Raw genomic sequence first — 114,105 nt, 5'->3', positions numbered from 1 at the left:
CGTTGACCGACAGGCAGATGACGTTGCGGAACGGGCCCTCGCCGAAGGACGGGGCGTAGTCCCAGTAGCAGGACTCGGCACCGCGCCGCTTGATCATGCCGCGGACGTGGTGCTCCAGGTCCAGGAGGTTGACGCCCACGTCGGCGAGCCGGCCGACCTCGGTGAGCACCTCGGCAACGAAACGCCCGGTCACGTGCATGCGCTCGATCTCCGCAGGCGCCTTCAGTTCGATCACGGGTACCTCTTGTTCAGGGGACGGTATTGTTTGGACGGTATGATAATACCGACCACCGCGCCCCTCGATCCGGCAGAATCGACGTCATGACCGAGGTCCTCCGCTACACCGCGTTCAGCAGCGACCCCACCGGCGGCAACCCGGCCGGTGTCGTCCTCGACGCGACCGGGCTCACCGACAACGACATGCAGAAGATCGCCGCGGACGTCGGCTACTCGGAGACCGCCTTCGCCATCCCGGACGGCCCCCGCCACTACCGCGTGCGCTACTTCAGCCCGCTGGCCGAGGTCGCCTTCTGCGGGCACGCCACCATCGCCACCGCGGTCGCGCTCGCCGAACGGACCGGCACCGGCGACCTGGCCTTCGACACCCCGGCCGGCCCCATCGCGCTGCGGACCGGCGGCACCACGCGGATCACCGCCGGCTTCACCAGCGTCCCCACCCGCTCCCGGCCCGCCACCGAGGACGAACTGAGCCAGACTCTCGACGCGCTCCGCTGGTCCCGCGACGACCTCGACCCGGCCTGGCCACCGCACGTCGCCTTCGCAGGCAACGACCACCTCGTGCTCGCCGCCGCCACCCGGGACCGCCTGGCCCGCCTCGACTACGACTTCGACCGCCTCGCGGGCGTGATGCGCGAGCACGACTGGACCACCGTGCACCTGTTCCACCCGCAGGACGAGAACACCGTGGACGCCCGCGACCCGTTCCCGGTCGGCGGCGTCGTCGAGGACCCCGCGACGGGCGCGGCGGCCGCGGCCTTCGGCGGCTACCTGAAGGCCCTCGGCAAGGTCACCGAACCCCGGCGCCTCACGATCGTGCAGGGCGAGGACATGGGGCGGCGCAGCGAACTGCTCGTGGACGTCCACCCCGGCGACGAGCGGGTGACGATCACGGGGACCGCCACCCGGCTCTAGGCCGTCAGTGGGCGAAGTGGCGCGTGCCCGTCAGGTACAGCGTCACGCCGGCCTCCTCGGCCGCCGCGATCACCTCGGCGTCCCGCACCGAGCCGCCGGGCTGGACGACGGCCTTCACGCCGGCGTCGATCAGCACCTGCAGCCCGTCCGGGAACGGGAAGAACGCGTCGGACGCGGCCACCGCGCCCTTGACCCGGTCACCGGCGCGCTGCACGGCCAGCCGGGACGAGTCGACGCGGTTGACCTGCCCCATGCCGACGCCGACCGTCGCACCGCCGCTGGCCAGCAGGATCGCGTTTGACTTCACCGCGCGGATCGCCCGCCACGCGAACACCAGGTCCGCGAGCGTGTCGGCGTCGGCGGCCTCGCCGGTGGCGAGCGTCCAGTTCGCCGGTGAGTCGCCGGGCGCGTCGATCCGGTCGACGGTCTGCACGAGCATGCCGCCGGAGATCGGCCGGAACTCGATGGGGTCCGCGTCGGTCAGCGCGGGCAGCTTCAGCAGGCGGACGTTCTTCTTGCGCTTGAGCACGTCCAGCGCCTCGTCCTCGAAGTCCGGCGCGAGCACGACCTCGGTGAACACCTCGGCGATCTGCTCGGCGGCCGCACGAGTGATCGGCCGGTTCGCCGCGATCACGCCGCCGTAGGCCGACACCGGGTCGCACGCGTGGGCCTTGCGGTGCGCCTCGGCGATGTCCAGGCCGACCGCGATGCCGCACGGGTTGGCGTGCTTGATAATCGCGACCGCGGGGCCCTCGAAGTCGTAGGCGGCCCGGCGCGCGGCGTCGGTGTCGACGTAGTTGTTGTAGGACATGGCCTTGCCGTGCAGCTGCTCGGCGTGCGCCAGGCCGCCGCGCCAGTGCCGGTAGACCGCGGCGCGCTGGTGCGGGTTCTCGCCGTAGCGCAGCACTTCGCCGCGCTCCCAGGTGCCGCCGGTGAAGTCGGGGAAGCCGGAGTCGTCGGCCGGGGCGTAGGCGTTGGCGAACCACGACGCGACCGCGATGTCGTAGCTCGCGGTGTGCGCGTACGCCTGGGCCGCCAGGCGCTTGCGGTCGGCCAGCACGAAGCCGCCGGCGCGGACCTGCTCCAGCACCCAGTCGTAGCGGGCCGGGTCGACTACGACGGCCACGTTGTTGTGGTTCTTCGCCGCGGCGCGGACCATCGCCGGACCGCCGATGTCAATGTTCTCCACGCAGTCCTCGGGGCTCGCGCCGGAGGCAACGGTCTCCCGGAACGGGTAGAGGTTGACGACCAGCAGGTCGAACGGCGCGATGTCCAGCTCACGCAGCTGCTCGACGTGCTCGGGCCGGTCGCGGTCGGCCAGCAGGCCGGCGTGCACCCGCGGGTGCAGCGTCTTCACGCGGCCGTCGAACGACTCCGGGAACCCGGTGACCTGCTCGACCGGCGTGACCGGCACCCCGGCGTCGGCCAGCACCTTCGCCGTGCCGCCGGTGGAAACGATCTCCACACCCGCCGCGTGCAGCGCGGTGCCCAGCTCCAGCAGGCCCGTCTTGTCCGAAACGCCGATCAGCGCGCGCTTCACCGGACGCCGGTCTTCCACCGTCACCGCAACCTCACCTTCCGTCCCTCGACCGTGGCACCGGCCCGGCCGAGTCGTTCCACCACGTCCACGAGCAGCCGTCGTTCCACGACCTTGATCCGCTCGTGCAGCCTGTCCTCGTCGTCGTCCGGCTCGACCGCCACCGCCTCCTGGGCGATGATCGGCCCCGTGTCGACCCCGGCGTCCACGAAGTGCACCGTGCAGCCGGTCAGCTTGACGCCCAGCTCCAGCGCGTCGGCCACGGAGTGCATCCCCGGGAACGACGGCAGCAGGGCCGGGTGCGTGTTGATCACGCGGTTCGGGAAGCGCGTGAGGAAGTTCGTCCCCAGGATCTTCAGGAAGCCGGCCGACACGACCAGGTCCGGCTCGTAGGCGGCGACCGCCTCGGTGAGGGCCTTGTCCCAGGCGTCGCGGTCCGGGTGGTCGCTGAGCCGGACGGTGAAGTGCGGCACCCCGGCGCGCTCGGCGCGGGCCAGCGCCTCGACGCCCGTGCGATCCGTGCCGACGGCGACGATCTTCGCCGGGAAGTCGATGCGCTCGGTCGCGTCCAGGAGCGACTGCAGCAGCGTGCCCGATCCGGAGGCGAGCACCACCAGCTTGACCGGGACGGGCAGTTCCAACCGGCTGGAGTTCAACGCCTCTCCTTCGCCCGTGCCAACGTCGCACCGAGTCTATGCTGCGCCGCGAAGCCGCTCCGTCGAGGGCGGCGGGCTAGCTGGGCTCTTCCGGCTTGTCGTCGGCGGGCGGGGGCTCCTCGTCCTCGTCTGGTCCGTCCGCTTGCTCCTCTTCGGTGTCCTCCTCGGCCAGCTCTTCGGGGCCCTCTTCGGCCTCGGCCTCCAGCTCTTCGAGCTCGGCGTCGAGGTTCTCCAATTCGGCCTCGATTTCGGGCTCCACCTCGGGTTCTTCCGGCTCGGGCGCGGGCTTGGGACGCGCGTGCGGGCCGGCGAACCAGGCGATCAGACCACCGGGCACCGCGATCCAACCGAACGCGGCGACGGAGACCAGCCCGACCGGGATGCTCACCGGGTCGAATACCCCGCCGCCGAGCCTGCCGCCGGCGAGAGTGCCGAGCAACACACATCCGAACCCGACGAGCGCGCCTGCGATGCCGACGATCCGCAGCCGGGCGAGCGGGTTCTCGTCGGCGCGGCGCAACGACCAGCCGAGCAGCACGCCGACCCCGGCCGGCAGCAGCATCAGGACCGGCCACCAGGGCGCCGCGTGCTCGGGAACGCCGGCCAGCACCGGCAGGCCGGGCACCGGACCGCCGGTGAACGAGAGCGCGCCTGCCGAGAACGACCCGATCGAGAAGCCGGGACCGGTGACGAAGGCCAGGCCGCCAACGACCGCGTTGGGCAGGTACCCCAGCGACAGCAACAGCATCCCGGCGCCGCTGCCGAACCCCGGCGCGTTCGCCGCGAACAGCTGGCGGATCGTGCCCGAGGCGAGGACCAGCGCAACGGTGTGCACGAGCGCGCCGACCGCGAGCAGCCCGGCCAGGCCCAGCGCGCCGGCACGCAGCCCGCGCAGCGCGAGCGGGTCCAGGTAGTCGCGCACGGCTGCCGCGACACCGGACCGCGACGCCGCTCCGGCCGCGGCGGCGACACCCGCGAGAACCGCGGGCACGGCGAACGCCGACAACGGCTCGACGCGCACCCCGGCGCTGTCGTCGAACAACGCGATCCCCAGCCCGGCGAGCGCGTGCCCGCTGGTCACCGCGGCGATCAATGGCACGGTCGCGCCGGGCTCGGCATGGCCGAGACGCCGCGTCGCGGTCGCCGCCGACCGGGCGACCAGCGCCAGCGCGCCGATAGTCGCCAGCAACGGCAGCACGCCGAGCGGGCGCCCGGCGATCTCCACGGGCACCTGGTAGGCGGCGAGCCAGCCAGGCCCGGCTGCGCGCAGCACACCGCCGATCGCGAACTCCCCCGCCGGGGCCATGGCCGTGACCAACCCGAACAGGGCCGCGACCACGACGTACCCGGCGACGATGGGACCGAGGACCGCCGCGGCGAACACCCTCGCCCGGACGACCGGTGAGCGCTCGCCCCGGTCTCCCGGGTCTGTCACCCCTTGCCCGGATCGACGGTACGAGGTGAGCAGCTGCATGCTTCGCACCCTCGCACCAACACTGCTCCGCCTGAGTGAGCCACGCCGTTCCTCCCTCATGCGGGTTAAGCCACAACGGAGGTGTCACGCGAGAACTGAAAAGCGCCCCTTCCCGTGCTGGGAAGGGGCGCTCCTGCGTGGAAGATCAACCCTGGGGGCTGCCACCGGGCGAGGTGCCGGGGTGCTGCCCCTGCTGGCCCTCGGGCTTGGCCGCCGGGTTGTAGAACTGGCCCTGCTGCGGGGCGTACACCGTGGACTGCTGCTGCGGCGGCGTCACCGGCGGGCCGTACTGGGTGCCCGACGGGCCGCCCTTCTGCTCACCGGGGCCCTGGCCGAACTGGCCCGGCTGACCGTAGGGCTGGCCGTACTGCGGCTGCTGCGGCTGCGGCATCTTCAGGACACCCGCGTCGAACAGCAGCGCCGCGACCGCGACCAGCATCTGCAGGATGCCCAGGATCAGGATCACCGTGTAGATGCCCGGGGTCTCGGCCTGCTCCGGGATGTGCACGACCACCAGGATCGCGGTGAGCGCGCCGAGCACGCTGAACAGCACCGCGAACGGGAGCGTCCGCGGGCCCCTTGGCAGCACCGCCAGGCCGGCCAGCAGGCCGCCCACGAGCAGGAACAGGACCGGCTGGTCGGCGCCCTGCGCCTCCTCGGAGAAGCCGATGAAGTAGTTCACCAGGCCCAGCAGGGCGATGAACAGCGTCAGGATCATGCTCAGGTTCGCCGGCGACAGGCTCGGGCCCTGCTGCGCCGGGGGCTGCTGCTGGGGGAACCCGCCGGTCCCCGGGGGCTGGCCACCGCCGCCCTGCTGCGGGTATCCCGGTCCACCACTGGGGAACGTCATCGCGCTTGCTCTCCTGTCTTCGCCCGAACCGGGGTGCCGATATGTCCGGGAACGATGCAACACGTCCCGGGGTTCCCGGGTCACCCCATCCGGCTATCCGACGTGCCGGGGCGGCAAACGGTTGCGTCGAATTTCGGGGGCCGGGAAGCACGCCGGCCGGGCACCGCGAACGGTGCCCGGCCGGCGTGTGGACCGCTACGTCAGTGCAGGTTCTCGTACAGCTCCCGGGCCAGCGCGGCGGTCTCGGACGGCGTCTTGCCGACCTTCACGCCCGCGGCCTCGAGGGCCTCCTTCTTCGCCTGCGCGGTGCCGGCCGAGCCGGACACGATCGCGCCCGCGTGACCCATCGTCTTGCCCTCGGGGGCGGTGAAGCCCGCGACGTAGCCGACGACCGGCTTGGTCACGTTCTCCTTGATGTAGGCCGCGGCCCGCTCCTCGGCGTCGCCACCGATCTCGCCGATCATGACGATGACCTCGGTCTCCGGGTCGGCCTGGAAGGCCTCCAGAGCATCGATGTGCGTGGTGCCGATGACCGGGTCGCCACCGATGCCGACGGCGGTGGAGAAGCCGATGTCACGCAGCTCATACATCATCTGGTAGGTCAGCGTGCCCGACTTCGACACCAGGCCGATCTTGCCCGGGCCGGTGATGTTGGCCGGGATGATGCCCGCGTTCGACTTGCCCGGCGAGATGACGCCGGGGCAGTTGGGGCCGATGATGCGGGTCTTGTTGCCCTTGGCGACCGCGTGGGCCCAGAAGTAGGCCGAGTCGTGCACCGGGATGCCCTCGGTGATCACCACGGCGAGCGGGATCTCGGCGTCGATGGCCTCGATCACGGCGTCCTTGGCGAACTTCGGCGGCACGAAGATGACCGACACGTCGGCGCCGGTCTCCTTCATGGCCTCCTCGACCGTGCCGAACACGGTGAGGTCCTTGCCCGCGATGGTGACGGTCTGGCCTGCCTTGCGGGCATTCACGCCGCCGACGATGTTCGAGCCGGCCTGCAGCATTTTGGTCGCGTGCTTGGTGCCCTCGGACCCGGTGATGCCCTGAACGATGATCTTGCTGCTGGAATCGAGGAAGATCGACATGTCTCTTACGCTCCTGCCGCGGCCAGCTCGGCAGCCTTGTCCGCTGCGTTGTCCATGGTGTCCACCTGCGTGACCAGCGGGTGGTTGGCCTCGTTGAGGATCCGGCGGCCTTCCTCGACGTTGTTGCCGTCGAGACGGACCACGAGCGGCTTGGTGGCCTCGTCGCCCAGGATCTTGAGGGCCTCGACGATGCCGGTCGCGACCGCGTCGCACGCGGTGATGCCACCGAAGACGTTGACGAACACCGACTTGACGGCCGGGTCGTTCAGGATGACGTCCAGGCCGGCGGCCATGACCTCGGCCGAGGCGCCGCCGCCGATGTCGAGGAAGTTGGCGGGCTTGACGCCGCCGTGCTTCTCGCCGGCGTAGGCGACCACGTCCAGGGTGGACATGACCAGGCCCGCGCCGTTGCCGATGATGCCGACCTCGCCGTCGAGCTTGACGTAGTTGAGGTCCTTCGCCTTGGCCTTGGCCTCCAGCGGGTCCTCGGTCTGCTTGTCGACGAGCTCTTCCTGCTTCGGCTGGCGGAAGGAGGCGTTCTCGTCCAGGGTGACCTTGCCGTCGAGGGCGACGATCTTGTCCTGCGGGTCGCGGACCAGCGGGTTGACCTCGACCAGGGTGGCGTCCTCGGCCACGAAGGTCTCCCACAGCTTGACGACCACGTCGGCCGCCTGGTCGCGGATGGCCTCGGGGAAGTTGCCCTGGGTCAGGATCTCCAGCGCCTTGGCCTTGTCGACACCGGCGATCGCGTCGACCGGCACCTTGGCGAGCGCCTCGGGCCGCTCCACGGCCAGCTGCTCGATCTCCATGCCGCCCTCGGCGGACGCCATGGCCAGGAAGGTGCGGTTGGCGCGGTCCAGCAGGAAGGAGAAGTAGTACTCCTCCGCGATGTCGGACGCCTCGGTCACCAGCACGCGGTGCGTGATGTGGCCCTTGATGTCGAGGCCGAGGATGGCTTCGGCCTTCTCCTTGGCCTCGGCCGGGTCCTTGGCGAGCTTCACGCCACCGGCTTTGCCGCGGCCACCGGTCTTCACCTGGGCCTTGACGACGACCTGTCCACCGATCTTCTCGGCGGCGGCCTGGGCTTCTTCCGGGGTGCTCGCTACGGCGCCGGGCAGTACCGGCACGCCGTGGGCGGCGAAGAGGTCCTTCGCCTGGTATTCGTAGAGGTCCACTACTCCAGTCTCCTGACGACACACACCGCCTGAGTCACCGGTCGTCTCGCGAGGGGCGATCCGCAGGCGGGTGCTTGTTGCAAACCATGCTGCCGGACGCAGACGACCCTAGCGACCTGGGCTTTGGCTCGGGGCGGCGCATCCGGTGAACTCGGTCACCGTATGGATCCAGAGCGTGGTTTCGGGGTGTGAATCGAGCCACGCGCGGCCAGAACGGCGGCGATGACCAGGGCGAGGGAGCAGCCCAGCGCGAGCCACCAGCCCAGCCCGGCGTGCGCGCCGGCGATCTCATCACCCACGAGTGGCAGCTCCGCGGCGCGCAGCCCGGCGACGCAGGCGGCGCCGGCGAGCAGCGCCGCGGCGCGGGCGGGACGGCACCGCGGGGCGAGGACGCACGCGCCGAGCACGGTGAGCAGCGCGACCAGCAGGCCCCACGAGGGGGTGCCGAAGCTCGACCACAGGGCAGGCTCGACGTAGTCCGGGGCGAGGATCGAGGGCGTGCCGAAGGCGCCGATGGCGAGTATCCCCGCGGCGACCAGCGGGGTGAGCAGGTCCGCACCGGGCAGGGCGGGCCCGTCGCCGAACGCGGTGGCCGGGTCGGTGGTCTCGTCCCGTTCGACCATGCCCGCGACGACGGAGCAGCAGGCGGTGATGGCCGACCCGACGATGGCGAGCGCGGTCCAGAGCACGCCGGGTCCCGGGGCGAGGCCGGCGCCCAGTTCGGTGGCCGTGACCGCCATGGTCAGGACGGCGGTGCCGGCGAGCGGGACCGTGACCCAGGCGACCGAGAGGGCGGGCCGGGCGTAGGCGGCGGGGCCCGCGGTGAACATGACGAGGCCGAGCAGGCCGACCAGCAGCCCCGCGACGAGCAGTGCGGAGCGGGAGGGGCTCTGCGGGCCGTTGAGGGTCTCGGTGATGACCACCTGGGGCGTGAGGGCGCCGGCGATGGCCGCCGCGGACGTGAGCACGGCGAGGACGCCGGTGACGATCCGCAGGCGGCGGATGCCGGGCAGGGTGATCTCGCCCGCCTCGTCGTCCTGGGCGGCGTCCGGGGTCGTGGCGGTGGGCAGGAACGCGGCGGCGATCATCCCGGCCGCTCCGGCGAGCACGAGGATCGGCCCCGCCGCGAGGCGAACGCCGGGCAGGCTGAGCCCGGACACGAGGTTCGGCAGCCCGACGACGGCGGCGGTGACGCCGAGGCCGAGCAACCCACCCCGGGCGACGGCCGTGCCCGAGCCGGCGAGCAACACGGTGGCGACGGGCAGCGCGAAGGCGAGCAGCAGACTGCCGGCGAGCACGAGGCCCGGGCTCTCGAACGCGCTGCCCGCGGGCAGGAACGCGTCGGTCGAGGTGAAGGGCGCCATCATGACCCCGACCGCCGCGACGACCGCGGCGAACATCCCGAAGATCAGCCCCCCGCGGCTCACTTCGGCCGCCTCAGGCCAGGCGCCCTCGGAGGCGGGGGGTTGACCGGAGGCGTCAGCGGGGGTGGCGCGGGTGGCGGCTCGGCCAGGGCTGACGCCCGGGGCGCGGCCAGAGTCGGCGGCGGGTGCAGAGACCCTGCCGGAGCCGCCACCGGAGGCAGAGGTCTGGTCGGAGCCGCCAGCGGCAGCAGTCCGATCAGAGCCGTCACCGGAGGCAGAAGCCCGGCCAGAACCGGCGCCAGCGGCAGAAGCCCGATCGGAACCGCCACCGGGGGCCGAGGCCCGGCCGAAGGTGTCGGCGGAGGCAGGTGTCTCGTCAGAGCCGGCGCCGGGGGCAGAAGGCTGGTCGGAGACGTCGGCTGAGGCGGCCGTTCGGCCAGACCCGCTGGCGGAAGCGGCGGCTTCGCCGGCGGTGGTGGGCGGGCCGGCGGCAGAGTCGTCTGTCCCCGCGTCGCCGATGGCGACGGAACATTCGGTTCGCGAAGTGCGCGCCGGGAGGGCGCCGGACTTCCCGTCGGCGTTCCCGGCGCGCTCCTCCGCCTCACCACCGGCGGCCAGGTCATCAGTACCGCCGGCAGGTGCGCCGACAGCATCATCCGCGGCGGTGCCGCTGGGTGGCGCCGCGGCAGCACCGCTGGGTGCGTCACCTCCAGCGGTCCGGGCGCTGCTGGGGGCAGCGTCGGCCGCGCGGTCAGTGCTGGGGCCGCTCGGGGTGGAGCCGCTCGGCGTGGGGTCTCCGGCAGCGCGGGCCGCGGCGGCCTCGGCTGCGGCGGAGGCCCTCGGCGTCCACTGGGTGTCCGCCTTGGGGGCGGCGGCTCGGGTTGCCATCACCCCTGCGGCGATCGCCGCCACGTGGCCTGCCAACAGGAGCCACAGGCCGGGCGCGGTGCCGGGGTCGGCCAGTGAGTGCAGCCGGAACAGCTCCGGGCGCGCCGCCTGGACCGGGTCCGTCAGCAGGATCAGGTCGAGCACCAGCCGCCCGGGGGCGAGCGCCGCCACAGCGGCCAGCACTCCCGCCGCCGTCTGGTGGCGTCCCTTCAGGGCCAGCACCGCGACCACGGCCATCGGCGCGACGGCGAGCACCACCAGCAACGGCACGCTGTGGAAACCCCGCGCCACGCCGTTCACCACGGGCACGGCGGCACCCGCGGCGAGCAGCACGGCCGAGACCACACCCACCACGTAGGCCGCGACTGACGGGGACCGGCCCGCGGCGGCCGTGTCGGGAATGGCGTCGAGCTGCACGGCAGCCGCGCCGCCGGTGCTGTCAGTGTCCATGTGTTCTCACGTCGTCGAGGGTCGGAGGAGCGGTCGGGACGGCCGGCCTCGGCGTCCGAGAGCCGCGGGTGCACCGCAGCCTGTGCCTGACACCGGCGCCCGGCACCACCGCCTCACAGAGGATCGCGGGCCCGCGCGGTCTCGCTACCGACACCGGCGCCGACGCTAGCAAGCCTCCGAGGTTGCCCCCGGAACCCCACGAACTAACAAACCGTGTCGCACGTCACACCAACGGCGGAATATCCCCTCTACCCAGTGTCATCGCTGCTGCTGGACGGCCGACCCGCACCCCACGTTCGGCCCAGACGGCGGCCGGTTCTTGCCGACGACCACATCCCTTCGTTACTGTCCCCCGGTCCCCATCACGGTCAGGTCACGATGTGGGCGACGGGCAATCAACCCCCGAACGGTTGCCCACCGGGATCCCCCGCCCGGCGCCCGCGGTCTGACCCCCCGAGCAACGGAAGGCCCTGACTTGGCTCGATACCGCTCCCCCGGCGGCCAAGCTCCTTCCCCGGAACTCGACGACGACGCTCTGGACGGCGCCGTCGTCCGGGTCCGGGGCGCCCACCGGCTCCCCGCGCCTTCGTCGGCGCTGCGCGGCCGGGTCGTCGTCGCCGCGGTCGCGGCCGGCGCGTTCGCCGCTGCCGCCGCAGGACAGACCCTCCACGCCGTGCAGACCTCCGACGCCGGTGTGACTCCCCTGGCCAACGCCGAGGACGCCAGCGCGTCGTTCGCCGTCGGTGGTGACGCTCCCACCGGCGCTCCCGAGATCCTTCCCGCGGCCAACTTCACGGACGCGTCGGCCGAGGTGCAGCGCCTCACCGACAGCGAGAACGTCACGATGGCCCGCCAGGCCCGGGACGCCGAAGCCGCCCGCGCCGCCGCCGAAGAGGCCGCCCGCCCGAAGACCTGCCTGCCCGCGAAGGGCACGTACACCTCCGGCTTCGGCGCCCGCTGGGGCACCAGCCACTACGGCATCGACATCGCCAACTCGATCGGCACCCCGATCTACGCCGCCTCCGACGGCACCGTGATCGAGGCCGGCCCGGCCAGCGGTTTCGGCCTGTGGGTGAAGATCCAGCTGGACGACGGCACCGTGCAGGTGTATGGCCACATGAACAGCTACTCGGTGCGCGAAGGCCAGAAGGTCAAGTGCGGCCAGAAGATCGCCGAGATCGGCAACCGCGGCCAGAGCACCGGCCCGCACCTGCACTTCGAGGTGTGGCTCAACGGCACCAAGAAGGTCGACCCGCGCACCTGGCTCGCCGCCCGCGGCGTCTACCTCTGACGGCCCCTCCCGGGCTCGCTCACGGGGCGTCCGGCCGCACGAAGTAGGCCACCGCGACCTGCCAGACCCCGCACAGCCGCCGCGAAGTGCGCCGGCACAGCGCGCACCGGCCGTCCGGCCCACCGTGCCGCTCCAGCAGCGCCTGCCAGGCTCCGAGGACGACGAGTGCCTCCGCGGCCGGTAATGCACCGTCGCGAGCCGCACGCGCGACCATGCGCTCGACGCGTTCCAGGACGCCCGCCCGTACGTACGGGAACCACTGCCTGCCCACACCATGACCTCCCGAGGGTTCGAACTTTCGTTCGAGACAGTTGTATCGGAGGGGTCTGACAGTTTTGGCGTGCTCGGGCAGCGGGGATCAACGTTCGCTCGAACGGGTTAATGGGGGTGCTCGCGCCCGGCGCTTGGTGGCGTCAGGCAGGGGCACTGGGGGCCGGCAGCGGTGGCTGCCGGGGACGGCACGCCATTGCGGCGCAGAGGACCCACAGCGCGAATCGCAGGCCGCAGTCGGCGGCATGCAGGGTATAGGCGGGCAACAGCCGTGGCGGCCGGCGAACGGCACACCACCGCGGCGAAGAAGACCCACAGCGTCAACCGCATGCCGCGATTGGCAGCAGGCACGGCACAGGCAGCAACCGGCAGCCGGTGGCTGCCGGGAGCGGCACACCACCGAGGCGAACAGGACCCAGAGCACGAATCGCAGGCGCAGTCGGCCGCAGGCAAGGTGCAGGCAGCCAGTAGCGGTGGCGGCCGGCGAACGGCACACCACCGCGGCGAACAGGACCTACAGCTTCACCATCGGCACGCTGCCGATCAGCATCAGCTTCACCTTGCCCGCACTGCCGAAATCGATCGTCGCCGTGGCGCGGGGGCCCTCGCCGGAGGCTTCGACCACCGTGCCGAGCCCGTACTTGTCGTGGTTGACCCGGTCGCCCACCTCGAGCTTCAGCGCGACCGTGTTCTGCCAGCCCTTGAACGGCGTCGACCGCATGCCGCGGGCCGCGATGCCTGCCTGCGCGGAATCCTCGCCGAAGCGCGAGCGGCGGCCCCAGGTGGTCGCGGCACGCGGGGACCCGAAGGACGACTCGGCGGCGGACGACGGCTCCTCGCGGCGCCAGTCGAGCAGCTCGGACGGCACCTCGTCGAAGAACCGGGACGCCGGGTTCGTCATCGGCTGCCCCCACGCGGACCTGGTGATCGCCCGGCTCAGGTACAACCGCTGCCGCGCCCGCGTGATCGCCACGTACGCCAGCCGCCGCTCCTCCGCCAGCTCGGCGGGCTCGCCCAGCGCACGCAGGTGCGGGAACACCCCGTCCTCCCAGCCGGTGCAGAACACGACCGGGTACTCCAACCCCTTTGCGGTGTGCACGGTCATCAGCGTGACCACGCCGGAGTCCTCTTCCTCGCCGTCCTCGTCCGGCGTCGGCACCGAATCGGCGTCCGCGACGAGCGACACCCGCTCCAGGAACGCCGCCAGCGAGCCCGGCTCGGGCACCCCGTCGTCGTCCTCGGCGAGCGGCGCCATCTCGGCCGCCTGCTCCGTGAACTCGCGGGCGACGGTGATGAGCTCGGTCAGGTTGTCCACGCGCGAGGCGTCCTGCGGGTCGTCGGACTCTTCCAGCTCGGCCCGGTACCCGGTGCGCTCCAGCACCGCTTCGAGCACGTCCGCGACCTCGGCGCCGCTGTCGACCAGCTCGATCAGCCCGTCGAGCAGCTCGACGAACCCGGCGATCGCCTTGGCCGAGCGCGGGTTGAGCAGCGCCACCCGGCCCGCCGCGGCGTCGCGCAGCGCGGCCGCGAAGGAGATCCGCTCGCGCTCGGCGTGCGTGGCCACGCACGCCTCGGCCCGGTCGCCGATGCCCCGCTTGGGCACGTTCAGGATGCGGCGCAGGCTGACCGTGTCCTCCGGGTTGGCCAGCACCCGCAGGTAGGCCAGCGCGTCCCGGACCTCGCGACGCTCGTAGAACCGGACGCCGCCGACCACCCGGTAGGGCAGGCCGAGCCGGATGAATATCTCCTCGAACACCCGGGACTGGTTGTTCGTGCGGTAGAAGACCGCGACGTCGGAGTACTTCGCCTGGCCCTGGTCGACCAGCGCGTCGATCTCGCCAGCGACGAACGCCGCCTCGTCGTGCTCGTTGTCGGCGACGTACACGCCGATCTTCTCGCCGTCACCCGAGTCGGTCCACAACCGCTTGTCCCGGCGGTTGGGGTTCCGCGCGATGACCGCGTTGGCCGCGGACAGGATGGTCTGGGTGGAGCGGTAGTTCTGCTCCAGCAGGATCGTGCGGGCGTCCGGGAAGTCCCGCTCGAACTCCTCGATGTTGCGGATCGTGGCGCCGCGGAAGGCGTAGATCGACTGGTCGGCGTCACCGACCACGCACAGCTCCGCAGGCTCGGCCCCGGACTCGCTCGTCGACGTGCCGACGAGCTCCCGCACCAGCGTGTACTGGGCGTGGTTGGTGTCCTGGTACTCGTCGACCAGCACGTGCCGGAACCGGCGGCGGTAGTGCTCGGCCACGTCCGGGAAGGCCTGGAACAGCTCGACGGTGCGCATGATCAGGTCGTCGAAGTCGAACGCGTTGGCCAGCCGCAGCCGCCGCTGGTACTCGGCGTAGACCTCGGCGACGCGGCGCTCCAGGTCGTTGGACGCCTTCGCCGCGGCGTCCTCCGGGTCGGTCAGCTCGTTCTTGTGATTGGAGATGTGCACGGCCAGCGCGCGGGCCGGGTAGCGCTTGGGGTCGACGTCCAGGTCGCGCGCCACGAGCGTGACCAGCCGCCGCGTGTCGTCGGCGTCGTAGATCGAGAAGTTCGACGACATGTCCAGCGTCTTGGCCTCGCGGCGCAGCAGCCGCACGCACATCGAGTGGAACGTGGAGACCCACATCGCGTTGGCCCGCCTGCCGACGAGGTCGCTGACGCGCTCGCGCATCTCGGCCGCGGCCTTGTTGGTGAACGTGATCGCCATGATCTCGCCGGGGTGCACGCCGCGTTCGGCCAGCAGGTAGGCGATCCGGCGGGTCAGCACCCGGGTCTTGCCCGACCCGGCGCCCGCCACGACCAGCAGGGGCGCGCCCGCGTGCGTGACCGCCTCCCGCTGCGCGGGATTGAGGTCGGCGAGCAGGTCGGCGTGGCGGCCCGGCGCTGGGCGCGCGGGCGGCTCGGCGGGGAGGTCGAACAGGGTGCTCATCGGTTCTCCACGCTACTCGGGGGCACTGACGGTTTACCGCGCCGGACGTACCGCCAGGTGTCGTCGGCGGACGGACGCGCGCCCGCTCGCCGCGGCGGAGGATCGACGGCATGGACGCACCATCGAACCGGATCCGCGCCGGGGACCAGGACCGGGAGCGCGTGGCGACCCGGCTGCAGGAAGCGAGCGGCGAGGGCAGGCTGACCCTAGGCGAAGCCGAAGATCGCCTCGCCGCCGCCTACGCCGCGACCTACGTCGACGAACTGTCCGCGCTCACGCGGGACCTACCGGAACCAACGCCGCCGCGCGCCTCCCGCTTCCCCGCGCCCCTGCGGGTGCACGCTGCGGTGGTGGCCGTGCTGTCCGCGCTGCTCATCGCGCGGTTCGCGGTGTCCGGCGCGGAGTTCTTCTGGCCGGTGTTCCCGTTGTTCTGGCTCGGCGTGAGCCTGGTCGCACACGCGGCCGTCCGCGCACGGGGGCGAGTTGTGCCATACTGATCTCGTGCAGCACCACGCGTACCGATTTTTCTACGGGACCCGGACTCCGGCTCCCGTGATCGCGTAGGTGCCCACACCACACCGTCACCACAAGCCCCGGAGTCCACGGACCCGGGGCTTTCGTCGGCTTCGGGGCCGTGCGGGTCCGGGAACCGACCGGAGGGCCCGATGAACGCACAGACGAACGAGAAAGCCACCCCGCCGGAGACCTCCGGCGAACCCGTCGCCTCGGCCGAGGAGATCGCCGAGCTGCGCAAGGAGATCGACTGGCTCGACTCCGAGATCCTGCGGCTCGTCAAGCGCCGGGTCGAGGTCTCCCAGACGATCGGCGCCGCGCGGATGGCCGCGGGCGGCACGCGGATCGTCTACAACCGCGAGATGGACGTGCTCGCCCGTTACCGCGAACTCGGCCCGGACGGCCGCCAGCTCGCGATGGCGTTGCTGAACCTGGGGCGCGGCCGGCTCGGCCGCTGAAAATCGTCCGATTTTCCGGGACTTCCCGGAGGCCCGGTGGCTCGGCGGACGGGCACACTGGAGACATGATTAACGTCATCGCGGTCATCATCGCGATCGCCAGTGTGCTCGCCTCGCTAGCCCATGTGGGTTACCTGGCGCTGCTGAACAACGCGGCGAACAAGCGGGCCGGCGGCGCGCCGGTCGCGCAGTACGTCCGCAGCCGGTGGGCGCTCGCCGGCGGGACGACCGCCGCGTCGCTCCTCGCGTGGCTGTTCACCTCGGGCAACGCCGGGATGGACATCCTCGCGATCATCGTCGCCGCGGGCAGCGGCGCCGTCGCGACCAAGGCGCTGCAGTCGACCCAGGCGCGCTACCGAAGCGGTGGGTGACGGGAGCGCCGACGCCCCAACAGAGTGAACTTGCGGGATCACGCTTTGACGACCGGCGTGGGCTCTTATTCTTGAGGGCGTGGGATGCCCCAGATTCGGCTCCGCGCGCCCGGCGACAGGCCGTGCGCGTGCAGACGAACGTGCACCCGCACATGCACGCCCTGCTCCATTCGGTCGAACCGGCCTCGTTCCGGCGTCAGATGACGCAGAGGGCGGTGTCCACACGGCATGACACGCGGGGCCGATTTCACGGAAAGCTCTCGTTCCCGGACCGGCCGGCACCGCCGTGGTGCCGGAACCTGGACCCCGGTCGTGCCGGCGCACCGGCCGCCCGCCGCCCGCCGCGCGCCGGAGCCGTACCGGCCGACGCCGGTGAACCCAGTCCGCTCCGAGCCGTTCGACGCCCCAGCCCGCGGCTCGTTGCCGCTGGCCGAACGCATCTCTACCACTGACGTCTTCCCCGCCGCGCACGGCGAGCTGCCCCTGCCTGCGCCGCCTGCCGTGCCCGAGCAGCCGGCGCCGCCTGCCGCGAAGCCGTCGCAGCGGCCCCAGCGGACCAAGGTCAAGCTCACCCCGCCGCGCCGCCGCGAGGCCGAGGACACCGACGTGCGCGTGTACGAGGCCGCTCCGGTGACCGGCCTCGGCTCGTTCGACCTCGGCAACGTGCCCGCGTCGGTCACCCCGCCGCGGAGCTGGCGCAAGGCCGCCTGGTTCGCCACCGCCTCGTCGGGCGGCGTCGTGGTCGCGCTGATGTTCGCCGGCTCTGCCTTCGTCGCGAAACCGGCGCCGGACCAGGCGGGCGGCGCGTGGGTTCCCGGCCTCGGCGGCGGGGTGCCCACCCTCTCCGGCGAGCAGATCGCCCCGCCCAGCTCCGGCGGCGACGAGAGCGACACGTCCAGCACGTCCCGCGACGACATCCCCGACACCGGCGCGACCAGTGTCCGGCCGACCGAGAGCGCGGGCGTGCGCGCACCCTCGGGCTCGACCACGGTCCGCGACACCTCGGCGACCGGCGGCCCGGCGAGCGGCACGACCACCGCGACGCCGACCACCAGCAGCGTCCCGCCCAAGCCGGCGCCCTCCCCCGCACCCTACGAGGCGGACCCGTACCGGTTCACCATGTACGCGGACGAGGATCCGAAGACGCTGGCCAGCAACTCGCAGACCTACCTCGACACTGTCACCGAGAACCCCGAGGCCGCCGCGAGCCTGACCGACGGCGAGCTGAAGCAGGAAGGCCCGCAGGGGCTGGAGCACAAGTACGCCGAGGTGGCGTACTTCCAGGTCAAGCACATCCGCGTGCACCAGTACGACGGCAAGACGGTGTGCACCGTGCAGACGGTCTACAAGGACGGCCGCGAGGTCACCGAAGAGCGCACGCTGGAGTTCTCCGGTGACAAGATCATCAGCGACGGTGCCTGAGCACCGCACTGCGCCAGGTGGGTGACGGTAACTGCCGTTCGTCGTTCCCCGGTGCCCCTCCACCGATCGGGGGTGGCCGGTAACGCGGTACGGGGGTTCGCTGATTAACAGCTAGACAGCCCCGGCCAGTCCCCGAGACGGAAGATCCAGACGACAGGTCCATGAGAGTCGCACACGAACGGCGTCGCGCCACCCGCACGCCGGACGCACTCCGCGTCGAGGAGCTGATCTCCCCCGAGATCCTCGACAACGAGATGGTCGACCGCGAGTACCTCACACAGGTGTTCCGCGAGCCGCGGAAGTACCTGCCGCCGCCCCGTGTCCGCACCAGGACCGAGCCGCAGCGGGAGCCGGAGAGCCGGGGCGCGAAGCTCGCCAAGCTCACCGGGCTCACCATGGCCGGCACGCTGCTCGTGGGCGCGGTCGTGGCGTCGTCGGTGCTCAGCCGCGGCCGGGACCAGTCGGCCGCGCCGGTCAGCCCGGCCCCGCCGCAGATCACCGGGGCGGCCGCGCTCGGCGGGTTCGCCGTCGGCGGCACGCCGGGCGGCAAGCAGGGCAGCAACACCGTCGGTCACGCCCAGGCGACCAGCACCCCGCTCCCGCAGGTGCCGGTGGCCCAGACGCAGCCCGTGGAGACCGGCGTCCCCGAGACGGCCGTGGGCTCCGCGCCCGCGACGACGACCGCCCCCGCGCTGACCGACGCGGACAGGCTGGCGGTGGTCAACGAGTTCTACCGGCGGGTCGACTCCGCGCCGGAGAAGGCGCTGGACCTGCTCAGCCCGGCGCTGGCCGGCGAGGAGGCCGGCGACCTGGTGCGGGCGTGGAGCACCATGCGTCAGGTCGAGGTGGTCGAGGCGCACGTCCAGCCGGATGGGTCCGTGCTCGCCGTGGTGCTCATGCGCCGCGACGACGGCACCCGGCTCCGCGTGACCCAGCAGCTGGGTCTCGACCAGGCCGGACACAGCATTTCGGAAGCGGTCCTGCTGGCCGCGGAGGAGCTGTAGCGGACGCTATACCAGGCGTGGTCGGGCCGCCCCATACAGTGCCGGATGCATGCGCGCAGAGTGAGCACCCTAGCCTTGACTGACGGATCTGGCTCAACCCCCGGCCCACGGGCCGAGCTACGTGCATAGGCTTCCAGGCGTGCGGCACTGTCGCGCCCTGAAACAGCCCCGAAGGAGGTCGCGTGAGCGACGAGGGTCGCCTGGTCGCCGGCCGGTACCGGATCGAGCGGCGAATCGGCACCGGCGCCATGGGTGCGGTGTGGCAGGCGCACGACGACGTACTCGGCCGTTCGGTCGCGATCAAGCAGTTGCTTCTGCAACCAGGGCTGGACCAGCACGAGGCCGAGGACGCCAAGCAGCGCACGATGCGTGAGGGCCGCATCGCCGCCCGGCTGCACCACCCGAACGCGATCTCCGTCTTCGACGTCGTCACCGACGACAACGGCCACCCGTGCCTGGTGATGGAGTACCTGCCGTCCACGAGCCTCGCCGAGCTGCTGCGCGACCGGAAGACGCTCCCGCCGCGCGAGGTCGCGCGCATCGGCGCCCAGATCGCGGCCGCGCTGAAGGAGGCGCACGCGGTCGGGATCGTGCACCGGGACATCAAGCCGGGCAACATCCTGCTCGCCGACAACGGCGTGGTGAAGATCACCGACTTCGGCATCTCGCGGGCCAAGGACGACGTCACGGTCACCAAGACCGGCATGATCGCCGGCACCCCCGCCTACCTGGCGCCGGAGGTGGCGATCGGTGGCGACCCCGGCCCGGAGGCGGACGTCTTCTCGCTGGGCTCGACGCTGTACGCGGCCTGCGAGGGGCAGCCGCCGTTCGGTCTGAGCGAGAACACCCTGAGCCTGCTGCACGCGGTCGCCGCGGGGCAGATCAACCCGCCGCGGCAGTCCGGTCCGCTCGCCAGCGTGCTGGCCGTGCTGCTGCACCCGGAGGTCCAGCACCGCCCGACCGCCGCGGAGGCCGAGGAGCTGCTCGCGGCCGTGGCGCGCGGTGAGACGCCACTGGGCGGGACGGCGGACGAGACGCAGTTCTCGCCGTCCGGCGGGGCGCTCGCCGGTGGCGCGCTCGCGGCCGGGGCCCTGGGCGCGGCGGCCGGCGCCGGCGCCACGCGGGCCTTCCGCGGCGACGAGCTCGGCGCGCACTCCGGCACGCTGGCCGGCGGCGCGAGCGACCAGTTCTACGACGAGTACGACGACTACTCGGACGACCCGCACGCCGCCACCGCCGCGTATCCGACGGACGACTACGACCGCCAGGGCGCGACACGGGCGGTGCCTGCCGGGTACGACGGCTACGACGACGAGCCGCGCGCCGCCGCGGCGGACGACGAGGACGACAAGCCGGGCAGGTGGAAGGTGCCCGCCGCGATCGGCGCGGTCGTGGTGGCCGGTCTCGTGGCGCTCGGCATCTGGCTGTTCACGCCGGCCAACAACAACACCACGAACACCACCGAGACCAGCCCGCCGGTGGTCCCGCCGCCGGTGACCAGCTCGTCGGTGGAAACGACGGAGAGCTCGACGCCGACCGCGACGCGGTCGAGCCAGTCCAACGAGCCGACGAAGTCCTCCCCCTCGCGGCGCAGCTCCACCGAGGAGACTTCGGCGAGCAAACCCAGCTCCAGCAAGAGCCCGACCTCCTCGTCGTCCTCGTCGAGCAGGACCCCCACGAGCACGCCGGAGGAGACCCCGACGTCCGGGGCCAACGGCTGAGTCGACAACCGGAAACGTTCAGGATCGGCCAGTAGGGTGGTGGGTGACTATCCGACAGGCCGGGACGACGAGAGGGTGTTGTGGGTACTGAGGGCGCACTCGTCGGCGGCCGGTACCGGTTGGACCAACCGATCGGTCGTGGCCGCGCCGGAATCGTGTGGCTGGCGTACGACACGCAGCTGAACCGCACGGTGGCGGCCAAGAAGATGCCGGTCGCGCCGGGCCACAGCGAGCAGTCGATCGCCGCCGCGCTGGAAGAGGGCCGCGCCGCGATGCGGATCCAGCACGCCTGCGCGATCGGCGTCTACGACGTGCTTCGCGACGGGCCGGACCCGTGGGTGGTCATGGAGTACGTGCCCTCCCGCAACATGGCGGACTTCCTCACCGAGTACGGGACGCTCACGCCCGACCAGACCGCGTTCCTGGGCATCCAGCTCGCGTCCGCGCTGGCCGCGGCGCACCGGGCCGGTGTGGTGCACCGCGGGCTGGAGCCGGGCAACGTGCTGCTCGCCGACGACGGTGGCGTCAAGATCACCGACATCGGGTTCACCGGCGCCGGCTTCAACCCCGCCTACCGGGCGCCGGAACTCTCGCGGGGCGCGACCGCCGCGCCCGCCACCGACGCGTTCTCGCTCGGCGCCACCCTCTACACCGCTGTCGAAGGCGTGCCGCCCTACGGCGACCACGGCGGCGGCCCGCTGCGGCAGCCGGAGAAGGCAGGCGTGCTCGCGCCCGCGTTGATGAAGCTGCTGCGCGAGGACCCGCTGAGCCGGCCCACGCTCGGCGACAGCATCACGTCGTTCCAGGCGATCACGCAGGGACGGCAGACGGCGTTCATCCCGCCCACCGCGCCCGCGCTGCCGACGGTGCCCGCGTTCCGGCCGCCGTCGCCGCCTCCTCGTCCGCCGAAGCAACCGTTGGTGCGGATCTCGCCGGTCCGGGCGCGGCAGTTGATCCTCGCGACCATGGCTGTGCTGGTTGCGGCTGCTATTGGGATCGGGGTTACGCAGCTTTTGTTCCTTTGAGGTGGCGCTACGCGGGTTTCTACTGCACCGGCTTCGCTTCGCTACGCCCGGATGAAAAGCAGCCCCTTCCGAACCCGATCTTGAATCGTTCGGTTGCCGATTGGGCTGGGGATCGGGTTGCGGGAGGGGGTGGCTCGAGGGGTTGTTGCGTTTCGTTGCCGGGTGGCGGTTCGGTCTTCTATGCGGCGACGTCGGTTTTGATGTCCTTGAGCACCTGCAACAGGTGGCGGACCGCGGGCTGGTCGCGTGAGCGGGTGGCCACGGCGGCGTGGATCGGGCGGATCGGCTCCGGGTTGCGGATCCGGCGGATCACCGCACCGGGCTGGGGCGCGCCCAGGCCCAGCACCGGGACCAGGCTGATGCCGAGACCGGCCGCGACGAAGCCCTGCGCGGTCGCGTAGTCCTCGCACTCCATCACGAAGTTCGGCACGAAACCGGCGGCCCCGCAGGCGGCCATGAGCACGTCCCGGCAGGGGCCGGGCACGCCCTCGTTGCTGATCCACGGCTCGTCGGCCAGGTCGCCCAGGTCCACGACCCGCTTCCGGGCCAGCGGGTGGCTCTTCGGCAGCGCCACGCGGTACGGGTCGTCGAACAGGTGGCACAGCTCGACGCCCGGCTTCGAGTACGAGCCCGAGAAAACCACGATCGCCACGTCGGCGTCACCGTTTTCCACCTGCGGGAGCGCCTCGCCGGGCTCCAGGAGCCGCAGGTCCAGCTGCACGCCGGGGTAGTCGCGCCGGATGGCCGCCACCGCAGGCGGCACCAGCGACGCGCCTGCCGTGGCGAAATAACGGATCGCCAGGCGGCCCGTGCGGCCCGCCTTCAGGTCGGCCAGCTCGGACTCGGCCTTGGACAACTGCGCGAACACGACCTCCGCGTGCTGGGACAACAACGCGCCGGCCGGCGTGGGACGCACCCCGCGGCCGACCCGCTCCAGCAGCGCCGTGCCTGCCTCGCGCTCCAAAGTGGACAACTGCTGGCTGATCGCGGACGGGGTGTAGCCGAGGTTCCGGGCGGCCGCGCTGATCGACCCGCTGGACACCACGGCCCGCAACACCTGCAGCCGGCGGACGTCGAGCATCCCCCGAGAATACAGTTCTGCTAACAGCAGCGTGTAGGGATTTTCGCTTGTCCTTACAGATCACCGGCGCGATCGTGAAGGCCTTGGCCGAAACGAAAACCTTGCTGCGCCTGGCCGCGCTGGCACTCATGTGGGGATCGAGCTTCCTGTGGATCAAGATCGGGCTGCAGGCGTTCACGCCGGTCCAGATCGTGCTCATCCGCACCCTCCTGGGCAGCGCCGTCCTCGTCGGGCTCTGCTACGCCGCCCGTGACCGCCTGCCAGCCGGACGACGGATCTGGAAGCACCTGCTCGTCGCCGCCCTCTTCCACAACGCCTTGCCGTTCCTGCTGTTCACGATCGGCGAGCAAACCGTCAGCTCGGGCGTGACCGGCGTGCTCAACGCGACCACGCCGCTATGGACGCTGCTCATGGCCGTGCTGATGGGTGTCGAACGCCGGCTCGACCCGCCGAAGCTCGTCGGCCTGCTCGCCGGGCTCGCCGGCACCGTGCTGACCTTCGCGGCGTGGCAGGAGTCCGGCCTGCTCAGCTGGGGTGCTCTGGCGTGCGTCGGGGCCGCGGCGAGCTACGGGTTCGTCTTCGTCTACGAGGGCAAACACCTGTCCGGCACCGGCTCGTCGCCGGTCGCGGTGGCCGGGGCGCAGATGGCCACCGCGAGCGGGCTCACGCTGCTCGCACTGCCCGCGGGCGGCACGGCACCGATGCACCTGTCCGCCGGCCCGGTGATCGCCGTGATCATCCTCGGCGTGTTCGCGGATCCTCGCCGGGGTCGCCGTCGTGCTCGCCGGGGTGGCCCTCACGCGCGTGCGCCGCCGGGTCCTGGTTCAGACCAGCCTGCGGTCGGAGGCCCAGCGCGAGAGCTCGTAGCGGTTCGACAGCTGGGTCTTGCGCAGGACGCTCGACACGTGCGTCTCGACCGTCTTCACCGAGATGAACAGCTCCGACGCGATCTCCTTATACGCGTAGCCCCGCGCGAGCAGGCGCAGCACGTCCCGCTCGCGCGGGGTCAGCAGGTCCAGCTCGGGGTCGCTGATCGGGGCCGAACCCGGGCGGTCGGCGAACGCGTCCAGCACGAACCCCGCCAGCCGTGGCGAGAACACCGCATCGCCCTCGGCGACCCGCGCGATGGCCCGCACCAGCTCCTTCGACGAGATCGTCTTGGTGACGTACCCGCGGGCGCCGGCGCGGATGACCGCGATGACGTCCTCGGCCGCATCGGACACCGACAGCGCCAGGAACACGACGTCGGGCAGGTCGGTGCGGGCCCGGCGGAGCACCTCCGCGCCACCGCCGTCCGGCATGTGCACGTCGAGCAGCACGACCTGCGGCTTCGTCCGGGCGATGCCGGCGACCGCCTCGGCGACCGAACCCGCCTCGCCGACCACCCGCACCTCGTTGGTGATCGAGTCCAGTTCGGTGCGCACCCCGGCCCGGAACAGCGCGTGGTCGTCGACCAGGAACACGCTGATCGGGGCCTTCAGCTGCGGTGTCTCGCTCAACGCGTCCCTCCAGAATCGGCCTTCACCGGCATCTCCAGCTGCACTTCCGTCCCGTCTCCCGGCGCCGTGCGCAGCCGTACCGTGCCGCCGTTGCGCTCCATCCTCCCCCGGATCGAGTCCGCGAGGCCATGCCGGTCCTCCGACACGGTCTCCGGGTCGAAGCCCTTGCCCCGGTCGCGTACGAACACGGTGACCGCGGTGGGCTCCACCTCGGCGTAGACGCTCACCTCGTCGACCCCCGCGTGCTTGGCCGCGTTGACCATCGCCTCACGGGCCGCGAGCACCAGCGCGGTGAGCCGGTCGTCCAGCTGCGCCTCCCCCACCACGACCTGCGACACCGAGATCGCGAAGGTGTCCTCCACCTCGCCGCAAGCGTTTGCGATCGCCTGGGAGAAGGCCACCGACCGGTCCTCGCCCTTCTTCTCCGGCGTCCCGTAGCCGGACGGGCCGTAGAGCCAGCCGCGCAGCTCGCGCTCCTGGCTGCGGGCCAGCCGCGCGACCTCCTTGGGCGACTCCGACTGCTTCTGGATCAGCGCCAGGGTCTGCAGCACCGAGTCGTGCAGGTGCGCGGCGATCTCCGCGCGCTCCTCGGTGCGGATGCGGGCCCGGCGCTCCTCCCCCAGGTCACGGCCCATCCGCAGCCAGAACGGCACGGTCAGCACCGCCACCCCGACCAGCGTCGCGAGCACCGCGAGCAGCGCGAACTGCACCTGATCGAGCGATCCGCTGCGCAGCACCACGACGCCGATGCCGGTGATCACCAGCGCGACACCGGCGAGGATCCGGATCGCGGCCGACCACCCGCCGCCGCCGAGGACCATGCCCGCGACGCCGGACCGCGCGCCGTCCCGCCAGCGGCGGCGCTGCGACTCGTCGGCCTCCCGCCACACGACCGCGGCGCCGACCAGGGCCAGCGCCAGTGGCACCGCGACCCACCCGTTGATCGCGCCGGTGATCGCCCCGCCCGCGACGAGCAGCCCGACGCCCAGGATGAGCAGACCGATGGCCTGCTGCTTCTCCCTCGGCGTGGCCGGGGCCTCGGTCTCCTCGCGCCGCCGCTGCGGCACGAACACCCACAACAGCCCGTAGGCCACCATCCCGGCCCCGCCGAACGCGGCCAGGATCGCGAACGTGGCGCGCACCCACAGCACCTTGATGCCGAGGTGGTCGGCCAGGCCCGAGGCGACACCCGCCACCACGCGGCTCGACCGGCGCCGGTACATCTTGGGCCGCTCGTCGACCTCCGCCAGCGCGCTTCCGGCGGCAGGCACGACCGCGCCCTCGCCCGGTGGGCGCGGGAGCGGCATGCCGGTCTCGGTGCGCGGCTTCTCCTGCACGTGATCCATGGTTCTGCCATGGTCACACGGCCGCAACCACGATTCATCGGGGAAAACCCCGGGGATCGCGGCCGCCGCAAACTCAGGGTCGTTCCCCGATGTGCGCGCGGGACCGCTGACGCATGCTGGGCACCATGAACGACACGGCAGAGGCTCCGAAACCGCAAGGCCTGGGCGGTTTCGAGGAGACCGTGAAGGACTTCTGGGCCAGCCGGCCGCGCCGTCCCGCCAGGGGCGGCAAGATCGGCGGCGTCGCGGCGGCCATCGGTAACCGGTACGGCATCGACCCGGTGATCGTGCGGGTGGCGTTCGTGACCGCGACGGTCTTCGGCGGCGTCGGCGCTTCGCTGTACCTGCTGTGCTGGCTGCTGTTCCCGGCCGAGGGCGACGAGGTGTCACCCATCGAGTCACTGTTCGGGCAGGGCCGCAGCTCGATGTCCAAGCACATCACGATCGTGCTGGCCATCCTGTTCTTCCCGCTGTCCAGCTGGGCGTTCGCCGGCGGCTGGTTCGACGGGGGCGGCATCATCGGCGCGGCGATGATGGTCACCGCGCTGTACCTGCTGCACCGCGGCCGCGGGCACGTCAACCGGCCGGCGCCGGTGACCCGCGTGGCCACCGACGTCGGCCCCGCCGCGTTCTCCATGAGCGCGCCGGGCACCACCGAGCGGGCCGAGTCCGGGTGGGATCCGCTGGGCGCGGACCCGATGGCGTGGGACCTGCCGGACCCGGCGCCGCCACCGGCACCGGCCCCGCCACCACCGCCGCGCGCGCCGCGGCGGACGAGCAAGATCGGTGTCGCGACCTTCGGCATCGCGCTGCTGGTCGCCGGGATCGGCGCGGCCATCGGTTCGTCCGGTGACGCGTGGTTCTCGCCGCAGCACGTCATCGGCCTGGTGCTCGGGGTGCTGGGTGTCGGGATGGTGGCAGGTGCGTTCGCCGGTGGCGGCCGCAAGCTGGCCATCCTGGCGGTGCCGCTGTCGATCGCGGGCGTCGCGCTGACCACGGTCCCCGTCGCCGACTACTCCGGCGGGCTGGGCGACCTGCGGGCCACGCCGGTGAGCGCGGCCGAGGTGCTGCCGAGCTACCAGCGCACGGCCGGGACCGTGGACCTGGACCTGACCAGGCTGCCCGCCGACGTGCCGGTGACGACCGAGGTGCACCTCGGCGCGGGCGACACGACGATCCGCGTGCCCGCGACGGCGGACGTCACGTACTCCTGCGAGTCGCAGGCCGGTGACGTGAGCTGCTTCGGCCGCGAGAGCAACGGGGTCGGGATCGCCCCGATCACCGGAGTGGACTACGGGATCGACGGTCCGGGCGGGCTGCAGCTGACGCTGAAGGCCGACCAGGGCGTCGGGAGCTTGGAGGTGCGCCGTGGCTGAGAACCCCTACGCCCACGACACGGAGACGCCGGCGCCGCCGGAGCGGCGGCGCGGGGTGGACGTCGTCACGCTGATCCTCGGCATCGCGACGCTGCTGGTGTCGGCCTACGTCCTGTCCGACGGCGCCACGTGGCTGCCCTCCTTCGACCTGAAGTGGGTGCTCGCCGGCGGCGCGGTGCTCGTCGGGGTGCTGATGCTGGGCGCGTCGATGCGGGGAGGCCGGCGGGACTGACGCCGGAGACTGCCAGGCCAGAAGGGAGCCGCGGATATGTCCGCGGCTCCTTTTTCAGGCCATGATCCAGAATTCGGTCACGATCAGGGCGAGGCCCACCAGGACCAGCGCGCAGGCGGCGGCTCCGAGCAGGCGGTGGCGACGGCCCCGGCCTGCACGCAGCTCGCCCTCCGGTTTCGCGGCGATGATGAAATCGCTGCCGTCCTCCGGCTTCCCGATGACCAGCGAGCCCGTCACGTCGCGCGCTTCGCCGAGGACGTAGAGCCAGGTGCCGGGCCGGATGATCCACTCCTCGTAGTGGAAGCCGAGGGTGCCCCGGCCCCGCGGCCACTCGAGACCGAGGAACTCGACCGTCTCGGCCCGGAAATCGGTCTGGTAGGAATCGACCGGCTTTTCCACGGCCTCCGGCCGGGCGCCGTCCACGACCAGCTCGATCGGGCGGCGCTGCGGATCGACGAGCACGAAACTCGGCGGCGCCTGCCCTTCGGCGACCGTGTCCCAGCGCACCCGACGGTGCCCCTTGCGGGTGCGGTAGTACCAGCGCCGCCGGACGCGGTAGCTGTACCAGACGCACGGGGTCTTGCTGAGCTCCGACGTCAGCAGTCCGCCGACACCCGGCTGGGCGCCGCCGATCACCTCGGTGATCTTGCGGAAGCCGCCCTCGGGTCGCGGCCGCGGGACCATCCGCCGCATCTGCTCCAGTTGCGCGACCGTGAGGGTGGGCGTGGCCGTCATGGCCCGGATCTGCGCGCCCGCCTTGCGCGCGCGGCGGAACAGGAACACCGCCACGACGATCAACGCGATGCCGGCCAGCGACACGCCACCCCCCAAGTCAGTCCCGGATCACTCCCACTCGATGGTGCCCGGCGGCTTGCTGGTCACGTCCAGCACGACCCGGTTGACCTCGGGGACCTCGTTGGTGATGCGGGTGGAGATGCGCTCCAGCACGTCATAGGGCAGGCGGGTCCAGTCGGCCGTCATGGCGTCCTCGCTGGACACCGGGCGCAGCACCACGGGGTGTCCGTAGGTGCGGCCGTCGCCCTGGACGCCGACGCTGCGGACGTCCGCGAGCAGCACCACCGGGCACTGCCAGATGTCGCGGTCCAGGCCCGCCGCGGTCAGCTCCTCGCGGGCGATCGCGTCGGCGGCGCGCAGCGTCTCCAGCCGGTCCGCGGTGACCTCGCCGATGATGCGGATGCCGAGGCCGGGGCCGGGGAACGGCTGCCGGTGCACGATGGTCTCCGGCAGGCCCAGCTCCAGGCCGACGCGGCGGACCTCGTCCTTGAACAGCAACCGCAGCGGCTCGACCAGCTCGAACTGCAGGTCCTCGGGCAGGCCGCCGACGTTGTGGTGGCTCTTGATGTTGGCCGCGCCGGTGCCGCCGCCGGACTCGACGACGTCCGGGTACAGCGTGCCCTGGACGAGGAAGCGGTAGTCGCCCTGCGCCTTGAGGTCGCGCTCGGCCTGCTCGAACACGCGGATGAACTCGCGGCCGATGATCTTGCGCTTCTGCTCCGGGTCGGTGACGCCGGCGAGGGCGTCCAGGAAGCGCTCGCGGGCGTCGACGGTCACCAGGTTCACGCCGGTGGCGGCGACGAAATCGCGCTCGACCTGGGTGCGCTCGCCCTGGCGGAGCAGACCGTGGTCGACGAAGACGCAGGTGAGCCGGTCACCGATGGCGCGCTGCACCAGGGCGCCCGCGACGGCGGAGTCGACCCCGCCGGACAGGGCGCAGATCGCGCGGCCCTCGTCGCCGATCTGCTCGCGGATGCGGGCGACCTGCTCCTCGACGATCGAGGCGGTGGTCCACTGCGGTTTGATGCCCGCGATGTCGTGCAGGAAGCGGCGCAGAACCTCCTGGCCGTGCGGCGAGTGCAGGACCTCGGGGTGGTACTGGACGCCGGCGATGCGGTCGTCGACGTTCTCGTAGGCGGCGACCGGGGCGCCCTCGGAGGTCGCGGTGACCTTCGCGCCCGCCGGCGGCTTCGTGACGCTGTCGCCGTGGCTCATCCACACCTGGTGCCGCTCGGGCAGGTCGCGGTGCAGGATGCCGCCGTCCGCCGGGATGTGCACCTCGGTGCGGCCGTACTCGCGGTTGCCGGTGGCCTCGACGGTGCCGCCGAGCGCCTGGGCGAGGACCTGGAAGCCGTAGCAGATGCCGAAGATGGGGACGCCGGACTTGGCCAGCTCGGGGTCCATGCCCGGCGCGTCCGGCGAGTAGGCGCTGGCCGGGCCGCCGGACAGGACGATCGCCGAGGGGTTCTTCGCGAGGATCTCGTCGCGCGTGGCGGTGTGCGGCACCACCTCGGAGTAGACCTGCGCCTCGCGGACACGGCGGGCGATCAGCTGCGCGTACTGCGCGCCGAAGTCGACGACGAGCACCGGACCGCTCGGATTGGACACCGGACCTCCATCAGGACGACGTGTGTCTTCCATCGTCCCAGGTGGGCTGGGTCACGTGCGCCCGGGGACGTGGTAACGACGAAGGCCCCGGACGCGTTGGCCCGGGGCCTTCGTGACGTGTGGATGGCCGGCGCGGCGGTCGCCTCTCGGCGAAAGGCCCGAACAGGGCTCCGGCTCACGCCGGTGTTCCCTGACGGCGAAACAGGTGAGGCCCGGGGGACACGGACCGCACCGACCAGCATCTACAACGGGGGTGGCGCCGCGGGTATTCCGTAACGGGCTGCGCGCCGCTCTCGATCTTGGTGCGTGGCCGAGCCCGCCGAGAGCGACCTCCGGTCCGTCCTGCGCGGGTGCCTGGGCGGGCTGGCGTGGGGAGCGTTGCACATCGCCGTCGGGATCGCCTGGCTCTTGGCGAGTGAACAGGCCGTGGGCTGGTACCTCACCGCCTGCGGCGCCGACCATCTCGAACCCTCAGCGGGAATGGGCCTCCTGATCGTCATGATTCCGAAGCTGATCGTGTTCGCGTGCTACTCCGCCGCAGCCTGCTCAATCCTCGTGTGGGTCACCCGGCGGTGGACGTCGCGGGGCCTCGGCCTCGTGGCCGCACTGGCCGGGGCGGCCTTGCTCACCTGGGGCTTCTGGCTCTGGGAGATCAACTGGGTCGTCCGGCCCAGCTTGGAGAACTCGTCCTGCTGAGATCACCCGATCGGGGCGATGCGTGCGGCGCGCGTGGAACGTGAAACGACCTTTGCTCGGGCGCTCTAAGTTGGTCCGCATGGACACCATCACGCCGGAACCGCGGCCGGCCTGGATCGCCGGCCGGGCGGAGCAGGGGACGGCCACCCTGGACGTGCACCACCCCTTCGACGGCAGCGACGTGGCGACCGTCGCCGTGCCGGGGCCGGATCAGGTCGAGCGTGCGGTGGCCGCCGCGGTCGCCGCCGTGCCGGTGCTTCGCCGGACACCGGCCCACGTCAGGGCCGCCGCGCTGGAACACACTTCGAAACAGCTCGCGGCGCGCGCCGAGGAGCTCGCCGAACTCATCACCGCCGAGAACGGCAAACCCCTGAAGTGGGCGGAAGCCGAGGTGCGCCGCGCCGTGTCGGTCTTCCGCATCGCCGCCGAGGAGGCCCGCCGCTTCTCCGGCGACCTCCAGCGCCTGGACACCGACGCCGCGGGCGAGAACCGCCTCGCCATGGTCCGCCGCGTGCCCCGCGGCCCCGTCCTCGGCATCGCGCCGTTCAACTTCCCGCTCAACCTCGTCGCCCACAAGGTCGCCCCCGCGCTGGCCGTCGGCGCGCCGATCATCGTCAAGCCCGCCCCGCGCACCCCGCTGTCCGCGCTGGTCCTCGGCGAGATCCTGGCCGAGACCGGCCTCCCGGAGGGCGCGTTCTCGGTCCTCCCGCTGGGCAACGAGGACACCGCGAAACTGGTCGCCGACCCGCGCCTGCCGGTCGTGTCGTTCACCGGCTCCGGCCCGGTCGGCTGGTCGCTGGCCGACGCCGCGCCGCGCAAGCACGTCGTCCTGGAGCTGGGCGGCAACGCGGCCGCGGTCGTGCTCGGCGACTGGGCGGACCTGACCGGCGCCGCGCAGCGAATCGCGACCTTCGGCAACTACCAGGCCGGCCAGTCGTGCATCGCGGTGCAGCGGGTCATCGTCGAACGCTCGGTGGCCGACGAGTTCATCCCCGCGCTCGCCGAAGCCATCGCCGCGCAGCGGACGGGCGACCCGTACGACTCCACTGTGGACGTCGGCCCGGTCGTCGACGAGGCGGCCGCGGAGCGGATCGTCGCCTGGGTCGACGAGGCCGTCGCCGCGGGCGCGAAGCTGCTGGCAGGCGGCTCGCGCCAGGGCGCCACCGTCGAACCCACGCTGCTCACCAGCGTGCCCGCCGACACGAAGGCATGGTCCGAGGAGATCTTCGGCCCGGTCCTCGCCGTGTCCGTGGTCGAGAACGCCGACGAGGCCTTCGCCGCGGTCAACGCCTCCGCCTACGGGCTGCAGGCCGGCGTCTTCACCCGCGACGTCCGCCTCGCGTTCCGCGCCTCCGCCGAGCTCGAGGTCGGCGGCGTGATCATCGGCGACGTGCCGTCCTACCGCGCGGACCAGATGCCCTACGGCGGTGTGAAGGGCTCCGGGGTGGGCCGCGAAGGCGTGCTCGCCGCCATGCACGACCTCACCGAGGAGCGGGTCACCGTGTTCGCCGGGATCGACCTGTAGACACCAGCGGCAATCGGAGAGCGGCCGGCGCGTCGGCCGGGACCGCCGGGTTCTTCGGCGGGACCGGCTTGATCCGCCGGTAGCCCTCCGACTGGTCCGGCCGCTTGTCGGCCTCGCCCTTGTTGGGCCAGAACGAGAACGCCCGCTCCGCCTGCGCGGTGATGGTCAGCGACGGGTTCACGCCGAGGTTCGCCGTGATCGCGGTGCCGTCCACGATGGACAGTCCCGGGTAGCCGAACACGCGGTGGTACGGGTCGATCACGCCGTCCTCGGCGCTGGTGCCGATCGGCGCGCCGCCGATGAAGTGCGCGGTGAGCGGGATGTCGAACACCTCGCCCCAGGTGCCGCCCGCGGTGCCATCGATGTGCTTCGCGGTCAGCTCGTTGGCCTGGTGCCCGGCCGGGATGAACGTCGGGTTCGGCTCGCCGTGCCCCTGCTTGGAGGTGTACTTGCGCCGCCCGAACAGGCCCCGCTTGGTGTAGGTGGTGATCGAGTTGTCGAGGCTCTGCATCACCAGCAGGATCACGGTCCGCTCACTCCACCGGTAGCCGTTGAGCAGCTTCGCGCTCTGCACCGGGTGCTTGACCAGGAACCGCACCGCCTGCAGCCAGCGCGGCGTCGGCACCGAGCCGTCGGTCGCGATCGTCTGCAGCAGGCTCATCGCGTTGCTGCCCTTGCCGTAGCGCACCGGCTCGATGTGCGTCGACTCGTCCGGGTGGAACGACGACGTGATCGCCACGCCGCGGCTGAAGTCGCGCTCCGGGTCCACGGCCGGACGGCCCGCGCCGATGATGGCCTCGGAGTTGGTGCGGGTCAGCTCACCCAGCCGCGGCGACAGGCGGGGGAGCGCGCCCTGGTCGCGCATCTCGTGCAGCAGCCGCTGCGTGCCCCAGGTGCCCGCGGCGAGCACGACCTGGCCCGCGGTGAGCGTGGTGCGGAACCGCTTCGATCTGGTGCCGGTCTTGCGGACGTCGACCTCGAACGAGCCGTCGCCGCGCGGGCGGACGGCAGTGACCGTGGTGAGCGGGATGACCTGCGCGCCGCCCTGTTCGGCGAGGTAGAGGTAGTTCTTCACCAGCGTGTTCTTCGCGCCGACGCGGCACCCGGTCATGCACGAGCCGCACTCGGTGCAGCCCGTCCGCTCCGGCCCGGCGCCGCCGAAGTACGGGTCCGGCACGCGCGCGCCCGGCTTGTCGAAGAACACCCCGACCGGCGTCGGGTGGTAGCTGTCCGCGACGCCCATGTCGGCCGCGACCTTCTGGATTACCTCGTCCGACGGCGTGACGCTCGGGTTCGTGACCACCCCGAGCATCCGGCTCGCCTGGTCGTAGTACGGCGCGAGCTCGGACTCCCAGTCGGTGATGTGCGCCCACTGCTTGTCCTGGTAGAACGGCTTGAGCGGCCGGTACAGCGTGTTGGCGTAGACCAGCGACCCGCCGCCGACACCGGCGCCGGCCAGGATCATCACGTCGCGGAGCAGGTGGATCCGCTGGATGCCGAAGCAGCCGAGCGCGGGCGCCCACAGGTAGCGCTTGAGGTCCCAGGACGTCTTGGCGAACTCATCGTCGGCGAACCGGCGGCCCGCCTCGACGACGGCCACCCGGTAGCCCTTTTCGGTCAGCCGGAGCGCGGCGACGCTGCCGCCGAACCCCGATCCGACCACGATGACGTCATAGTCAGCCGCATTGCTGTTACGCGTGGTCACAGGTAAAGCGTAACCACCACCACAGGGTTCTGACCAGTAGTAAGTTACCGATCAGTTCGGGCAACCTCTTCGCCGCGCGTAACGTATTTCCCCCATCGGAGTGATTATCGTGTAAATCACATCACAAAAGCTGGGGAGATGACTTGTCGTTGCCACCTTCGCTCGCCCGGGTCCGTCGGCTGATCACCGACGGCTCCTGCGCCGTGCTGTCGCTGGATGTCTTCGACACCATCCTGTGGCGGCGCACGCCCAGGCCGACCGACGTGTTCGCCGTGCTGGGGGCGCGGCTCGTGCGGGACGGCCGCTGCCCGGACTGGGTCACGCCCGCCGCGTTCCGCCGCATGCGGATCGTCGCGGAACAGCGGGCGCGCCAGAGCGAGGAGGCGCTGGGCACCGAGGTGTCGCTGTTCGACATCTGGCGGCACATGCCGCTGCGGATCTTCGGCGCCGAGCTGCTCGAGCTGGTCCGCGCCGAGGTGACCTGCGAGCGCGACTTCACGGTGCCCGACCTGGACATCGCCGAGCTGGTCGAACTGGCCGCGAAGCACCACGTGCCGACCGTGCTGGTGTCGGACACCTACTTCACCGAGGAGCACCTCACCGAGCTGCTCGACCGCCCCGGCCTTGGCGCGCTGCGCGAGGCCCGGATCTTCCGCTCGCACCAGCACGGGCTCGACAAGGCGTCCGGGCTGTGGGAGATCGTCCTGCACAACCTCGGCGTGCACCCCGAGCAGGTGGTGCACATCGGGGACAACGCGGTCGCCGACATCGAGGCGCCGCAGGAGCTGGGGGTCCGGACCGTCTACTACGAACGGCTCGACGAGGAGTTCCTCGCGGTGCTGGAGCGGGAGCGCGAGCCGCTCGGCCTGGAGGACCCGCTTGGCGAGCACCTTGACACCGACCAGGGCGACTACGGCATCACCAGCCTGCGCGCGAAGACGCTCCAGCGCGTGGACCAGGCGGCCCAGACCCCGGTCCGCACGGCCTGGCGGTACGGCGCTTCGGTGCTCGGCCCGGTGCTGACCGGGTTCGCCGAGTGGGTCGCGCTGCGCGCCCACCAGTCCGGGATCCCGGTGCTGTGGTGCCCGATGCGCGAGGGCACCCTGCTCTCGGCGCTGATCAACAACGCCGCGCAGGCCCGCGGCTGGAACGTCGAGGCCCGTCCGGTCTGGCTGTCCCGGCACGTCACCTCGCTGGCCGCACTCGACCCGGCCGACCGGGACTCGCTGCGGCAGTTCATCCAGCAGCGCCACGGCCTCACCGTCCGCCAGCTGATGCAGGCCCTGCAGCTGCGCCCCGGTGACGTGCCGCCGCTGGCCGAGGCCCTGGACACGGTCCTGGACAACGACCGGGAGATCGACCTGGTCACCGACGTGCTCACCGAAACCGCCCACCTGCGCAACCGGCTGGCCGTCACGGTCACCCGCATCCGCGAGCGCGTGCTGGGCGAGCTACGCCGGGCCGGGATGCTCGACGCGCCCGAGCCCGCGCTGGTCGACCTGGGCTGGGGCGGGACCATCCAGTACTACCTGGGCCGGCTGCTCGACGTGGCCGGCGCGGAGGTCCACCCGGCCGGCTTCTACCTCGCCACCGACGACCGGTCGGTGCGCGTGTACCGGGCCGGGCTGCGCATCGAGAGCTACCTCAGCCAGGGCGGACAGCCGCCCGAGATCGCCCGGACCATCAGCCGCAGCCCCGAGGTGCTGGAGCAGTCGGTGAACGACTTCTGCGGCTCGCTGCTGGACTTCGCCGACGACGGCTCCCCCGTGCTCGGCCCGGCCTCCGACGGCGAGGCCCAGCTGGCGCAGCGGCGCGCGGTCCAGGACGGCATCCGCGAGTTCCAGGCCCAGTGGTACCGCTACGCCGACGGCGGCCGGCCGGACCTGACCGGCACCGCGCGGCACCGGCTGGCGAACATCCTGGTGTCCGCGCTGAAGGCGCCGACAGCCGCCGAAGCCGCGGTGTTCGGCAACTGGGCGCACGAGGACAACTTCGGGTCCGCGCTGATCACCCGGGTCGTGCCGGAGGACCTGCTGCCCGCGATTCCCTACCTCTCCCCCGCCGACCTGGCCGATCTGGAGATGCGCGACGCGTTCTGGCCCGCACTGCTCGCGGCCTCAGACACCCGGCTGGCCGCGGGCGCTCGCGCGCTGGCCGAAAGACAGGTGGACGCGGACCTGTTCGAGCCGTCCGACGACCCGGCCGAGACCAGGTTGAGTTTCCGCACCGGCGACGGCGAATGGCACGACGGCCCGCGCCGCCGGGTGCGCATCAACCACAACGGGCTTTCGTTCGCGCGCCTGGACTTCCGCTCCGCTGATGTCACCGATGTGGCTCTCGCGGTGCCGGGGCGGCCCGCGCTGGTGCGGATCGACTGGGTCGAGGTCAAGGCGATCGTGCCCGGTCAGAGCGTGCCGCGGGTGGAGCGCTGGGAACACCCCGCCGACTTCGCCGGGCTGATCCACGCCGCGTGCCGGTGGCTGGGCGGCACGCTGTTCGAGTTCGAGGCCGACGAGGGCGCGGTGTGGTTCCCGGTCGCCGCCCGGTTCGGCGCGCCGGTGACGTCCGGGCAGGTGACGGTCGCCTTCGCGGTGCTGCCGAAGTCCCGGACGGGGCTCGGCGCCCACCCGCCGTCAGCACCCCGGCTGACCCGGATGCGCAGCCGGGTGCGGGAGGAGATCCGCACGCATGGACCGGTCGGCCTGGCCACGTCGGCGGCGCGCATCGCCGTGCGGCAGCTGCGGAGCGGTAAGTGAACGACTACGGCACCCGCACCGATCCGCACGCCCAGGCCCGCGCCGCCCGGCAGACACCACTGCTGCTGCACTCGCTGTCCTGCTTCCGGGAGGTCTTCGAGGTCGTCTACGCCCACCGGCCGATCTCCACGGTGGTCGAGGTCGGCGTCGAGTCCGGGCAGGTCAGCGGCATCTACACGGAACTCGGCGCCCGCGCGGTGTACTGCGTCGACCCGGCCCCGACCGAGTCGCTGCGCGCGGCGATCGCCGGGAACCCGGCGCTGCACCTGGTCGAGGAACGCTCGCCGGACGTGCTGCCGCACCTGCCGGTCGCGGACCTCTACGTGCTGGACGGCGACCACAACTACGCGACCGTGCGTGCCGAGCTGGACTGGGTGCTGGCGAACGCGCCGGACGCGGTCGCGGTGCTGCACGACGTGCTGTGGCCGTGCTCGCGGCGGGACCAGTACTACCTGCCGTCCCGGCTGCGCCCCGAGGACCGGCATCCGTCCAGTTCGGAGGGTCCGACCGCGTGGCACGACGAGCTCACCCGCGCCGGTTTCGTCGGCCTCGGCGCGTTCACGTGCGCGCAGGAGGCGGGCGGCGAACGCAACGGCGTGCTCACCGCGGTCGAGGACGCGCTGACGGACGGCTGGCAGCTCGCGGTGATCCCGGCGATCTTCGGCGTCGGTGTGGTGACCCGGGACGAGGCGCTGCTCGACGCACTGCGGCCGTACCGCGACTCGCGGCTCCTCTACACGTTGGAGAACAACCGCATCGCCCTCTACACCCGCTTGCTGCAGCTGCAGTTCGACGCGGTGGCGCACGCCGAGAACGCGGACTCGATGGCGGAAACGATCGCCGGGCAGCGGCGTGAGCTCGACCGGCTCGCGACGGAGGCCGCGGACCTGCGTGCCGAGGCCGACGAGCTGCACAGGCAGAACGAGCGGCTGCGGGCGCAGCTCGACGAGCGTCCGGCGTCGCTGGCCAACCGCGTCCTGCGACGGCAGTGAACCGGACCCGCACCGCAACGGTCGCGGCGAGCGTGGCCTGGGTGCTGGCGGCGACCTGGCTGCAGCTCATGCGAGGCCCCGGGCTGCGGGCCTACGACGTGGTGTGGGCGGAGGACGGCGGTGTCTTCCTGAACCAGGCGATGCGGCATTCCTTGTGGCACAACCTGGTCACGCCGCACGCCGGATACCTGCAGGTGATCGCGAAGCTGATCGCGCAGCCGGTCGCGGCGCTGCCGCTCGCGTGGGCGGCGGCCGCGCTGGCCACGGGCGCGGCGCTGGTGGTCGCGTTGATCTCACTGCTGGTGTGGTTCCACAGTGGACGGGTACTGCGGTCGCCGTGGGCCCGGGTGCTGGTGACCGCGGTGGTGCCGCTGCTGCCGCAGGCCGGGTTCGAGGTGAACGCGGCGGTCAACGACCTGCACTGGTACCTGGCGTACGCGGCGTTCTGGGTGCTGGTGGCGCCACCGCGATCGGTGGCCGGGCAGGTCGGTTCGGCGGCGGTGGTGGCGCTCGCGGCGCTGTCCGATCCGCTGACCGCGCTGGTGCTGCCGGCAGCGATCGTCGGGATCGTGCGGTCGCCGCGGCGGCTGCTCGCGTGCGTCACGCCCGCGGTCATGCTGGTGGCGCTGGCCGTGCAGGGCTGGGTGCACCTGACCCGCGCGGCCGGGTACCGGGCGAGCGAGACCGTACTGGGCGAGCTGCCGTCGATCTACGGGCTACGGGTGCTGCTGAGCGCGCTGACCGGGGACCGGTTGCTGGGGCCGGTGTACCAGTGGGCCGGGCTCGTGCTGGTCGCTGTCGTCGGTGCGGTGGCCGCGCTGGTGGCGGGCTTCCTGCTGTGGCGCGCGGACCGGGTGGGGCGGCAGGTCGCGGCGGTCGGTCTGGTCTGCTCGGTGGCGTACCTGGTGGTGCCGGTCGGGTTGCGTGGCACGGGCGGGTTCCTGGAGCGCGCGGAGTTCTCGCTGAACGGGTCGCGCTACACGATCGTGCCGCTGCTGTTGTTGTGGGTCGCGGTGGCTGCGTTGCTGGACCGGCTGCGGCCCCGGACGGTCGTCGGCGGGGTGGTCGCGGTGTTCCTCAGCGTGCAGGTGCTGAGCGACTGGGCGGCCCCGAGCGTGCGCACGGGCGGGCCGTCGTGGCGCGCTTCGGTGGCCGAGGCGCGGGCGGCCTGCTCGGCGCCCGCCCGTCCCTCGCAGCCGGCGCCGCTGGTGGCCGAGGAGGACGGCCGCTACGCCGTGCCGATCGTGCCCGGCCCGGACGACGTCACGATCGTCGTCGCGCCGGTGCCGCCGCCCGGCGAGCCGCTGCTGTTCGCGGTGGTGGCGCCGTGCGCGGAGGTGCGCGGCTGACTCACCCGGCGTTGGCGGGCACCGCGTCCACCAGCCCGGGGAACCTCTTTCTCCAGCTCGGCGGTGCGCAGCGTGTTCATGCGCTGCCTGCCCTCGTCGTACTGGCGGATCAGGCCGCCCTTGCGCAGGGCCCGGAAGTGGTGGCTGAGCGCCGACGCGGCGACCGGCAGGCCGAAGGTGCCGCAGGGGCGGTCACCCTCGGCCTGGAGCAGGCGGATGATCGCCCGGCGGGTGGGGTCAGCGAGCGCACCGGCCTGACCGCCGCCGCCCTCGCGTTCACCATCGCCCCGGCCGCGGCCGCCGAGACCCACCCGCACCCGACGCCCTACGGCCCGCAGCGGCGGTACGAGCCCGACGTGCCCGGCCGGTGAACATCGGCACCGGCACCGCGGTGTACGCCCCGGACGGCGGTTCGCGGTTCGGCGTGACCATCACGTTCGACGCCCGGCGCTCCACGACGACCGGTGTGGAGCCGGCCGCCCCGCGCGAGTCCGTGTTCCTGTTCGACCGGTCGGTGCGCTTCAACCCGCACCTGTTCCCGACATGCGACCGGTCGGTGATCGAGACGCAGGGCGCGGCGGCCTGCCCGGACGGTTCCCAGGTCGGCTCCGGGCGGGCGGAGTTCTACCGCGGCGGGGCGGGCGAGGTGCTGGTCTTCAACACCACGTTCGACCACGGCAGGCGCGGCGTGCTGATCCACCTCCCGGTCAGCGGGGCCATCCTGGAGAACACGCTGGAGCGCGTGGTGGGCGACTACCGCGACGACCACGGCTGGGGGCTGAACGAGATCGTGCCGACGAACGACACGCCGCCGCAGGACCGGCCGAGCACGTCGGCGTTCGCCGTGACGTTCGGCGCGGTCCACAACGGACACAGCTTCGTGCAGAGCTACGCGAAGCCGGGGTCCCAAGTGGCGGCCGGAGTGTGGAGCGAGTACGTCACCGGCCAGACGACGCTCGTCGAGGGCACGCTCACGCGGCCGTGACCCGCTCCGCATGCAGCGCCGCGGCTCCGCCGAGCCTCCCAGCGGCAGCGAGCCGCGGCACGCGGGCGCCGAGCCAGCGGCCGTCAGCCGCGCACCGAGAGGCCCACCCGCTGGAACTCCTTGAGGTCCGAGTAGCCCGTCTTGGCCATCGCCCTGCGGAGGGCTCCGAACAGGTTGATCGAGCCCTCCGCGTCGGACGACGGGCCGAACAACAGCGTCTTCAGGTCCACCTCGATGTCCGGCCCGGCGGCGACCCGCGAGCGCGGCAGGTTCGGGTGCGCGGCCGCCGCGGTCCAGTACAGACCGTGGCCAGGCGCCTCGGACGCCGCGGCCAGCGGGGCGCCCACCACCACGGCGTCGGCGCCGCAGGCGATCGCCTTCGCGATGTCGCCCGAGCTGGTGATCCCGCCGTCCGCCAGGACGTGCACGTACCGGCCGCCGGTCTCGTCGAGGTAGTCGCGCCGGGCGGCCGCCGCGTCGATGATCGCCGTCGCCATCGGCACCCCGATGCCCAGCACGCGGTCGGTGCTCGTCACGCCGGGCGTGTACCCGTGGCCGACGATCACGCCCGCCGCGCCGGTGCGCATCAGGTGCATCGCGGTGCGGTAGTCGGACACGCCACCGGCGATCACCGGCACGTCCAGACCACCGATGAAGTCCTTGAGGTCCAGCGGATCGGCGTCGTCGTGGGCGACGTGTTCCGCGGAGATGATCGTGCCCTGCACGACCAGGATCTCGACCCCGGCCGCGATCAGGTGCGGCGTCAGCTCGGCCGCGCGCTGCGGGCTCACCCGCGCCGCGACGGTCACGCCCGACTCGCGCACCCGGCGGATCGCCTCGGTCAGCAGCTCCGGCTGCACCGGCGCGGAGTGCAGCTCCTGCAGGGTGCGGACCAGCGCGGTGCGGTCCTCGTCCTTCGCGGCGTCCACCAGGCGGAGCAGCGCCTGCTCGGCGTTGGCGTGCCGGGCCCACAGGCCCTCGGCGTTCAGCACGCCCAGCCCGCCCAGCTTGCCGATCTCGACCGCCGTGTCCGGCGACACCACCGCGTCCGTCGGGTGGGTGACCAGCGGGATGTCGAACCGGTAGGCGTCGATCTGCCACGCGGTGGACACGATCGCCGACGACCGGGTCCGCCGGGACGGGACGATCTCCACGTCATCGAGGTCGTACGCCCGCCGCGCGGTGCGTCCCATGCCGATCTCGACCAGATCGCGCACGTCAGGTCCCTTCTCGCCGCCAGTAGTTGACGGCCCATTGTCGCTAGGCCATCGGTGTGACCCGCGCGCAGGGGGTCACCGAGAGGTGTAGTTGGGCGCCTCGACCGTCATGGTGACGTCGTGCGGGTGGCTCTCCTTGAGGCCCGCGGCGGTGATCCGCACCAGCTGCGCGTTCTGCAGCTGCTTGATCGTCTCCGCGCCCGCGTAGCCCATGCCCGAGCGCAGCCCGCCGACGAGCTGGTGCACGACGTTGGCCAGCGGCCCGCGGAACGCGATGCGGCCCTCGATGCCCTCCGGCACCAGCTTGTCCTCGCTCAGCACGTCGTCCTGCGAGTAGCGGTCCTTCGAGTACGACTTGCGCCCGTCGCGGGACTGCATCGCGCCCAGCGACCCCATGCCGCGGTAGGTCTTGAACTGCTTGCCGTTGACCAGGATCAGGTCGCCCGGCGACTCGGCGGTGCCGGCCAGCAGGCTGCCCAGCATCACGGTGGACGCGCCGGCCGTGATGGCCTTGGCGATGTCGCCCGAGTACTGGATGCCGCCGTCGCCGATCACCGGCACACCGGCCGGGCGGCACGCCTTGTCGGCCTCGTAGATCGCGGAGATCTGCGGCACGCCGACGCCGGCGACGATGCGGGTGGTGCAGATCGACCCGGGGCCGACGCCCACCTTGACCGCGTCCGCGCCCGCGTCGACCAGCGCCTGCGCGCCGGCTCGCGTGGCGACGTTGCCGCCGACGATGTCGACCGTGTCACCCAGCTCCTTCTTCAGCGTGGCGACCATGTCGATGACCGCACGCGAGTGGCCGTGCGCGGTGTCGACCATCAGCACGTCCACACCCGCGTCGGCGAGCGCCATCGCGCGCTGGTGACCGGCCGCGCCGACGCCGACCGCCGCGCCGACGACCAGGCGGCCGTCCGGGTCCTTGGTGGCGTGCGGGTACTGCTCGGTCTTGACGAAGTCCTTGACGGTGATCAGCCCGCGCAGCTTGCCCGCGCCGTCGACGATCGGCAGCTTCTCGATCTTGTGGCGGCGGAGCAGGCCGAGCGCCGCGTCCGCGGTGACGCCGACCTGCGCGGTGATCAGGTTCTCCTTGGTCATCACCTCGCTGACCGGGCGGCTGTGGTCCAGCTCGAACCGCATGTCGCGGTTGGTGATGATGCCCACCAGCGTGCCGGACGCGTCCGTGACCGGGAGGCCGGAGATGCGGAAGCGGGCGCACAGCGCGTCGACCTCGGCGAGCGTGTCGTCAGGCGAGCAGGTGACCGGGTCGGTGACCATGCCCGCCTCGGACCGCTTGACGACCTCGACCGCCGCGGCCTGCTCCTCGATCGGCAGGTTGCGGTGCAGGACGCCCATGCCGCCCTGGCGGGCCATGCTGATCGCCATACGGGCCTCGGTGACGGTGTCCATCGCCGCGGAAACCAGCGGGATGCGCAGCGTGATGTTGCGGGACAGCCGGGTCGACGTGTCGACGTTGCTGGGCACGACGTCCGACTCGGCCGGCAGCAGCAGCACGTCGTCGAAGGTCAACCCGAGCATCGCGAACTTGTCTTCCGGGGCGAACTCGCTCGTCATGTGGGTGGCTGACCTTCCTGGCAGTGGCGGGTGAACCTCCGTCGATGGTATCTGGCCCCCGTCCCGGCAACCGCCGGACTGGGGCCAGACGTGACCGGGGAAACTCGCCCCTGTTTGGAGGGACTGAAAGGCCCTGGACAAGCGACCCGGTCGGGCAGGTACGGTGCGACGCGTGCCGCACGAAGTGTTGCCCCCCGACCCGTTCGCCGACGACCCGGACGACCCCGCCCGGGAGCTCGCCGGCATCGGGGACGACGAGCTGGCCGAACCGATGGACGCGCAGGCGCGCGCCGAGTTGCTGGCGGACCTGTCGGACCTAGCGGTCTACCAGGCGCTGCTGGAGCCCCGCGGAGTCCGCGGGATCGTGGTCGATTGCGGTGAGTGCGATCAACCGCACTTCCACGACTGGCACCTGCTGCGCGCGAGCCTCGAGCAGTTGCTCGCGGACGGGCGGATGCGCCCGCACGAGCCGGCCTTCGACCCCAACCCGGCTGACTACGTGAGCTGGGACTACTGCCGCGGTTTCGCGGACGGGATCACGACCACCGAAAGCGCCTACTGACTGTTTCCACAAGAAGGCCCGGCCGCGGGAGGCCGGGCCTTCGTCATGTCCGGGGCAGGACGCGGAAATGACGAAGACCCGGCCGCTCCCGGCCGGGTCTTCGCCACACGAGTCAGTTCGAGCTGGTGCCGGTATCCACACCGGCCGGCGCCTGGCCGGCGCCCGAGTCCGGCGTGTCGTAGCGCACCGTGCTGCCCGAGGTGCCGTCGCCAGGAGGCGTCGTGCTGCTCTCGGTCGTCGGGGACGGCGAGGTCGTGCTGCTCTCCGACGGGGTCGGCGTCGTGGTCTGCTGCGGGCTCGTCGTGGTCGACGAGGACGGCGACTTCGTCGAGCTCGGCGGCGGCAGCGCGGCCGAGGTCGGCAGGGAGGTCGGCGATTCCGGCGTGGTGGTGCCCGAGTCCGGCAGCATCGAGGCGAGCTGCTGGTGCTCCGCCATCAGCTGGCTGAGGTTCTCCTCCTCGGTGACCTGGCTCAGCTTCGCGGCGGCCTCGGCGAGCGCCTGCTGCGCCTCGGCGATGCGGCCCTGCGAGAGGGCGATGCTGGCCTGCTGCAGGTCGATGCGGGCCGCGGAGGCGGCCTCGACCGACCGCGCGTGGTCGGCGTAGAGCACCTTGGTCAGGCCCCACAGCGTGTCGCCTGGCTGGGCGTCCCGCGCGGCGATGCTGGTGCCGGTGAACCCGATGGCGAGGACGGCGGCAGCAGTGGCGACCGGCACGAGCAGGCGGCGACGGCGCGCCCGCTGCCCGTGGCGGCGGGCCAGCGCGGCCGTCTTGATGGTCGTGACGGCGGTGTCGGTGTCGATGAGCTCGGCGAGCGGCTCGCTGTCGATGTCCCGTCGCCATGACAGCAGCAGGGCATTGAGTTCCTGGTCACCCAGGTCGTCGGCAATGCCGGGGTCGGATCCGCCGAGCGAGTCCAGCAGACCGTCGTCCGCGCGGATCGCGGTGAGGTCCGCCTCGAACTCCGCCCGCGACGAACTCAGGGTCGACTCGAACTCGAGCTCGTCGAGCTCACGTCTGACGTCTTCGCGATCGGTCACTCAGGCCACCTCCTCGGACGCCAGCGCCTTGCGGAGCCGGGCCAGCGCGCGGTGCTGTGCGACGCGGACGGCACCCGGCGTCGAGCCGACCGCTTCCGCGGTCTCCTCGGCGGACAGGCCCACGACCACGCGCAGCACCACGATCTCGCGCTGCTTGTCGGGCAAAACCCGGAGCAGCTGTGCCATGCGCTCGTTCAACTCCCCCTGCAAGGCGCGCTGTTCCGGCCCGATGTCGCCCTCGATCTCGTCGGGGATCTCGGCGACGGGCTCAGCACGGTTGCGCGCGGCGGCCCGATGCGCGTCGGCCACCTTGTGCTGGGCGATGCCGTACACAAAGGCCAGGAACGGGCGCCCTTGGTCACGGTACGAAGGCAACGCCGTGAGCACTGCTAGACACACCTCCTGGGCAACGTCGTCTGCCGAGGCGAACGACCGCTCCTGTCGTCCGACCCGGGCACGGCAATACCGCACCACCAGGGGACGGATAGCGGCCAGCAGCCGCTCCACCGCCTGGGGATCCCCCTCGACAGCGGCGGCGACTGGCTCATCCAGCCCGTCCCCCACATTGGCCATCGCAGACAACAGTCCCAGCGTTACGTGTAGGCGTGCAAAATTAACGGCGCGGCAATCCCCACATCGCTCACACCGGTGATGCCTACGGTACCTGGCGACGCCGGTGTCGCGTATGCGTGGTCGGCTCTACAGCCGCGCCGGCCTCGCCGAACCGAGGCCGCCCAGTATCGCACGGATGTGGTTCACATGGGGGGATCGAGCGAAGCGGCGCGCGGAAACACGAAAATTTCTCGCCGAATCCGCGCGTCCGCGTCAGGAGACCAGACCCCGGCGGAAGCCGTGCGCCACGGCCTGCGCACGGTCCCGCACGCCGAGCTTCCGGAACAGCCGGCGCGCGTGGGTCTTCACAGTGTCCTCGGAGAGGTACAGCTCACGGCCGATCTGGCCGTTGCTCTTGCCCTGGCTCATGCCGCGCAGGACCTGCAGCTCGCGCTCGGTGAGCTGCACGCCGGGGTCGGCGGGCTGGCGGGGCGCGGGCACCGAGGTGCTGGCGAGGGTGTGCGCGAGCGCGGCGACCAGCTCCGGCCGGGACGCGTCCCAGCGCAGGTAGCCGCGGGCCCCGCCGGCGATGGCGGCGGCGATGCTGCCGGCGTCGTCCGGCGCGCCGAAGACGATCACGTTGGCCTGAGGGTTGGCGGACACCAGCCGCCGAGTCGCCTCCACCCCGGCCGGCATCGCGCGCTGGGTGCCGACGAGCACGACGTCGACCGGCTGCCGCGAGTACCGGGCCAGCAACTCGTCACCGTGCGCTACACAGTCGATGCGACTGACACCGGGGACAGCAGACATCACGCGGGTGAGCCCTTCGCGGACACTGCGTCGGTCGTCGCAGATCAAGACCGTCGTCACGGGTGTTCCTTCCTGCAGCCGGGTGACATTCCATATCCCCTATCGGACGCTTGAGGCCGTACCTTGACACGATCCGGTGGCTTTTTTTGGAACTTCTTCGCCCGGATGTCGGTATGGCCGGCGGGAGCCCCGCACCCGGGGTCAGACCGGTACCCACGGAGAACCATGCGCCAGCCGCCTCCCTCCGGGATCGGAGCCCAGTAACACTGCGTGTAACACCGTGGCCGTTCGCGATCGGTGGCGGTCCGCGTCAGCGGGCCACAGATCGGCCGCGATCAGCCCGGCGGGCCAGCTGAGCGAGGACAGCTCGTACTTGTCCGCGTCGGCCAGCGCGTCCGAGACGAGCTCCCCGGCTCTTCGCTTCTGCCCGATGGCGCCCAGCGCCGCGGCGAGCACCAGCTGGGACTTGACGGTGTGCCGGATCGATCCGGCAGCCGTGGCTTCGTCGAGGGCGGCCTCGGCGGGCCCGGCCGCGGCCTCCGCGTCGCCCGAGGCGAGCGCGAGTTCCGCGGTCACCCAGCCGAGCCGGGTTCGGGTGCGCCAGTTGTCCACCGCGCCCGCGGCCCGGTCCAGGACGCGTCGCGACGCGGTGAGCCGCCCGGTGCCGAGGTGGTCGGCGGCCAGCCCGAGGAGCGCGTCCGCGAGCGCGCCGCGGGCGTCCAGACCGTCCGGGTCCGGCTCCGACGCGGCCGTGACGGCGCGGCGGAGCGCGGCGCCGTCGAGCCCGCGGGCGACGGCGTGGCCGCCGAGCTGACGGCGGTGCGAGGCGAGGGTGGCCAGCGCCAGTGCGGCGACCACCGGGTCCCGGTCGGGGGTGAGCCCGTCGAGCAGGGTGGTGGCGGCCGCGTACCGGCCCTGGGCGCCGAGCACGATCGCGCCGAGCAGGCGCCGCTTGGGCGGGCCCGCGGCGGCGAGCACGTCCGGCGGCGGCGCCGGACGGTCGCCGAAGGCCGCTCGTCGGAGTTCGCTCTCGTGCACGTTACTTCCCTACCAGGACGTACTCGATCCGGTCAGCCGCCGTCCGCAAGCCGGACAGCTGTTCGACGCGATCCGGCAGCTCCGGGGCCCGCCAGCCGGGGCCTGCGGCGAACAGGCGGCTGCGCAGCCCGCCGCGGGACACTTCGGGGAACAGCTCCGGGTCGGCGTTGCCGGTGCGGTCGGCCCAGAGCACCACGGCCGCGGGCGAGCTGCGCCGGACGGCCGCGGACAACGCGGGACCGGGCAGTGGCAGCCCGAAGAGCTGTGAGCCGATGCGCCGCGCGGCGAGGCCCGCGGCCAGCACGTATAGCGGCAACGCGTCGTGCTCGTCCGGAACCCGGCCGAGCAGGACCGGGCGCTGGTTGCGCGGGTGGTCGAGCACCGGGGTCGCGCGCACGACGGCGGCCAGCACACACTCGCTCAGCATGGCCTGCACCTCGACCCCGGCCGGAGTGCCCGGCCAGCCGGCCCCGCAGGCGTCGGCGACCGGGGCGATCACGCCCTCCCACGCGTCGAGGACGCCGGCGCTGCCGATCGCGTCGTCGAGGGTCTGCTGCACCGCGCGGCCGTCGAGCGCGACCGCGGCCGCACGCAGACGGCGGGCGGCCGCGCCGTTCTGCGCGGCGGAGAGCTGCTCGGCCGGCGGCGGCAGCGGCTGGGCCGCGATCTCCGGGGCCGCGCCGAACGACTTCGGCATCTGCTGGAGCGCGTAGCGGGCGGCCTCCGCGGTCGAAGCGCCGCGTAGCAGCGCGCGCTGCATCAGTTCGAGGCGGCCGATGTCGGCGGCGCAGTATCGGCGATGCTTGCCGTCGGTGTGCCTGCTCGGGCCGAGACCGTAGCGGCGGTCCCAGGTGCGCAGGGTCGAGGGCGCGACTCCGAGCCGCCGGGCGACGGCGGCCACGGGCATCGTCGGCTCGGCCTGACCGGCACCCCTGGGACGGCTCACCCGACCCAATATCCCGGTACCACTCGAACGGGGCAACCTGAATCGGTTTCGTCATTTCCCCTGTTTGCAGCCCTGATCTCACGCATCCGGGGGAAACCTAACGGCTGAATCAGCGGGATTCCCTTGAACAACTATTGGCGCGCTTCTAACGTTACCGCCGTTGCGCCATTCGGAGTAATCGCCGGGCGGCTAAGCAGGGGTGGCACGACCGAATCGGAGGGCGGTCACGATGGCAGACACGCGCAGGCTCCCGGGCCCGAACGCCGATATCTGGGATTGGCAGCTGCGGGGGTCGTGCAGGGGGATGGACAGCGGAGCGTTCTTCCACCCGGATGGCGAGCGGGGGCCGGCGCGAGCGCGCCGGGAAGCCCGGGCGAAGGCGATCTGCCAGTCCTGCCCGGTCCTGCAGCTGTGCCGGGAGCACGCGCTCGCGGTGCACGAGCCGTACGGGATCTGGGGCGGACTGTCGGAAGCCGAGCGGGAGACGATCATCCGCACCGGGAAACCGCAGCTGACCCTTTCCGGCCAGTAGCCGGAACGGAAAAGGCGGACGGCACCCGGGTGAACGCCCGTCAGCCGGGTGCCGTCTTTTTTCCAAGAAATCGCGGCCACGCGGTCATCGCCGTGTCGATGACCGCTTCCAGGTCGGCGAGTTCGGCGCCATCTCGCGCTTGAATCGACATCCCGTGCAGAATCGCGCCGGAGAACCGGACGATTCTCTCGATGTCGGCGTCTTCGGGCAGGTCCCCCTCCTCGACCGCGCGCCGCAAGCGGGCCGCCACTCCGGTCAGGTTGTTCCGCCGCTTCGCCGCGAGGAATTCGCGGACCGGCCGGTTCTGCTCCGTGCAGTTGAGCGCGGCCAGCACGACCATGCACCCGCGCGGATGCCCCTCCTCGACGTACCCGCGGGCGCTCTCCCGCAACCAGGCCTCGACGGCGTCGCGCGCGGTCTCCCCCTCCGGCGGCCGGCGTCCGAACCGCTCGCGGTAGCGCTCGATCGCCTCCCGGAACAACGCCTCCTTCCCGCCGAAGGCCGCGTACAGGCTCGGTGAGCCGATCTTCATGGCGGCGGTCAGGTCGGACAGCGACGAGCCCTCGTAGCCGCGCTCCCAGAAGACGTACATCGCCTCATCCAGGGCCGCGTCCCGGTCGAAGGTCCTCGGACACCCGCGTGGTGACATGGAAGGGGCGCACGTCGCGGTCACCTACGAGAAGTCCGCCTCGCGGGCGGCCGAGGTGGTGGCCTCGATCGAGAGCCTCGGCGGAAGGGGCTCGCGCTGCAGGCCGACAGCGCGGACGCCGAGGCGCTGACCGCAGCGGTGGACCACGCGGGCGGGCTGGACGTGCTGGTCAACAACGCCGGGATCTTCCCGCGCGGGACGATCGAGGAGATGAGCCTCGCCGACTTCGACCGGACGCTGGCCGTCAACGTGCGAGCGGTGTTCGTCGCGGCCAAGGCGGCGGTGCGGCACCTGCCGGCAGGTGGCCGGATCATCACGATCGGCAGCACGCTCGGCGAGCGGGTGGCTCGGCCGGGGATGAGCGCCTACGCGGCGTCGAAGGCCGCCGTGGTGGGGATGAGCCGGGCGTTCGCGCGTGATCTGGGGGCGCGCGGGATCACCTCGGTGGTGGTTCAGCCGGGGCCGACCGACACGGACATGAACCCGGCGGACGGGCCGCGCGCGGCGAGCACACTCGCGCTGCCGGCTGTTGGGCGGCACGCTTCGCCGGAGGATTTGGCGGCGACCGTCGCGCATGTCGCTGGGGCTGGTGGGGCGTTCATCACCGGGTCGGTGATCACTGTTGATGGTGGGGTCAATGCTTGAGGTCGGTAGCCGCTACGCGGGTTGTTAGGGCGCCGGGCTTCGCTTCGCTACGCCCGGATGAAAGAAGCCCCTTCCGAACCCGATCTTTCAGTGTTTGGTTGCCGATTTGGCTGGGGATCGGGTTGCGGGAGGTGGTGGCTCGGGGGTTGGTGCGTTGCGTTGCCGGGTGCCGGTTTTGGTGGTGGTGAAAAGAGAAGACCCCCGCCTCGTAGCGGGGGCCTTCTCTTCTTGCTAGTGCGCGTGGCCGTGGCCGTGGCCGGTGTTCTCGGGCTCCTCGACCGGCTTGTCCACCACGGTGCTCTCCGTGGTCAGGACGAGACGGGCGATGGAGGCCGCGTTCGCGACCGCGGAGCGGGTCACCTTCACCGGGTCGACGATGCCGGCCTGCAGCAGGTCGGTGATCTCGCCGGTGGCGGCGTTGAAGCCGTAGCCCCAGCCCTGCTCCTGCACCTTGGACACGATGACCGGGCCCTCGTAGCCGGCGTTCGCGGCGATCCAGTTCAGCGGCGCGGTCAGGGCGTCGCGCACGATGCGGACACCCGTGGCCTCGTCGCCGGTCAGGCCGAGGTCGCCTTCGAGCTCCTTGACCGCGTGCACGATCGCCGAGCCGCCGCCGGGCACGATGCCCTCCTCGACGGCCGCCTTGGTCGAAGCCACGGCGTCCTCGATGCGGTGCTTGCGCTCGTTCAGCTCGGTCTCGGTGGCCGCGCCGACCTTGATCACCGCGACACCGCCGCCGAGCTTCGCCAGCCGCTCCTGCAGCTTCTCGCGGTCCCAGTCGGAGTCGGTGGTCTCGATCTCCTTGCGGATCTGCGCGATGCGGGCCTCGATGTCGGCCTTGGTGCCGGCGCCGTCGACGATCGTCGTGTTGTCCTTGGTGATCTCGATGCGCCGGGCGGTGCCCAGCGAGTCGAGACCGATCTCGGACAGCTTCAGGCCGACCTCCGAGGAGATGACCTGCGCGCCGGTGACGACGGCCAGGTCGTCCAGGAACGCCTTGCGGCGGTCACCGAAGAACGGGGCCTTGACCGCGACCGCGACGAGGGTCTTGCGCAGGGCGTTGACCACCAGGGTGGACAGCGCCTCGCCCTCGACGTCCTCGGCGATGATCAGCAGCGGCTTCTTCGACTCGGCGACCTTCTCCAGGATCGGCAGCAGGTCGGCCAGCGCCGAGATCTTCTCGCGGTGCAGCAGCACGTAGGCGTTCTCGAGGATCGCCCGCTGCTCCTCCGGGTCGGTCGCGAAGTGCGCCGACAGGTAGCCCTTGTCGAACTGCACACCCTCGGTGATCTCGAGTTCGGTGGCCAGCGTGGAGGACTCCTCCACGGTGATCACACCGTCCTCGCCGACCCGCTCCACGGCCTCGCCGAGCAGGGCGCCGATGGTGGCGTCACGGGAGGTGACCGTGCCGACCTGGGCGATGTTGTCGCGGCCCTTGACCGGGGTGGCCTTGGACTTGAGCACCTCGATGACCTTCTCCGCGGCCGCCTCGATGCCCTTGCCGAGGCCGGCCGGGTTGGCGCCGGCGGCCACGTTGCGGAGGCCGACCTTCACCAGAGACTGCGCCAGCACGGTGGCCGTGGTGGTGCCGTCGCCGGCGACGTCGTTGGTCTTGGTGGCCACGTTCTTGGCCAGCTGGGCACCCAGGTTCTCGAACGGGTCCTCCAGCTCGATCTCCCGCGCGACGGTGACGCCGTCGAGGGTGATCGTCGGGCCGCCGAACTTCTTGTCCAGCACGACGTGGCGACCGCGCGGGCCGAGGGTGACCTTGACCGCGTCGGCGAGCTTGTTGACGCCGCGCTCGAGGGCTCGACGAGCGTCCTCGTCGAAGTTGATCTGCTTGGGCATGGAAGTCCTCTCAGACAGCAGAACGCCCCGTCCCCGGCTTTCCAGCGGGGCCCGGGGCGTTCACCGCAGCGCCTGTGTCAGTTGACGACAGCCAGCACGTCGCGAGCGGACAGGATCAGGTAGTCCTCACCGTTGTACTTGACCTCGGTGCCGCCGTACTTCGAGTAGATGACGACGTCACCGACGTTGACGTCGACCGGGATGCGGTTCCCCTTGTCGTCGACGCGGCCCGGGCCAACGGCCAGAACCTTGCCCTCCTGGGGCTTCTCCTTGGCGGTGTCGGGGATGACGAGGCCGGACGCGGTCGTCTCCTCGGCCTCGCTCGTCTGGACAACGATCTTGTCCTCGAGCGGTTTGATGTTCACGCTCACCGGGTTGACCTCCACGGGTCGTCGAAAGCGTTGGCAGGTACTTACTTGGTTTCGGCGCCTACCACCCCCGCCGTCGCGGGTGCCGGGGCGTGTGCGGTGCCTTCGATTAGCACTCTAGCCACGGGAGTGCTAGCCGCGCAAGGAGGGTCCCCCGGTGTGGCTGCCACCCCTTGTCAAGGTGCTTGACCGGGCACTTTGCCGGCCCCCTCACACCGGTGAGCGGTGGGCGCGGCACCCGTCGTCACGTAGCGATATCGCCATCTCACTCGTTGAGCGGTGTTGACTTCCCACTTCGCTGCCTACCTTGGGAAACGGCCCGGACACGACTGGAAGGAATGGTGTTCCCATGGGTGGTTGCAGCTGTTGCAGCTCGTGCAGTGGCCCCGGATGCGGCTGCTGCGGAGGCTGCTAGCACCGGCCTTGACCCGAACGGCCCCGGGACCCCGACGTCGTGGTCCCGGGGCCGTTCTACGGAACCAGCACGATCTTCCCGCGCACCCACCCGCTCTCGCTCAGCTCGTGCGCCTTCGCGGCGTCCGCCAGCGGCAGGACCTTCGAGACGTGGATCCGCACATCCGTGGCCCGCGCCAGCTCCGCAGCCGACGGCTGCACGTAGAACCGCCGGTAGCGCGAGTCGTCCACCCCGTCGTCGCCCTGGGCGTCGGTCAGCACGCCGTCCCGGTTCAGCACCCGCAGCGACCGCGTGCCGTACTCGCCGCCGACCAGGTCGAACACCACATCCACATCGGACACCGCCGTGGTGAAGTCGACCGCGGTGTGGTCGATCAGCTCGTCCGCGCCGAGTGCGCGCAGGAACTCGTGGTTGACCGCCCGGGCGGTGCCGATCACGTGCGCCCCCTGGCCTTCGCCACCTGCACCGCCACGTGCCCGACCCCGCCGGCCGCGGCGTGGATCAGGATGCGCTGACCAGCACGGACACCAGCCAGCGCCTGGGACGCCGTCAGCACCGCCGTCGGCAGCGCGGCGGCGTCGACGTGGTCCAGGGACGCCGGCTTCGGGGACAGCGCGTCGCGGGGCACGGCCACGTACTCGGCGTACGCGCCCCAGCGCGACATCACCAGCCCGAACACCTCCTCGCCGGTCTCCTCGACCACGCCCGAGAAGTCCAGCCCGAGCCGGAACGGCGGCACGATCCCGAACCCCTCCACCAGCCCCCGCCGGAGCTTCCAGTCGGCGGCGTTCACCCCCCACCGCGCGCACCCGCACCAGCACCTCGCCCGGCCCGGGCACCGGCCGCGGCGCGTCGACGACTTCCAGGACCTCGGGGCCGCCAAGGGCACGCACATCGACAGCTTTCACGCCGAAAATCCTCGTGCCTCGCGGTATCGATTGTGAAGAAGGCGCCTTCCTGATATCCAGGTACCTTGTGGATACCGTCCAGTCCTACCTCCGCGCCTGCCCCGCCCGCACGGTGCTCGACGCACTGGCCAACAAGTGGACGCTGCTGGTGCTGAGCTTCCTGCGCCGCAGCGACGGCCCCGTGCGCTTCAACGAGTTGCGCCGCCAGCTGGAGGGCATCACCCAGAAGTCGCTCACCCAGACCTTGCGCGCGCTCGAGCGCGACGGCCTGGTCGACCGGGCCGTCTACCCGACCGTGCCGCCGCGCGTCGAGTACTCGCTCACCGCACTCGGCACGCAGGTCGGCGACATGTTCAACGTGCTGGGCGAGTGGGCCGAGGAGCACGTCGGCGAGATCCTCGCGGCGCGGGAGGCCTTCGACAACCGCCCCGCGCCGGAACCGGTGCGCTGACCGGCACCGGGTAGTTCCCAACCCCCTTGGCACTGTGTAATTTCCTGACTACACCAGCCTGGGAGGGCAGTATGCCGATCACCCGCCGCGACGCTCTGCGCGCGATCGCCGCCGGCACCGCCGGCGTGGCCGTCGTCGCCGCGCCCGGCGCTTCGGCCGCCACGACTTCGGCCCGTCAGCGTGCGTTCGCCGCCGCGGCGGCGGAGTTCGGGGTCCCGGAACCCGTGCTGCTCGGCGTGTCGTACCTGAAGTCCCGCTGGGACTCACACGGCGGCGCGCCGAGCACCGGCGCCGGTTTCGGCCCGATGCACCTGACCGACCTGCGCGCGGTCGCCGCCGGGGGCAGCCACCACGACAAGGGCGAGGACCCACGTGGCGACACGGCGCGCGGCGAGCTGCGGCCGCACAAGTCGGACGCGCTGCAGACCGTGGACCTCGCCGCGGGGCTGACCGGCGTGGACGCCGCGACGCTCCGCACGGACCCCGTGCAGAACATCCGCGGCGGCGCGGCGGTCCTGGCCCACTACCAACGGGAACTCGGCGCACGCGCCGACGTGCCCGCCGACTGGTACGGCGCGGTCGCCCGCTACTCCGGCGCGTCGGACACCGGGACCGCGACGTTCTTCGCCGACGAGGTGTTCGCGACTATCGCCGCGGGCGCGAGCCGGACCACCGACGACGGGCAGGCCGTCGCACTGCCCGCGACGCCGGTTTCGCCGCGGCGCGAACAGGTCCGCGCGCTCGGGCTGTCCACGGTCGCGGAGGGCGCGGCGGAGGCCCCGCCCGGGCTGCCCGTCGAGTGGATCCCGGCGCCCTACCAGGACCTCGGCGGCGGCAGCTACGGCAACTACGACAAGGCCGAGCGGCCCAACTCGCAGCAGATCACGCACATCGTCATCCACGACACCGAGTGCACCTACGACGCGGCGATCGGGCTCGTGCAGGATCCGACGTACCTGGCGTGGCACTACACGCTCCGCTCGACGGACGGGCACGTCGCACAGCACGTGCTGACCAAGGACGTCGGCTGGCACGCCGGGAACTGGTACTTCAACGCGAAGTCGATCGGCGTCGAGCACGAGGGGTTCGCGGCGCAGGGCACCTGGTACACCGAGGCGATGTACCGGACCTCGGCGAAGCTGGTGAAGTACCTGGCCGGGAAGTACCGGATCCCGCTGGACCGCGAGCACGTCATCGGTCACGACAACGTGCCCGGCACGACCGCGGACAAGGTCGCCGGCATGCACTGGGACCCGGCGCCGTACTGGGACTGGGCGCACTACTTCGACCTGCTCGGAGCGCCGCTTAACGCACGGCCGGTGCGGCAGCCGACGGGCATGGTGATGGTCAAACCGGACTTCGCCACGAACCCGACGGGCTACACGGGCTGCGACACGTCGGCCCCGGGCGCCGCGTGCCCGGCGCGCGGCTCGTCCGCGCTGTTCCTGCGCACCGAACCCCGCGACGACGCGCCGTTGCTGGCGGACATCGGCCTCCACCCCGACGGCGGGCCGTCCACGGTGGCGATCTCGGACGTGGGCAGCCGGGTCTCGACCGGGCAGCGGTACGCCGTGGCGGAGGTCCGCGGTGACTGGACGGCGGTGTGGTTCCTCGGGCAGAAGGGGTGGCTGCGGTCGTCCGGGGTGGTGCCGGTGCTGGGGCAGGTGGTGACGCCGCGGCCGGGGCTGTCGTCGGTGCCGGTGTACGGGCGGGCGTACCCGGAGGCGGAGGCGTACCCGGCGGGGATCACGCCGCAGGAGGTCGTGCCGCTGCAGTACACCCTGCCCGCGGGCCAGAAGTACGCGGCCGGCCCGACGCTGACGGCGGAGTACTACTCGGCGACGACGTTCGACCCGGCGCAGCACGTGGTGGTGCGCGGGACGACGAAGTACGTGCAGGTGCAGTTCGGGCACCGGGTGGGCTTCGTCAATCTCGACGACGTGGTGGTTTCGCGCACGCGCCCCTGACCTGCGGTGAGGCTGGGAGGAACTGTGGGGACGCCGGCTGGGCGGCGCTGGGCGCGTGCGCGGCGCTGACCGTCAGGGGCCACGCTCGAGCGCCCAGCAGTCCCTCAGAGCGACACGACCTCCACCGGCAGCGCGGGGTTCGCCGAGAGGTCCAGCGCCGACGGCTTCTTCTCCGCCGCCACCACGTGCGCGCCCAGCGCGGCGATCATCGCGCCGTTGTCGGTGCACAGGCGGGGCCTCGGGACGCGCAGTTCGATCCCCGCGGCCTCGCAGCGCTCACGCGCCAGGCATGACAGCCGCGAGTTCGCCGCGACCCCGCCGGAGATCACCAGCGTTCCGATGCCCATCTCCTTCGCCGCGCGCACGGCCTTCGCGGTCAGCACGTCGGCAACCGCCTCCTGGAAGGACGCCGCCACGTCGTTCACCGGGATCTCTTCGCCGCGGCGCTCGGCGGTCTCCACCCACCGCGCCACCGCGGTCTTCAAGCCGGAGAACGAGAAGTCGAACTTCGCGTCCCGCGGGCCGGTCATTCCGCGCGGGAAGTCGATCGCCGTGGGGTTGCCCTCGCGCGCGGCCTTGTCGATCGGCGGGCCGCCCGGGTACGGCAGGCCCAGCACGCGGGCCACCTTGTCGTAGGCCTCACCGGCGGCGTCGTCCACAGTGGACCCGATCTCGGTGATCTCACCGGCGATGTCATCCACCCGCAGCAGCTGCGTGTGCCCGCCGGACACCAGCATCGCCAGGCACGGCTTCGGCAACGGGCCGTGCTGCAGGGTGTCCACCGCGATGTGCCCGGCCAGGTGGTTGACGCCGTAGAGCGGAACGTCCAGCGCCGCCGCATACGCCTTCGCCGCCGAGACGCCCACCAGCAGCGCACCCGCGAGCCCCGGGCCCGCGGTCACCGCGATGGCGTCCACATCGGACAGCGCGAGCCCGGCCGTGGCGAACGCGCGCTCCGCCGTCGGCCGCATGGCCTCCAGGTGGGCCCGGCTGGCGACCTCCGGCACCACGCCGCCGAACCGCGCGTGCTGCTCGACGCTCGACGCGACCTCGTCGGCGAGGAGCTCGACGGCGCCGTCGTCGTGCAGGCGCACCAGGCCGACGCCGGTCTCGTCGCAGGAGCTTTCGATGCCAAGGATGACGCGGGACATCAGCCCACCTCCTGCTTGCTCACGGCCGGGCGCATCATCGTGTACGCGTCGGCGCCGGACGGGTGGTAGTAACGCTTGCGCAGACCGATCTGCTCGAAACCGTGCCGCCGGTACAGCTCCTGCGCGCGGTCGTTGTCGGTGCGGACCTCCAGGAACACCGGCGCCCGCACCTCGTCGGCGCGGGCGAGCAAGGCGCGCAGCAGCGCCGTGCCGATGCCCTGGCCCTGATACGCCGGGTCGACGCCGATGGTGTGGACGCTGGCCTCGTACTCGCCCCGGCCGCCTACGACCGCAAGGCCGGCGTAGCCGATCAGGACGTCCTCGGGGGTGTACGCGCCGAGGTAGTAGGCGCCGGAATCCAGCTCACTGAGGAACGCGCGGGCGCTCCACGGGTCGTCCCCGGCGAAGAGTACCTTCTCGATCTCGGCGCACCGGTCGACGTCCTTGCGGCGCAGCTTGGCGAGCTTCACGCGGTGGTCACCCGCTTCCGCGCGGCGGGCTCGACGGCGTCCGGGCGGCGCAGGTAGAGCGGCGTCAGCGGGGCGGGCTCGGCTCCCGACGTCAGCGCCTCGCGGGCGGCCGCCAGCAGACCCGCGGTGCTCGGGTAGTACGGCTCGACGACCCGGGCGGCGAGCTGCTCGGCGTAGAGGCGGGCGCCGTCCCCGGCGGCGAGGGTGATCGACAGCTCGGCGGGCGGCTGCACGTGCGGGCCGTCGGTGCGCACGCCGTCCGCGTCGTAGGCCGCCCAGTACACCTCGCGGCGACGGGCGTCGGTGACGACGTGAAACGGCTCGCCGAGGCCGGCCAGCCTGGCGATCGCGTCGAGGCTGCAGACCGGGTGGGCCGGGATGCCGAGCGCGTGCCCGAGCGCGGCGGCGGTGGCGAGACCGGCGCGCAGACCGGTGAACGGCCCCGGCCCGGCGCCGACGACGATCGCCGCCAGGTCCTTGAGCGCGACACCCGCTTCGCGTGCCGCGTCGAGGGCGTGCGGGGTGATGAGTTCACCGTGCGCACGCGCGTCGAGCGTCACCCGCTCGGCGAGCACGGTGGCGCTCGCGGCGAGTTCGGCGACCCCGGCGGTCACCGCGGGCGTCGACGTGTCCAGAGCCAGTACCAGCACAGCTCTCCAGGGTACGGCGCGCGCGCCGACCTGCGGGTACCGGGCTTGCTGGACCACGGCACGCTTTCCCGGGAATGGTGGCGCCGCCTTCTGTGACCGGGTGCCGGTCGGGCGCCCTGTGCGGCCGGACCGCGCGGTCCGGGGCTTGCGTTGCCAGACGGCGGGGCACCTCCCGGGTCAGTCCTCCGGGTCCCAGCTCAGCAGGCGCACCTCGGCGACCGTGCGGAGGTGGTCCCGCATCGCTTCGGCGGCGGTTTTCGGGTTGCGGTCGCGGATGGCGTCGGCGATGCGGATGTGCTGGTCCAGCGACCGCGGCGGGCGGCCCGGCTGGCGGAGCGACTCGTTGCGGCTCTCGGTGATCTGGTCGGCGATCGCGTCCATGAACTCGGCCAGCAGGGCGCTGTGCGCGGCGCCGGTGACCGCCGCGTGGAACCGGCGGTCGCCCTCGACTCCGGCTCCCCCGTCCCTGATCTCCGACGCCATGAACTCCAGCGCCGACTCCAGCGCGGCCAGGTCTTCGTCGGTCCGGCGCATCGCCGCCAGCTCGGCCAGCTTCGTCTCCAGCGCCTCGCGCGCGTCGAGCACGTCCGGCAGCCGCCGGCGGCGTTCCACCAGCCGCTCGACCGGCTCGGCGTCCAGCGCGTCCCGCACCAGGTACGTGCCGCCGCCGTGCCGGGTCTCGACCAGGCCCTGCACCTCCAGCACGACGATCGCCTGCTTCACCGACGCCCGGCTCACCCCGAGCCGCTGCGCCAGGTCCCGCTCCGCGGGCAACCGGTCGCCCGCACGCAGCCCGGCGTCGGCCGCGTAGGCCCGCAACCGCTCCAGGACCTGCTCGTACAGCCGCGGGCGGGCCATCGGGCTCAGCGCATCAGACACGTTCCGAAGCCTAGCCCTTGACAGGCTGAGTGACTGAGCCGCAAAGTGGTTCAGCCACTCAGCCACTTGAATCCCAACGGCGGGAGTTCTAACGATGTCCGCTGAGCTGATCTCGATCCTCGTCCTCGCGGTTGTCTTCGTGATAGCGACGACCCGCTCGATCAACATGGGGGTGCTGTCCTTCGCGGCCGCGTTCGGCGTCGGCACGCTGGCCGCGAACCTGGATGCCGACGAGATCTTCGCCGGCTTCCCCGGCGACCTGTTCGTCGTGCTCGTCGGCGTCACGTTCCTGTTCGCCATCGCCCGCGCCAACGGCACCACGGACTGGCTGGTCGACGCCGCCGTCCGGCTGGTGCGCGGCCGCGTCGCGCTGATCCCCTGGGTCACCTTCGCGATCACCGCGGTGCTCACCGCGATCGGCGCCGTCAGCCCGGCCGCGGTCGCCATCGTCGCGCCGGTCGCGCTCGGGTTCGCCGCCCAGTACGGCATCCACCCGCTGCTGATGGGCGCGATGGTGGTGCACGGCGCGCAGGCCGGCGGCTTCTCACCGATCAGCGTGTACGGCACGATCGTCAACGGCATCGTCGCGCGCGAGCACCTCGGCGGCAGCGAGATCACGCTCTTCCTGGCCAGCTTCGTGGTCAACCTGGTGATCGCGGCGATCGTGTTCGTGGTGCTCCGCAAACGGCAGATCGTCCCCACCACCGAGCGGGAGCGCGAGCTGGTCGCCGCGGGCACCGGCGGCCCGCCTGACGGCACCGGATCGGCCGGCGGCGCCGCACCCGGCCGGATCCAGCTCAACGCGCCCCGGATCGCCACGCTCGCGAGCCTGGCCGTGCTGGTCGTCGCCACACTGGTGTTCGACCTCGACGTGGGCCTGACCGCGATGACGCTGGCCGTGGTGCTCAGCGTGATCTGGCCCGCGACCAGCCGGAAGGCCGTCGGCGAGGTCACCTGGCCCACCGTGCTGCTGATCTGCGGCGTGCTTACCTACGTCGGCGTCCTGCAGGAGATGGGGACGATCGAGTGGGCGGGCGAGGGCGTCGGCGGCATCGGCGCGCCACTGCTCGCCGCGCTGCTGCTGTGCTACATCGGTGCGATCGTGTCGGCGTTCGCGTCGTCGGTCGGGATCATGGGCGCGCTCATCCCGCTCGCGGTGCCGTTCCTCGCGCTCGGCACGGTCGGCCCGGTCGGCATGATCTGCGCGCTCGCGGTGTCGGCGACGGTCGTCGACGTCAGCCCGTTCTCCACCAACGGCGCGCTGGTCCTGGCCAACGCCCGCGAGGTGGACCGGGATGCCTTCTTCCGGCAGTTGCTCGTCTACGGCGGCATCATGGTCGCCGTAGTACCCGCCGTCGTCTGGCTCGTGTTCATCGTGCCCGGACTAGGCTGATCTGTGAGGAGTTCACGTGCCCGAACGGTTGTTCCCGGCCCTGGCCGAGCCGCCCGAGAAGGAGGCCCTCCGCTTCGGCGAGGTCTCGCTCGACTACGCGGAACTGGCGGCGATCGCCGGTTCACTCGCCAGGGAGATCCGCGCCCAGTCGCCCACGCGGGTGGCGGTGTGGGCGACGCCGACCATCCACACGAGCGTCGCCGTGGTCGCGGCGCTGCTCGCGGGTGTCCCGGCCGTCCCGGTCAACCCGAAGATCGGCGAACGCGAACTCGACCACATCGTGAACGACAGCGCGCCGTCGCTCGTCCTCAGCGCGCCGGGCGCGAAGCTGCCGGAGCGGCTGGCGAACCTGCCGCGCCAGCAGGTCGCGCTGATCGGCAGCCCCGGTGACCTGCCCGAGGAGCCGGGCGACGAGGCGCCCGCGCTGATCGTCTACACCTCGGGCACCACCGGCCCGCCGAAGGGCGTCGTGCTGCCGCGGCGCGCCATCTCCAGCACGTTGGACGCGCTGGAGGACGCCTGGCAGTGGACCGCGGACGACGTGCTCGTGCACGCGCTGCCGCTGTTCCACGTGCACGGCCTGATCCTCGGGATTCTCGGCCCGCTGCGCCGCGGCGGCACCGTGCACCACGCCGGGAAGTTCGCCACCGACGTGATCGCGCGGGAGCTGTCGACCGAGGCGACGATGATGTTCGGCGTGCCCACGATGTACCACCGCATCGCGGAAGAGGTGGGCGGAAACCCCGAGCTCGCGAAGGCCCTGAGCGGCGCGCGGCTGCTGGTGTCCGGGTCGGCCGCGCTGCCGGTGCACGACCACGAGCGCATCCGCGCGGCAACCGGACAGCGGGTCGTGGAGCGCTACGGCATGAGCGAGACGCTGATGAACACCAGCGTCCGCGCCGACGGCGAGCGCAAACCCGGCACGGTCGGGGTGCCGCTGCGCGGGGTCGAGGTGCGCCTGGTCGACGAGTCGGGCGCGGTCATCGAGACCAGCGACGGCGAGACGGTCGGCGAGATCCAGGTGCGCGGGCCGAACCTGTTCACCGAGTACCTCAACCGGCCGGACGCGACCGCTGAGGTGTTCGACGCCGGCTGGTTCCGCACCGGCGACATGGCGACCCGCGACGCCGACGGCTACTACCGGATCGTCGGGCGCAAGGCCACCGACCTGATCAAGAGCGGCGGCTACAAGATCGGCGCAGGCGAGATCGAGAACGCGTTGCTGGAGCACCCGGGCGTGGCCGAGGCCGCGGTGACCGGCGAGCCGGACCCGGACCTCGGCGAGCGGATCGTGGCGTGGATCGTGCCCGCCGGGGAGCCGCCCGCGGAGCAGGAGCTGGTTGACCACGTGGCGCGGTTGTTGTCGCCGCACAAGCGGCCGCGGGTGGTGCGGTTCCTGGATGCGTTGCCACGCAACGACATGGGCAAGGTCATGAAGCGGGCGCTGCATGCGTGAGAGCGCCCGCGCGGTGATCGGCTCGGTGTGCTCCGGGTTCACCGAGCTGCCCGCGCCACCCAGTGCGGAGTCCGGTGTAGACGGTCCGATCGGCTGGCCGGGCTACGACTCCGCGCGCGCCAGGGCCGCTTCCCGGACCGGCGAGTCGGAGTCGGTGGTGTGTGGTGTCGGCAAGTTCGGCGGCACCGAGGCGACCGTGATCGCGTGGGAGTTCGGATTCCTCGGCGGGTCGCTCGGGCGGCGCACCGGCGACCGGATCGAGGCGGCGTTCGAGCGGGCGCGGGAGCTGCGAACGCCGGTCGTGTCGATGATCGCGACCGGCGGCAGCCGGATGCAGGAGGGCATGGCCGCGCTGACCCAGCTGCAGCGGATCGCGCGGCAGGCGGCGCTGACGCGGGCCGCCGGGTTGGCGCAGGTCGCGGTCGTGCGGGACCCGACGACCGGCGGCGGCTGGGCCACGCTCGGCGCCGGTTCGGACGTGGCGCTTGCCCTGCCCGGGGCGCAGGTCGGGTTCGCCGGGTCGCGGGTGCGGCCATCCGGTGACGCGTCGGCGTACACGGCGGAGTCGCAGCTGGCGTCCGGGCACGTGGACCAGATCGTTCCGGCGGCGGAGCTGGGCGAGCGGCTGGGCCGGTGGTTGTCATTGCTGACGGGGGCGGACGGACAGCCCGCGGAGCCACCGTCGGCTTTGGGATGCGGTGAGCTGCCGGCGGACGGCTGGGCCGCGGTGCAGGCGGCGCGTGCTCCATCACGTCCGCGGGCCGAGTCCTATTTGGACGCCTATTTCGACTGGCGGGAGGACATCAGCGGCGACCGGTGCGGCGGGGTGGATCCCGGGGTGCGGTGCGGGTTCGGGATGCGCGGTGGCGTGACGGTCGCCTACGCCGCCCAGTGCGGGACCGCGACGCTGCCATCGGGTTTCCGCACGGCGGCGCGGCTGATCCGGCTGGCCGACCGGTTGGGGATCCCGGTGCTCACGCTGGTGGACACCCCGGGCGCGGCCAACGACCCGGCGGCCGAGCGGGCGGGCGCGGGCGCGGCGATCGCGGAGGTCTTCGCGGCGGTGGCCGGGGCGTCGGTGCCGGTGACGACGCTGGTGATCGGCGAGGGCGGCTCCGGGGGCGCGCTGGCGTTCGCCCACCCCGAGCGGACGTGGGTGACGCCGGACAGCTACTTCTCGGTGACGTCCCCGGAAGCGGCGGCGTCGATCCTGAAGCGCCCGCCCGAAGAGGTCCCGGCGACGGCGAACCAGCTGCGGTTGCGGCCGCAGGACCTGGTGGAGCTCGGCGTGGTGCGGGGGATCGTGGGACGCTGAGGCCGGGCTGGTTGCGGGGCCTGACGGCAGGGGCGCACCCGACCGCAGAACTCAGACCCGCGAACGCGGAACTCGCGGCTGTCGGCGCGGGGCTCGCGAGCGGGGGCTGGCGTTGGGTGGGAGGTGCTAGGCGGCGTCAGAGTTGCAGGAGGACCTTGCCGGTTTCGACGGCGGGGTCTTCCAGCAGCCGCAGGGCGCGTTCGGCTTCCTCCAGCGGGAACTCGTGCGTGATCAGCGGCGCGGGGTCCAGCACACCGGTCGCGCAGGCCCGCACGGCGTGCGTCCACGCGCGGGACGGCGCGCCGAACACCGTGTGCACCGTCACCGCGGCCGTCACCAGGTCCGCGGGCGCGATCGGCTCCGTCTCGTGGCCCGCCAGGCCCGTCAGCACCACCCGGCCGCCGCGGCGGCACATCCGCACCGCCTGCGCCCCCGTGCCCGGCGCGCCCGCCGCCTCCACCACCACGTCGAACCCGCCCGCGCCGCGCCCGGGCTGTAGAAGCCGGTCGCGCCGCGGAATCGGGACGCGGGCACCGCACGGGATGCCCGCGGGTCCACCACGACCAGTTCCGCCGGGCCGCTCGCCGCCAGCAGCTGCGTCGCCAGCAGGCCGAGCGTGCCGCCGCCGATCACCGCCACCCGTTCCCCCGGCACGACCGCCGCGAGCAGCGTCGCCGCCGCCATGCACGCCGCCGGTTCCAGCAGCGCCGCGGCACGCAGGTCGGCGCCGTCGGGCTGCACGTGCAGCAGCCGCGCCGGAATTCGCAGCTCGTCGGCCCACCCGCCGGGCTGGGTGAAGCCCGTCTCGTCGTACTCGGCGGTGCACAGGGTCGTGTCGCCGCGCCGGCACGGGGCGCACCGGCCACAGTTGCGGAACCCCTCGCCCACCACGGGTTTGCCGAGCAGCTCCGGGTCCGTGCCCGGCCCCAGCTCGACGACCGTGCCCGACCATTCGTGCCCGGGCACCACCGGTTACCTCACGAATCCCTCGGCCCGCGTCCCGGCCAGCACCTCGCGGTCCGACCCGCAGATCCCGGCCCACTCGACGCGCACGACGACCTCGCCATGGCCGGGGTCCTCCGGCTCGGTCCGCACGACGCTCAGCTTGCCCGGCGCCTCGACGACGACCGCGCGCCCCATCAGCCCACCAGCTCGGGCACGCGCTCGACCCACGAACCGTGCGGCTCCAGGGTCAGTTCCCGCACGTCGTCGGGCCGCCGGTCGAGCCGGACCACCAGATGGTCGGACGACAGCCGCTCCGCGGAACCCTCGCCCCACTCCACGACCACGGCGGCCGATTCGAGGTCGGTGTCCAGGTCCAGGTCGTCCAGCTGCGCGAGGTCACCGCCGAGGCGGTAGGCGTCGACGTGCACCAGCGCGACGCCCCGCTCCCCCGCCGGGTGCACCCGCGCGAGCACGAACGTCGGCGAGCTGACCCGCCCGGACACCCCCAGCCCGGCCGCGATCCCGCGCGTCAGCACGGTCTTGCCCGCGCCGAGCGGACCGGCGAGCAGGACGACGTCGCCCGCCCGCAGCGCACGGCCAAGCGACTCGCCGAACGCCACCGTGTCGTCCGCCGTCGCTAACTCGATGCTCATTGGTTCAACCACCGCCACATCCGCCGCGGACGGGACTCGTCCGTCACACCCGCGCACCGCTGTACCAGGTCGATGAGGTGGCTGTCGACCACCTCGGGCTGTTCGAGCTGCACCATGTGCCCGGCGCCGCGCACCCGCACCAGCTCGGCGTCGGGCAGCTCCGCCGCGATCCGCTCCGCGTGCGAGTACGGCGTGAACCGGTCGGTGTCGGCGCCGATCACCAGCACGTGCGCGTGCTTCAGACCCGCGAGCGCGGCGTACCGGTTGTGGCTGCCGAGCGTGTCGACGAACCCGACCAGCTCCTTGACCGACGTCACAGCCAGCATTTCGAGCATGAAGTCGACCACGCGCGGGTCGACGTCGCGGGAGCCGAACGCGAGCAGCCGCACGGCCTGCCGGGTCAGCTGCCCGCCCGCGGCCCGCACGAACTCGACCAGCCCCGGCTGCCACCCGGCGAGCTCGCCGACCCCGCGGGTCAGCGGGTTGTACTTGGACAGCAGCCCGCGCGGCAGCCCCTTGCGGCCCACTTCGCCGGCCGCGGTCGCGATGAACGCGACCCCGCAGATCCGCTCGGCGAACAACTCCGGGTTCTGCTGGGCCAGCTCCATGACCACCATGCCGCCCATCGAGTGCCCCATGAGCGCGATCGGCCCTTCCGGCGCGACGGCGCGCAGCACCGCGTCGAGGTCACGGGCCAGCTGTTCGATGGTGCTGGTCTTCTCGTTCGCCGGGCCGGACGCGCCGTGCCCGCGGTGGTCGTAGTAGACCTGCCGCACGCGCGGCAACGTGAGCAAGGCCAGGTCGCGGCGCTGGAAGTGCCAGCTCAGCTGCGACAACGCGAACCCGTGCACACCCACCACGGTCAGCTCGGGTTTGCCGCCGTCGGCCGGGTCGATCTCGGACACCGACAACGGGGTGCCGTCGTCCGCGGCGACCGTGGAGGTGCGGTCCGGGTCGAGGGTGCCGAGCCGTTCACCGGTGAGGTGGTCCCGCTGGCGCTGCTGCGGCGCGGTCACCGCGATGGTGGCCGCCGCGGTGCCGGTGACCAGCGCGGCGGCACCGCCGAGCACGGTGAGCATCCGGCGGGACACCATCAGACGTCCTCCCCCAGGTACCGCCGCCGGATCCGGGGCCGGTACATGCCGGTGACGATCTCGTAGTCGATGGTGCCGATCTTGTCGGCCCATTCGCGCGCGGTCGGCTCGCCCCGCGCACCGTCGCCGAACAGGACCACCTCCGTGCCCAGCGGCGGCTCGTCGTCACCGCAGTCCACGACCAGCTGGTCCATGCACACGCGACCGGCGACCGGACGGCGCTTGCCGTGCAGCCACACGTCCATCCGGCCGGACAGCGTGCGCGGCACCCCGTCCGCGTACCCGGTGGGCACGAGGGCGAGCGTGGTGTCCCGCTGCGCGGTCCACGTGTGTCCATAAGAGACGGACTCGCCGGCGCGGATCCGTTTGGTGAGCACGACCGACGAGCGGAACGTCATCACCGGGCGCAGGTCCCCGGGCTCCGGGTTGGGGTTGAGGCCGTAGATCGCGATGCCCGGGCGGACGAGGTCGAAGTGCAGGTCCGGCCGGTTCAGGGTGGCGGCCGAGTTCGCCAGGTGCCGCAACGGTTTCAGGCCGGCCTCGCGGGCGATCTCGTACGCCGCGGCGAAGCGCTCGGCCTGCTGGTCGATCGACGGGTGGCCCGGCTCGTCAGCGCACGCGAGGTGCGACCAGATCGCGACCACCTCGACCTCCGGCTCCCCGGCGGCCTCCTTCACCAGGGCGGGCCAGTCCGCGGCGGGGCAGCCGTTGCGGGACAGCCCGGTGTCGATCTTCAGGTGGACCCGGGCGCGCTTGCCGGTACGACGGGCGGCGTCGGCGATGCGCGCGAGTTCCGCCCGGGAGCTGGCCGCGAGGTCGACGTCCGCGGCGACGCCGGGCGCGAAGTCGGTGGCCGGCAGGTCGAGCCAGGCCAGGATGGGCGCGGTGAGGCCCGCCTCGCGCAGCGCGAGCGCCTCGCCGAGCGAGCAGGCGCCTAGCCAGGTCGCGCCCGCCTGCAGCGCGGCGCGCGCGACGGGGACCGCGCCGTGGCCGTAGCCGTCGGCCTTCACGACCGCCATCGTGGCGGCACCGGAAACCGCCGCCCGGCTCGCGAGCAGGGCGACGTTGTGCCGCAGGGCAGCCAGGTCGACGACAACCTCGGCGCGGGGGAGATCGGGGCTCATCGGGGCCCATTTTCCCACGTCCGGGCCGCCGGGCGCCCTGCGGGCGGGAAGGACGCCTCACGGCGTCGCGGGCCGGGCCGGGTGCCGGCCTCCCCCGCCCCCTTACGTCGAGTGTGTATTGGTCGCCGAGCAGGGGTGTCAAGGCGGGAACGAGTACGTTGACACCCGTGGTCGGCGACCAAACATCGGCTGCGGATCGGGGGCGGGGGAGGCCTGGGGTGTGGTCGGGGGCTCGCGTTGCCGGTGGCGGTTGGGTGCTGGCAATGCCTGCGAGCGTGGGGCAGCTCACTCGCGCTGCCGGCCCGCTGTCGGGCACCCGGTACCCCAAGCGGGGCGCGGTCGGCCCTCGCGTCCCGGATGCCTGCGCGTCCTGCGCCGGGCGAGCTCGTCGGTCCCTCCCCTACCTCACGCCCCCAGCACCGGCACATCGTGCACCAGCTGTCGCACCGCCAGGTGCCTGCCGCGGATCTCGTCCCCGACCTCGGGCGACTGCGGCTGCTCCAGCGTCACCTGCGCCTTGGCCTCCCACACCGGCGGCTCGGCACCTCCCGCCAGCGCCCAGGCCGCCTGGCGCGCGGCCCCCAGCGCGACGTGCTCCGCCGGCTCCGGCACCACCACCGGCACCCCGAACACGATGGGCGCGATGGCCCGCACCGCCTCGGACTGGGCCGCCCCGCCGATCAGGAGCACCCGCCGGGCGGCCAGGCCTTGCGCCGCCACCGCGTCGAGGCCCGCCGACAGGCCGCACAGCATCCCTTCGACCGCGGCGCGCGCCAGGTTTTCCGGCGTCATGTTGCCCCGGCGCAGGCCGTGCAGCGAACCGGCCGCGGTGGGCAGGTTCGGGGTGCGCTCGCCGTCCAGGTACGGCAGCAGCGTCAGCCCCTCGGCGCCCGGCTGGGCCGCCAGCGCCAGCCGGTCGAGCCCGGCCAGGTCGGTGCCCAGCATCGCGGCCGTCGCGGTCAGGACGCGCGCCGCGTTGAGCGTGCAGGCCAGCGGCAGGAACCGGCCGGTCGCGTCGGCGAAACCGGCGACCAGCCCGGTGGCGTCGGCGGACGCCGTCTCGCACACGCCGAACACCGTGCCGCTCGTGCCCAGGGACACCACGACGTCGCCCTCGCCGAGACCGAGCGCCAGCGCCGCGGCCATGTTGTCGCCCGTGCCCGCCGACACCAGCACCCCGTCCGGCGTCCGCCCGGCCACCTGCGCCGGGCCCAGCACCCGCGGCAGTTCCGGGTCCCGCCCGCCGAACGCGTGCTTGAGGATGTCCCGCCGGTACACGCCCTCCGCCGGAGAGAAGTAACCCGTGCCGGACGCGTCGCCGCGGTCGGTCACCGCCTCGCCGCCGGTCAGGCGCCAGGTCAGCCAGTCGTGCGGCAGCACCACGCGGGCCACCCGGTCGGCCAGCTCCGGCTCGTTCTCCGCGAGCCACCGCAGCTTCGTCACGGTGAAGCTGGCGACCGGCACCGAGCCGACCGCCTCGGTCCACGCCGCCGGGCCGCCCAGCTCCCGCACCAGGTCCTCAGCCGCCTGCCCGGAGCGCGTGTCGTTCCACAGCAACGCCGGCCGCACGACCTCGCCGTCCTCGTCGAGCGTCACCATGCCGTGCTGCTGACCACCGACGCCGAGCGCCTGGACACCGTCCAGCAACCCGTCGCTGGCCTCGGTGAACGCCCGCCACCACTCGCGCGGGTCCACCTCGGTCGCGTCCGGGTGCGCGGCACGGCCGGTGCGCACGACCGCGCCGGTCTCCGCGTCGCAGACGACGATCTTGGTCGACTGGGTGGACGAGTCGACCCCGGCCACGAGCTTGTCCGTCATGATCCCTCCGGAACTTCGGCCACCAGCACTTCCACACCGAGCGCGCGCATCGCGGCGATCTCGTCGGCAGGCGTCATGTCGTCGGTGATCACGACGTCGTAGGCGCCGACGTCACCGTAGTCGTAGGTCGCCGTGCGGCCGAACTTCGAATGGTCGACCACCAGCACGTTCCGGTTCGACGCGGCCAGCGCGGCCGTCTTGAGGTCGGCGTAGTCGCGCACCGGGTGGTACAGCCGCCCGCCTGCGACCGCGGTCGCGGAGACGAACCCAACGTCGGCGCGCATCCGGCCAAGGGCGACGACGGTGTCCGGGCCGCTGCACGAGTCGAACTCCGTGTAGCGGCCGCCGAGCAGCAGCACCTCGACGCCATCCGCCTCGCCGAGGATACGGGCCTCCTCCAGCGAGTTGGTGATCACCACCAGCCGCCCCAGCTCCGGGAACCGGCGGACCAGCGGGAACAACGTCGTCGAGTCGTCGACGAACACCGTCTGCCCCGCCGCCACTTGCTCGAACGCCAGCGCCGACAACGCTTCCTTCACCGGCAGGTTGAGGTTCTCCCGGAAGCGCTTCGCCGTCTCCATGGTCAGCGCGGGGTACGCCGCCACTTTGCCGCGCAGCTTGCGCAGCAGCCGCCGCTCGGCGAGGTCGTCGAGGTCGCGGTGCATCGTCATCAGGCTGACCCCGAACTGCTCGGTCAGCTGGTCGATGCGCACCTCACCGCAGTCGATCACGTGCCGCAGGACCTCCTGGCGGCGCTGCTCGACTTCGGCGTCGGACGGTCTAGGCACGCACCACCGCCTTGATGACCGAGTCGTCCTTCCCGGCGATGGTGAGGGCCTGCTCGACCTCGTCCAGCCCGAACCGGTGGGTGACCAGGCGGTCCAGGTCGACCTCACCGCCCGCGGCCAGCGCGATCGCCGTCGGCCACGTGTTCGCGTACCGGAACGTACCGGTGACCTTCAGCTCGAAGTTCTGCACGTGCGCCAGCGGCAGCGGGATCTCGTCGCCGCCCATGCCGATCAGCACGACGCGGCCGGCGCGGGCGACCGTGCGGATCGCCTGCCCGGCCGCGGCGGGCACGCCCGAGCATTCGAGCAGCACGTCCGGCTCGAACCCGGCGTCGGCCAGGCTCTCCCGCGACACGTCGATCGTCGCGGTCGCGCCCAGCTCCTCCGCCACTTGCAGGCGGCGCGGGTTGACGTCGGTGACCACGACCTCGCTCGCGCCGAACGCCCGCGCGGTCTGCGTCGCGACCAGCCCGATCGGGCCGGCTCCGGTGATCAGCACGCGGCTGCCCGGCGCCACGCGGGACTTGCGGCTCGCCCACACGCCCACCGACAGCGGTTCGAGCAGTCCGGCCGCGTCGTCGCTGAGCTCGTCCGGCACCGGGTGCGCGAAGTCCTCGCGCAGCACCACGTACTCGCAGAACGCACCGTCGATCGGCGGCGTGCCGAAGAACCGCATGCGCGGGCACAGGTTGTAGCGGCCCGCCTTGCACTCGGCGCACACCGAGCACGGCACGCCGGGTTCGAGCGCCACCCGCGCGCCGATCTCGTGCCGTTGCGCGTCCTTGCCCCTGGCGACGACCACGCCGCTGGGCTCGTGGCCGAGGACCAGCGGCTGCTCGACGACGAAGTCCCCGATGCGGCCGTGCTCGTAGTAGTGCACGTCGGAACCGCAGGTGCCGACGGAGGCGACCCGGATCAGCACCTCGTCCGGCGCAGGCTCCGGCACGGGACGCTCCTCGACGCGGATGTCGCGGATCCCGTACAGCACGGCGACCTTCATCGTCGCGGGCACTTCACTCACCTGTCACGGCTCCCAGCGTCAGGCCGGTGACCAGCCACCGGCGCACGGCGAGACCGGCCGCGATCATCGGCAACACCACAATAGTGCCGATGGCCGTGAGCTGGCCCCAGTCGATTCCCGTCTGCGTCACGAGCTGGTCGGCGGCGATCGGCAGGGTCTGCGAGTGCGGACCGCTGAACACCAGCGCGAACGCGTAGTCGTTCCAGGAGAACACCAGGCACAGCACGAAGGTAGTCACCAGGCCCGACTTGGTCAGCGGCAGCACGACGTGCCAGAACGCCTGCCACCGCGTGCAGCCCGCGACCAGCGCCGACTCCTCCACCGACGGCGGCACCTCGGCGAAGAACGCGCTCATCAGCCAGATCGCGAACGGCAGGTTGAACGTCAGGTACGCCAGGATCAGCCCGGGGATGCTGTCGATCAGGTTCGCGCCGCGGAACAGCAGGAACAGCGGCAGCACCACGACGGCGATCGGCGCCATCCGGGTCGAGATGATCCAGAACGCGACGTGCTTCTTGGCCCGCATGCGGGTCCCGGCGAGCCCGTAGCCGGCCAGCGCGCCGATCGCGACGGCGAGCGCCGAGGAGATCCCGGACGCGAGCACGCTGTGCCAGATGTAGGGGCCGAGGTTGTTGGCCCCGGTGAACAGGCTGCGGTAGTTCTCCAGCGTGGGCTGGAACAGGAACTCCGGCTCCGCGGCCGTGACGTCCACATCGGACTTGAACGAGGACGCCACCATCCACACCAGTGGCACCAGTGTCCACAGCAGACCGACGATCACCACGGCGCGGACGCCCAGCCGGGCGCGCAGCGGCGTGCGGTCGATGGCGCTCGTCATCGGGTCAGCCCCTTCCTGTCCAGTACCCGGACGAACGCCCGGGCGATGAGGATCGTCACGACGAGCATGACGAGCCCGATCACGGCGGCGTAGCCGAGGTCGAAGAAGCGGAAAGCCGTTTCGTACAGCCGGATCGGCACCGTCTTGGTCGCGTCCGCGGGGCCGCCGTTGGTGGTGACGCTGATGATGTCGAAGTAGCGGATCGCGTCCATCGAGCGGATCAGCAGCGCCACCAGCAGCACCCCGGAGATCGAGGGCAGCAGGACGTGGCGGAAGGTCTGCCAGCCGTTCGCGCCGTCCAGCGCGGCGGCCTCGCGGATGCTCTGCGGCACCGCGGTCAGCCCGGCGAGCACCACCAGCGTGATCAGCGGCGTCCACTCCCAGACGTCCATCGCGACCACCGCCAGGAACGCGGACGTGCCGCCGCCGAGGATGTCGCCGTGGTAGCCGACCAGGCCGAGCAGCCACGTGTAGAGGCCGAACGTCGAGTCGGTGAGGAACCGGCCGAGCAGGCCGACGATCACCGGCGCGACGAACATCGGCAGCAGGAACAGCGTCAGCAGCAGGTTGCGGGCGCGCACCAGCTTCCACAGGCACAGCGCGAATCCCAGGCCCAGCAGCATTTCCAGGCCGACGGTCAGCACGAAGAAGGCGATGGTGCGCAGCCACTGCACCCACAGGTCGAGATCGCCGAACAGCCGCGCCCAGTAGGTCAGCCCGACGTTGTCGAACACGACCCCGCCGAGCAGGCGCACGCGCGAGAAGCTCATCGCGGTGATCGTGACCAGCGGGATGACCGACAGCAGCGCGAGCAGGGCCGTGCCCGGCGTCATCATCAGGCCGTGGAAGCCGATCCGCTTGCGCGGCTTGGTGTTCCGGACCGGCGCCTCGGCGGGCGCGTCGAGCGTCGTGGTCATGCCGCCCACCCCCGTGCCGTGATCCGGTCGATCTTCGTGGCCGCGCCGCGCATGGTGTCCGCGGGCGAGGAGTCACCGGCGAGCATTTTGGACAGTTGCGTGTAGACCGCGGTGTCGCACTCGTTCCACATCGGGATCTTCGGCCGCAGACCGATGTTCTCCGGCTGCCACGCGGTCACCACGGCGGGCGCGGCGAGGATGTTCGGCATCGCGGAGGGCCGGTGCTCGGCGGCGCGGACCTCGGGCAGGTCGTAGACGGACTGCCGGGTCGGGGTGCCGCCGCCCGCCTCGCTCTTGAGGTTGGCCAGCTGCGTCTGCGTCGAGGTCGCCCAGAGCACGAACAGCCACGCGGCCATGCGCTCGTTGGGCTGGGTGTTGCCATTGATGCCGATGCCGCAGCCGCCGTAGTGGTTGGCGGAGCGGACCGGCCCGCGCGGCAGCGGGGCGTAGCCGAACCGGCCCGGCATGGCCTTCTCGTTGGCCGCGGCGTATTCGTGCCAGTTGACGCACATCGCGATGCGGCCAGAGCTGAGCGCCGGGGCCAGACCGTTCCAGTCCCAGGTCTTCGACGACGGGTCGGCGATCGACAGGAGCCGCTGGTAGAACTCGGCGGCGGCGATGGCCTGGTCGCTGCCGAGGCGGCACGGGCCGGGGTCGGTGGTGCCGTAGAGGCCGACCTCGGTGCCGTTGTCGAAGTAGTCGCCGCCGTAGGACCACAGCACGTTGGAGAAGTCGCACATCAGCGAGTCGTGTTGTTTGGCCTGGTGGCCGGTGCCGTAGGCGACCTCGTCGGCGTTGTCGTTGAACCACCGGGCGATCCGCAGGTACTCGTCCCAGGTGCGGTCGAGGCCCGGGGTCGGGTCGAAGCCGAGGTCGTCGGCCATGCGGGCGCCGTACTTGTCGAACAGGTCGGCGCGGTACTGCCAGATCATCGTCGGGCAGTCGTAGGGGACGGCGAAGATCTTGTCCCGGTCGCCGAACCGGCCCGCCGCGTCGAGCTGGGTCGGGATGAAGTCGTCCCAGCCGGTGAACTCGGGCAGGCCCGGCTGCGTGGCGAGTTCACGCAGGTCGACCAGGCCCTTCGAGTAGGGCGCGAGCACTTGGTAGGGGTCGGCGTAGATCACGTGGTACTGCGACTCGCCGCCGGCCAGGTCGAGCGCGACCTTCTGGACCAGTGCGGACAGCTCCAGCGTGACGATGTTGACGTTGATGCCGGTCAGGTCGGTGAACGGCCTGAGGTTCGCCGCGATCGCCGCGGTGGGGGCGGTGTTCTCGGAGATCAGGTTGATCGTGGCGCCTGCGAACTGGCGCCAGCGGTCGTCGGTGGCGATCCGCGGCGCGTCCTGGCGGACGCCGCAGGCGCCGAGCAGGCCGCCGGTGGCGAGGGCCGCGCCGCCCGCCAGTGCCCCCCTGAGCACCGACCGCCGCGCGACGCCCCGTGGGGGCGCTCCCGTCATTGGGTTCCTCCGTAGTTGGTGGGGACGCCCATTATTTACCAGAGGATCTCGCGGTTGTTAACACATAACTCGATAACTTGATGGGCAAGTTCTCCTATGGGAACTGTTAGTGATCGTTTGTGTTCAGAGAGCGCTGTCGCGCAGTACCCGCACCGCATCCGGGATCGCGGCGAGAATCCCCGACGCCGAGACCGGCACACCTCGCGCCGCCAACTCCCCCGCCAGCGAGTGCGCATACGCCGCGCACCCAGCAGCCAGCCACGGATCCAACCCGCCCGCCAGCAACGAGCCGATCAACCCGGACAGGACATCCCCGGAACCAGCCGTCGCCAGCCACGAGCCACGCGCGACGTTGACCAGGACCCGCCCATCCGGGGCGGCGACGATCGTCACGTTGCCCTTGAGCAGCACCACGGCGTCGTACTTCGCCGCGGCCTCCCGCACCGATGCCAACCTGTCCTCACCCGGCGGACTGCCCATCAGGCGTTCGAACTCGCCGGCGTGCGGGGTCAGCACCAGCGGCGTGCCCGGGTCGCGGGCGTCCAGGACGTCCGGGCGGTGCGCCATCAGCGTGGTCGCGTCGGCGTCCGCGCACACCGGGACCCCGGCGCCGAGCACGTGGGCCAGCACCTCGCGCCCCTCGCGGCCGGTCCCGATCCCCGGCCCGACCACCCACGCCTGCACCCGGCCGGCGTCGGTCACCGAACCGGTCGCCACGACCTCCGGCCACCGCGACCGCACGACGTCGGCCGCCGGCCCGGCGTAGCGCACCATGCCAGACGTCGCCAGCACCGCCGAGCCGGTCGCGAGCACCGCGGCGCCCGGGTAGGCCGCCGATCCGGCCGCGACGCCCGTCACGCCCTGGCTGTACTTGTTGTCCTCCGGCCCCGGCACCGGCCACGCGCGCCCGACGTCGGCGGCGTCCAGCTGCCACAGGTCCGGATCGTCCAGGTCCAGCCCGATGTCGACCAGCTCGACCCGCCCGCAGCGCGACGGGTTTAGCACGTGCACCGGCTTGCACGCGCCGAACGTGACCGTCCGCGTGGCCGTGACCGCGTCGCCCGGCACTACCCCGGTGTCCGGCTCGACACCGCTGGGCAGGTCGACCGCCAGCACCGGCGCGTGGACGTGCTCGACCAGCGCCGCCGCGTCCGGGCGCAGACCGCCGTGCGCGGACAGGCCGACGATCCCGTCGATCACCAGGTCCGCGGCCTGGAGTGCGGCCGGACCGTCCTCGGCGGAGAGCACCCGGCCCTTCGCCCGGCGCAACGCGGCGAGACCGGCGGCGTGCGCCTTCTCCGGCTTGAGCAGGATCGCGGTGACGCTCACGCCTCGGCGGCGCAGGAACGCCCCGGCCCACAACGCGTCACCACCGTTGTTGCCCGCGCCGACGAGCAGCGCGACGCGGCGCCCCGACACCTGCCCGGTGTGCTCGGCCAGCATCTCGGCCGCGTGCACGGCGACCGCGAACGCGGCCTTGTGCATCAACGCGCCCTCGGGCGTGACGGCCAGCAGCCGCTCTTCGGCCTCGCGGATCCGGTCAGTCGTCCACATGCCCTGCATCAGTCGAGGCTAGCGTCGCGGAGCGCCTCCGTTGAGGGTGGCGGCGGGGAAGCGGCTCGCCCTGTTTACTCCACGGTCACGGACTTCGCCAGGTTCCGCGGCTTGTCCACGTCGTAACCACGCGAGCGAGCGATCTCGGCCGACAGCACCTGCAGCGGCACGGTCGAGACCAGTGGCTGGAGCAGCGTCGGCACCGCCGGAACCTCGATCAGCTCGTCGGCGAACGGGCGGACCGTGTCGTCGCCCTCCTCGGCGATGACGATCGTGCGCGCGCCGCGGGCCTGGATCTCGCTGATGTTCGACACCAGCTTGGCGTGCAGCACCGCGCGGCCCTTCGGCGACGGCATCACGACGACGACCGGCAGGCCCTCCTCGATCAGCGCGATCGGGCCGTGCTTCAGCTCACCGGCGGCGAACGCCTCGGCGTGCATGTACGCCAGCTCCTTGAGCTTGAGCGCGCCCTCCAGAGCGACCGGGTAGCCGACGTGCCTGCCCAGGAACAGCACCGCCTTCGAGTCGGCGATGTCCCGGCTCAGCTCGCGGACTTGGTCCACAGTGGACAGCACCTTCTGCACGGCGGCGGGCATGGCCTCCAGCTCGGCGAACTCGCGCGCCACCTCGTCCGGGTACTTGGTGCCGCGGGCCTGCGCCAGCGCGAGGCCGACGAGGTAGTTCGCCGCGATCTGCGACAGGAACGTCTTCGTCGCCGCGACCCCGACCTCCGGCCCGGCGTGCGTGTACAGCACGGCGTCGGACTCGCGCGGGATCTGCGCGCCGTTGGTGTTGCAGACGGCCAGCACACGGGCCTTCTGGTCGCGGGCGTGGCGGATCGCCTCGAGCGTGTCGGCGGTCTCCCCGGACTGCGACACGGCGACGACCAGGGTGTCCCGGTCCAGCACCGGGTCGCGGTAGCGGAACTCGCTGGCCAGCTCGACCTCGACCGGCAGGCGGCACCAGTGCTCGATCGCGTACTTGGCGACCAGGCCGGAGTGGTAGGCCGAGCCGCAGGCCACCACGAACACCTTGTCCACCTCGCGCAGGTCCTGGTCGGACAGGCGCTGCTCGTCGAGGATGATGCGGCCGCGGTCGAAGTGGCCGCGCAGCGTGTTCGCCAGCGCCTCCGGCTGCTCCTCGATCTCCTTGAGCATGAAGTACTCGTGGCCGCCCTTCTCGGCGGCCGAGAGGTCCCAGTTGACCGTGAACGGCTTGCCCTGCGCGGGCTCGCCGGCGAAGTCGGAGATGTCGTAGCCGTCGCGGCTGATGACGACGACCTGGTCCTGGCCCAGCTCGACGGCCTGGCGGGTGTGCTCGATGAAGGCCGACACGTCGGAGGCGACGAAGTGCTCGCCCTCGCCGACGCCCACGACCAGCGGCGACGACCGCCGCGCGGCGACGATCATGTCCGGCTGGTCGGCGTGGGTGACGACCAGGGTGAACGCGCCTTCGAGGCGGCGGCACACGGCCCGGACGCTGGCCGGCAGGTCACCCGCGGTGGGGCCGTCGGCGTAGGCGCGGGCCACCAGGTGGGCCGCGGTCTCGGTGTCGGTGTCGCTGGTCATCTCGACACCGTCGGCCTCCAGCTCGGCCCGCAGGGCGGCGAAGTTCTCGATGATGCCGTTGTGCACGACCGCGACGCGCTGCGAGGCGTCCCGGTGCGGGTGCGAGTTGCGGTCGATGGGCGCGCCGTGGGTCGCCCAGCGGGTGTGGCCCATGCCCGCGGTGCCCGCGAACCGGTCGAGGCCGTGTTCGGAGAGCGCGCCCTCCAGGTTGGCCAGGCGACCCGCCTTGCGTTCGACGGTCAGCGCGCCGGCGCCGTCCAGCACGGCCACCCCGGCCGAGTCATACCCGCGGTACTCCATCCGGCGCAGCCCGCCGAGCACGACGTCCAGCGCCTGCCGGTGACCGACATATCCCACGATTCCGCACACACCACCAGCCTAACGAGGGATACGGGTTGCGCTCCCCCGGCTCATCTCCACCTCGGCGAAACCGCGCTTCCGAAGGATGTTGCGCGGCCGTGCCGGGGCGGGCTGCCCTAAGCTCTCGACCATGGTCAGCAAGCCCAAGGAGCTGCTCGAAGAGCTGTCGCACGCGGGACCGCACGACGTGCTGCGGGGCAACCTCGCGCTCGCCGGATTGCCCGGTGTGGTGTTCACCCCACGAAGCGGCCTCGGGCTGCCGGCGGTGGCGTTCGGGCACGGTTGGTTGCAGCCGCCCGGTCGGTATCGCGGGCTGCTGGCGCATCTGGCGAGCTGGGGCATCGTGGCCGCCGCGCCCGCGACGCAGCTCGGTCCGCTGCCGTCGCACCGCCTGCTGGCCGCGGACCTGCGGACCGCGCTCGACGTGGTGACCCGGGTGCGGCTCGGTCCGGACGCGATCAGCGTCGACCGGGACCGGCTGGGCCTGGCCGGCCACTCGACCGGCGGCGGATCGGCGGTGCTGGCCGCGGCCTCGGGCGGGGTGCGCGGGGTGGCGACGTTCGCCGCGGCGCAGACGTTGCCGTCGGCGAGCGCGGCCGCGGTGCGGGTGACGGCGCCGGGACTGCACCTGGCCGCGGACGGCGACCTGGTCGCCCCGGCGGGCGGCAACGCCGAGTCGATAGCCAAGGCGTGGGGCGGACCGGTCCAGTACCGAAAGGTCGACAAGTCGACCCACCTGGCGCTGACCGAGGGCAGCCACTGGAGCCAGCGCCTGCTGCACGGGAAGCCGAACCACCGGACGCAGGTGCTGGTGAGGGCCCTGTTCACGGCGTTCTTCCTGACGCACCTGACGGGGACGGACAAGTACCGCCCGCTGCTGGAGACGGACGTGAAGCGCGCCGGGATCGAGTTCTCGCGGGATGCCTTGCCGGTGGCTGCGTAGTTGGTGGGTGGGCGCTCGGCACGGTTACGCCGAGGAACAGCCCCGCATGCAACTGCCCGGGGCACAGCGCCTGGATTGACGGTCGCCGCCGCGCGTACCACTGACGCCCGCAGGCGGCTGGAACCCGCCCGGCGGTGCCACAGCGTGCCGCCGCCGAAGTCTTCTGCGTCGTGGCGCAACTCGCGCCAGCCATTTGCCCGGAGGCCTCCGCACCCGCTGCCGTCATCGGCCGGGCGGGCGGCGCACCGCAGCCCAGCTATTTTGCCCTCCAACGCCGGCCCGGTGGCGCCGGCGTGGGCTCGCGTCGGGGCTGAGGCTTCGCGGTCGCTCGGGCGCTATAACTTGCCGCCAAAATTTCCGGGTCCCGAGGCGCGGCCGCCTCAGCAGCATCTGCCCTGGCAGTGCCCAGCACTCTCGCCAACCACCATCGCCGCGGCCAGCGTCCTTACAGCCCGGCCAGAGCACCCTCGTCAGCCGCGGGAGTCCGGCCGGCCCGTCGAGGTCAGCCCTGCCACAGCACTCTCACCAACCACCAGCGCCCGGCCGGCGTCGTCCTCACCAGCCCAGCCACAGCAGGCCCTCGGCCGCGGGCGTTCGCCTGCCGGGTTCGGGGTCAGCCCAGCCAGTCCTTGGTCGAGTAGTCGTCCTCGGGTTCGTCGGGGCGTGCGTGGCGGCCTCGGCGCGCCTGGGGTTCCGGTGGGGGCGCGTGGCGGTTGGTCGGTTCGGTCGCCATCTCGGGGTCCTCGAAGTCCATGCCCAATGAGGCGTTGGGGTCGGCCTTCTCGGGCAGCTCCCAGCCGGCTGCGGTCCTCGTGCGGGCGGCCTGCTCGGCGAGGCGCTGCACGGTGGCGGCGGCCTCCCGCGTGAGGTCGCCGGCGCGGGCCTGGCTCTCCGCGAGACTCGTCGCGACGCGGCGGCCCATCAGGTCCTGACGGGCGACACGCTCGGCGGCGATCGCGTCGAGCTTCGTCTGGAACTCGCTCACCTGCGGGTTTCCTCCTCGTCCAGGGAGCCGCTGATGCGGCCGCCCGAGCCGGGGCTGTCGAAGATGTCCCCGTCGACGCGGTAGGCGCGGGACGACCGCTCCGGATCGTCAACGCCCTGGTTCCCGCCGGCGGGTGGCAGACCGCCGAGCATGCTCATCCCGCTCGGATCGACAGCCGCCCCGACCGGATCGAGCCCCGGCGCGGTGCCGAGGGTGGCCCCGGCCGCCGCGGGCGCCGAGGAGTGGCCGAGCGAGCCGGGATCACCGAGGGAGCCGCTGACGGCCCCCTGCCCGGGCAGCCCATCGGAAACCCCACCCAGCGCGGCGGCCGGGGTGGTGTGCTCCTGATCGCCGAGCACGGTCCCGGCCGAGTGCTGGGAAATGAGGGAGGGGTCACCGCTGGCAAGGCCGGTGGCGGCCGGACCAGCACCAGCGGCGCCGGAGGTAGTCGGCTCGGCGAGGGGTGCAGCCTCTGCGGCGACAGCCGGCTGGGCGAACTCATCGAACGCGCCAGCCACCCGTTCCTGGCCTCCGTCGGCCAGGGTGGCTGAGTCTGTAGCAGCCTCCCGGGCGAGCCCGTCGAATGCGCCAGCCATCTGCTGCTGGGCGGCTTCGGCGAGAGCAGCGGAGTCCGGAGCCACAGCCTGCCCGGCGGGGGCGCCGAGTGCGCCAAGGCGCTCGGCCGGGTCCACGGAGAGGCCGGGAGCCAACCGGGCACCGGCGGGTGTGGCGGGCTCCTCACCGAGGGGGTAGGTCGCGGGGGCACCGGGAGCGGGCCCGGTGCCGGGCCGGGCGGCAGGCGCCTCACCGAGCGGGTACGTCGCGGACGTGCCGGGAGCGGGCCCGGTGCCGGGCGTGGCGGGCCGGGCGGTGGGCTCCTCACCGAGGGTGTAGGTCGTCGGGGTGCCGGTGCCGTCGTCGATCGTGACCACCGTGGGGCCGGTCTCGCCGGATGGGCGTTCGGCCGTGATGTGCAGTGGACCGTCGTCGATGTGGATTTTGCCGTCGGCGGCCGGGGTGTACGCGGGAGCCGCGGGGTCGGGGGTGCCCCACGTGAGCTGGTAGTCCTTCGGCGGGCCATCGCCGTTGTCGATCTTGATGGCCATCCGGCCGGTCTGGTCCGGCTCGGACAGTTCGAGCTTGCTGTCGCCCCGCTGGACCGTCAGCGTGTCCTGCTCGTCCGGCACAGGCGCGGCGGCCGGCGCGACGGGCGCCACCGCCGGGGGCACGACCGGCGCCACCCCCGGGGGCACGACCGGCGCGGCTGGCGGCGGCGTCGCACCCGCGCCACCCGCCGCACCAGCGCCACCCGCCGAGCCACCGCCCGCGGCAGCCCCGCTCGCGCCGCCGGACCCGCCGGCCCCACCGGCACCGGAGCTGCGAGACGCGACCGGCGCGGCCTCACCGACCCCGGCGAACGGGTTGTCCGGCACCTGCTGCAACTCGGTGTTCAACGCCGACCACTGGGCCGCCACCGCCACGCGCGTGTTCTCGCACATCGCTTGGAACTCGCCGACGAAACCGGCGAACCACCCGCAGAACTCCGCCAGCCAGCTCTTCGCCCACGACTGCACCGCGTCCAGCAGCTCGTCCGGCATCCCGAACGCCGAGCCCACGAGCAACTGCCCCGCCAACGGCGAATGCTGCCCCAGCAGGAACGGGATGAAGTGCTTGAAGTCGTCCGCGCTGGCGTTGCGCCCCAGCTCGGCGATCCGCGCGAGCCGGTCGGTGTCCTGCGCCGTCAGGCCCTGCTGCTGCGGCCACGTCTGGAACGCGTACTGCAGCACCCACGAAGCCTTGTCCCGACAGGACCCGGCGACGGCGGCGATCGTCCGGGTCACCACGTCCGCGGCGTGCTCCAGCGACTGCTCGACCGTCCTGACCCCGTCCCCGAACTTCGACCAGGACGCCGCCGCCGCGCTCTTCCCGTCGCCCTCCCACGAGCCGAACAACGCCTGCATCGCGGCGTTCTGCGACGGCGCGGCGTCCGCGACCGACTCCCGCACCTGCACGATCTCGGTCACCCCGGCGGCGAACTTGTCGAACGGGATGTCGCGCTGCTCGTCGTACCGGTCGATCAGCTCCTGCAGGCGGAAGTCCGGCAGCCCGGGCGCCGCCACCGCGCGCGCCCTGCTGTAGACGGGCAGCCAGGTGCGGAGGCTGTCCAGCCCCGGCACGCCGACGTCCAGGATCTCGTTCGAGTTCGCTGCCCCCGGACTGGTGTCGGACCCCTTCAGCGAGTCGAGGCGCGCCTTACCGTCGCCGACCGCCCGCGCCTGCGCCTCGCGCGCGGCCTGCATGTTCGCCTCGTGCCTGCCCTGCGCCGCGGAGTACGCGTCGTAGGCGAAGGCGCCGTCCGTCAGGTCCCGGTCGGTGAACCCGAACCGGTCCTGATAGGACTCCAGCAGCTGGTTCTTCTCGTCCTCGTTCCGGAAGCCGTAGACGACCGGGTCGACGTCACCGATCGCGTCGAAGTAGCGGACGAGCAGGGTCCGCTTGGTCTCGTCGTCGATCCCCGGATCGTCGACGAGCTGCCGGACCTCCTCGATCGTGGGCAGCCGCTCCGCCATCAGCTCGCCGCCGTCCGCACGTCGCCCTGGGACCGGTCGTCCGCCGCCGAGTAGGCACCGCTCGCGCGGCCCAGTTTGTCCGCGAACTCACCGGAGGCCCGCACGTAGCTGTCCACACAAGCCACCAGCCGCTGCACGCCCGCCTGGTACCCGGCGAAGGACTCGTGGTGCTTGCGGCCGAAGTCCTCGGCCGTGATCCGCACGTCCTTCAGGTTGGGCAGCGTGTACCGCAGCTGCGTCCCCGGCTCGTCCCGCACCGTGCCGGCGGTGGCGCTGAGCTGCTGCGGATCGACCTCGTACCCGGCCACGACCACTCCCCTCGCTCCGTGTCGTGCACAGAATGTACCTACCGGGTACGACAATCCGCAGTCGGTTCAGGAGACGGACGAAACAACTCCGGCGAGTCGGTCCGCGGCGGCCTGGGCGGTCTCCTGCGCCGGCGCCTCGACCATCACCCGCACCAGCTGCTCGGTGCCGGACGGGCGCAGCAGGACACGGCCCTCGTCGCCCAGCTCGGCCTCCACGGCCTCGACCGCCTCGCGCACGACGTCGGACTTCGCGACCGTCGCCTTGTCCGAGACCCGCACGTTGACCAGCACCTGGGGCAGCTTGCGCATCACGCCGGCCAGCTCGGCCAGCGGCTTGCCGGTGGACGCGACCCGGCTCATCACACGCAGCGCGGTGAGCAGGCCGTCGCCGGTGGTGGCGAACGCCGGGAACACCACGTGGCCGGACTGCTCGCCGCCGAGCGCGTATCCGCCCGCGCGCAACTCCTCCAGCACGTACCGGTCGCCGACGGCCGTCGTGCGCAGGTTGACCTGGTGATCGCGCATGGCCAGGTGCAGGCCGAGGTTGCTCATCACGGTCGCGACGAGGGTGCCGTGGGTCAGCTCCCCGGCCTCGGCCATCGCGAGCGCCAGGATCGCCATGATCTGGTCGCCGTCCACCAGCTCGCCCGACGCGTCCACGGCGAGGCAGCGGTCGGCGTCGCCGTCGTGGGCGATGCCCAGGTCGGCGCCGTGCTCGACCACCATCGTCTGGAGCTTCTCCGGGTGGGTCGAGCCGCAGCCCTCGTTGATGTTGATGCCGTCCGGCTCCGCGTGGATGGCGATGACCTCGGCGCCGGCCTTGCGGTAGACCTCGGGCGCGGCGAACGAGGCCGCGCCGTTGGCGCAGTCGACGACGATCCGCAGGCCGGTCAGTGGGTGCGGGGTGACCGCGAGCAGGTGGTTCGTGTAGCGCTCGAGGGCGTCGTCGACGTCGCTGACCCGGCCGATCTCCGCGCCGGTGGGGCGGGGGCCGTCACCGGTCAGGCCCGCCTCGATCTCGTCCTCGATGCCGTCCGGGAGCTTGTGCCCGCCGGAGGCGAAGAGCTTGATGCCGTTGTCCGGCATGGGGTTGTGGGACGCGGAGATCATCACGCCGAGGTCGGCTTCGAGCGCGCCGACCAGGTGGGCGACCGCCGGTGTCGGCTGGACGCCCACGCGCAGGACGTCCGCGCCCGCCGACGCGAGACCGGCCACGACGGCGGCCTCCAGCATCTCGCCGCTGGCCCGGGGGTCGCGCCCGACGACCGCCACCGGACGGTGCGAGCGGTCGTGCGCGGCGAGCACACGGGCCGCGCTGGCCGCAACGGACAGCGCCAGCTCCGGGGTCAGCTCCCCGTTGGCGAGGCCTCGAACCCCGTCGGTGCCGAAAAGGCGAGCCATCTCATCCTCTCCTCGAGCCGTGCAACCCCGACAACCTAGCGTCCCCCGGTTCGACGGTAACGCTCCCCCGGAGCATCGTCGCCAGGGTGCGTTCCGCTGGAAGAACGCCGTTTTCGCGCGTTACATACCCAGCCGGTGTGTCACCTGGGCAGGAACGACGAAGGCGCCCACCCGGAACCGGATGGGCGCCTTCGCGTCGGACTGGCGCAGGTCAGCGCTTGCTGTACTGCGGAGCCTTGCGGGCCTTCTTGAGGCCGTACTTCTTGCGCTCGGTCGCACGCGCGTCGCGGGTCAGGAACCCGGCCTTCTTCAGCGCGGGACGGTCGTCGGCGTCGACCTCGACCAGGGCGCGGGCGATCGCCAGGCGCAGCGCGCCGGCCTGGCCCGAGATGCCGCCACCGGTCAGGTTGCCGAAGATGTCGAACGAGTCCGGCTTCTCGACGGTCACCAGGGGCTCGCGGATGAGCTGCTGGTGCACCTTGTTCGGGAAGTACTCCTCCAGGCTGCGCCCGTTGAGCTTGAACTTGCCGGTGCCGGGGACGAGCCGCACGCGGACGACGGCCTCCTTGCGACGGCCGACGGTCTGGGCGGAGCCACCGGCAGCGCGGGACGGCCGCGGCGCGGCCGGCGTCTCGCTGGTCACGACCGCCTCGGTGGCCTCGGGGGCCTCGGTCTCGGTCTCCGTGCTGGTCACAGACACTTCCTCACTCACTTGGCGACCTGCGCGATCTTGGTGATCTGGAACGGCTGCGGCTGCTGCGCAGCGTGCGGGTGCTGCGGGCCTGCGTAGACCTTCAGCTTCTTCGCCTGGGCGCGGCCGAGCTTGTTCTTCGGCAGCATGCCCTTGACGACCTTCTCCAGCAGCCGGTCGGGCCGGGTGTCGAGCAGCTCGCCGAACGAGCGCTTGCGCAGACCGCCAGGGTAACCGCTGTGCCGGTACGCGAACTTCTGGTCGCGCTTGTTACCGGTCAGGCGGACCTTCTCGGCGTTGACGATGATGACGAAGTCACCGGTGTCCACGTGTGGTGCATACGTGGGCTTGTGCTTGCCGCGCAGCAGCGTGGCGACCTCGGTCGCGAGCCGGCCGAGCACGACATCCTCGGCATCGATCACATGCCAGGCACGGGTGACATCGCCAGGCTTAGGGCTGTACGTGGGCAAGGGTTTACCTCGTGGTCAACGGTGCGTTTGGGGTCGAGTGCGTACCCAGCGCGAACGCTTGCTGCACGCACAACGACATATAAAGATACCCGCCGGGTTCGGCGACCTTGAAGGCGGGGTGTCCCCGGCTTACATACTAGGGTTGCGCGCAGTCGAGAACACGGTTTTCCGCCTGGAGGGGGCCACCGGCGTGTCCGCGCGAACGAGATCCAGCCTACCGAGGTTCACCGCGGTGCTCGCCACGGTGGCCCTGCTCGCCGGGTGCGGCAGTGCCAAGGCGGGGACGCCCGTGCCCGACGGCGAGGACGCCGCCGCATACGTGAGCGCGAAGTTCGACGACACGCTCAACAAGCTGTCCGACCAGTTCAGCGCCAACGAGACCAGGAAGACCCGGCTGGACCAGGTGGTGCGCTTCGACGAGAGGCGCCTCAACGCGACGATCAGCGCCGTGCAGCTGGGGCACCCGCCCGCGCGGCTGAGCCGCAACCACTCGAACCTCGACTCCAACGAGTACCTGGACGTCTATCACCCGGCCAACAGCCCGGTGGAGTACATGCTGCTCGGGCCCGTGTACGCGAGCCTCGCGCCGACGCCGTGGGTGCAGATGCCGTACACCTCGGGCCAGTACAACGAGTGCTACTGGGAGGGCGCGCAGACGGTCTGCAAGATGCTCGGCGCCGTGCAGGACTCGGTGGAGGGCGGCCACGGCGCGAAGCGCGCCAACAGCAAGCCGGACGGCAGCGTCGAGCTGATGGCCGAGGTGACCCTGACCGCGTTCATCGACAACGACGTGGTGACCTTCCCCGCGGCGATCAGCTCCCAGCTGACGGCCGAGATGAAGGCCCGGACGCTGCAGACGCGCGTCGTGCTGGACCCGCGGGGCAAGCTGACCGAGATCGAGATGACGGGCAAGATCACCGGCAACGGGCACGAGCTGGAGATCGACTACCACTACCGGCTCGACGGCACGCCGTCCGAGGTCGACCTGCCGAAGATCCCGGACCCGTCGCAGGTCACGGTGCTGGCGGACAGCGCGGCGGTGGCGGATTTCTACGCCCGGATGGACGACATCCAGGGGCAGGGCAGGTGAGTGGCGTGAACCAGCCGCAACAACCGGGGTGGCAGCCGTGGGGGCAGCCAGGACAGCAGAATCCCGCCAGCGGACCGGTCCCCCAGTCCTGGGGGCAGCAGGGCCCGGCCGGCGGGCCGGTTCCGCCGCGGTGGGGCCAGCAGCCCGCTGACCAAGCGGGCGCTACCGCACCCTGGGGCCAGCCCAGCCAGCAGAACCCCACCAGCGGGCCGGTCCCCCAGCCGTGGGGCCAGCACCCAACCGGCCAGGGGTGGAACCAGCAGCCCGGCCAGGCGCAGCACCAACCTGCCCCCGGCCCGGGGACGGGACCCCAGCCCCAGCAGGGCGGGCAGTGGCAGCCGAGCTACGGGGGGTTCGGCGCGTTCGGCAAGCAGAAGCCCAAGCGCTCCAAGAAGCCGTTCCTGATCGGCGCCGCGGTGGTAGTGCTGCTCGGCGGAGGTGGCGTCGGCGCCTGGCTGCTCGGCGCGTTCCAGGGGGACACCCTCGACCAGGCCGCGGTCCAGGACGGCGTCGTCAAGATCCTCCGCGAGGACTTCGGCGAAGGGGACGTCAAGAACGCCCAGTGCCCCGAGGACCAGCCGGTCCGCACGGGTGCCACGTTCGAATGCACGGTGACCGTCGCGGGACAACCGAAAAAGGTCACCGTCCGCGTGCTCAACGACCAGGCGCAGTACGAAGTCGGAATGCCGCGCTGACGAACGGAAAAAGGGCCCCGGCGCGCACGCCGGGGCCCTTTCCGGGAAATACTCAGCCGCCGAACATCTTGGTGATGCCGGTGTCGGTGGACTGGTAGCCGTCCGCGATCTGCGGCAGCGCGGTGGCGATGCGGGCGAGAAGACCCTTCATGTCCTCCAGCGCGCGGTTCCACTCCTCCTGCCGGTCGTGCCACGCCTGCTGCGCGTCACCGGTCCAGCTGTTGGTCAGCGGAGCGAGGTCCGACTTCAACTGGGTGAAGAGGTTTTCCAGCTCGCCGCCGGTCTTGTTGCAGTCCGTGGCGGCCTGGTGGATGGTGGCGTAATCGACCTTCATCGGGCCCGACATGATTGTCCTTTCTGGTCTGGAAGTCAGGTGTGGTGACGGCGCTCAGGCCGCGATCACAGGCCCTCGAGAGCGGCCTGGAGCGAGCTCAGCTGCTGGTTGACTTCCTGGTCCTGCACCTCGTACTGGACACCGGAGGACTTGAGCATCTCGCCGATGTGCTCGAGCGCGTCGTTCAGCTTCGCCGACTTCTGGGCGAAAGCGTCCATGACGTCCTGGAACACCTTGGCCGCCGGACCGGTCCAGCCCGCCTGCGTGGCCTCGATGTTGTTGGCCAGCTGCATCAGGTTCTGGTCCATCGCCAGCTTGGCCTCGGACACCTTCAGGTGCGCGGCCGCGAATTCTGCCGGATCCCCTTCAAAGCCGCCTGCCATGAGGAACTACCCCCTTCGTCGTGGTGTTGTCCGTAACGATCCCAACCGCCTACGGACCTACGACGATGACCTTGCCATGCCCGGTTCCGCCTTGTCCCGCCGTTCGCGGAAGTAGTTGCGCGTGTGAATGCCGCGCTCACCCGAACGGGTTTTCACGCGCTGATGTTGAGCGTCCTGATCACCTGCGTGCAAGCGGCGTTCACCCGGTCACGCGCGTTTTCGTTCGCATACACGCATCCGACGTTCACCTGGACGTTCCCCTGCGCCAGGGCGTACCAGTCGATCGACGCGGTCTGACCGGGCAGGACCTGGTGGTAGAAGACCACTTTCCGGCCGGCGTAGCTGGCTTCCGGGTTGAACCCGGAGTACTGCGCCGGCGCCGCTTCGATTTGCGAGCGCAACTCACTGACGAGCCGGCGGGGATCGGCCGACGCGTCGTAGGACAACGGGTGTTCCTGGACCGACACCGAGTCGAACTGCTGCTGCGCGTCGTCCGGTTTGATCAGCGTCTCCCGCAGGTCCGGGGAGCCACCGGTCTGCGTCCAGTCCTGCGGCGCGGTGAACTGGTAGTGGTACTGCGCGACGACCTTCCCCGGCGGCGGTTCCGGCTCCCCGTCCGCGGTCAGCACCACGACCAGCCCGGTCACCGCGGCGACGGCGAGCACGACCGCGCCGCCGATGATCCACGGCAGCTTCGGCTTCTTCCGCGTCGGTGGCGCAGGGATCCCGCGCGGCGGCGAACCCGGGCCGGAGCCGTGGTGAGCCGGGCGCGGCGGCCTTGGCGGCGGGCGGCGCACACCCTGCGGTGCCTGGCGCGGCACGGCCGGACCGCTGAACCCGCCGGGCGGTGTCGGCGGCCGGGGCGAGAACCCCGGACGCGGCGCGTTCGGGTTGCGCACGACCTCGGTGCGCTGGTCGGCGAGCTGCCGGGCAGGCACGCGCGGCGGCGGCGAGGCGGGCGCCTTCTGGACCGCGAGCAGCGCGCCACGCGCGACCACCGTTTCCGGCTGGTCCAGAGTGGTCGGCACCACGCCGGTGCGCTCGTGGACCAGGCGCGAGATCATCGGGATCCGGCTCGACCCGCCGACCAGGAAGATCGCGCTGAGCTGCTTCGGGCGCAGCTCGGCCTCCTCGATCGCGGCGCAGGTCAGCTCGACCGCGCGGCCCAGCGGCGCGGCGACCAGGCGCTCCAGGTCCTCGCGCGTCACGTGCGCGTCGGCGAACGGCGGCGGCATCGGCACGTCGGTGTAGGCGTGCCGGGACAACGTTTCCTTGGCGCCGCGCACGTCCTGGCGCAGCACGCGGCGACGGCGCCGGTCGGTCAGCTCACGGCCCTCGACCAGCTGGCGCCACGCGTCCGGGTCCGCTGAGGACACCAGGCTGCCGACGTGCTCCAGCAGCAACTGGTCGACGTCGGCGCCGCCGAAGCTCGGGTCACCCCGGGTGGCGAGGACCTGGAACCCGCCGCGGTGGCCGGGGACCCGGCTCACGACGCTCACGTCCACGGTCCCGCCGCCGAGGTCGAGCACGGCCAGTGTCGCGCCCGGACGGTTGCTGATCTCGACCGTGCGGTCGGAGTTGATCTCCTCCGGCGCGAAGGTGGCGGCGTGGAACACCGCGGCCGCGACCGGTTCCGGCACGAGCGTGACCTCGCGGGCCAGACCACTGGCGGCCTGGCGCAGCAGCCGGGTGCGGACCGCGCCCCAGTCGGCCGGGTGGGTCAGCACGAGCAGCCCGACCTCGGCGTTGCTGGCGAGGCGGCGCGCCTCGGTGACGGCGCGTTCCAGCACCGCGCGCACGACGTCGGTGACCCGAAGGACGCGGTCGCCGAGCAGCAGCTCGCCCTCGTCGATGCGGCGCTTCGGGTTCGGCTCGTAGCGCGACGGGTCCATCGCCGCCTGCCGGTCGGCCTCCTGCCCGACGAACAGCGTGCCGTCGGCCGCCGCGTACACGGCCGAGGACATGAGCGGCTGCCCGTCGACGACGACCACCTGCGGCGGCCGCCCGTTCAGCGCGGCCACCACGCAGGTGCTCGACGTCCCGAAGTCCACTGCGACGCGCAAGGTCACGAGGCGCCCCCGCGAAACGGCACCAGAGCCGCGCCACGGCCCTGGTGCCCCGCTCCGATGTGGACGGTCCTGATCAGTCTGGCTGGATCCACGACACCTGCATCAACTGCTTGCCGACCTTGCGGCTCACCAGCACACCACGGCCCGGCGGCATCGCGGACGGCTTGACGTTGCCCAGCAGCTGGCCCTCGTCCTTGCTGCCGTTCATCACGATGCCCGGCGCCGCGATCTCCTTCAGCTTGCCGATGATCGGGTCGTAGGCCGCCCGCGACGCGCCACCCGTGCGGCGCACCACGACCATGTGCAGGCCGACGTCCTTGGCCTGGGCCAGGAACTCCGACAGCGGCTTGAGCGGGTTGGAGGTCTGCGTGGCCACCAGGTCGTAGTCGTCGACCACGATGAACAGCTCCGGGCCCTTCCACCAGGACCGGTTGCGCAGCTGCTCCTGCGTGACGTCCGGCCCGGGCAGTCGCCGGGTCATCGACCCCACGATGTCCTTGACCATGCCGTCGAGCTGGTTGGCCGACACCGCGTAGCCGAGCAGGTGGTTGCCCTCCACGAACCCGAGCATCGTGCGCCGGTAGTCCACCAGCACGATGACCGCTTCCTTCGCCGTGTACCGCTCGGTGATCCCGCGCGTGATCTGCCGCAGCAGGTTCGTCTTGCCGGACTCGCCGTCGGCGAAGGCGATGAAGTGCGGGTCGGCGTCGAAGTCCAGGTAGACCGGCGCCAGCTCGTCCTCGTTGATGCCGATCGGGATGAGCTTGGTGTGCCGCTGCTTGTCCATCGACAGCACGTCCTCGTAGGACACCATCTCCGGCAGCAGCCGCACCTGCGGCGCCGGGCGGCCCGGCCAGGCGGCCTTGATCTTCGCGACCGCGTCCGCGACGCCGGCGCCGATCGTCTCCGGGTCGCTCGACCCGTCGATCCGCGGCAGGCCGATCAGCATGTGCAACCGGTCGCGGGTCAGGCCGCGGCCGGGACGGCCCTCGGGCACGTTCACCGCGGTCCGCCGGTCGATGTCGGATTCGCTCGGGTCACCGAGCCGCAGTTCGAACCGCGTGCCCAGCATGTCCTTGATCGCCGGGCGGATGTCCGCCCACCGGTTCGCGGAGATGACCACGTGCACGCCGTAGGCCAGGCCGCGCTGCGCCAGCGCGGTGATCTGCGGCTCCAGCTCCTCGAAGTCGTCGCGCAGGGCGCGCCAGCCGTCGACGATCAGGAACGCGTCGCCGAACGGGTCCTGCTCCGGGGTGATCTCGCCGCGCCGCTTGCGGTTGCGGAAGTCGGCCATCGAGTCGATGCCCAACTGTCCGAACAGGCCTTCCCGCTCGTTGGCGAGCGCGTTCAGCTCGGCCACGATGCGGCGGGCCTTGTCCGGCTCGCGGCGGGCCACCGCGACACCACCGACGTGCGGCAGGTCGGCGAGGCCGGCGAGCGTGCCACCACCGAGGTCGATGCAGTAGAACTGCGCCTCCTCTGGCGTGTTGGCCAGCGACAGCGACATGATCAGCGTGCGCAGCAGGGTCGACTTCCCCGACTGCGGACCGCCGACGATCACACCGTGACCGGCCGCGCCGGAGAAGTCCGCCCACAGCGGGTCGCGCCGCTGCTCGAACGGCCGGTCGACGATGCCGATCGGCACCTGCAACTTGCCGTTGCCGAAGAAGCCGACCGGCGACAGACCGCGATCGTCGGTCGGGTTGAGGTTCGGCAGCAGCGTGTCCAGCGAGTTCGACTCGTCGAGCGGCGGCAGCCACACCTCGTGCGCGGGCGGGCCCTGGCCGATCAGGCGGTCGACGATGACCTCGAGCTCGGTCGGTTCGGTGCCCTCCTCCTGCTGCGGCTGGGGCGCGGCCTCGACGCGCACCGGCTCCGGCTCGGGCTCCGGCGGCAGCTCCACGAAGTCGGGCACGAACAGCTGCGGCCGCTTGTCCGCGCGCACGACGTTGGCCACCGGCCCGGCCGCCTGCATCCCGGCAGGCCGGTACGGACCGGACACGTAGGACGCCTTGAACCGGACCATCGTGGACGTGTCGTACTTCAGGTACCCCGATCCCGGGATCGACGGCAGCTCGAACGCGTCCGGCACACCGATCGCGGCCCGCGACTCCGCGGCGGAGAACGTCTTCAGACCGATCCGATAGGACAGGAACGTGTCCAGACCACGCAGCTTGCCCTCCTCCAGCCGCTGCGACGCGAGCAGCATGTGCATCTGCAGCGACCGGCCTACGCGGCCGATCTGGAGGAAGATGTCGATGAAGTCCGGCTTGGCCGTCAGCATCTCGGAGAACTCGTCGATGCAGATGAACAGCGCGGGCAGCGGGTCGAGGTCGGCGCCGTTCTCACGGGCCTTCTCGTAGTCCCAGACGTTCTTGTAGTTGCCCTTCGCGAGCACTTCCTGGCGCCGCGCGACCTCGCCCGCGATCGCGTCCTTCATGCGGTCAACCAGCGTCAGGTCGCCGGCCAGGTTGGTGATCGTCGCGGCGACGTGCGGGGCCTTGTCCAGGCCGAGGAACGTCGCACCACCCTTGAAGTCGACCAGGATCATGTTCAGCGTCGTGCTGGAGTGCGTGGCCAGCAGGCCGAGCACCAGCGTGCGCAGGAACTCCGACTTACCGGAACCGGTCGCCCCGATGCACAGGCCGTGCGGGCCCATGCCTTCCATCGCGGCTTCCTTGATGTCCAGCTCGACGGCCTGCCCGAACTCGCCAATCCCGAACGGGACGCGGTAGCGGTCGCGCACCGGGCGCGGCCGCCAGGCCTGCTGCACGTCGAACGTCATCGGGTCGCCGGGGATGCCGAGCAGCTCCAGCAGCGTCGGGTTGGACAGCAGCGGCTCGTCCTCGCTGGCCTCCTGCGCGGCGCTGCCGACGCGGTACGGCGCGAGCTTGCGGGCCAGCGCCTCGCACTCGACGACGCTGAGGCTGTCCGGCTTGCCGAACCACTCGATGCCGCCGCCGCTGCGCGCGCCGACGCGTTCCTTCTCCACGACCAGGCGCAGACCGCGGCGCGCGGCGAGGTTGCCCAGCGAGTCGGACAGGTCGATCAGCGTGACGCCGACCAGGCCCTCCTCGAGGATGATCTGCTCCTCGCGGGTGACCTCGGCGTCGTCCAGCACGATCACGATGTGCGGCTGGTCCGGCGACGGCGTCGCATTGCGCGAGAACCGCGGCCGGTCACGCAGCTCCGCGTCCAGCCACTGCTCGATCTGCGCGAGCGAACCGGCCATCATGCGCAGCTGACCGATGCCGTCGGCCAGCTCGGGGTGCTGGACGTGCGGCAGCCACTTGGCCCACTCCCACTCGGCCTTCGCGCGGCCGGTGGTGGCGAACGCGAGCAGGACGTCGTCACAGCTGTGGAAGGTGACCAGCTGGGCCAGCATCGCCCTGGTCAGCCCGCGGGTCAGCTCCTTGTCGCCGCTCAGGCTCACGGCCGCGAACCCGCGCAGGGTGATCTGGGTGGGCAGATCGGGGACGATCGAGTGGGCGCGCACGAACCGGCGCAGCGCCAGCGTGGCGATCGGCTCCAGCTCGTCGACCGGGCCGGTCTGGGGCGGCACCAGGCGCGTCGCCAGCCGGTGCGAGCTGCGCCCGACACGCAGGTGCAGGAAGTCCTGGTCGTTCTGGCGGCGCTCCCACATGCGGCGGCTCGCGGCCAGCGACCACAGCGCCTGCGGATCCGGGTGCACCCACTCCAGCGACGCGCGCTGCTCGGCCATCGCCTCGCGGGCCCGCTCGCGCATCTGCCCGAGGTACCGCAGGTAGTCCTTGCGGTCCTCGTTCATCTCGGCCTTCTTGGCCCCGCCGCTCTTGCCGCCGCCGGCGAACATGCCCCCCATCGACATGAGCATCATCAGCGGGAACATCAGCGTCAGGGGGCTGCGCGCCGCCGATCCGCCGGTGGTGAACATGACGACGACCATGCCCATCGTGGCCACGATCATGACCACGGGCATCATCTTCTGGACGACGTTGCCCGGGATCGTGCGGGGCACCTCCGGTGGCGGTTCGAGGTGGACCTCACCACCCGGTGGACGCGGCGCAGCAAGCCTTGGTGACCTCTTGAACTGCAGCGTGCTCACCGAAGGGTCCCCTCTTCAAGTCGTCCTGCTCCTCCAGCGCCCACACGGTAGCGAACAACGACCTCTTCCGAGGCCGAGACCGCCCAACCCGGCACCGATTGCCCGAATCCACCCCCGTGGCGGAGCCAGGTGCAGTAATACTAGGACCGCCCACCGACAGTCCGGAACGATCCGCGGGTGCACGTTGGGCAGGAATTCACGGGCAGCGGCTGCCGCGGACACGGTCGTTCGGTATAAGTAGCCCGCAGCATTCTCTCGGGTAGGGGGCAGGCAAGTGGCAACGGGCACGACGGTATTCAGCAGGGTGACGGTGGTCGCGCCCCGGACCAGGATCGACGTGGCGCTGCCCGCCGACGTCGCGGTCGCCGACCTGATGCCGATGCTGCTCGACATGGCCAGGGAGACCTCGCCGGACGGCGGCGCCCGCCACGGCGGCTGGGCGCTGGCCAAGCTGGGCGACGCACCGCTCGACCCGAGCCGGACGCTCGCCTCGCTCGGCATCGTCGACGGCGACCTGCTGCAGCTGCGCAAGCGCAACGACAACCCGCCGCCGCCGCTGTACGACGACGTGGTCGACGCGATCGCCGACGCCCAGCCGGACACCTTCCGGCCGTGGACCAAGGAGACCGCGCGGCGCATCGGGCACATCGCCGGCGGCCTGGCGCTGTTCACCGCGGCCGTGGCCCTGTTCTTCGGCGGCCCGCTGTTCGGCGGGAACGGCCTGGCCGCCGCGCTCACCGCGGGTGTCGCCGCGATCGCGTGCCTCGCGGTCGGCGCGACGCTGGCCAAGGCGTACCAGGCCGAGGCGACCGGGGTGGTGATCGCCGCCGCGGGCGGGCTGCCGTTCGCGTTCGTCGCCGGTTTCTACGCCGTGCCCGGCCTGACCGTGCGGGCCAACCTGCTGCTGGCCAGCGGGCTCGTGGTGATCCTGGCCGCGGTCGCGATCATGATCATGGGCGCGGGCATCACGACGTTCATCGCCGCCGCCACGGCCGGTGTGATCGGGGTGGTCGCGTTCACCATCGCGACCCTGATCGCGCACCCGGCGGCCGGCATCGCCGCCGGCACCGCGGCAGGCGCACTCGCGCTGATCTCGCTGCTGCCGCGCGCGACGATCTGGCTGGCCAAGCTGCCGCTGCCGCACGTGCCGGGCACCGCGGAGGAGCTCAAAGAGGACACCACGTTCCCGGACTACACCGAGATCGAGCGCCGCACGGCCGTCGCCCACAACTACATGACCGGCCTGCTGATCGGGTGCGGCAGCGCGACCGCGATCGCCGCGATCATCACCGCGACCGCTCCCGGCGTGTGGGGCATCCTCACCGCCGCCGTCGCGACCATGGTGCTGCTGCTGCGCGCCCGCTCCTACGCCAACGGCAGCCAGGCCGTCGCGCTGCTGACCACGGGCATCGTGTCCGGCGCCGGCATCCTGCTCGGCTGGCTCGGCACGCAGACCCCGATGGGCCGCCTGCTGTGGGTGTTCGGGGTGCTGGTGATCATCGGCGCCGGTTCGCTGGTCGTCGGCGTCGTGTTCCCCAACCAGCGGTTCTCGCCGCCGCTGCGCCGCACCGTCGAGATCTTCGAGGCGATCTGCATCGCCACCGTGCTGCCGCTCGCGCTGGCCGTCATGGACCTGTACGCCACGCTGCGGCACATCTCGTTCGGCTGAGCATGAATCGAGGGGGAACTCGCGTGCGGAGACTCGGTGCGCCCGGCCGGACGGCGACCGTCCTGCTGGCGGCGTCGATCGGCGTCCTGGCGACCGGGACGGCCCAGGCGCAGACGGGCGGCACCGGCTCCGACGGGTACTGGGCGGTGCCGCCGCCGTTCGTCGCCAGCTACCTGCCGGGCGACAACGGCGGCCACAACAGCTTCGACTACCAGCAGAAGAACGCCTGCGTGACGCGTGACCTCGGGCAGAAGGAGGTGGTGCTGCGGGAGAAGCCGTGGGGCCAGCAGTACCTCCAGATCGAGGAGGCCCAGCAGCTCGCCCGCGCCAAGACTGGTTCGGCAGGGGGCGGCATCCGGGTCGCGGTGATCGACACCGGCGTGACCCGGCACCCGTACCTGCCGCGGCTGGAGGGCGGCGGTGACTACGTTTCGGCCGGTGACAACGGCCTGAACGACTGCGACGGTCACGGCACCGAGGTGGCCGGGATCATCGCCGCGCAGACGCCGCAGGACCAGATCGGGTTCACCGGCGTCGCGCCCGATTCGACGATCGTGTCGATCCGGCAGTCCAGTCAAAACTACTCCAAACCGGACTCCGCGGGCGGCACCAGCGGCCAGCAGACCGGTGGACGGCAGCAGAACGACGCGAACGGCGCGGGCACCACGCTGTCGCTGGCGCAGGCGATCGTGCGCGCCGTGAACCTGAACGTCGACGTGATCAACATGTCGGTGGACAACTGCCGCCCCGCGGACGGCTCGATCACCGACGGCGAGCGGGCGATCCAGGCCGCGGTGCGGTACGCCGTGGACCGGAACGTAGTGGTCGTCGCCGCGGCGGGCAACACCTCCGAGACGTGCCCGCAGAATGACCAGGCCGACCCGAACAAGCCCCGGTCGATCGTGACGCCCCCGTGGTTCTCCGACGACGTGCTGTCGGTGGCGGCGATCGACGAGACCGGCGGGGTGGCGCCGTTCAGCGTGCACGGGCCGTGGGTGAGCGTGGCCGCGCCGGGCACGAACATCATCTCGCTGGACCCGTCGAAGGGCTCGTCGCAGCTGGCGAACCAGACGATCGAGAACGACAAGGCGACGCCCATCCAGGGGACGAGCTTCGCGGCGCCGTACGTGGCCGGAGTCGCGGCGCTGGTGGCGGCGCAGTACCCGAACCTGAACGCGCGGCAGATCATGAACCGCATCCGGGTGACCGCGCAGCACCCCGGCGCGCAGGGCGGACGTGACAACTTCACCGGTTTCGGCGTGGTCAACCCGGTGGCGGCGCTGACCGCGATCGTGCCCGCCGAGGAGGGCCTGGCCGCGCAGTCGGGGCGGCAGCTGCCGTCCGGACTGCCGGACGCGTCGCCGAAGAACTGGACGCCGATGATCGTGGCGCTGGCCGGCACCGGCGGAGGCCTGGTGGTCCTGCTGGTCGTCATGTTCGTGATGAGGACCATCCGCCGCACACGCTGAGCGCAATCTTTGAACAACACCCAGCCACCCACCCAAGGTGAGACGAGGCACCCCTTGGTCATCCCGGAGCCTGCCCGTCCGGCGAGGACTCTTTTGATCTTTAAAGCCGCGCTGTCGCGCGGAAACTGCGCCTCACGGCGCTGGAAAGGTCACCTTCGACCACCCCCGCCCCCGATGCCTGATTGTGTTTCAGTCGCCGAGCAGCGGGGTCAAGGCGGGAAAGAGTACCTTGACCCCGCTGATCGGCGACCAAAGGCCCGCTGTGGATCGGGAGCGGGGGAGGTCTGGTTGGCGTAGTCGCCTGCTTTTCGTTGCCCGCTTGCGGTTTGTGGCGGACCTAAAAAGACAGCGGCCCTCCGCATTTTGGAGGGCCGCTGTCTTTTGTGGACTAGTTGCCTGATGTTCCGGTGTTTCCGGATACCTGTTGCTGCTGCGACGGGAAGCTTCCAGCGTTCGGCGAAACCGGCACGGAGTCGTAGCTCCGCTGGGCGTCCTGCACGTTCAGGGACGCTCCGGTGGGCAGGAGGCGCACGATGGCGTCCGGCGCCGGTCGTGGGTCGGTCAGGCCCAGTGCGTTGGCGGTATTCGCGTCGGGGACGCCGTACCGCAGGCCCCGGTCGGTCACCAGCGAGATGGGGCCCGTCGCGAAGGACTGTTTCGACGTCGCCGATCGGATGACCGCTCCCCGGCCGGGGGGCATGTAGAAGTTGTCGATCTTCAAGCCGTCCGGGCTCGGCTGTCCGATCTGGATCAGCTTCGCGTCGGCGGGGACGGGGAGCTGCGTGCCGACGTAGACGGCCGTGTGCTGGTCCTCGGTCGTCGGGTCGCCGGGGTTCACCACGTTCCACCCGAGGCAGGTCACCGGGGTCTGCGTCGGGTCCAGCACGGTGGGAATGGTGTTCGGCATCGTGTCGACCTTGAGCGCGTCGCTGTCGCCGGACTGGATCTGGCGGATCGACGTGATCGTGTTCGGCGACAGTTCCTGCGGGCGCGGCGCGGCGGTCGAGCTACCCGAGAAGCGGATCAGGTCCGCGACTGCGGGCGACACGCGCTGGATCCCGTTCTGCAGGACCACGTAGCTGCTCCGCGTGCCGTCCGAGAACGAGACCGCGAACACGTCACCCACGTTGAGGCCCGCCAGGTCCAGCGCCTGGAACTGCGTCGCGCTGCCCTTGCCGGGGATGGTCGGCGGCGTGAACGGCGTCACCTGCGGGATGGCGTTCAGCAGGCCGATGGAGATGCGGCGCGCGTTCTGCGGGTTCAGGCCCAGTGCCGTGTAGACACCGGCGCGTGCCGGGTCCAGCTCGGCCCGCACGGTGTTCGCGTTCGGCTGGTTCGGGTTACGCTCCAGGCGGTAGATCAGGTACGGCTTGTCGTTGTCGCCGACGGCCAGCACAGCTTCGTTGTCGCCCAGCTCACGTCCCGGGTCGGGCACGCCGGCGAGCACCGTCGTAGCGTTCGTCGCCTGCTGCAGCGCCAGCTGGTTCGGCAGGTCCGACCGGATGGTCAGCTGGTCGCACACCGCCCAGTCGTCGGACACCCGCTGTGACGTGGTCGGCAGCAGCTGCGGACCGTCCACAATGCCCGTCAGTCGCCCGCGCGGGATGTCCTTGAGCTGGTCGTCCGGGACCACCGACGGCTCCACCGCGCTTGCCGCCGCGGTGCCGCCCTGCCCCTGCTGCGACATCAGCAACAGCCGCGCCGAGGCCAGGTTGAAGGTCGGGACCAGTTGCTTCGGGTTGCCGGTGACGACGTAGATCGCGCCGGACTCCTTGCCGATCACGATGTTTCCCGAGTCCGGCACGGCCGGTTTCGGGCTGATCAACCCGAAGATCACGAAGCCGACGACACCGAGTAACGCCAGGATGAACCCGACGATCGTCGCTCTGCCGTGGGTCCGCATCGGATCGTGGAGCATGACCGAGTCACGCCGCACCAGCGCGGACTGCATGCGGCGCAGCACGAACTGGTAAGCGTGAACTTGCGATTTCGTTGTCGGTGTTGACGGCATTCTCGACCTACTGCTCCCCGAGTCGCGGTACGGTTCCGCAGGATAGCGGTACGGGATCTCCGCCGGTGTGGGTTTCTCCCAACTCCGGCTAGGGTCGGGTTCCCGGCCGACCGGCTTGCCGGGATCGCTGTAGGTACGAGGGGAAGAACGAGCGGATGTCCGTCACCACTCCGCCACGTCCGGGTGGGCCCCCGGGTTCACCGCCGCCGAGGGGCCGCCCGCCGGGCCCGCCACCGCGTGGCGGCGTTCCGGGCGGGCCGGGAGGACCCGCCGGACCGCGCGGCCCGCAGGGTCCCGGAGGCCCCGGTGGGCCTGGCGGCCCAGGTGGTCGCGGCCCTGGTGGACCCGGTGGTCCGGGCGGGCCTGGTGGCCCGGGTGGTCCGCCGCCGGCGCAGCCGCCCCCCGAACGTCCCGCGCCGGTCGCTCCCCCAGCTCGCCGCCGCGTCCTGAACACCCGCCTCGGCCCGATCCCGGTGACCAACCTGGTGGTGCTCGAGATCGGCCTCGCGATCGGGCTGATCCTCATCGCGATCAACGAGTCGCTGCTCTACGTCGGCATCGGCGTCCTCGCCGCCGCGCTGATCATCGCGCTCCTGCGCTGGCGCGGTCAGTGGTTCACCCAATGGGCTGGACTTACGATGCGCTACTCGTTCCGCAGCCACGACCGGGTGTCGACGCCGCCGAAACCCGACGCCCAGGCCATCGCGACGGGCGACGTGTCCGTTACCGGCCCGGAGGACGTGCGCGTCAGCCTGCTGCGGCTCGTCGTGCCGGACCTGGTGGTCGCGCACGGCAAGGACCACGAGCTGCAGGAGGTCGGGCTCGCCTGGCACGACGGCACGTGGACCGCGGTCCTGCTCGTCGAGCCCACCCCCGCGCTGATCACGCAGGCCGGGGGCGCGCCGAGCCTGCCGCTGTCGGCGCTGGCGCCGTGCCTGGAGGACCGCGGCGTCGTCCTGGACTCCATCCAGATGATCTGGCACTGCTACCCGGGCAGCGCGGCGCTGCCCGCGGACTCGCCCGCGCTGACGTCCTACCTGGAGGTCCTCGGACCGCTGCCGGCCGCCGCGCGACGCACGACGTGGGTGGCGATCCGGCTCGACCCGCGTCGTTGCCCGGACGCGGTCCGCGAGCGCGGCGGCGGTGTCGTCGGCGCGCACCGCGCCCTCATCGGCGCGCTGTCCCGTGTCCGCAACGCACTGGAGTCGCAGGGCGTGCCGACCCGGCCCCTGAGCCCGGACGAGCTGCTGCGGGCCGGGATCTCGGCCGCCGAGCTGACCGCGGCCGTCGGTGGCGGCGCGAAGGTGAGCCTGAAGGAGAACTGGACCAGCGCGACCGCGGCGGGCGTCGGTCACGCCAGCTACGCCGTGACCAGCTGGCCCAAGGGCAAGATCACGACCACGCTGAACGCGCTGACCAGCGTGCGCACGCTGTCGTCGACCGTGGCGATGTCCATCTCGCCCGCGGACGACGAGGGCAAGGTCGGCCTGCGCGGCGTGGTGCGGCTGAGCGCGCGCAACCCGCGTGAGCTGGACGCCGCCGACGAGCGGCTCAACACGCTCGCTGAACGCGTCGGTGTGTCGCTGACCCCGCTGCGCGGCCTGCAGATCGACGGGCTCGCCGCGACCATGCCGATGGGAGGCACCGCATGAGCCTGCGGCTTCGTGACCCGGGCCGGAACACGGGCGTCGCGCCCGAGTTCGTGGTCGACCCGGTGCTGCTGGACGCGATCAGCCCGTCCGGTGACCGCGGCGGCATCGTCGTCGGCTCGGGCCTCAAGGGCGAGCCGCTGACGATCTCCGCCCTGCGGGCCACCCCCACCCGGATCGTGCTGGTGGGTGGCCTGTACCTGGCGCGGCAGGTGGCGCTGCGGGCGATGGCGGTCGGCGCGTGGGTGACGATCGCGACCGGACGGCCGGCCGCCTGGCAGGTGCTGCCGAAGGCGGCAGGCAACCAGCCGAACGGGCGACCGTCGCCGCTGGTGACCATCCGGCGGCTGTCGCCGGTCGAGCTGCCGCGCCCGTCGGAAGACGCGCCGCTGCTGGTGGTCACCGACGGCGGGCCGACACCGCAGGACCTGTTCCCGCCCCGATCGCCCTGGCACACGACGGTCTACGTGCTGCCGTACCTGCACCCCCAGGCGACGACGATCGCGAACGCCGCGGACGTCGTGCTGATGCAGCGGCTGCCCGCCGGACAGGCCGAGCTGGCGGCCCGGATCTGGCGCCTGCCACCGCAGATGGTGCGGCAGCTGACCACGCTGAAGGACGACCAGGTGGTGGCACTGGGTCAGAACCTCTGGCGCCCCCTCCGCCTGGTCACCACACCGAAAGAACAGGCACTACTGGGCCCAGTCCGCCGCGGCGACTGACGACGTCCTTGATCTGTGAACAAAACCCGAGCTGGGTGGTCATCCCGTCGCCTGACACCGGCGCCATATGCACAAACCGGAAGGCGACGGGATGACCCGCCAGCCACCCACTCGAGGTGAGACGAAGTGCTTTTCTGTCATCCCGGAGCCTGCCCGTCCGGCGAGGACTCTTTTGATCTTTAAAGCCGCGCTGTCGCGCGGAAACTGCGCCTCACGGCGCTGGAAAGGTCACCTTCGACCACCCCCGCCCCCGATGCCTGATTGTGTTTCAGTCGCCGAGCAGCGGCGTCAAGGCGGGAAAGAGTACCTTGACCCCGCTGATCGGCGACCAAAGACCCGCTGTGGATCGGGAGCGGGGGAGGCGTAGTCGCCTGCTTTTCGTTGCCGGCTTGCGGTTGCGCGGTGGGGGAAGGCCTGCTTGTTCGTCGGTCTTCTTCCGTCGCTGGCTTGCGGTCTGCCGTGCGGCCAGCCACCGTCGCCAGCCTGTGGATAACCGCTGTGGATTGTGGATAACTAGCTCGCCTCGGAGGCTGCTCGCATGTTGCGGGTCTGTTCGGCCCGTGCGGCCAGCTCCTCGTCGGCCGGGTAGTCCACGCCGATCAACGTCAGGCCGTGTGCGGGGGCTACGGCGCTGTCCCGCACTCCCCCGCGCAGCAGCTCAGCCGGCCACTCGGTCGGGCGACGGCCGTCGCCCACCAGGAGCATCGCGCCGACCAGGCTGCGCACCATCGAGTGGCAGAACGCGTCAGCCGAGACCTCGGCCTCGACGACGTGCGAATCGATCCGGCGCCACGTGAACCGCTGCAGTTCGCGGATCGTGGTGCCGCCCTCGCGCTGCTTGCAGAACGCCGCGAAGTCCCGCAGGCCCAACAGTGCCTCGGAAGCCTCGTTCATCGCCGTCAGAGACAGGGGGCGGCCCCAGGCCAGGGTGTCGAACCGGCGCAGTGGATCAACGCCCCACGGCGCGTCCGAGACCCGATAACGATAATGCCTGCGGATCGCGGAGAACCGGGCGTCGAAACCCTCCGGCGCGACCCGCGCGTCCAGCACTCGCACGTCGCCCGGCAGGAACCGGTTCCAGCGGTGCCGCATGCGCTCCAGATCGAGAATTCCGTGCTCGTCCAGCGTCAGGCGGCCGCGTGGCTCCGACAACGGCACCACGTCCACGTGCACGACCTGCCCGGTCGCGTGCACACCGGCGTCCGTGCGGCCGGCCACCACGACCGACTTCGGCACCGCGGCCCCGGGCGGCTGCTTCGCCAGCGCCTCCTCCAGCAAGCCCTGGACCGTCCGGCGGCCGGGCTGGCGGGCCCACCCCGAGAACTGCGTGCCGTCGTAGCTGACGTCCAGGCGCAGACGAACGAGCCCGCCCTCCCCGGAGGGAGCAGCGGGCTCGTTGCCTGGACCGAACTCAGCCGTCAGGACTCGTCCTTCTTCGACGACTCAGCGTCGGCATCCGCGTCAGCGGCACCCTCGGCCGGCTCGGCGGTCGCCTCGGCGGTGGCCGACTCGGGCGCCTCAGCGTCCTGGTCGGCCGCCTCGGCGGCCTCGGCCTTGGTCTCCTCGGCCTCGGTCGCGGCGGGAGCGGCGGCCTCGTCCTTCGCGAACTTGGTCTTCCGCGCCTTCTCAGCCTCCGAGGTGACGGTCTTCTCGGACACCAGCTCGATGACCGCCATCGGGGCGTTGTCGCCCTTGCGCGGCAGCGTCTTGGTGATCCGGGTGTAGCCGCCGTTGCGGTCCGCGAAGAACGGGCCGATCTCGGCGAGCAGCTTGTGAACCACGTCCTTGTCGCGGATCACGCGCTGGATCTGACGCCGGTTGTGCAGGTCGCCGCGCTTCGCCTTGGTGATCAGCTTCTCGGCGAGTGGCCGCATCCGGCGGGCCTTGGCCTCGGTCGTGGTGATCTTGCCGTGCTCGAACAGCGACGTGGCGAGGTTCGCCATCATCAGCCGCTCGTGGGCCGCGGATCCACCGAGACGGGGGCCCTTCGTGGGGGTGGGCATTGCTTCTCCTCGTAAATCCGGCCGCTTTCAGGCCGGCGCCCGCCCCGCACGAATCACTCGGCGAGGCGGGCCGCCGTCCTTACAGCTGCTCCGTCTCTGCGTAGTCCTGGCCGTCGTCGTGGCCGTTGTCCGACAGACCGCCGACACCCTCGGCGGACCAGCTCTCGCCGCCCTCGTAGGAGGCAGCAGCCGCGGTCGGGTCGAACCCGGGCGGGCTGTCCTTCAGCGACAGGCCGAGGCCGACGAGCTTCATCTTGACCTCGTCGATCGACTTCGCGCCGAAGTTGCGGATGTCGAGCAGGTCGGCCTCGCTGCGCGAGACCAGTTCGCCGACCGTGTGGATGCCCTCGCGCTTGAGGCAGTTGTACGACCGGACCGTGAGGTCCAGGTCCTCGATCGGCATCGCGTAGGCGGCGATGGTGTCCGCCTCCTGCGGCGACGGGCCGATCTCGATGCCCTCGGCGTCGACGTTGAGCTCCCGGGCCAGGCCGAACAGCTCGACCAGCGTCTTGCCGGCCGACGCGACCGCGTCGCGCGGGGTGATCGACGGCTTGGTCTCGACGTCCAGGATCAGCTTGTCGAAGTCGGTGCGCTGCTCGACACGGGTCGCCTCGACCTTGTACGTGACCTTCAGCACCGGCGAGTAGATCGAGTCGACCGGGATCCGGCCGATCTCGGCACCAGCCTGCTTGTTCTGCTGAGCGGGCACGTAACCGCGGCCGCGCTCGACGACCAGTTCGATCTCCAGCTTGCCCTTGCCGTTCAGCGAGGCGATGTGCAGATCCTGGTTGTGCACGGTGACACCGGCCGGCGGAACGATGTCGGCCGCGGTGACCTCACCCGGGCCCTGCTTGCGCAGGTACATGGTGACGGGCTCGTCCTCCTCGGACGAGACGACCAGTTCCTTGAGGTTCAGGATGATGTCGGTGACGTCTTCCTTCACCCCGGGGACGGTGGTGAACTCGTGCAGCACACCGTCGATGCGGATGCTGGTGACCGCCGCGCCCGGGATGGACGACAGCAGCGTGCGCCGCAGCGAGTTGCCGAGCGTATACCCGAAGCCGGGCTCCAGCGGCTCGATGGTGAACCGGGACCGGGTCTCGTTGATCGGCTCTTCGCCGAGGGCCGGTCGCTGGGAAATCAGCACTTTCTTCTCTTCCTTTCCTGCCGGCGCCCGCCATATGACGCCGAAAGGGATGGCGGAGCGGCGACGCGCGGGTGCGCGCCGCCGCGGCCGATCACTTCGAGTAGTACTCGACGATCAGCTGTTCCTGGACCGGAACGTCGATCTGCGCCCGCTCGGGCAGCTGGTGCACCAGGATGCGCAGGTTGGACGGCACGACCTGCAGCCAGCCGGGGATCGGCCGATCGCCGAACGACTCCTTGGCGGCCACGAAGGGCAGCATCTGGAGCGACTTCGGCCGCACGTCGATGATGTCGAACTTCTCGACCTGGTAGCTGGGGATCGTCACCTTCACGCCGTTGACGGTGAAGTGACCGTGCGCCACCAGCTGACGCGCCTGACGGCGGGTACGGGCCAGGCCGGCGCGGTACACGACGTTGTCCAGGCGGGACTCGAGGATCTGCAGCAGGTTCTCACCGGTCTTGCCGGGGCGCCGCGCGGCCTCCTTGTAGTAGCGGCTGAACTGCCGCTCGAGGACGCCGTACGTGTAGCGAGCCTTCTGCTTCTCCTGCAGCTGGAGCAGGTACTCGGACTCCTTGACCCGGCCGCGGCCGTGCTGGCCGGGCGGGTACGGGCGGCGCTCGAAAGCCTGGTCGCCGCCGACGAGGTCAACCTTGAGGCGCCGCGAGATGCGAGTCGCGGGGCCGGTGTAGCGAGCCATCTGTTGTTACTCCTCCCCGTTCCTCAGACCCGGCGCCGCTTGGGCGGGCGGCAGCCGTTGTGAGGCTGCGGGGTCACGTCCTGGATGGTGCCGACCTCGAGACCGGCGGCCTGCAGCGAGCGGATCGCCGTCTCCCGGCCGGAGCCCGGGCCCTTGACGAACACGTCGACCTTCTTCATCCCGTGCTCGGCGGCCTTGCGGGCCGCGTTCTCGGCCGCCATCTGCGCGGCGAACGGGGTGGACTTGCGGGAGCCCTTGAAACCGACGTGGCCGGAGGAGGCCCACGAGATAACCGCACCGTTCGGGTCGGTGATCGACACGATGGTGTTGTTGAAGGTGCTCTTGATGTGAGCGTGGCCGTGGGCCACGTTCTTCTTTTCCTTCCGCCGGACCTTCTTGGCCCCGGCGCGAGCCTTGGGTGGCATGTTGGGTGGTTTCTCCTGCCTAGCGCGAGTTCTCGGTCTGTGCGGCGGCAGCGGCGGCCTCGCGGGCCTCCTGCTGGCCACGCCGGATCAGCGACCCGGCGTCGGTGTAGAGCTGGCGAAGCGCCATCGGGCGGGCATACAGGGCCTTCGGCGAAACGCACGAATTGTTGCGGCGGCGCACCTGCCCGGCGCCGATCCGCACGACCTTCTTGCCCTGGACGCTCACTTCTTGCCAGCCTTCTTCTTGCCGGCGACCGTCTTCTTCGGACCCTTGCGGGTGCGGGCGTTGGTCTTGGTCCGCTGACCGCGGACGGGCAGACCGCGGCGCCACCGCAGGCCCTCGTAGCAGCCGATCTCGATCTTGCGACGGATGTCGGCCTGCACCTCGCGGCGGAGGTCACCCTCGACCTTGAAGTTCTCTTCGATGTGGTCGCGCAGCTTGACGAGGTCGTCGTCGGTCAGGTCGCGGACCCGGGTGTCCGGGTTCAGCGACGTGGCCGCGATGAGCTCCTTCGAGCGCGTACGACCGATGCCGTAGATGTAGGTCAGCGCGATCTCCAACCGCTTCTCGCGGGGGAGGTCTACGCCGGCGAGTCGTGCCATGGCGCTTGATGCTCCTTCTGCTGTTCGTCGCTCCAGGTGTGCTCCCCGCCCGGTTCCGGGACCGACTCGCATGTCGTCCGGAGCACTTACGTGTCCGGTGTCCCGGCCCCGGCCTGGAGTCCGGGGGTCGGCCGGGCCGTGTGGCCCGGCAGGTGCGGGGAGGTCATACAGCTGTCCGTCCGCTCTGCGTGGTGCAGGCGGTGATCAGCCCTGCCGCTGCTTGTGCCGCAGGTTCTCGCAGATCACCATGATCCGGCCGTGGCGGCGGATCACCTTGCACTTGTCGCAGATCTTCTTGACGCTCGGCTGGACCTTCACGTCTCCTGCTTCCTTATGCGTTGCTCACCGCGTCACTTGTAGCGGTAGACGATCCGCCCACGAGACAGGTCGTACGGCGACAGCTCGACGACAACCCGGTCCTCCGGGAGGATGCGGATGTAGTGCTGCCGCATCTTGCCGCTGATGTGCGCCAGGACCTTGTGACCGTTCTCCAACTCGACTCGGAACATCGCGTTGGGGAGTGGCTCGATGACCCGACCTTCGACCTCGATGGCCCCGTCTTTCTTAGCCATGTCCTCCGCGTTTCGTGACTTGGTAGAGCAGCGAATTGGCAACTCTTGCGTTCGGCGGACACGCCGCACCGACCCCAAGGACCCGAGCATTGACGAGCGCGTTGGAACCGGCGTGATGAGTACGCCGACTAGATAGTGTACGCAGCCTGTGTCGCACCTCGCGAGGCGGGGTGATGTGTGGTAGGCAACGCCACTCCGACGATACCCCAAGTCGCACCCGAAGCGGGGAAACCGCAGGTCAGGCGCCTTCGGGCAGGGTCAGGACGCGGGGGCCGTCCTCGGTGACGGCGACGGTGTGCTCCCAGTGGGCCGCGCGCGAGCCGTCCGCGGTCACCACGGTCCAGCCGTCCTCGAGCTCGACGGTCTCGGCGCTGCCGCCGGTCAGCATCGGCTCGATGGCCAGCGCCATGCCGGGCTTGAGCTTCGGCCCCTTGCCGGGCTTGCCGACGTTGGGCAGGAACGGCTCCATGTGCATCTCGGTGCCGATGCCGTGCCCGCCGTACTCGACGATCTGGCCGTACTCGGTGCCATCGGCCGCCGACGACGTCTCGGCCGAGGACTGCACGGCGTGCGAGATGTCGGTCAGCCGGGCGCCGGGCACCGCGGCCTCGATGCCGGCGAGCATCGCGGCGCGGGTGGCGGCCGACAGCGCCTGGTCAGCGGCCGAAACCGAGCCGATGGCCAGGGTGACGGCGGAGTCGCCGTGCCAGCCATCGAGGATGGCGCCGCAGTCCACGGACAGCAGGTCGCCGTCGGCCAGCACGGTGGTCTTCGCCGGGATGCCGTGGACGACCTGCTCGTTCACCGACGCGCAGATCGAGGCCGGGAAGCCGTGGTAGCCCTTGAACGAGGGCACGGCGCCGGCCGCTCGGATGGTCTGCTCGGCGATCTCGTCCAGGTCGCCGGTGCTGACGCCGGGCTTGGCGGCCTCGGCGACAGCCGCGAGGGTGCGGGCCACCACGATCCCGGCGGCCCGCATCGCGTCCAGCTCCCCGGGCGTCTTGATCTCGATGCCGCGGTGGCGGCGGAGCACGGAAGGCACCAGGTTCACGCGCGCGCGTCGAGTGCGTTCACGATCCGCGAGGAGACCTCGTCGACCTCGCCGACGCCGTCCACCTTGACCAGGATGTCGCGGTAGTAGTCCAGCAGCGGGGCGGTCTCCGACTGGTAGACCTGCTGCCTGCGGCGGATGACCTCTTCGGTGTCGTCCGTGCGGCCGCGGCCAAGCAGGCGCTCGACCAGGACGTCCTCCGGCACGTCGAGCTGGATGACCGCGTCGAGCGCGCTGTCCGACTCGGCCAGCATCTCGCCGAGGACCTCGGCCTGCTTGGTGTTGCGGGGGAACCCGTCCAGCAGGAAACCGGCCTTGGTGTCGGACTCGGCCAGGCGCTCGCGGACCATCTCGTTGGTGACGCTGTCCGGCACCAGCTCGCCCGAGTCGAGGTAGCGCTTCGCCTCCTCGCCCAGCGGCGTCTGCTCCGCCACGTGCGCGCGGAAGAGGTCGCCCGTGGAGATGTGTGGGATGGAGAGCCGCTGCGACAGCGCTACCGCCTGAGTTCCCTTTCCTGCTCCGGGCGGGCCGACAAGAACCAGGCGCGTCATCGCAAGAACCCTTCGTAATTCCGCTGCATCAGCTGGCTTTCGATCTGCTTCACCGTGTCGAGGCCGACGCCGACCATGATCAGCACGGCAGTGCCGCCGAACGGGAAGTTCTGGTTGTTGCCCTCCTGCGTGATGGACAGGAAGAAGTTCGGGAGGATCGCGATGATGCCGAGGTAGAGCGAGCCGGGGAAGGTGATCCGGCCCAGCACGAAGCTCAGGTACTCGGCGGTCGGCCTGCCGGGGCGGATGCCCGGGATGAAGCCGCCGAACTTCTTCATCTCCTCCGCGCGCTCATCCACGTTGAACGTGATGGTGATGTAGAAGTACGTGAAGAAGATGATCAGCGCGAAGTACAGCAGGATGTGCACCCAGCTGGACTGGTTGACCACGTAGGTCTGCAGGAACGCCTGCCAGCCGGAGCCGCTGGTCGGGTCGCCGAACAGACGGCTGATCAGGTCCGGCAGGTACAGCAGCGACGAAGCGAAGATGACCGGGATGACACCGGCCTGGTTCACCTTGATCGGCAGGTAGGTCGACGTGCCGCCGTACATCCGGCGACCGATCATCCGCTTGGCGTACTGCACCGGGATCCGGCGCTGGCCCTGCTCGACGAAGATGACGCTGGCGATGATCACCAGGCCGAAGATGCACACCAGCGCGAAGACGAGACCGCCCTGGTTGCTGAGGATGTTCATGCCCTCGGCCGGGATGCGGGCGGCGATGTTCAGGAAGATCAGGACCGACATGCCGTTGCCGACGCCGCGCTCGGTGATGAGCTCGCCCAGCCACATCATGACCGCGGTGCCCGCCGTCATCGTGATGACGATCAGCGCCAGCGAGAAGATGCTGTTGTCCGGGATGATCGACTGCGCGCAGTCCGGGAACAGCTGGCCGCGGTCGGCGAGCGCCACCACACCGGTGGCCTGCAGGATCGCCAGCGCGATCGTCAGGTACCGGGTGTACTGCGTCAGCTTGCCCTGGCCGGCCTGGCCTTCCTTCTTCAGCTCCTCGAACCGCGGGATGACGACGGTGAGCAGCTGGATGATGATGCTGGCCGTGATGTACGGCATGATGCCGGTCGAGAAGATCGACAGCTGCAGGAGCGCCCCGCCGCTGAACAGGTTCAGCAGGGAGTAGATGCCGGACTGGTCGGCACCGGCCTGGCATGCCTGCACATTGGGATAGGAGACCCCGGGCGCCGGAGTGACCGCACCGATCCGGTACACGGCCACGATCAACAGCGTGAACAGGATCTTCTTGCGCAGGTCCGGCGTGGCGAGAGCCGAGCGAAAGGCGCTGAGCACGCGGGGGACCTCCTCGGCGTCGCCGGTGGGTATCACCGGCGATCGGCTTGGCCGGCACGCTGGCCGGCAGGAACACCATGTCGCTGGCAAGCCAGCAGCGCTCCGGGGCATGTCGGTCCCCGAAGCGCGTCGCCCGACTCTAACAGCCGGGCGTTGGAGGGTTGTGAGGTAGGCCGTGTTATGAGCCGGAGCCCGGGTTCGGTTGGCGGGGGCCGGATCCTCCGAACAACAACTGCCACCCGACGGCGTTCGTCGTTCTCGGGTAGGGCGACGGAAATTTCCGGTACAACAAGCTGGCCGCAGCGAACACCACCCGGACAAGGGGGAAGACCGTGCGCCACCTCGCAGCCGACGGCTCCCCCGTCCGCGTCCACCAGCGGTCGGAGCGAAACGAACGGCTACACCAAGCCGCGACTCGGTGGCACGGCCGAGCTGAGCGCCAAGGCCGATGGCAGCCAACCCGCGACCTGGACCATCGAGAAGATCGAGATCGACCCGCCGTGCAACGGCTCGACGGGCACGAAGCACGTTCTCCTGCTGCACGTGCGGGCCAACACCGGCCCGGACAAGAACGCCGCCGAGCTGATTCCCGAGGCGTTTCAGTACAGGTTCGCCGAACCCGGGGCGAACGGCGGAACCACGCCGGCGAGCGCCTCGCTGTGCCGATCCACCGAGCCGGGGAGCGGACCGCTGCCGGTGCCGTACCAGCGGAACCAGGAGCTCACCGGCGCGGTCGCGCTGGTCGTCCCGGAAGCGAACGGCACGCTGATCCAGAACAGCCCCGAGATCAAGGGCGAAGGCTGGGAGTGGTCGTACCCGACGGAGTGACGTACGGCGGACCGGCGAAGACAGCCACGGTGACCGCCTGGCCGGTTCCTCGCGCAGCGGGTTGAGCACGGCGGTGCGGGTAGGTGACGCGGAACTCCTTGTGCGCCACGGCGCATGCCGCGCGCCCCACTTCCCACCCGCCACGCCCGCCCAGCCGGCGGTCACGAGCCGGGCTGGTCGCGGTGGGGGTTGAGCGCGTCGCCGCCGTCGGCGGGTGGCTGTGGGCGCGGGAGAGGCTGCTGCGCGGGGAATCCGTAGCGCGGGGTCACCGGATCGTAGTCGTACGTCGGAGGTGGTGGGGCGGGCGCGCGTTTCCCTCGGCCGGCGGCCAGCGCCGCGGCCACGATCGCCAGCACCGTCGCGCCCGCGACGAGCCAGAATCCGACGCCCAAGCTGTCCGCGGTGGTGACGCCGTCGTTGCCCTCGGCGATGCCGGCCGGGCGGAAGCTTTCGTGCAGGCTGATGGCCTGGAGAACGATCGACAGCGTGGTCGCGGCGAGGAAGCCTGCGCCGATACCGCCCGCCAGTGCGGCGGCGAACTTCCCGCCGGGCGACGACGCGCGACGGGCGGCGGCAAAGCCGATCATGGCCGCGATGAGCAGCAGCAACCCCGCTCCGGCCAGGGCCCAGCCGTTGCGGACGGGCTCCCCGGCCGTCGACGTCGGGATACCGGGGCCGGCCGCTTCCGCGCTGAGGTCCCACCCGGTCACCGTCAGCTTCAGCTGGGTCTCGCCGTTGAATCGCAGCTCGCCGACGAACAGCGGTAGGAACGCTCCGGTGAGGGCGGCCGCCGCGGCGAGCAGAGCCAGTACGGCGCCTGCGACCCGCTTCCCCTGCCACCCGGAGGGCCGATGGGGCACGGGCGCGTAGCCCATGGGGGGTGGTGCCGCCGGGAACGACATCGTCCGATGGTGACACCGCGACGCGAGCACAGCCGTCACGAGAGCGTCACGATCGGCGCAGGTCATCCCCCTGGAGCAGCGCCGTGCGGCCGGACGGGCCAAACAGAAACGGCCCGCCGGTCCGAAGACCGACGGGCCGTTGCCTGTAAAGGATCAGAGCTCAGTGGCCGAACCGCCGGCCGCCTCGAGCTTCTCCTTCGCGGACGAGGAGAACTTGTCGGCGGTGACGTTCAGCTTAACGCCGTTCAGGTCGCCGTTGCCGAGGACCTTGACGAGCTCGTTCTTGCGAACCAGACCGCGCTCGACCAGCTGTTCCTTGGTGACGTCGCCACCGTCCGGGAAGACCCGGGCGATGTCGCCGACGTTCACCGGCTGGTACTCGGTGCGGAAGCGGTTCTTGAAGCCACGCAGCTTCGGCAGCCGCATGTGGATGGGCATCTGCCCACCCTCGAAACCGGCGGGCACGTTCTTCCGGGCCTTGGTGCCCTTCGTACCGCGACCGGCGGTCTTGCCCTTCGAACCCTCACCACGACCGACGCGGATCTTGTCGCGCTTGGCGCCCGGGGCGGGGCGCAGGTGGTGGATCTTGATGGCCGTCATGCCTGGACCTCCTCAACAGTCACGAGGTGGCGGACGGTGTGGATCAGACCGCGGACCTCCGGGGTGTCCTCGCGCACCACGGACTGCCGGATCTTGCGCAGCCCGAGGGTCCGCAGGGACTCCCGGTGGTTGTGCTTGGTGCCGATCTTGCTCTTGACCTGGGTCACCTTGAGCTGAGCCATGTCAGACCCCCTGTCCCGCACGCTGACGCAGCATCCGGGCCGGCGCGACGTCCTCGAGCGGCAGACCGCGACGGGCCGCCACCTCCTCCGGACGCTGGAGGCCCTTCAGGGCCGCCACGGTGGCGTGCACGATGTTGATCGCGTTGTCCGAGCCGAGCGACTTCGACAGCACGTCGTGCACCCCCGCGCACTCCAGCACGGCACGCACCGGGCCACCGGCGATGACACCGGTACCGGCGCTGGCCGGGCGGAGCAGGACCACACCAGCGGCCTCCTCACCCTGGACCGGGTGCGGGATCGTGCCGGCGATCCGGGGAACGCGGAAGAAGTTCTTCTTCGCTTCCTCGACGCCCTTGGCGATGGCCGCGGGAACTTCCTTGGCCTTGCCGTAGCCGACGCCGACCTGACCGTCGCCGTCACCGACGACCACCAGGGCGGTGAAGCTGAAGCGACGACCACCCTTCACGACCTTGGCGACGCGGTTGATCGCGACGACGCGCTCGAGGTGCGGGGTCTTCTCCTGGCCGGCCCCGCCACGGCCACCGTCGCGGCGATCGCGGCGGTCACGACGGTCGCGGTCGTTGCCGCCCGGACCGCCCTGTCCACCGCCCTGCCGTGTACGTCCCGGCATCAGGCTTTCCTTCCATTCGCGAGCATGTGCATGGTTCTCAGAACTCCAACCCCGCCTCGCGAGCGGCGTCGGCCAGCGCGGCGATGCGGCCGTGGTAGCGGTTGCCACCGCGGTCGAACACGACGCTGGAGATGCCCGCACCCTTGGCGCGGGCGGCCACGAGCTCGCCGACCTTGGCGGCCTTGGCCTTCTTGTCGCCCTCGAGCGCACGCACGTCGGCCTCGAGGCTCGACGCCGAGGCGACCGTGTGGCCTGCCACGTCGTCGATCACCTGGACCGTGATGTGCCGAGAGGACCGGTGGATGACCAGCCGGGGCCGCTGAGCGGTCCCGCCGACCTTCTTGCGAAGCCGGAAGTGACGGCGCGCCTTCGCGACGCGGCGCCGGGTCGAGATGTCCTTGCCGACCGGCTTCCGCTTCTTCGTTGCCGTTTCGCTCATGATCACTTACCCGTCTTTCCGACCTTGCGACGGATGCGCTCACCCTCGTAGCGCAGCCCCTTGCCCTTGTACGGGTCCGGACGGCGGAGCCGGCGGATCACCGCGGCGATCTGGCCGACCTTCTGCTTGTCGATGCCGGACACGGAGAACCGGGTCGGGGTCTCGACCTTGAAGGTGATGCCTTCCGGCGCCTCGATCAGCACGGGGTGGCTGTAGCCGAGGGCGAACTCGAGGTTGCTGCCCTTGGCCTGGACGCGGTAACCGACACCGTGGATCTCGAGCTTCTTCTCGTAACCCTCGGTCACACCCACGACCAGGTTGTTGACCAGCGTGCGGGTCAGACCGTGCAGCGCACGGCTCTCCCGCTCGTCGTCCGGGCGCTTGACCAGCAGCGCGCCGTCCTCACCACGCTCGACCGTGATCGGCTCGGCGACAGTGTGCGAAAGGGTGCCCTTGGGCCCCTTCACCGAAATGTTCTGGCCGTCGATGGTCACCTCGACCCCGGAAGGGACGGTGATCGGCTGCTTACCGATGCGCGACATGCCTGCTCTCCCTTCCGTTACCAGACGTAGGCGAGGACTTCCCCGCCCACACCGTTGCGCTTGGCCTGCCGGTCGGTCTGAAGGCCGCCCGACGTCGAGATGATCGCGATACCCAGCCCGCCCAGCACGCTCGGCAGCTCGGTCGACTTGGCGTACACCCGCAGACCCGGCTTGGACACGCGGCGCAGACCGGCGATGCTGCGCTCGCGGTTGCGGCCGTACTTCAGTTCCACGATGAGGTTCTTGTGCTTCTCACCCGGCTCGTCCCGGTAGCCCGAGATGTAACCCTCGCGCTTCAGGATCTCGGCGATGTTCGCCTTGAGCTTCGAGTGCGGCACCACGACCTCGTCGTGGTACGCCGAGTTGGCGTTCCGCAGACGTGTCAGGAAGTCTGCGATGGGGTCGGTCATCGTCATGGTGACCTTCAACCTTTCTCGCCTGGTTCCCCCTAGTCAGAGGGCCTGTGGCGAAGTGGGAGCTTCTGTCGTTCCTACCAGCTGGACTTGGACACACCGGGGAGTTCGCCCGCGTGCGCCATCTCGCGCAGGCAAACCCGGCACAGTCCGAACTTGCGGAACACCGAGTGGGGCCGGCCGCACTTGTTGCAGCGCGTGTAGGCACGCACCTTGAACTTCGGCTTGCGGGCCGCCTTGGCGATCAGAGCCTTCTTGGCCATCAGTTCTCCTTGAACGGGAAGCCGAGCTTGCGGAGCAGCGCGCGGCCCTCGTCGTCGGTGGTAGCGGTGGTGACAACGGTGACGTCCATGCCGCGGGGGCGGTCGATGGAGTCGGGGTCGATCTCGTGGAACATGGACTGCTCGTTGAGACCGAAGGTGTAGTTGCCGTTGCCGTCGAACTGCTTGGCCGACAGCCCGCGGAAGTCGCGGATACGCGGCAGCGCGATCGTCAGCAGCCGGTCCAGGAACTCCCACATGCGGTCGCCGCGCAGCGTCACGCGCGCACCGATCGGCTGGCCCTCACGCAGCTTGAACTGCGCGATGGACTTGCGCGCCCGGCGCACCTCGGGCTTCTGACCGGTGATGGCCGCGAGGTCGCGGATCGCACCGTCGATCAGCTTGCTGTCCCGCGCGGCGTCGCCGACACCCATGTTGACGACGACCTTGACCACGCCCGGGATCTGGTGGACGTTCTCGTAGCCGAACTCGCTGCGGAGCTCGCCCTTGATCTCTTCGCGGTACCGCGTCTTCAACCGCGGCACGATCTTCTCTGCGGTCGTCATCAGATGTCCTTACCGGTCCGGCGCGAGATGCGAACCTTCTTGCCGTCCTCGCCGATGCGGTAGCCCACGCGGGTCGGCTTGCCGTCGGAGTCCACGACCATCACGTTCGACACGTGGATCGGGGCCTCCTGCGTCACGATGCCGCCGGACTGCGCGCCGCGCTGGGTCTGGGAGATCCGGGTGTGCTTCTTGATCCGGTTCACGCCCTCGACCAGCACCCGCTGGCGCTCCGGGTAGGCCTTGATGACCTTGCCCTTGGCGCCCTTGTCCTTGCCGGCGATGACGACGACCGT

At 71.5% G+C, this 114,105-nt stretch carries 113 protein-coding genes and 2 pseudogenes (2 of these 115 only partly in view); 35 read left to right on the top strand and 80 right to left on the bottom strand.

Annotated features, from left to right (window positions below; all coding sequences use genetic code 11):
- Positions 1–235 carry the 5' portion of a type I methionyl aminopeptidase gene (gene map / locus AMETH_RS03860; RefSeq protein ID WP_017986727.1) on the bottom strand. The gene continues 554 nt to the left of window position 1, outside the view, so only the first 235 of its 789 coding nucleotides appear in the window; it begins with the start codon at positions 233–235; the stop codon falls past the left edge of the window.
- Positions 236–321: 86 nt separating this feature from the next.
- Here map (AMETH_RS03860) and AMETH_RS03855 point away from each other — a divergent pair, with 86 nt between their 5' ends.
- On the top strand, positions 322–1,152 hold the full coding sequence (locus AMETH_RS03855) for a PhzF family phenazine biosynthesis protein (RefSeq protein ID WP_017986726.1): 831 nt from the start codon (positions 322–324) through the stop codon (positions 1,150–1,152).
- A gap of 4 nt (positions 1,153–1,156) precedes the next feature.
- Here the strand turns inward: AMETH_RS03855 and purH are convergent, their stop codons facing one another.
- From purH to AMETH_RS37700, 7 genes are all read right to left on the bottom strand, one after another.
- Entirely contained in the window at positions 1,157–2,716 is a 1,560-nt protein-coding gene (gene purH / locus AMETH_RS03850) for a bifunctional phosphoribosylaminoimidazolecarboxamide formyltransferase/IMP cyclohydrolase (RefSeq protein WP_017986725.1), read from the bottom strand.
- A complete protein-coding gene (purN, locus tag AMETH_RS03845) occupies positions 2,713–3,330 on the bottom strand; it encodes a phosphoribosylglycinamide formyltransferase (protein ID WP_026153776.1) in 618 nt (205 codons plus the stop codon). The genes purH and purN overlap by 4 nt, the downstream gene beginning before the upstream one ends.
- A 91-nt stretch (positions 3,331–3,421) precedes the next feature.
- Positions 3,422–4,780: a cell division protein PerM gene (locus tag AMETH_RS03840; protein ID WP_223843052.1), complete on the bottom strand. Its 1,359-nt coding sequence runs from the start codon at positions 4,778–4,780 to the stop codon at positions 3,422–3,424.
- A gap of 184 nt (positions 4,781–4,964) precedes the next feature.
- Complete coding sequence (locus AMETH_RS03835; protein ID WP_017986722.1) at positions 4,965–5,669, bottom strand: DUF5336 domain-containing protein; 705 nt, start codon at positions 5,667–5,669, stop codon at positions 4,965–4,967.
- Between the two features lie 200 nt (positions 5,670–5,869).
- Complete coding sequence (gene sucD, locus AMETH_RS03830; RefSeq protein ID WP_017986721.1) at positions 5,870–6,760, bottom strand: succinate--CoA ligase subunit alpha; 891 nt, start codon at positions 6,758–6,760, stop codon at positions 5,870–5,872.
- Positions 6,761–6,765: 5 nt separating this feature from the next.
- A complete protein-coding gene (gene sucC / locus AMETH_RS03825; RefSeq protein WP_017986720.1) occupies positions 6,766–7,935 on the bottom strand; it encodes an ADP-forming succinate--CoA ligase subunit beta in 1,170 nt (389 codons plus the stop codon).
- A gap of 155 nt (positions 7,936–8,090) precedes the next feature.
- A complete protein-coding gene (locus tag AMETH_RS37700; protein ID WP_156131599.1) occupies positions 8,091–10,637 on the bottom strand; it encodes a hypothetical protein in 2,547 nt (848 codons plus the stop codon).
- Between the two features lie 475 nt (positions 10,638–11,112).
- Between AMETH_RS37700 and AMETH_RS03810 the strand changes: the two genes are divergently transcribed.
- A complete protein-coding gene (locus AMETH_RS03810) occupies positions 11,113–11,928 on the top strand; it encodes a M23 family metallopeptidase (protein ID WP_017986717.1) in 816 nt (271 codons plus the stop codon).
- Positions 11,929–11,947: 19 nt separating this feature from the next.
- On the opposite strand, the gene AMETH_RS03805 is transcribed toward AMETH_RS03810, so the two are convergent.
- Entirely contained in the window at positions 11,948–12,199 is a 252-nt protein-coding gene (locus AMETH_RS03805) for a hypothetical protein (protein WP_017986716.1), read from the bottom strand.
- A gap of 513 nt (positions 12,200–12,712) precedes the next feature.
- Positions 12,713–15,118: a DNA helicase PcrA gene (gene pcrA / locus AMETH_RS03800; protein ID WP_017986715.1), complete on the bottom strand. Its 2,406-nt coding sequence runs from the start codon at positions 15,116–15,118 to the stop codon at positions 12,713–12,715.
- Between the two features lie 110 nt (positions 15,119–15,228).
- Here pcrA and AMETH_RS03795 point away from each other — a divergent pair, with 110 nt between their 5' ends.
- From AMETH_RS03795 to AMETH_RS03765, 7 genes are all read left to right on the top strand, one after another.
- On the top strand, positions 15,229–15,615 hold the full coding sequence (locus AMETH_RS03795) for a DUF1707 domain-containing protein (RefSeq protein ID WP_017986714.1): 387 nt from the start codon (positions 15,229–15,231) through the stop codon (positions 15,613–15,615).
- A gap of 168 nt (positions 15,616–15,783) precedes the next feature.
- Positions 15,784–16,089 (top strand): chorismate mutase, encoded by a 306-nt coding sequence (locus tag AMETH_RS03790; protein ID WP_017986713.1) that lies wholly within the window; start codon positions 15,784–15,786, stop codon positions 16,087–16,089.
- A 65-nt stretch (positions 16,090–16,154) separates the two neighbouring features.
- The gene (locus tag AMETH_RS03785; RefSeq protein ID WP_017986712.1) at positions 16,155–16,460 is read left to right on the top strand and encodes a hypothetical protein; all 306 of its coding nucleotides are present in this window, start codon (positions 16,155–16,157) and stop codon (positions 16,458–16,460) included.
- Positions 16,461–16,772: 312 nt separating this feature from the next.
- A complete protein-coding gene (locus AMETH_RS03780) occupies positions 16,773–17,882 on the top strand; it encodes a hypothetical protein (protein WP_017986711.1) in 1,110 nt (369 codons plus the stop codon).
- A 161-nt stretch (positions 17,883–18,043) separates the two neighbouring features.
- Entirely contained in the window at positions 18,044–18,886 is an 843-nt protein-coding gene (locus AMETH_RS03775; RefSeq protein WP_017986710.1) for a hypothetical protein, read from the top strand.
- A 182-nt stretch (positions 18,887–19,068) separates the two neighbouring features.
- Positions 19,069–20,607, top strand: a complete 1,539-nt coding sequence (locus tag AMETH_RS03770; protein WP_017986709.1) for a serine/threonine-protein kinase — start codon at positions 19,069–19,071, stop codon at positions 20,605–20,607.
- 80 nt (positions 20,608–20,687) lie between these two features.
- A complete protein-coding gene (locus AMETH_RS03765) occupies positions 20,688–21,632 on the top strand; it encodes a serine/threonine-protein kinase (protein WP_017986708.1) in 945 nt (314 codons plus the stop codon).
- Positions 21,633–21,810: 178 nt separating this feature from the next.
- Here the strand turns inward: AMETH_RS03765 and AMETH_RS03760 are convergent, their stop codons facing one another.
- Positions 21,811–22,713, bottom strand: a complete 903-nt coding sequence (locus AMETH_RS03760) for a LysR family transcriptional regulator (RefSeq protein WP_017986707.1) — start codon at positions 22,711–22,713, stop codon at positions 21,811–21,813.
- Between the two features lie 83 nt (positions 22,714–22,796).
- On the opposite strand from AMETH_RS03760, the pseudogene AMETH_RS36350 reads away from it, so the two are divergent.
- Positions 22,797–23,580 (top strand): annotated as a pseudogene (locus AMETH_RS36350) (DMT family transporter).
- Here the strand turns inward: AMETH_RS36350 and AMETH_RS03755 are convergent.
- Both AMETH_RS03755 and AMETH_RS03750 read right to left on the bottom strand, forming a co-directional pair.
- A complete protein-coding gene (locus tag AMETH_RS03755) occupies positions 23,538–24,212 on the bottom strand; it encodes a response regulator (protein WP_017986705.1) in 675 nt (224 codons plus the stop codon). The pseudogene AMETH_RS36350 and the gene AMETH_RS03755 overlap by 43 nt on opposite strands.
- On the bottom strand, positions 24,209–25,558 hold the full coding sequence (locus AMETH_RS03750) for an ATP-binding protein (protein ID WP_017986704.1): 1,350 nt from the start codon (positions 25,556–25,558) through the stop codon (positions 24,209–24,211). The genes AMETH_RS03755 and AMETH_RS03750 overlap by 4 nt, the downstream gene beginning before the upstream one ends.
- A gap of 113 nt (positions 25,559–25,671) precedes the next feature.
- Here AMETH_RS03750 and AMETH_RS03745 point away from each other — a divergent pair, with 113 nt between their 5' ends.
- Together AMETH_RS03745 and AMETH_RS03740 are read left to right on the top strand one after the other, a co-directional pair.
- Entirely contained in the window at positions 25,672–26,934 is a 1,263-nt protein-coding gene (locus AMETH_RS03745; protein WP_017986703.1) for a PspC domain-containing protein, read from the top strand.
- Positions 26,927–27,166 carry a hypothetical protein gene (locus AMETH_RS03740; protein WP_017986702.1) on the top strand — a complete coding sequence of 80 codons (240 nt, stop codon included), beginning with the start codon at positions 26,927–26,929 and terminating at the stop codon, positions 27,164–27,166. Before AMETH_RS03745 ends, AMETH_RS03740 begins: the two co-directional genes overlap by 8 nt.
- Before the next feature lie 54 nt (positions 27,167–27,220).
- Here AMETH_RS03740 and AMETH_RS03735 read toward each other — a convergent pair whose 3' ends face one another.
- Both AMETH_RS03735 and guaA read right to left on the bottom strand, forming a co-directional pair.
- A complete protein-coding gene (locus AMETH_RS03735; RefSeq protein WP_017986701.1) occupies positions 27,221–27,985 on the bottom strand; it encodes a GIDE domain-containing protein in 765 nt (254 codons plus the stop codon).
- 24 nt (positions 27,986–28,009) lie between these two features.
- Positions 28,010–29,569 carry a glutamine-hydrolyzing GMP synthase gene (guaA, locus tag AMETH_RS03730; RefSeq protein WP_017986700.1) on the bottom strand — a complete coding sequence of 520 codons (1,560 nt, stop codon included), beginning with the start codon at positions 29,567–29,569 and terminating at the stop codon, positions 28,010–28,012.
- Positions 29,570–29,875: 306 nt separating this feature from the next.
- Here guaA and AMETH_RS03725 point away from each other — a divergent pair, with 306 nt between their 5' ends.
- Complete coding sequence (locus AMETH_RS03725; protein ID WP_017986699.1) at positions 29,876–30,265, top strand: hypothetical protein; 390 nt, start codon at positions 29,876–29,878, stop codon at positions 30,263–30,265.
- A 79-nt stretch (positions 30,266–30,344) separates the two neighbouring features.
- A complete protein-coding gene (locus AMETH_RS03720) occupies positions 30,345–31,790 on the top strand; it encodes an aldehyde dehydrogenase family protein (RefSeq protein WP_017986698.1) in 1,446 nt (481 codons plus the stop codon).
- Here AMETH_RS03720 and AMETH_RS03715 read toward each other — a convergent pair.
- Positions 31,762–33,495 carry an FAD-dependent oxidoreductase gene (locus tag AMETH_RS03715; protein WP_017986697.1) on the bottom strand — a complete coding sequence of 578 codons (1,734 nt, stop codon included), beginning with the start codon at positions 33,493–33,495 and terminating at the stop codon, positions 31,762–31,764. The two genes, AMETH_RS03720 and AMETH_RS03715, sit on opposite strands and share 29 nt — an antisense overlap.
- 143 nt (positions 33,496–33,638) lie before the next feature.
- On the opposite strand from AMETH_RS03715, the gene AMETH_RS03710 reads away from it, so the two are divergent.
- Genes AMETH_RS03710 through AMETH_RS03700 form a run of 3 tightly spaced genes read left to right on the top strand, consistent with a single transcriptional unit; the run spans position 33,639 to position 38,592 of the window.
- Positions 33,639–36,251: an HAD family hydrolase gene (locus AMETH_RS03710; protein ID WP_017986696.1), complete on the top strand. Its 2,613-nt coding sequence runs from the start codon at positions 33,639–33,641 to the stop codon at positions 36,249–36,251.
- The gene (locus AMETH_RS03705) at positions 36,248–37,243 is read left to right on the top strand and encodes a class I SAM-dependent methyltransferase (RefSeq protein ID WP_017986695.1); all 996 of its coding nucleotides are present in this window, start codon (positions 36,248–36,250) and stop codon (positions 37,241–37,243) included. The genes AMETH_RS03710 and AMETH_RS03705 overlap by 4 nt, the downstream gene beginning before the upstream one ends.
- Positions 37,244–37,275: 32 nt before the next feature.
- Positions 37,276–38,592, top strand: a complete 1,317-nt coding sequence (locus tag AMETH_RS03700; protein ID WP_223843051.1) for a glucosyltransferase — start codon at positions 37,276–37,278, stop codon at positions 38,590–38,592.
- Between the two features lie 161 nt (positions 38,593–38,753).
- On the opposite strand, the pseudogene AMETH_RS42870 reads toward AMETH_RS03700, so the two are convergent.
- Positions 38,754–38,903 (bottom strand): annotated as a pseudogene (locus AMETH_RS42870) (hypothetical protein); the annotation flags it as partial.
- A 56-nt stretch (positions 38,904–38,959) separates the two neighbouring features.
- Between AMETH_RS42870 and AMETH_RS03695 the strand changes: the two are divergent.
- Complete coding sequence (locus AMETH_RS03695; RefSeq protein WP_017986692.1) at positions 38,960–39,577, top strand: hypothetical protein; 618 nt, start codon at positions 38,960–38,962, stop codon at positions 39,575–39,577.
- 83 nt (positions 39,578–39,660) lie between these two features.
- On the opposite strand, the gene AMETH_RS03690 is transcribed toward AMETH_RS03695, so the two are convergent.
- Positions 39,661–40,794 (bottom strand): GuaB3 family IMP dehydrogenase-related protein, encoded by a 1,134-nt coding sequence (locus AMETH_RS03690; RefSeq protein WP_017986691.1) that lies wholly within the window; start codon positions 40,792–40,794, stop codon positions 39,661–39,663.
- Positions 40,795–40,869: 75 nt separating this feature from the next.
- Positions 40,870–42,372 (bottom strand): IMP dehydrogenase, encoded by a 1,503-nt coding sequence (gene guaB / locus AMETH_RS03685; RefSeq protein WP_017986690.1) that lies wholly within the window; start codon positions 42,370–42,372, stop codon positions 40,870–40,872.
- A 172-nt stretch (positions 42,373–42,544) separates the two neighbouring features.
- Here guaB and AMETH_RS03680 point away from each other — a divergent pair, with 172 nt between their 5' ends.
- Positions 42,545–42,934, top strand: coding sequence for a DUF5319 domain-containing protein (locus AMETH_RS03680; protein WP_017986689.1), 390 nt, complete (start codon positions 42,545–42,547; stop codon positions 42,932–42,934).
- Between the two features lie 112 nt (positions 42,935–43,046).
- Here the strand turns inward: AMETH_RS03680 and AMETH_RS03675 are convergent, their stop codons facing one another.
- The 5 genes from AMETH_RS03675 to AMETH_RS03655 form a co-directional block, all read right to left on the bottom strand.
- Positions 43,047–43,973, bottom strand: a complete 927-nt coding sequence (locus tag AMETH_RS03675; protein WP_017986688.1) for an anti-sigma-D factor RsdA — start codon at positions 43,971–43,973, stop codon at positions 43,047–43,049.
- Positions 43,974–44,546 (bottom strand): sigma-70 family RNA polymerase sigma factor, encoded by a 573-nt coding sequence (locus AMETH_RS03670; protein WP_026153775.1) that lies wholly within the window; start codon positions 44,544–44,546, stop codon positions 43,974–43,976.
- 252 nt (positions 44,547–44,798) lie between these two features.
- Positions 44,799–45,395: a response regulator transcription factor gene (locus AMETH_RS03665; RefSeq protein WP_017986686.1), complete on the bottom strand. Its 597-nt coding sequence runs from the start codon at positions 45,393–45,395 to the stop codon at positions 44,799–44,801.
- Positions 45,396–45,536: 141 nt separating this feature from the next.
- Positions 45,537–46,373: a hypothetical protein gene (locus AMETH_RS03660; RefSeq protein ID WP_017986685.1), complete on the bottom strand. Its 837-nt coding sequence runs from the start codon at positions 46,371–46,373 to the stop codon at positions 45,537–45,539.
- A gap of 1 nt (position 46,374) precedes the next feature.
- A complete protein-coding gene (locus AMETH_RS03655) occupies positions 46,375–47,274 on the bottom strand; it encodes a MerR family transcriptional regulator (protein ID WP_017986684.1) in 900 nt (299 codons plus the stop codon).
- Positions 47,275–47,548: 274 nt separating this feature from the next.
- Between AMETH_RS03655 and AMETH_RS03650 the strand changes: the two genes are divergently transcribed.
- On the top strand, positions 47,549–47,851 hold the full coding sequence (locus AMETH_RS03650) for a WhiB family transcriptional regulator (protein WP_017986683.1): 303 nt from the start codon (positions 47,549–47,551) through the stop codon (positions 47,849–47,851).
- Positions 47,852–47,891: 40 nt separating this feature from the next.
- Here the strand turns inward: AMETH_RS03650 and AMETH_RS03645 are convergent, their stop codons facing one another.
- Positions 47,892–48,443: a TetR/AcrR family transcriptional regulator gene (locus tag AMETH_RS03645; protein ID WP_017986682.1), complete on the bottom strand. Its 552-nt coding sequence runs from the start codon at positions 48,441–48,443 to the stop codon at positions 47,892–47,894.
- 195 nt (positions 48,444–48,638) lie between these two features.
- Between AMETH_RS03645 and AMETH_RS03640 the strand changes: the two genes are divergently transcribed.
- Positions 48,639–49,145 (top strand): SDR family NAD(P)-dependent oxidoreductase, encoded by a 507-nt coding sequence (locus AMETH_RS03640; RefSeq protein WP_017986680.1) that lies wholly within the window; start codon positions 48,639–48,641, stop codon positions 49,143–49,145.
- 231 nt (positions 49,146–49,376) lie between these two features.
- On the opposite strand, the gene groL is transcribed toward AMETH_RS03640, so the two are convergent.
- From groL to AMETH_RS42355, 4 genes are all read right to left on the bottom strand, one after another.
- Positions 49,377–50,993: a chaperonin GroEL gene (gene groL, locus AMETH_RS03635; RefSeq protein WP_017986679.1), complete on the bottom strand. Its 1,617-nt coding sequence runs from the start codon at positions 50,991–50,993 to the stop codon at positions 49,377–49,379.
- 77 nt (positions 50,994–51,070) lie between these two features.
- Positions 51,071–51,364 (bottom strand): co-chaperone GroES, encoded by a 294-nt coding sequence (groES, locus tag AMETH_RS03630; RefSeq protein ID WP_026153773.1) that lies wholly within the window; start codon positions 51,362–51,364, stop codon positions 51,071–51,073.
- A gap of 468 nt (positions 51,365–51,832) precedes the next feature.
- A complete protein-coding gene (locus AMETH_RS42360) occupies positions 51,833–52,213 on the bottom strand; it encodes a zinc-binding dehydrogenase (RefSeq protein WP_410468226.1) in 381 nt (126 codons plus the stop codon).
- On the bottom strand, positions 52,210–52,569 hold the full coding sequence (locus tag AMETH_RS42355) for an MDR/zinc-dependent alcohol dehydrogenase-like family protein (protein ID WP_410468225.1): 360 nt from the start codon (positions 52,567–52,569) through the stop codon (positions 52,210–52,212). Before AMETH_RS42355 ends, AMETH_RS42360 begins: the two co-directional genes overlap by 4 nt.
- Positions 52,570–52,751: 182 nt before the next feature.
- Between AMETH_RS42355 and AMETH_RS03620 the strand changes: the two genes are divergently transcribed.
- Together AMETH_RS03620 and AMETH_RS03615 are read left to right on the top strand one after the other, a co-directional pair.
- A complete protein-coding gene (locus AMETH_RS03620; RefSeq protein WP_017986677.1) occupies positions 52,752–53,135 on the top strand; it encodes a winged helix-turn-helix transcriptional regulator in 384 nt (127 codons plus the stop codon).
- Between the two features lie 71 nt (positions 53,136–53,206).
- Entirely contained in the window at positions 53,207–55,102 is a 1,896-nt protein-coding gene (locus AMETH_RS03615; RefSeq protein WP_017986676.1) for an N-acetylmuramoyl-L-alanine amidase, read from the top strand.
- A gap of 104 nt (positions 55,103–55,206) precedes the next feature.
- Here the strand turns inward: AMETH_RS03615 and tsaD are convergent, their stop codons facing one another.
- The 4 genes from tsaD to AMETH_RS03595 form a co-directional block, all read right to left on the bottom strand.
- Entirely contained in the window at positions 55,207–56,253 is a 1,047-nt protein-coding gene (gene tsaD, locus AMETH_RS03610; RefSeq protein ID WP_017986675.1) for a tRNA (adenosine(37)-N6)-threonylcarbamoyltransferase complex transferase subunit TsaD, read from the bottom strand.
- Positions 56,253–56,723, bottom strand: a complete 471-nt coding sequence (rimI, locus tag AMETH_RS03605; protein ID WP_017986674.1) for a ribosomal protein S18-alanine N-acetyltransferase — start codon at positions 56,721–56,723, stop codon at positions 56,253–56,255. The genes tsaD and rimI overlap by 1 nt, the downstream gene beginning before the upstream one ends.
- Positions 56,720–57,373, bottom strand: a complete 654-nt coding sequence (tsaB, locus tag AMETH_RS03600; protein ID WP_017986673.1) for a tRNA (adenosine(37)-N6)-threonylcarbamoyltransferase complex dimerization subunit type 1 TsaB — start codon at positions 57,371–57,373, stop codon at positions 56,720–56,722. The genes rimI and tsaB overlap by 4 nt, the downstream gene beginning before the upstream one ends.
- A gap of 177 nt (positions 57,374–57,550) precedes the next feature.
- Positions 57,551–58,252, bottom strand: coding sequence for a FadR/GntR family transcriptional regulator (locus AMETH_RS03595; protein WP_026153772.1), 702 nt, complete (start codon positions 58,250–58,252; stop codon positions 57,551–57,553).
- Positions 58,253–58,346: 94 nt separating this feature from the next.
- On the opposite strand from AMETH_RS03595, the gene AMETH_RS03590 reads away from it, so the two are divergent.
- Genes AMETH_RS03590 through AMETH_RS03580 form a run of 3 tightly spaced genes read left to right on the top strand, consistent with a single transcriptional unit; the run spans position 58,347 to position 62,416 of the window.
- Positions 58,347–59,645 (top strand): SLC13 family permease, encoded by a 1,299-nt coding sequence (locus AMETH_RS03590; RefSeq protein WP_017986671.1) that lies wholly within the window; start codon positions 58,347–58,349, stop codon positions 59,643–59,645.
- Positions 59,646–59,661: 16 nt separating this feature from the next.
- Positions 59,662–61,101: an acyl-CoA synthetase gene (locus AMETH_RS03585; RefSeq protein ID WP_017986670.1), complete on the top strand. Its 1,440-nt coding sequence runs from the start codon at positions 59,662–59,664 to the stop codon at positions 61,099–61,101.
- Positions 61,094–62,416 (top strand): carboxyl transferase domain-containing protein, encoded by a 1,323-nt coding sequence (locus AMETH_RS03580; protein ID WP_017986669.1) that lies wholly within the window; start codon positions 61,094–61,096, stop codon positions 62,414–62,416. The genes AMETH_RS03585 and AMETH_RS03580 overlap by 8 nt, the downstream gene beginning before the upstream one ends.
- A 136-nt stretch (positions 62,417–62,552) precedes the next feature.
- On the opposite strand, the gene AMETH_RS39605 is transcribed toward AMETH_RS03580, so the two are convergent.
- From AMETH_RS39605 to glmS, 14 genes are all read right to left on the bottom strand, one after another.
- Complete coding sequence (locus tag AMETH_RS39605; protein WP_267283470.1) at positions 62,553–62,837, bottom strand: hypothetical protein; 285 nt, start codon at positions 62,835–62,837, stop codon at positions 62,553–62,555.
- Positions 62,801–63,382: an alcohol dehydrogenase catalytic domain-containing protein gene (locus tag AMETH_RS39600; RefSeq protein ID WP_223843049.1), complete on the bottom strand. Its 582-nt coding sequence runs from the start codon at positions 63,380–63,382 to the stop codon at positions 62,801–62,803. The genes AMETH_RS39605 and AMETH_RS39600 overlap by 37 nt, the downstream gene beginning before the upstream one ends.
- A gap of 6 nt (positions 63,383–63,388) precedes the next feature.
- On the bottom strand, positions 63,389–63,556 hold the full coding sequence (locus AMETH_RS39595; RefSeq protein ID WP_017986668.1) for an alcohol dehydrogenase catalytic domain-containing protein: 168 nt from the start codon (positions 63,554–63,556) through the stop codon (positions 63,389–63,391).
- On the bottom strand, positions 63,556–64,014 hold the full coding sequence (gene tsaE, locus AMETH_RS03570) for a tRNA (adenosine(37)-N6)-threonylcarbamoyltransferase complex ATPase subunit type 1 TsaE (RefSeq protein WP_017986667.1): 459 nt from the start codon (positions 64,012–64,014) through the stop codon (positions 63,556–63,558). Before tsaE ends, AMETH_RS39595 begins: the two co-directional genes overlap by 1 nt.
- Positions 64,011–65,108, bottom strand: a complete 1,098-nt coding sequence (locus AMETH_RS03565) for an alpha/beta fold hydrolase (protein ID WP_017986666.1) — start codon at positions 65,106–65,108, stop codon at positions 64,011–64,013. Before AMETH_RS03565 ends, tsaE begins: the two co-directional genes overlap by 4 nt.
- The gene (gene alr, locus AMETH_RS03560) at positions 65,108–66,232 is read right to left on the bottom strand and encodes an alanine racemase (protein ID WP_017986665.1); all 1,125 of its coding nucleotides are present in this window, start codon (positions 66,230–66,232) and stop codon (positions 65,108–65,110) included. The genes AMETH_RS03565 and alr overlap by 1 nt, the downstream gene beginning before the upstream one ends.
- Before the next feature lie 405 nt (positions 66,233–66,637).
- Positions 66,638–68,050: a xylulokinase gene (gene xylB, locus AMETH_RS03555; protein ID WP_017986664.1), complete on the bottom strand. Its 1,413-nt coding sequence runs from the start codon at positions 68,048–68,050 to the stop codon at positions 66,638–66,640.
- Positions 68,047–68,838, bottom strand: coding sequence for a DeoR/GlpR family DNA-binding transcription regulator (locus AMETH_RS03550; protein ID WP_017986663.1), 792 nt, complete (start codon positions 68,836–68,838; stop codon positions 68,047–68,049). The genes xylB and AMETH_RS03550 overlap by 4 nt, the downstream gene beginning before the upstream one ends.
- On the bottom strand, positions 68,831–69,850 hold the full coding sequence (locus AMETH_RS03545; protein ID WP_017986662.1) for an NAD(P)-dependent alcohol dehydrogenase: 1,020 nt from the start codon (positions 69,848–69,850) through the stop codon (positions 68,831–68,833). The genes AMETH_RS03550 and AMETH_RS03545 overlap by 8 nt, the downstream gene beginning before the upstream one ends.
- Position 69,851: 1 nt before the next feature.
- Positions 69,852–70,697, bottom strand: a complete 846-nt coding sequence (locus AMETH_RS03540; protein ID WP_017986661.1) for a carbohydrate ABC transporter permease — start codon at positions 70,695–70,697, stop codon at positions 69,852–69,854.
- Positions 70,694–71,614: a carbohydrate ABC transporter permease gene (locus tag AMETH_RS03535; protein WP_223843048.1), complete on the bottom strand. Its 921-nt coding sequence runs from the start codon at positions 71,612–71,614 to the stop codon at positions 70,694–70,696. Before AMETH_RS03535 ends, AMETH_RS03540 begins: the two co-directional genes overlap by 4 nt.
- On the bottom strand, positions 71,611–73,071 hold the full coding sequence (locus tag AMETH_RS03530) for an extracellular solute-binding protein (RefSeq protein ID WP_017986659.1): 1,461 nt from the start codon (positions 73,069–73,071) through the stop codon (positions 71,611–71,613). The genes AMETH_RS03535 and AMETH_RS03530 overlap by 4 nt, the downstream gene beginning before the upstream one ends.
- A 123-nt stretch (positions 73,072–73,194) precedes the next feature.
- The gene (locus AMETH_RS03525) at positions 73,195–74,634 is read right to left on the bottom strand and encodes an NAD(P)H-hydrate dehydratase (RefSeq protein ID WP_017986658.1); all 1,440 of its coding nucleotides are present in this window, start codon (positions 74,632–74,634) and stop codon (positions 73,195–73,197) included.
- Positions 74,635–74,699: 65 nt separating this feature from the next.
- Complete coding sequence (glmS, locus tag AMETH_RS03520) at positions 74,700–76,562, bottom strand: glutamine--fructose-6-phosphate transaminase (isomerizing) (RefSeq protein ID WP_026153770.1); 1,863 nt, start codon at positions 76,560–76,562, stop codon at positions 74,700–74,702.
- Positions 76,563–76,683: 121 nt separating this feature from the next.
- On the opposite strand from glmS, the gene AMETH_RS03515 reads away from it, so the two are divergent.
- A complete protein-coding gene (locus AMETH_RS03515; RefSeq protein ID WP_017986656.1) occupies positions 76,684–77,496 on the top strand; it encodes a dienelactone hydrolase family protein in 813 nt (270 codons plus the stop codon).
- A gap of 613 nt (positions 77,497–78,109) precedes the next feature.
- Here AMETH_RS03515 and AMETH_RS03510 read toward each other — a convergent pair.
- The 6 genes from AMETH_RS03510 to rplM form a co-directional block, all read right to left on the bottom strand.
- On the bottom strand, positions 78,110–78,481 hold the full coding sequence (locus AMETH_RS03510; RefSeq protein WP_017986655.1) for a hypothetical protein: 372 nt from the start codon (positions 78,479–78,481) through the stop codon (positions 78,110–78,112).
- Positions 78,478–81,051, bottom strand: a complete 2,574-nt coding sequence (locus AMETH_RS38550; protein ID WP_017986654.1) for a WXG100 family type VII secretion target — start codon at positions 81,049–81,051, stop codon at positions 78,478–78,480. Before AMETH_RS38550 ends, AMETH_RS03510 begins: the two co-directional genes overlap by 4 nt.
- Positions 81,051–81,359, bottom strand: a complete 309-nt coding sequence (locus AMETH_RS03500; protein WP_223843047.1) for a hypothetical protein — start codon at positions 81,357–81,359, stop codon at positions 81,051–81,053. Before AMETH_RS03500 ends, AMETH_RS38550 begins: the two co-directional genes overlap by 1 nt.
- Positions 81,360–81,425: 66 nt before the next feature.
- A complete protein-coding gene (glmM, locus tag AMETH_RS03495; RefSeq protein WP_017986652.1) occupies positions 81,426–82,760 on the bottom strand; it encodes a phosphoglucosamine mutase in 1,335 nt (444 codons plus the stop codon).
- A gap of 211 nt (positions 82,761–82,971) precedes the next feature.
- Complete coding sequence (gene rpsI, locus AMETH_RS03490) at positions 82,972–83,454, bottom strand: 30S ribosomal protein S9 (protein ID WP_017986651.1); 483 nt, start codon at positions 83,452–83,454, stop codon at positions 82,972–82,974.
- A gap of 14 nt (positions 83,455–83,468) precedes the next feature.
- A complete protein-coding gene (gene rplM, locus AMETH_RS03485) occupies positions 83,469–83,921 on the bottom strand; it encodes a 50S ribosomal protein L13 (RefSeq protein WP_017986650.1) in 453 nt (150 codons plus the stop codon).
- A gap of 232 nt (positions 83,922–84,153) precedes the next feature.
- Here rplM and AMETH_RS03480 point away from each other — a divergent pair, with 232 nt between their 5' ends.
- Complete coding sequence (locus tag AMETH_RS03480) at positions 84,154–85,011, top strand: hypothetical protein (RefSeq protein ID WP_017986649.1); 858 nt, start codon at positions 84,154–84,156, stop codon at positions 85,009–85,011.
- Positions 85,012–85,016: 5 nt separating this feature from the next.
- Positions 85,017–85,706: a DUF4333 domain-containing protein gene (locus AMETH_RS03475; RefSeq protein WP_081617655.1), complete on the top strand. Its 690-nt coding sequence runs from the start codon at positions 85,017–85,019 to the stop codon at positions 85,704–85,706.
- 52 nt (positions 85,707–85,758) lie between these two features.
- Here AMETH_RS03475 and AMETH_RS03470 read toward each other — a convergent pair whose 3' ends face one another.
- The 4 genes from AMETH_RS03470 to AMETH_RS03455 all read right to left on the bottom strand — a co-directional run bounded on the left by AMETH_RS03470 (position 85,759) and on the right by AMETH_RS03455 (position 92,576).
- Positions 85,759–86,040, bottom strand: coding sequence for a WXG100 family type VII secretion target (locus tag AMETH_RS03470; RefSeq protein ID WP_017986647.1), 282 nt, complete (start codon positions 86,038–86,040; stop codon positions 85,759–85,761).
- A gap of 65 nt (positions 86,041–86,105) precedes the next feature.
- Positions 86,106–86,423: a WXG100 family type VII secretion target gene (locus tag AMETH_RS03465; RefSeq protein ID WP_017986646.1), complete on the bottom strand. Its 318-nt coding sequence runs from the start codon at positions 86,421–86,423 to the stop codon at positions 86,106–86,108.
- Between the two features lie 152 nt (positions 86,424–86,575).
- Positions 86,576–88,492 carry a type VII secretion-associated protein gene (locus AMETH_RS03460; protein ID WP_026153767.1) on the bottom strand — a complete coding sequence of 639 codons (1,917 nt, stop codon included), beginning with the start codon at positions 88,490–88,492 and terminating at the stop codon, positions 86,576–86,578.
- Between the two features lie 73 nt (positions 88,493–88,565).
- A complete protein-coding gene (locus tag AMETH_RS03455; protein WP_026153766.1) occupies positions 88,566–92,576 on the bottom strand; it encodes a type VII secretion protein EccC in 4,011 nt (1,336 codons plus the stop codon).
- Positions 92,577–92,880: 304 nt separating this feature from the next.
- Here AMETH_RS03455 and eccD point away from each other — a divergent pair, with 304 nt between their 5' ends.
- Both eccD and mycP read left to right on the top strand, forming a co-directional pair.
- Positions 92,881–94,245 (top strand): type VII secretion integral membrane protein EccD, encoded by a 1,365-nt coding sequence (eccD, locus tag AMETH_RS03450; RefSeq protein ID WP_017986643.1) that lies wholly within the window; start codon positions 92,881–92,883, stop codon positions 94,243–94,245.
- A gap of 23 nt (positions 94,246–94,268) precedes the next feature.
- A complete protein-coding gene (gene mycP / locus AMETH_RS03445; protein WP_017986642.1) occupies positions 94,269–95,714 on the top strand; it encodes a type VII secretion-associated serine protease mycosin in 1,446 nt (481 codons plus the stop codon).
- Positions 95,715–96,102: 388 nt separating this feature from the next.
- On the opposite strand, the gene eccB is transcribed toward mycP, so the two are convergent.
- The gene (eccB, locus tag AMETH_RS03440) at positions 96,103–97,725 is read right to left on the bottom strand and encodes a type VII secretion protein EccB (RefSeq protein WP_026153765.1); all 1,623 of its coding nucleotides are present in this window, start codon (positions 97,723–97,725) and stop codon (positions 96,103–96,105) included.
- A gap of 237 nt (positions 97,726–97,962) precedes the next feature.
- Between eccB and AMETH_RS37690 the strand changes: the two genes are divergently transcribed.
- From AMETH_RS37690 to AMETH_RS03425, 3 genes are read left to right on the top strand one after another with little or no spacing between them, the layout of a single operon-like run.
- On the top strand, positions 97,963–98,175 hold the full coding sequence (locus tag AMETH_RS37690) for a hypothetical protein (protein ID WP_017986640.1): 213 nt from the start codon (positions 97,963–97,965) through the stop codon (positions 98,173–98,175).
- A gap of 23 nt (positions 98,176–98,198) precedes the next feature.
- Positions 98,199–99,377, top strand: a complete 1,179-nt coding sequence (gene eccE / locus AMETH_RS03430) for a type VII secretion protein EccE (protein WP_017986639.1) — start codon at positions 98,199–98,201, stop codon at positions 99,375–99,377.
- On the top strand, positions 99,374–100,096 hold the full coding sequence (locus AMETH_RS03425) for a hypothetical protein (RefSeq protein WP_017986638.1): 723 nt from the start codon (positions 99,374–99,376) through the stop codon (positions 100,094–100,096). Before eccE ends, AMETH_RS03425 begins: the two co-directional genes overlap by 4 nt.
- A 513-nt stretch (positions 100,097–100,609) precedes the next feature.
- Here the strand turns inward: AMETH_RS03425 and truA are convergent.
- From truA to secY, 12 genes are all read right to left on the bottom strand, one after another.
- Positions 100,610–101,446 (bottom strand): tRNA pseudouridine(38-40) synthase TruA, encoded by an 837-nt coding sequence (gene truA / locus AMETH_RS03420; RefSeq protein ID WP_209436881.1) that lies wholly within the window; start codon positions 101,444–101,446, stop codon positions 100,610–100,612.
- Positions 101,447–101,514: 68 nt separating this feature from the next.
- On the bottom strand, positions 101,515–102,099 hold the full coding sequence (rplQ, locus tag AMETH_RS03415; RefSeq protein WP_017986636.1) for a 50S ribosomal protein L17: 585 nt from the start codon (positions 102,097–102,099) through the stop codon (positions 101,515–101,517).
- Between the two features lie 79 nt (positions 102,100–102,178).
- On the bottom strand, positions 102,179–103,246 hold the full coding sequence (locus tag AMETH_RS03410) for a DNA-directed RNA polymerase subunit alpha (protein WP_017986635.1): 1,068 nt from the start codon (positions 103,244–103,246) through the stop codon (positions 102,179–102,181).
- 91 nt (positions 103,247–103,337) lie between these two features.
- Positions 103,338–103,943 (bottom strand): 30S ribosomal protein S4, encoded by a 606-nt coding sequence (gene rpsD / locus AMETH_RS03405; RefSeq protein ID WP_017986634.1) that lies wholly within the window; start codon positions 103,941–103,943, stop codon positions 103,338–103,340.
- A 23-nt stretch (positions 103,944–103,966) separates the two neighbouring features.
- A complete protein-coding gene (gene rpsK, locus AMETH_RS03400; RefSeq protein WP_017986633.1) occupies positions 103,967–104,368 on the bottom strand; it encodes a 30S ribosomal protein S11 in 402 nt (133 codons plus the stop codon).
- 19 nt (positions 104,369–104,387) lie between these two features.
- Positions 104,388–104,594, bottom strand: coding sequence for a hypothetical protein (locus AMETH_RS03395; RefSeq protein ID WP_017986632.1), 207 nt, complete (start codon positions 104,592–104,594; stop codon positions 104,388–104,390).
- A complete protein-coding gene (rpsM, locus tag AMETH_RS03390) occupies positions 104,591–104,971 on the bottom strand; it encodes a 30S ribosomal protein S13 (RefSeq protein ID WP_017986631.1) in 381 nt (126 codons plus the stop codon). The genes AMETH_RS03395 and rpsM overlap by 4 nt, the downstream gene beginning before the upstream one ends.
- A 204-nt stretch (positions 104,972–105,175) precedes the next feature.
- On the bottom strand, positions 105,176–105,289 hold the full coding sequence (rpmJ, locus tag AMETH_RS03385) for a 50S ribosomal protein L36 (RefSeq protein ID WP_004558882.1): 114 nt from the start codon (positions 105,287–105,289) through the stop codon (positions 105,176–105,178).
- Between the two features lie 32 nt (positions 105,290–105,321).
- Positions 105,322–105,543, bottom strand: a complete 222-nt coding sequence (gene infA / locus AMETH_RS03380; protein ID WP_005443304.1) for a translation initiation factor IF-1 — start codon at positions 105,541–105,543, stop codon at positions 105,322–105,324.
- Between the two features lie 238 nt (positions 105,544–105,781).
- A complete protein-coding gene (gene map, locus AMETH_RS03375; RefSeq protein WP_017986630.1) occupies positions 105,782–106,594 on the bottom strand; it encodes a type I methionyl aminopeptidase in 813 nt (270 codons plus the stop codon).
- Positions 106,591–107,145 carry an adenylate kinase gene (locus AMETH_RS03370; protein ID WP_026153762.1) on the bottom strand — a complete coding sequence of 185 codons (555 nt, stop codon included), beginning with the start codon at positions 107,143–107,145 and terminating at the stop codon, positions 106,591–106,593. Before AMETH_RS03370 ends, map (AMETH_RS03375) begins: the two co-directional genes overlap by 4 nt.
- Positions 107,142–108,449: a preprotein translocase subunit SecY gene (secY, locus tag AMETH_RS03365; protein WP_026153761.1), complete on the bottom strand. Its 1,308-nt coding sequence runs from the start codon at positions 108,447–108,449 to the stop codon at positions 107,142–107,144. Before secY ends, AMETH_RS03370 begins: the two co-directional genes overlap by 4 nt.
- A 543-nt stretch (positions 108,450–108,992) precedes the next feature.
- Between secY and AMETH_RS03360 the strand changes: the two genes are divergently transcribed.
- Positions 108,993–109,277, top strand: coding sequence for a hypothetical protein (locus AMETH_RS03360; RefSeq protein ID WP_017986626.1), 285 nt, complete (start codon positions 108,993–108,995; stop codon positions 109,275–109,277).
- A 161-nt stretch (positions 109,278–109,438) separates the two neighbouring features.
- Here AMETH_RS03360 and AMETH_RS03355 read toward each other — a convergent pair whose 3' ends face one another.
- The 10 genes from AMETH_RS03355 to rplX form a co-directional block, all read right to left on the bottom strand.
- A complete protein-coding gene (locus AMETH_RS03355) occupies positions 109,439–110,179 on the bottom strand; it encodes a hypothetical protein (RefSeq protein WP_156131598.1) in 741 nt (246 codons plus the stop codon).
- A gap of 153 nt (positions 110,180–110,332) precedes the next feature.
- A complete protein-coding gene (rplO, locus tag AMETH_RS03350; protein WP_017986624.1) occupies positions 110,333–110,779 on the bottom strand; it encodes a 50S ribosomal protein L15 in 447 nt (148 codons plus the stop codon).
- The gene (gene rpmD, locus AMETH_RS03345; RefSeq protein WP_017986623.1) at positions 110,776–110,961 is read right to left on the bottom strand and encodes a 50S ribosomal protein L30; all 186 of its coding nucleotides are present in this window, start codon (positions 110,959–110,961) and stop codon (positions 110,776–110,778) included. The genes rplO and rpmD overlap by 4 nt, the downstream gene beginning before the upstream one ends.
- Position 110,962: 1 nt before the next feature.
- Entirely contained in the window at positions 110,963–111,592 is a 630-nt protein-coding gene (rpsE, locus tag AMETH_RS03340; protein WP_017986622.1) for a 30S ribosomal protein S5, read from the bottom strand.
- Between the two features lie 37 nt (positions 111,593–111,629).
- Positions 111,630–112,031: a 50S ribosomal protein L18 gene (rplR, locus tag AMETH_RS03335; RefSeq protein ID WP_027932626.1), complete on the bottom strand. Its 402-nt coding sequence runs from the start codon at positions 112,029–112,031 to the stop codon at positions 111,630–111,632.
- A gap of 2 nt (positions 112,032–112,033) precedes the next feature.
- Positions 112,034–112,573, bottom strand: a complete 540-nt coding sequence (rplF, locus tag AMETH_RS03330) for a 50S ribosomal protein L6 (RefSeq protein ID WP_017986620.1) — start codon at positions 112,571–112,573, stop codon at positions 112,034–112,036.
- Positions 112,574–112,590: 17 nt separating this feature from the next.
- Positions 112,591–112,989 (bottom strand): 30S ribosomal protein S8, encoded by a 399-nt coding sequence (gene rpsH / locus AMETH_RS03325; RefSeq protein WP_020417564.1) that lies wholly within the window; start codon positions 112,987–112,989, stop codon positions 112,591–112,593.
- A 74-nt stretch (positions 112,990–113,063) separates the two neighbouring features.
- Positions 113,064–113,249, bottom strand: coding sequence for a type Z 30S ribosomal protein S14 (locus AMETH_RS03320; protein WP_017986618.1), 186 nt, complete (start codon positions 113,247–113,249; stop codon positions 113,064–113,066).
- On the bottom strand, positions 113,249–113,812 hold the full coding sequence (gene rplE, locus AMETH_RS03315) for a 50S ribosomal protein L5 (protein ID WP_017986617.1): 564 nt from the start codon (positions 113,810–113,812) through the stop codon (positions 113,249–113,251). The genes AMETH_RS03320 and rplE overlap by 1 nt, the downstream gene beginning before the upstream one ends.
- Positions 113,812–114,105: the 3' portion of a 50S ribosomal protein L24 gene (gene rplX / locus AMETH_RS03310; RefSeq protein ID WP_017986616.1), read on the bottom strand. It continues 21 nt past the right edge of the window; only the last 294 of its 315 coding nucleotides appear in the window; the start codon falls outside the window, past its right edge; it ends in the stop codon at positions 113,812–113,814. Before rplX ends, rplE begins: the two co-directional genes overlap by 1 nt.

Source organism: Amycolatopsis methanolica 239 (assembly GCF_000739085.1).
GTDB classification, from domain to species: Bacteria; Actinomycetota; Actinomycetes; order Mycobacteriales; family Pseudonocardiaceae; genus Amycolatopsis_E; species Amycolatopsis_E methanolica.
The sequence above is the reverse complement of the archived record's forward strand: the minus strand, read 5'-3'. Positions and strand labels throughout refer to the sequence as shown.

Coding starts and splice junctions, on each gene's coding strand:
- rplO (WP_017986624.1), bottom strand. CDS start 110,779: ATGACGGCCATCAAGATCCACCACCTGCGCCCCGCCCCGGGCGCCAAG.
- AMETH_RS03355 (WP_156131598.1), bottom strand. CDS start 110,179: ATGTCGTTCCCGGCGGCACCACCCCCCATGGGCTACGCGCCCGTGCCC.
- AMETH_RS03320 (WP_017986618.1), bottom strand. CDS start 113,249: ATGGCCAAGAAGGCTCTGATCGCCAAGGCGGCCCGCAAGCCGAAGTTC.
- rplE (WP_017986617.1), bottom strand. CDS start 113,812: ATGACGACCGCAGAGAAGATCGTGCCGCGGTTGAAGACGCGGTACCGC.
- AMETH_RS03760 (WP_017986707.1), bottom strand. CDS start 22,713: ATGCTCGACGTCCGCCGGCTGCAGGTGTTGCGGGCCGTGGTGTCCAGC.
- AMETH_RS03650 (WP_017986683.1), top strand. CDS start 47,549: ATGGCAGACACGCGCAGGCTCCCGGGCCCGAACGCCGATATCTGGGAT.
- AMETH_RS03580 (WP_017986669.1), top strand. CDS start 61,094: ATGCGTGAGAGCGCCCGCGCGGTGATCGGCTCGGTGTGCTCCGGGTTC.
- rplQ (WP_017986636.1), bottom strand. CDS start 102,099: ATGCCCACCCCCACGAAGGGCCCCCGTCTCGGTGGATCCGCGGCCCAC.
- AMETH_RS03790 (WP_017986713.1), top strand. CDS start 15,784: ATGAACGCACAGACGAACGAGAAAGCCACCCCGCCGGAGACCTCCGGC.
- tsaE (WP_017986667.1), bottom strand. CDS start 64,014: ATGAGCATCGAGTTAGCGACGGCGGACGACACGGTGGCGTTCGGCGAG.
- AMETH_RS03835 (WP_017986722.1), bottom strand. CDS start 5,669: ATGACGTTCCCCAGTGGTGGACCGGGATACCCGCAGCAGGGCGGCGGT.
- tsaD (WP_017986675.1), bottom strand. CDS start 56,253: ATGTCCCGCGTCATCCTTGGCATCGAAAGCTCCTGCGACGAGACCGGC.
- AMETH_RS03745 (WP_017986703.1), top strand. CDS start 25,672: ATGCTGGGCACCATGAACGACACGGCAGAGGCTCCGAAACCGCAAGGC.
- AMETH_RS03645 (WP_017986682.1), bottom strand. CDS start 48,443: ATGTACGTCTTCTGGGAGCGCGGCTACGAGGGCTCGTCGCTGTCCGAC.
- alr (WP_017986665.1), bottom strand. CDS start 66,232: ATGAGCCCCGATCTCCCCCGCGCCGAGGTTGTCGTCGACCTGGCTGCC.
- AMETH_RS03425 (WP_017986638.1), top strand. CDS start 99,374: ATGAGCCTGCGGCTTCGTGACCCGGGCCGGAACACGGGCGTCGCGCCC.
- AMETH_RS03615 (WP_017986676.1), top strand. CDS start 53,207: ATGCCGATCACCCGCCGCGACGCTCTGCGCGCGATCGCCGCCGGCACC.
- AMETH_RS38550 (WP_017986654.1), bottom strand. CDS start 81,051: ATGGCGGAGCGGCTGCCCACGATCGAGGAGGTCCGGCAGCTCGTCGAC.
- eccB (WP_026153765.1), bottom strand. CDS start 97,725: ATGCCGTCAACACCGACAACGAAATCGCAAGTTCACGCTTACCAGTTC.
- AMETH_RS03515 (WP_017986656.1), top strand. CDS start 76,684: ATGGTCAGCAAGCCCAAGGAGCTGCTCGAAGAGCTGTCGCACGCGGGA.
- infA (WP_005443304.1), bottom strand. CDS start 105,543: ATGGCTAAGAAAGACGGGGCCATCGAGGTCGAAGGTCGGGTCATCGAG.
- AMETH_RS03750 (WP_017986704.1), bottom strand. CDS start 25,558: ATGGATCACGTGCAGGAGAAGCCGCGCACCGAGACCGGCATGCCGCTC.
- AMETH_RS03590 (WP_017986671.1), top strand. CDS start 58,347: ATGTCCGCTGAGCTGATCTCGATCCTCGTCCTCGCGGTTGTCTTCGTG.
- AMETH_RS03370 (WP_026153762.1), bottom strand. CDS start 107,145: ATGACGCGCCTGGTTCTTGTCGGCCCGCCCGGAGCAGGAAAGGGAACT.
- AMETH_RS03785 (WP_017986712.1), top strand. CDS start 16,155: ATGATTAACGTCATCGCGGTCATCATCGCGATCGCCAGTGTGCTCGCC.
- rpsD (WP_017986634.1), bottom strand. CDS start 103,943: ATGGCTCGCTACACCGGCCCCGCGACTCGCATCTCGCGGCGCCTCAAG.
- groL (WP_017986679.1), bottom strand. CDS start 50,993: ATGCCCAAGCAGATCAACTTCGACGAGGACGCTCGTCGAGCCCTCGAG.
- AMETH_RS03525 (WP_017986658.1), bottom strand. CDS start 74,634: ATGCAGGGCATGTGGACGACTGACCGGATCCGCGAGGCCGAAGAGCGG.
- AMETH_RS03535 (WP_223843048.1), bottom strand. CDS start 71,614: ATGACCACGACGCTCGACGCGCCCGCCGAGGCGCCGGTCCGGAACACC.
- rplF (WP_017986620.1), bottom strand. CDS start 112,573: ATGTCGCGCATCGGTAAGCAGCCGATCACCGTCCCTTCCGGGGTCGAG.
- AMETH_RS37700 (WP_156131599.1), bottom strand. CDS start 10,637: ATGGACACTGACAGCACCGGCGGCGCGGCTGCCGTGCAGCTCGACGCC.
- xylB (WP_017986664.1), bottom strand. CDS start 68,050: ATGACGGACAAGCTCGTGGCCGGGGTCGACTCGTCCACCCAGTCGACC.
- pcrA (WP_017986715.1), bottom strand. CDS start 15,118: ATGAGCACCCTGTTCGACCTCCCCGCCGAGCCGCCCGCGCGCCCAGCG.
- AMETH_RS03530 (WP_017986659.1), bottom strand. CDS start 73,071: ATGACGGGAGCGCCCCCACGGGGCGTCGCGCGGCGGTCGGTGCTCAGG.
- AMETH_RS03795 (WP_017986714.1), top strand. CDS start 15,229: ATGGACGCACCATCGAACCGGATCCGCGCCGGGGACCAGGACCGGGAG.
- rplR (WP_027932626.1), bottom strand. CDS start 112,031: ATGAGCGAAACGGCAACGAAGAAGCGGAAGCCGGTCGGCAAGGACATC.
- AMETH_RS03470 (WP_017986647.1), bottom strand. CDS start 86,040: ATGAAGGTCGATTACGCCACCATCCACCAGGCCGCCACGGACTGCAAC.
- glmM (WP_017986652.1), bottom strand. CDS start 82,760: ATGGCTCGCCTTTTCGGCACCGACGGGGTTCGAGGCCTCGCCAACGGG.
- AMETH_RS03775 (WP_017986710.1), top strand. CDS start 18,044: ATGAGAGTCGCACACGAACGGCGTCGCGCCACCCGCACGCCGGACGCA.
- rpsK (WP_017986633.1), bottom strand. CDS start 104,368: ATGCCACCCAAGGCTCGCGCCGGGGCCAAGAAGGTCCGGCGGAAGGAA.
- rpsH (WP_020417564.1), bottom strand. CDS start 112,989: ATGACGATGACCGACCCCATCGCAGACTTCCTGACACGTCTGCGGAAC.
- rpsE (WP_017986622.1), bottom strand. CDS start 111,592: ATGCCGGGACGTACACGGCAGGGCGGTGGACAGGGCGGTCCGGGCGGC.
- AMETH_RS03540 (WP_017986661.1), bottom strand. CDS start 70,697: ATGACGAGCGCCATCGACCGCACGCCGCTGCGCGCCCGGCTGGGCGTC.
- AMETH_RS03465 (WP_017986646.1), bottom strand. CDS start 86,423: ATGGCAGGCGGCTTTGAAGGGGATCCGGCAGAATTCGCGGCCGCGCAC.
- AMETH_RS03565 (WP_017986666.1), bottom strand. CDS start 65,108: ATGGTGTCCCGCCGGATGCTCACCGTGCTCGGCGGTGCCGCCGCGCTG.
- AMETH_RS03670 (WP_026153775.1), bottom strand. CDS start 44,546: ATGGCCAATGTGGGGGACGGGCTGGATGAGCCAGTCGCCGCCGCTGTC.
- sucD (WP_017986721.1), bottom strand. CDS start 6,760: ATGTCGATCTTCCTCGATTCCAGCAGCAAGATCATCGTTCAGGGCATC.
- AMETH_RS03720 (WP_017986698.1), top strand. CDS start 30,345: ATGGACACCATCACGCCGGAACCGCGGCCGGCCTGGATCGCCGGCCGG.
- rpmD (WP_017986623.1), bottom strand. CDS start 110,961: ATGGCTCAGCTCAAGGTGACCCAGGTCAAGAGCAAGATCGGCACCAAG.
- rpsM (WP_017986631.1), bottom strand. CDS start 104,971: ATGGCACGACTCGCCGGCGTAGACCTCCCCCGCGAGAAGCGGTTGGAG.
- guaB (WP_017986690.1), bottom strand. CDS start 42,372: ATGACGAGCGAGTTCGCCCCGGAAGACAAGTTCGCGATGCTCGGGTTG.
- AMETH_RS03855 (WP_017986726.1), top strand. CDS start 322: ATGACCGAGGTCCTCCGCTACACCGCGTTCAGCAGCGACCCCACCGGC.
- AMETH_RS39595 (WP_017986668.1), bottom strand. CDS start 63,556: ATGGGGCGCGCGGTCGTCGTCGAGGCGCCGGGCAAGCTGAGCGTCGTG.